This is a genomic window from Thiomicrolovo sp. ZZH C-3, from assembly GCF_054862725.1.
Genome location: NZ_JBTKXX010000003.1, coordinates 170,717 through 279,216, shown reverse-complemented (window position 1 = coordinate 279,216; position 108,500 = coordinate 170,717). Strand labels below are relative to the sequence as shown.

The 108,500-nt window shown below is 57.0% G+C and carries 107 protein-coding genes and 3 tRNA genes (1 of these 110 cut by a window edge); 37 read left to right on the top strand and 73 right to left on the bottom strand.

What is annotated here, in order from left to right; genetic code table 11:
* Positions 1-141: 141 nt before the first annotated feature.
* From xseA to nadA, 14 genes are all read right to left on the bottom strand, one after another.
* Complete coding sequence (gene xseA / locus ACXWTF_RS11290; protein WP_461715086.1) at positions 142-1,407, bottom strand: exodeoxyribonuclease VII large subunit; 1,266 nt, start codon at positions 1,405-1,407, stop codon at positions 142-144.
* Positions 1,408-1,410: 3 nt separating this feature from the next.
* Complete coding sequence (gene ubiE, locus ACXWTF_RS11285; RefSeq protein WP_461715085.1) at positions 1,411-2,121, bottom strand: bifunctional demethylmenaquinone methyltransferase/2-methoxy-6-polyprenyl-1,4-benzoquinol methylase UbiE; 711 nt, start codon at positions 2,119-2,121, stop codon at positions 1,411-1,413.
* Complete coding sequence (gene ribD, locus ACXWTF_RS11280; RefSeq protein ID WP_461715084.1) at positions 2,114-3,124, bottom strand: bifunctional diaminohydroxyphosphoribosylaminopyrimidine deaminase/5-amino-6-(5-phosphoribosylamino)uracil reductase RibD; 1,011 nt, start codon at positions 3,122-3,124, stop codon at positions 2,114-2,116. Before ribD ends, ubiE begins: the two co-directional genes overlap by 8 nt.
* Positions 3,118-3,549, bottom strand: a complete 432-nt coding sequence (locus ACXWTF_RS11275; protein WP_461715083.1) for an LSm family protein — start codon at positions 3,547-3,549, stop codon at positions 3,118-3,120. The genes ribD and ACXWTF_RS11275 overlap by 7 nt, the downstream gene beginning before the upstream one ends.
* A complete protein-coding gene (gene rbfA, locus ACXWTF_RS11270) occupies positions 3,539-3,904 on the bottom strand; it encodes a 30S ribosome-binding factor RbfA (protein WP_461715082.1) in 366 nt (121 codons plus the stop codon). The genes ACXWTF_RS11275 and rbfA overlap by 11 nt, the downstream gene beginning before the upstream one ends.
* Positions 3,901-6,519, bottom strand: a complete 2,619-nt coding sequence (infB, locus tag ACXWTF_RS11265) for a translation initiation factor IF-2 (protein ID WP_461715081.1) — start codon at positions 6,517-6,519, stop codon at positions 3,901-3,903. The genes rbfA and infB overlap by 4 nt, the downstream gene beginning before the upstream one ends.
* Positions 6,509-6,733 (bottom strand): DUF448 domain-containing protein, encoded by a 225-nt coding sequence (locus ACXWTF_RS11260; protein WP_461715093.1) that lies wholly within the window; start codon positions 6,731-6,733, stop codon positions 6,509-6,511. Before ACXWTF_RS11260 ends, infB begins: the two co-directional genes overlap by 11 nt.
* A 59-nt stretch (positions 6,734-6,792) precedes the next feature.
* Complete coding sequence (gene thrB / locus ACXWTF_RS11255; RefSeq protein ID WP_345969559.1) at positions 6,793-7,674, bottom strand: homoserine kinase; 882 nt, start codon at positions 7,672-7,674, stop codon at positions 6,793-6,795.
* A gap of 9 nt (positions 7,675-7,683) precedes the next feature.
* Positions 7,684-8,136: a hypothetical protein gene (locus ACXWTF_RS11250; RefSeq protein ID WP_461715080.1), complete on the bottom strand. Its 453-nt coding sequence runs from the start codon at positions 8,134-8,136 to the stop codon at positions 7,684-7,686.
* Positions 8,129-9,013, bottom strand: a complete 885-nt coding sequence (gene lpxC, locus ACXWTF_RS11245) for a UDP-3-O-acyl-N-acetylglucosamine deacetylase (protein WP_461715079.1) — start codon at positions 9,011-9,013, stop codon at positions 8,129-8,131. Before lpxC ends, ACXWTF_RS11250 begins: the two co-directional genes overlap by 8 nt.
* 83 nt (positions 9,014-9,096) lie before the next feature.
* A complete protein-coding gene (gene pgp6 / locus ACXWTF_RS11240; protein ID WP_461715078.1) occupies positions 9,097-10,467 on the bottom strand; it encodes a peptidoglycan metallopeptidase Pgp6 in 1,371 nt (456 codons plus the stop codon).
* Entirely contained in the window at positions 10,464-11,393 is a 930-nt protein-coding gene (locus tag ACXWTF_RS11235; RefSeq protein ID WP_461715077.1) for a DHH family phosphoesterase, read from the bottom strand. Before ACXWTF_RS11235 ends, pgp6 begins: the two co-directional genes overlap by 4 nt.
* Positions 11,393-12,181, bottom strand: coding sequence for a carboxylating nicotinate-nucleotide diphosphorylase (gene nadC, locus ACXWTF_RS11230; RefSeq protein ID WP_461715092.1), 789 nt, complete (start codon positions 12,179-12,181; stop codon positions 11,393-11,395). Before nadC ends, ACXWTF_RS11235 begins: the two co-directional genes overlap by 1 nt.
* A gap of 26 nt (positions 12,182-12,207) precedes the next feature.
* On the bottom strand, positions 12,208-13,206 hold the full coding sequence (nadA, locus tag ACXWTF_RS11225) for a quinolinate synthase NadA (protein ID WP_461715076.1): 999 nt from the start codon (positions 13,204-13,206) through the stop codon (positions 12,208-12,210).
* A 122-nt stretch (positions 13,207-13,328) separates the two neighbouring features.
* Between nadA and plsY the strand changes: the two genes are divergently transcribed.
* The 5 genes from plsY (at position 13,329) to ACXWTF_RS11200 (ending at position 16,713) form a co-directional block, all read left to right on the top strand.
* Entirely contained in the window at positions 13,329-13,943 is a 615-nt protein-coding gene (gene plsY, locus ACXWTF_RS11220) for a glycerol-3-phosphate 1-O-acyltransferase PlsY (RefSeq protein WP_461715075.1), read from the top strand.
* Positions 13,943-14,269, top strand: coding sequence for a dihydroneopterin aldolase (locus ACXWTF_RS11215; RefSeq protein ID WP_461715074.1), 327 nt, complete (start codon positions 13,943-13,945; stop codon positions 14,267-14,269). The genes plsY and ACXWTF_RS11215 overlap by 1 nt, the downstream gene beginning before the upstream one ends.
* An 80-nt stretch (positions 14,270-14,349) precedes the next feature.
* Positions 14,350-15,021 (top strand): homeostatic response regulator transcription factor HsrA, encoded by a 672-nt coding sequence (hsrA, locus tag ACXWTF_RS11210; RefSeq protein WP_345984922.1) that lies wholly within the window; start codon positions 14,350-14,352, stop codon positions 15,019-15,021.
* Entirely contained in the window at positions 15,000-16,307 is a 1,308-nt protein-coding gene (locus ACXWTF_RS11205) for a sensor histidine kinase (RefSeq protein WP_461715073.1), read from the top strand. The genes hsrA and ACXWTF_RS11205 overlap by 22 nt, the downstream gene beginning before the upstream one ends.
* 148 nt (positions 16,308-16,455) lie before the next feature.
* Positions 16,456-16,713, top strand: a complete 258-nt coding sequence (locus ACXWTF_RS11200; protein ID WP_231018856.1) for a YfhL family 4Fe-4S dicluster ferredoxin — start codon at positions 16,456-16,458, stop codon at positions 16,711-16,713.
* Between the two features lie 34 nt (positions 16,714-16,747).
* Here ACXWTF_RS11200 and ACXWTF_RS11195 read toward each other — a convergent pair whose 3' ends face one another.
* Positions 16,748-18,076 (bottom strand): cation:proton antiporter, encoded by a 1,329-nt coding sequence (locus tag ACXWTF_RS11195; protein WP_461715072.1) that lies wholly within the window; start codon positions 18,074-18,076, stop codon positions 16,748-16,750.
* 119 nt (positions 18,077-18,195) lie between these two features.
* Here ACXWTF_RS11195 and ACXWTF_RS11190 point away from each other — a divergent pair, with 119 nt between their 5' ends.
* Positions 18,196-19,668, top strand: a complete 1,473-nt coding sequence (locus ACXWTF_RS11190) for a Ppx/GppA phosphatase family protein (RefSeq protein ID WP_461715071.1) — start codon at positions 18,196-18,198, stop codon at positions 19,666-19,668.
* 55 nt (positions 19,669-19,723) lie between these two features.
* On the opposite strand, the gene bamA is transcribed toward ACXWTF_RS11190, so the two are convergent.
* The gene (gene bamA, locus ACXWTF_RS11185) at positions 19,724-21,967 is read right to left on the bottom strand and encodes an outer membrane protein assembly factor BamA (protein ID WP_461715070.1); all 2,244 of its coding nucleotides are present in this window, start codon (positions 21,965-21,967) and stop codon (positions 19,724-19,726) included.
* 128 nt (positions 21,968-22,095) lie between these two features.
* Here bamA and ACXWTF_RS11180 point away from each other — a divergent pair, with 128 nt between their 5' ends.
* The 7 genes from ACXWTF_RS11180 (at position 22,096) to ACXWTF_RS11150 (ending at position 30,134) form a co-directional block, all read left to right on the top strand.
* A complete protein-coding gene (locus tag ACXWTF_RS11180) occupies positions 22,096-22,929 on the top strand; it encodes a prephenate dehydrogenase (protein ID WP_461715069.1) in 834 nt (277 codons plus the stop codon).
* Positions 22,926-23,525 carry a hypothetical protein gene (locus tag ACXWTF_RS11175; RefSeq protein WP_461715068.1) on the top strand — a complete coding sequence of 200 codons (600 nt, stop codon included), beginning with the start codon at positions 22,926-22,928 and terminating at the stop codon, positions 23,523-23,525. The genes ACXWTF_RS11180 and ACXWTF_RS11175 overlap by 4 nt, the downstream gene beginning before the upstream one ends.
* Positions 23,522-24,772: a BaiN/RdsA family NAD(P)/FAD-dependent oxidoreductase gene (locus ACXWTF_RS11170; RefSeq protein ID WP_461715067.1), complete on the top strand. Its 1,251-nt coding sequence runs from the start codon at positions 23,522-23,524 to the stop codon at positions 24,770-24,772. Before ACXWTF_RS11175 ends, ACXWTF_RS11170 begins: the two co-directional genes overlap by 4 nt.
* Before the next feature lie 39 nt (positions 24,773-24,811).
* Entirely contained in the window at positions 24,812-25,498 is a 687-nt protein-coding gene (gene trhA / locus ACXWTF_RS11165; RefSeq protein WP_461715066.1) for a PAQR family membrane homeostasis protein TrhA, read from the top strand.
* Positions 25,499-25,573: 75 nt separating this feature from the next.
* Positions 25,574-27,298 (top strand): glycoside hydrolase family 13 protein, encoded by a 1,725-nt coding sequence (locus ACXWTF_RS11160; protein ID WP_461715065.1) that lies wholly within the window; start codon positions 25,574-25,576, stop codon positions 27,296-27,298.
* A gap of 23 nt (positions 27,299-27,321) precedes the next feature.
* Positions 27,322-29,646 (top strand): glucosylglycerol-phosphate synthase, encoded by a 2,325-nt coding sequence (gene ggpS, locus ACXWTF_RS11155; protein ID WP_461715064.1) that lies wholly within the window; start codon positions 27,322-27,324, stop codon positions 29,644-29,646.
* Between the two features lie 155 nt (positions 29,647-29,801).
* Complete coding sequence (locus ACXWTF_RS11150; RefSeq protein ID WP_461715063.1) at positions 29,802-30,134, top strand: hypothetical protein; 333 nt, start codon at positions 29,802-29,804, stop codon at positions 30,132-30,134.
* Positions 30,135-30,195: 61 nt separating this feature from the next.
* Here ACXWTF_RS11150 and ACXWTF_RS11145 read toward each other — a convergent pair whose 3' ends face one another.
* The 9 genes from ACXWTF_RS11145 to ACXWTF_RS11105 all read right to left on the bottom strand — a co-directional run bounded on the left by ACXWTF_RS11145 (position 30,196) and on the right by ACXWTF_RS11105 (position 38,865).
* Positions 30,196-31,050, bottom strand: coding sequence for an SPFH domain-containing protein (locus tag ACXWTF_RS11145; protein WP_461715062.1), 855 nt, complete (start codon positions 31,048-31,050; stop codon positions 30,196-30,198).
* Positions 31,051-31,512, bottom strand: coding sequence for an NfeD family protein (locus ACXWTF_RS11140; protein WP_461715061.1), 462 nt, complete (start codon positions 31,510-31,512; stop codon positions 31,051-31,053).
* 45 nt (positions 31,513-31,557) lie between these two features.
* Positions 31,558-32,919: an FAD-dependent oxidoreductase gene (locus ACXWTF_RS11135; protein ID WP_461715060.1), complete on the bottom strand. Its 1,362-nt coding sequence runs from the start codon at positions 32,917-32,919 to the stop codon at positions 31,558-31,560.
* Between the two features lie 74 nt (positions 32,920-32,993).
* A complete protein-coding gene (locus ACXWTF_RS11130) occupies positions 32,994-34,088 on the bottom strand; it encodes a hypothetical protein (protein WP_461715059.1) in 1,095 nt (364 codons plus the stop codon).
* Positions 34,072-35,769 (bottom strand): VWA domain-containing protein, encoded by a 1,698-nt coding sequence (locus ACXWTF_RS11125; protein ID WP_461715058.1) that lies wholly within the window; start codon positions 35,767-35,769, stop codon positions 34,072-34,074. The genes ACXWTF_RS11130 and ACXWTF_RS11125 overlap by 17 nt, the downstream gene beginning before the upstream one ends.
* Positions 35,766-36,689: a vWA domain-containing protein gene (locus ACXWTF_RS11120; RefSeq protein WP_461715057.1), complete on the bottom strand. Its 924-nt coding sequence runs from the start codon at positions 36,687-36,689 to the stop codon at positions 35,766-35,768. The genes ACXWTF_RS11125 and ACXWTF_RS11120 overlap by 4 nt, the downstream gene beginning before the upstream one ends.
* A complete protein-coding gene (locus tag ACXWTF_RS11115; protein WP_461715056.1) occupies positions 36,682-37,080 on the bottom strand; it encodes a hypothetical protein in 399 nt (132 codons plus the stop codon). Before ACXWTF_RS11115 ends, ACXWTF_RS11120 begins: the two co-directional genes overlap by 8 nt.
* Positions 37,080-37,910 (bottom strand): DUF58 domain-containing protein, encoded by an 831-nt coding sequence (locus tag ACXWTF_RS11110; RefSeq protein ID WP_461715055.1) that lies wholly within the window; start codon positions 37,908-37,910, stop codon positions 37,080-37,082. The genes ACXWTF_RS11115 and ACXWTF_RS11110 overlap by 1 nt, the downstream gene beginning before the upstream one ends.
* A gap of 7 nt (positions 37,911-37,917) precedes the next feature.
* Positions 37,918-38,865, bottom strand: coding sequence for an AAA family ATPase (locus ACXWTF_RS11105; RefSeq protein WP_461715054.1), 948 nt, complete (start codon positions 38,863-38,865; stop codon positions 37,918-37,920).
* 243 nt (positions 38,866-39,108) lie between these two features.
* On the opposite strand from ACXWTF_RS11105, the gene ACXWTF_RS11100 reads away from it, so the two are divergent.
* The 3 genes from ACXWTF_RS11100 to ACXWTF_RS11090 all read left to right on the top strand — a co-directional run bounded on the left by ACXWTF_RS11100 (position 39,109) and on the right by ACXWTF_RS11090 (position 40,949).
* A tRNA-Lys gene (locus ACXWTF_RS11100) sits at positions 39,109-39,184 on the top strand.
* 15 nt (positions 39,185-39,199) lie between these two features.
* Positions 39,200-39,274: transfer RNA gene (locus ACXWTF_RS11095), tRNA-Glu, on the top strand.
* Positions 39,275-39,440: 166 nt separating this feature from the next.
* Entirely contained in the window at positions 39,441-40,949 is a 1,509-nt protein-coding gene (locus tag ACXWTF_RS11090) for a hypothetical protein (protein WP_461715053.1), read from the top strand.
* Between the two features lie 389 nt (positions 40,950-41,338).
* Here ACXWTF_RS11090 and ACXWTF_RS11085 read toward each other — a convergent pair whose 3' ends face one another.
* Entirely contained in the window at positions 41,339-41,866 is a 528-nt protein-coding gene (locus ACXWTF_RS11085) for a hypothetical protein (protein ID WP_461715052.1), read from the bottom strand.
* Positions 41,867-42,120: 254 nt separating this feature from the next.
* Complete coding sequence (locus ACXWTF_RS11080) at positions 42,121-42,495, bottom strand: hypothetical protein (protein WP_461715051.1); 375 nt, start codon at positions 42,493-42,495, stop codon at positions 42,121-42,123.
* 66 nt (positions 42,496-42,561) lie between these two features.
* Between ACXWTF_RS11080 and ACXWTF_RS11075 the strand changes: the two genes are divergently transcribed.
* Positions 42,562-42,954: a rhodanese-like domain-containing protein gene (locus tag ACXWTF_RS11075; protein ID WP_461715050.1), complete on the top strand. Its 393-nt coding sequence runs from the start codon at positions 42,562-42,564 to the stop codon at positions 42,952-42,954.
* Between the two features lie 125 nt (positions 42,955-43,079).
* Here ACXWTF_RS11075 and ACXWTF_RS11070 read toward each other — a convergent pair whose 3' ends face one another.
* From ACXWTF_RS11070 to ACXWTF_RS11045, 6 genes are read right to left on the bottom strand one after another with little or no spacing between them, the layout of a single operon-like run.
* A complete protein-coding gene (locus tag ACXWTF_RS11070) occupies positions 43,080-43,415 on the bottom strand; it encodes a translation initiation factor (RefSeq protein WP_461715049.1) in 336 nt (111 codons plus the stop codon).
* A complete protein-coding gene (locus tag ACXWTF_RS11065; protein WP_461715048.1) occupies positions 43,402-43,626 on the bottom strand; it encodes a DUF1653 domain-containing protein in 225 nt (74 codons plus the stop codon). Before ACXWTF_RS11065 ends, ACXWTF_RS11070 begins: the two co-directional genes overlap by 14 nt.
* Positions 43,619-44,452, bottom strand: coding sequence for a DUF5718 family protein (locus tag ACXWTF_RS11060; protein ID WP_461715047.1), 834 nt, complete (start codon positions 44,450-44,452; stop codon positions 43,619-43,621). The genes ACXWTF_RS11065 and ACXWTF_RS11060 overlap by 8 nt, the downstream gene beginning before the upstream one ends.
* Entirely contained in the window at positions 44,439-46,043 is a 1,605-nt protein-coding gene (locus ACXWTF_RS11055) for an ABC-F family ATP-binding cassette domain-containing protein (RefSeq protein ID WP_461715046.1), read from the bottom strand. The genes ACXWTF_RS11060 and ACXWTF_RS11055 overlap by 14 nt, the downstream gene beginning before the upstream one ends.
* 31 nt (positions 46,044-46,074) lie before the next feature.
* Positions 46,075-46,530, bottom strand: a complete 456-nt coding sequence (locus ACXWTF_RS11050) for a YchJ family protein (protein WP_461715045.1) — start codon at positions 46,528-46,530, stop codon at positions 46,075-46,077.
* Between the two features lie 53 nt (positions 46,531-46,583).
* Positions 46,584-47,027, bottom strand: coding sequence for a hypothetical protein (locus ACXWTF_RS11045; protein WP_461715044.1), 444 nt, complete (start codon positions 47,025-47,027; stop codon positions 46,584-46,586).
* Positions 47,028-47,128: 101 nt separating this feature from the next.
* Between ACXWTF_RS11045 and ACXWTF_RS11040 the strand changes: the two genes are divergently transcribed.
* From ACXWTF_RS11040 to ACXWTF_RS11025, 4 genes are all read left to right on the top strand, one after another.
* Positions 47,129-47,332, top strand: coding sequence for an RNA-binding S4 domain-containing protein (locus ACXWTF_RS11040; protein ID WP_461715043.1), 204 nt, complete (start codon positions 47,129-47,131; stop codon positions 47,330-47,332).
* Positions 47,333-47,394: 62 nt separating this feature from the next.
* Complete coding sequence (locus tag ACXWTF_RS11035; RefSeq protein ID WP_416768481.1) at positions 47,395-47,871, top strand: hypothetical protein; 477 nt, start codon at positions 47,395-47,397, stop codon at positions 47,869-47,871.
* A gap of 12 nt (positions 47,872-47,883) precedes the next feature.
* Entirely contained in the window at positions 47,884-48,324 is a 441-nt protein-coding gene (locus tag ACXWTF_RS11030; RefSeq protein WP_461715042.1) for a hypothetical protein, read from the top strand.
* A 95-nt stretch (positions 48,325-48,419) separates the two neighbouring features.
* The gene (locus tag ACXWTF_RS11025) at positions 48,420-48,659 is read left to right on the top strand and encodes a DUF3862 domain-containing protein (RefSeq protein ID WP_461715041.1); all 240 of its coding nucleotides are present in this window, start codon (positions 48,420-48,422) and stop codon (positions 48,657-48,659) included.
* 378 nt (positions 48,660-49,037) lie between these two features.
* Here ACXWTF_RS11025 and groL read toward each other — a convergent pair whose 3' ends face one another.
* Together groL and groES are read right to left on the bottom strand one after the other, a co-directional pair.
* Complete coding sequence (gene groL / locus ACXWTF_RS11020) at positions 49,038-50,678, bottom strand: chaperonin GroEL (RefSeq protein WP_461715040.1); 1,641 nt, start codon at positions 50,676-50,678, stop codon at positions 49,038-49,040.
* A 19-nt stretch (positions 50,679-50,697) separates the two neighbouring features.
* Positions 50,698-50,958, bottom strand: coding sequence for a co-chaperone GroES (gene groES, locus ACXWTF_RS11015; protein ID WP_461715039.1), 261 nt, complete (start codon positions 50,956-50,958; stop codon positions 50,698-50,700).
* Between the two features lie 220 nt (positions 50,959-51,178).
* Here groES and ACXWTF_RS11010 point away from each other — a divergent pair.
* Positions 51,179-51,255: transfer RNA gene (locus ACXWTF_RS11010), tRNA-Met, on the top strand.
* Positions 51,256-51,359: 104 nt separating this feature from the next.
* Here ACXWTF_RS11010 and ACXWTF_RS11005 read toward each other — a convergent pair.
* From ACXWTF_RS11005 to ACXWTF_RS10970, 8 genes are read right to left on the bottom strand one after another with little or no spacing between them, the layout of a single operon-like run.
* Positions 51,360-52,013, bottom strand: a complete 654-nt coding sequence (locus tag ACXWTF_RS11005; RefSeq protein WP_461715038.1) for a class I SAM-dependent methyltransferase — start codon at positions 52,011-52,013, stop codon at positions 51,360-51,362.
* Positions 52,014-52,072: 59 nt separating this feature from the next.
* Entirely contained in the window at positions 52,073-52,405 is a 333-nt protein-coding gene (locus ACXWTF_RS11000; protein ID WP_461715037.1) for a glutaredoxin family protein, read from the bottom strand.
* A gap of 12 nt (positions 52,406-52,417) precedes the next feature.
* A complete protein-coding gene (locus ACXWTF_RS10995; RefSeq protein WP_461715036.1) occupies positions 52,418-52,795 on the bottom strand; it encodes a biopolymer transporter ExbD in 378 nt (125 codons plus the stop codon).
* The gene (gene exbB, locus ACXWTF_RS10990) at positions 52,785-53,246 is read right to left on the bottom strand and encodes a TonB-system energizer ExbB (protein ID WP_461715035.1); all 462 of its coding nucleotides are present in this window, start codon (positions 53,244-53,246) and stop codon (positions 52,785-52,787) included. The genes ACXWTF_RS10995 and exbB overlap by 11 nt, the downstream gene beginning before the upstream one ends.
* Positions 53,236-54,081: a sensor histidine kinase gene (locus tag ACXWTF_RS10985; RefSeq protein ID WP_461715034.1), complete on the bottom strand. Its 846-nt coding sequence runs from the start codon at positions 54,079-54,081 to the stop codon at positions 53,236-53,238. The genes exbB and ACXWTF_RS10985 overlap by 11 nt, the downstream gene beginning before the upstream one ends.
* Complete coding sequence (locus tag ACXWTF_RS10980) at positions 54,071-54,730, bottom strand: response regulator transcription factor (RefSeq protein ID WP_461715033.1); 660 nt, start codon at positions 54,728-54,730, stop codon at positions 54,071-54,073. The genes ACXWTF_RS10985 and ACXWTF_RS10980 overlap by 11 nt, the downstream gene beginning before the upstream one ends.
* A complete protein-coding gene (gene pyrC, locus ACXWTF_RS10975) occupies positions 54,727-55,776 on the bottom strand; it encodes a dihydroorotase (protein ID WP_461715032.1) in 1,050 nt (349 codons plus the stop codon). Before pyrC ends, ACXWTF_RS10980 begins: the two co-directional genes overlap by 4 nt.
* A gap of 48 nt (positions 55,777-55,824) precedes the next feature.
* Entirely contained in the window at positions 55,825-56,580 is a 756-nt protein-coding gene (locus ACXWTF_RS10970; RefSeq protein ID WP_461715031.1) for an energy transducer TonB, read from the bottom strand.
* 60 nt (positions 56,581-56,640) lie between these two features.
* On the opposite strand from ACXWTF_RS10970, the gene ACXWTF_RS10965 reads away from it, so the two are divergent.
* The gene (locus ACXWTF_RS10965; protein WP_461715030.1) at positions 56,641-57,378 is read left to right on the top strand and encodes a tyrosine-protein phosphatase; all 738 of its coding nucleotides are present in this window, start codon (positions 56,641-56,643) and stop codon (positions 57,376-57,378) included.
* A 9-nt stretch (positions 57,379-57,387) separates the two neighbouring features.
* Here ACXWTF_RS10965 and ACXWTF_RS10960 read toward each other — a convergent pair whose 3' ends face one another.
* The 4 genes from ACXWTF_RS10960 to thiC form a co-directional block, all read right to left on the bottom strand.
* Positions 57,388-59,727, bottom strand: coding sequence for a GumC family protein (locus ACXWTF_RS10960; RefSeq protein WP_461715029.1), 2,340 nt, complete (start codon positions 59,725-59,727; stop codon positions 57,388-57,390).
* 16 nt (positions 59,728-59,743) lie between these two features.
* Positions 59,744-60,538 carry a polysaccharide biosynthesis/export family protein gene (locus tag ACXWTF_RS10955; protein WP_461715028.1) on the bottom strand — a complete coding sequence of 265 codons (795 nt, stop codon included), beginning with the start codon at positions 60,536-60,538 and terminating at the stop codon, positions 59,744-59,746.
* 135 nt (positions 60,539-60,673) lie between these two features.
* The gene (locus ACXWTF_RS10950; protein ID WP_461715027.1) at positions 60,674-61,846 is read right to left on the bottom strand and encodes an Mrp/NBP35 family ATP-binding protein; all 1,173 of its coding nucleotides are present in this window, start codon (positions 61,844-61,846) and stop codon (positions 60,674-60,676) included.
* A gap of 19 nt (positions 61,847-61,865) precedes the next feature.
* Positions 61,866-63,239 carry a phosphomethylpyrimidine synthase ThiC gene (gene thiC, locus ACXWTF_RS10945; protein ID WP_461715026.1) on the bottom strand — a complete coding sequence of 458 codons (1,374 nt, stop codon included), beginning with the start codon at positions 63,237-63,239 and terminating at the stop codon, positions 61,866-61,868.
* 272 nt (positions 63,240-63,511) lie between these two features.
* Between thiC and ACXWTF_RS10940 the strand changes: the two genes are divergently transcribed.
* The 4 genes from ACXWTF_RS10940 to ACXWTF_RS10925 are packed head-to-tail and all read left to right on the top strand — an operon-like array spanning position 63,512 to position 67,226.
* Positions 63,512-64,633 carry a bifunctional 2-C-methyl-D-erythritol 4-phosphate cytidylyltransferase/2-C-methyl-D-erythritol 2,4-cyclodiphosphate synthase gene (locus tag ACXWTF_RS10940; protein ID WP_461715025.1) on the top strand — a complete coding sequence of 374 codons (1,122 nt, stop codon included), beginning with the start codon at positions 63,512-63,514 and terminating at the stop codon, positions 64,631-64,633.
* Positions 64,630-65,517 carry a response regulator gene (locus tag ACXWTF_RS10935; RefSeq protein WP_461715024.1) on the top strand — a complete coding sequence of 296 codons (888 nt, stop codon included), beginning with the start codon at positions 64,630-64,632 and terminating at the stop codon, positions 65,515-65,517. Before ACXWTF_RS10940 ends, ACXWTF_RS10935 begins: the two co-directional genes overlap by 4 nt.
* On the top strand, positions 65,495-66,685 hold the full coding sequence (locus tag ACXWTF_RS10930; protein WP_461715023.1) for a sulfate adenylyltransferase: 1,191 nt from the start codon (positions 65,495-65,497) through the stop codon (positions 66,683-66,685). The genes ACXWTF_RS10935 and ACXWTF_RS10930 overlap by 23 nt, the downstream gene beginning before the upstream one ends.
* A gap of 22 nt (positions 66,686-66,707) precedes the next feature.
* Positions 66,708-67,226 carry a phosphatidylglycerophosphatase A family protein gene (locus tag ACXWTF_RS10925; protein WP_461715022.1) on the top strand — a complete coding sequence of 173 codons (519 nt, stop codon included), beginning with the start codon at positions 66,708-66,710 and terminating at the stop codon, positions 67,224-67,226.
* On the opposite strand, the gene ACXWTF_RS10920 is transcribed toward ACXWTF_RS10925, so the two are convergent.
* The 12 genes from ACXWTF_RS10920 to ACXWTF_RS10865 all read right to left on the bottom strand — a co-directional run bounded on the left by ACXWTF_RS10920 (position 67,223) and on the right by ACXWTF_RS10865 (position 81,203).
* Positions 67,223-67,360: a hypothetical protein gene (locus ACXWTF_RS10920; RefSeq protein ID WP_345984974.1), complete on the bottom strand. Its 138-nt coding sequence runs from the start codon at positions 67,358-67,360 to the stop codon at positions 67,223-67,225. The genes ACXWTF_RS10925 and ACXWTF_RS10920 overlap by 4 nt on opposite strands.
* A 74-nt stretch (positions 67,361-67,434) precedes the next feature.
* Positions 67,435-68,730: a (Fe-S)-binding protein gene (locus tag ACXWTF_RS10915; protein WP_461715021.1), complete on the bottom strand. Its 1,296-nt coding sequence runs from the start codon at positions 68,728-68,730 to the stop codon at positions 67,435-67,437.
* Positions 68,731-68,787: 57 nt separating this feature from the next.
* Positions 68,788-70,155 carry an oxygen-independent coproporphyrinogen III oxidase gene (gene hemN / locus ACXWTF_RS10910; protein ID WP_461715020.1) on the bottom strand — a complete coding sequence of 456 codons (1,368 nt, stop codon included), beginning with the start codon at positions 70,153-70,155 and terminating at the stop codon, positions 68,788-68,790.
* 71 nt (positions 70,156-70,226) lie between these two features.
* On the bottom strand, positions 70,227-73,322 hold the full coding sequence (locus ACXWTF_RS10905) for a carboxypeptidase-like regulatory domain-containing protein (protein ID WP_461715019.1): 3,096 nt from the start codon (positions 73,320-73,322) through the stop codon (positions 70,227-70,229).
* On the bottom strand, positions 73,319-74,470 hold the full coding sequence (locus tag ACXWTF_RS10900) for a tetratricopeptide repeat protein (protein ID WP_461715018.1): 1,152 nt from the start codon (positions 74,468-74,470) through the stop codon (positions 73,319-73,321). Before ACXWTF_RS10900 ends, ACXWTF_RS10905 begins: the two co-directional genes overlap by 4 nt.
* A gap of 12 nt (positions 74,471-74,482) precedes the next feature.
* The gene (locus tag ACXWTF_RS10895; RefSeq protein WP_461715017.1) at positions 74,483-75,121 is read right to left on the bottom strand and encodes an energy transducer TonB; all 639 of its coding nucleotides are present in this window, start codon (positions 75,119-75,121) and stop codon (positions 74,483-74,485) included.
* Position 75,122: 1 nt separating this feature from the next.
* Positions 75,123-75,527 (bottom strand): ExbD/TolR family protein, encoded by a 405-nt coding sequence (locus tag ACXWTF_RS10890; RefSeq protein WP_231018928.1) that lies wholly within the window; start codon positions 75,525-75,527, stop codon positions 75,123-75,125.
* Complete coding sequence (locus ACXWTF_RS10885; RefSeq protein ID WP_416768540.1) at positions 75,528-76,142, bottom strand: MotA/TolQ/ExbB proton channel family protein; 615 nt, start codon at positions 76,140-76,142, stop codon at positions 75,528-75,530.
* Positions 76,142-77,455, bottom strand: coding sequence for a MotA/TolQ/ExbB proton channel family protein (locus tag ACXWTF_RS10880; protein WP_461715016.1), 1,314 nt, complete (start codon positions 77,453-77,455; stop codon positions 76,142-76,144). The genes ACXWTF_RS10885 and ACXWTF_RS10880 overlap by 1 nt, the downstream gene beginning before the upstream one ends.
* Positions 77,455-78,204: a DUF3450 family protein gene (locus ACXWTF_RS10875; RefSeq protein WP_461715015.1), complete on the bottom strand. Its 750-nt coding sequence runs from the start codon at positions 78,202-78,204 to the stop codon at positions 77,455-77,457. The genes ACXWTF_RS10880 and ACXWTF_RS10875 overlap by 1 nt, the downstream gene beginning before the upstream one ends.
* A 164-nt stretch (positions 78,205-78,368) precedes the next feature.
* Positions 78,369-79,691: an autotransporter outer membrane beta-barrel domain-containing protein gene (locus ACXWTF_RS10870; RefSeq protein WP_461715014.1), complete on the bottom strand. Its 1,323-nt coding sequence runs from the start codon at positions 79,689-79,691 to the stop codon at positions 78,369-78,371.
* Between the two features lie 240 nt (positions 79,692-79,931).
* Complete coding sequence (locus tag ACXWTF_RS10865) at positions 79,932-81,203, bottom strand: hypothetical protein (protein WP_461715013.1); 1,272 nt, start codon at positions 81,201-81,203, stop codon at positions 79,932-79,934.
* Positions 81,204-81,493: 290 nt separating this feature from the next.
* On the opposite strand from ACXWTF_RS10865, the gene ACXWTF_RS10860 reads away from it, so the two are divergent.
* Positions 81,494-82,168, top strand: a complete 675-nt coding sequence (locus ACXWTF_RS10860; RefSeq protein ID WP_461715012.1) for a response regulator transcription factor — start codon at positions 81,494-81,496, stop codon at positions 82,166-82,168.
* Positions 82,169-82,401: 233 nt separating this feature from the next.
* On the opposite strand, the gene pstB is transcribed toward ACXWTF_RS10860, so the two are convergent.
* From pstB to ACXWTF_RS10830, 6 genes are all read right to left on the bottom strand, one after another.
* Positions 82,402-83,187: a phosphate ABC transporter ATP-binding protein PstB gene (pstB, locus tag ACXWTF_RS10855; protein ID WP_461715011.1), complete on the bottom strand. Its 786-nt coding sequence runs from the start codon at positions 83,185-83,187 to the stop codon at positions 82,402-82,404.
* 3 nt (positions 83,188-83,190) lie between these two features.
* Positions 83,191-84,033, bottom strand: a complete 843-nt coding sequence (gene pstA, locus ACXWTF_RS10850; RefSeq protein ID WP_461715010.1) for a phosphate ABC transporter permease PstA — start codon at positions 84,031-84,033, stop codon at positions 83,191-83,193.
* Positions 84,030-84,890 carry a phosphate ABC transporter permease subunit PstC gene (gene pstC, locus ACXWTF_RS10845; protein ID WP_461715009.1) on the bottom strand — a complete coding sequence of 287 codons (861 nt, stop codon included), beginning with the start codon at positions 84,888-84,890 and terminating at the stop codon, positions 84,030-84,032. The genes pstA and pstC overlap by 4 nt, the downstream gene beginning before the upstream one ends.
* Positions 84,891-85,007: 117 nt before the next feature.
* Entirely contained in the window at positions 85,008-86,444 is a 1,437-nt protein-coding gene (locus tag ACXWTF_RS10840; RefSeq protein ID WP_461715008.1) for a sensor histidine kinase, read from the bottom strand.
* The gene (locus ACXWTF_RS10835) at positions 86,438-87,112 is read right to left on the bottom strand and encodes a response regulator transcription factor (protein WP_461715007.1); all 675 of its coding nucleotides are present in this window, start codon (positions 87,110-87,112) and stop codon (positions 86,438-86,440) included. Before ACXWTF_RS10835 ends, ACXWTF_RS10840 begins: the two co-directional genes overlap by 7 nt.
* A gap of 19 nt (positions 87,113-87,131) precedes the next feature.
* Positions 87,132-87,800, bottom strand: a complete 669-nt coding sequence (locus ACXWTF_RS10830; RefSeq protein ID WP_461715006.1) for a phosphate signaling complex PhoU family protein — start codon at positions 87,798-87,800, stop codon at positions 87,132-87,134.
* Between the two features lie 212 nt (positions 87,801-88,012).
* On the opposite strand from ACXWTF_RS10830, the gene pstS reads away from it, so the two are divergent.
* Positions 88,013-89,017, top strand: a complete 1,005-nt coding sequence (gene pstS, locus ACXWTF_RS10825) for a phosphate ABC transporter substrate-binding protein PstS (RefSeq protein ID WP_461715005.1) — start codon at positions 88,013-88,015, stop codon at positions 89,015-89,017.
* Positions 89,018-89,299: 282 nt separating this feature from the next.
* Entirely contained in the window at positions 89,300-90,661 is a 1,362-nt protein-coding gene (locus tag ACXWTF_RS10820) for a hypothetical protein (RefSeq protein ID WP_461715004.1), read from the top strand.
* 25 nt (positions 90,662-90,686) lie between these two features.
* On the opposite strand, the gene ACXWTF_RS10815 is transcribed toward ACXWTF_RS10820, so the two are convergent.
* From ACXWTF_RS10815 to ACXWTF_RS10795, 5 genes are all read right to left on the bottom strand, one after another.
* Complete coding sequence (locus ACXWTF_RS10815; protein WP_461715003.1) at positions 90,687-91,436, bottom strand: response regulator transcription factor; 750 nt, start codon at positions 91,434-91,436, stop codon at positions 90,687-90,689.
* A 143-nt stretch (positions 91,437-91,579) separates the two neighbouring features.
* Positions 91,580-94,219 (bottom strand): hybrid sensor histidine kinase/response regulator, encoded by a 2,640-nt coding sequence (locus tag ACXWTF_RS10810; RefSeq protein WP_461715002.1) that lies wholly within the window; start codon positions 94,217-94,219, stop codon positions 91,580-91,582.
* Between the two features lie 64 nt (positions 94,220-94,283).
* Positions 94,284-95,108: a peptide deformylase gene (locus tag ACXWTF_RS10805; RefSeq protein WP_461715001.1), complete on the bottom strand. Its 825-nt coding sequence runs from the start codon at positions 95,106-95,108 to the stop codon at positions 94,284-94,286.
* 58 nt (positions 95,109-95,166) lie between these two features.
* Positions 95,167-95,331: a hypothetical protein gene (locus ACXWTF_RS10800; protein ID WP_461715000.1), complete on the bottom strand. Its 165-nt coding sequence runs from the start codon at positions 95,329-95,331 to the stop codon at positions 95,167-95,169.
* 15 nt (positions 95,332-95,346) lie between these two features.
* Complete coding sequence (locus ACXWTF_RS10795; RefSeq protein ID WP_461714999.1) at positions 95,347-96,816, bottom strand: NAD(P)/FAD-dependent oxidoreductase; 1,470 nt, start codon at positions 96,814-96,816, stop codon at positions 95,347-95,349.
* 281 nt (positions 96,817-97,097) lie between these two features.
* On the opposite strand from ACXWTF_RS10795, the gene ACXWTF_RS10790 reads away from it, so the two are divergent.
* From ACXWTF_RS10790 to ACXWTF_RS10775, 4 genes are all read left to right on the top strand, one after another.
* A complete protein-coding gene (locus ACXWTF_RS10790; protein ID WP_461714998.1) occupies positions 97,098-97,433 on the top strand; it encodes a cytochrome C in 336 nt (111 codons plus the stop codon).
* An 83-nt stretch (positions 97,434-97,516) separates the two neighbouring features.
* A complete protein-coding gene (locus ACXWTF_RS10785; RefSeq protein ID WP_461714997.1) occupies positions 97,517-98,914 on the top strand; it encodes a DUF3373 family protein in 1,398 nt (465 codons plus the stop codon).
* A 206-nt stretch (positions 98,915-99,120) separates the two neighbouring features.
* Positions 99,121-100,545 (top strand): NAD(P)/FAD-dependent oxidoreductase, encoded by a 1,425-nt coding sequence (locus ACXWTF_RS10780; protein WP_461714996.1) that lies wholly within the window; start codon positions 99,121-99,123, stop codon positions 100,543-100,545.
* 15 nt (positions 100,546-100,560) lie between these two features.
* Positions 100,561-100,782 carry a hypothetical protein gene (locus tag ACXWTF_RS10775; protein ID WP_461714995.1) on the top strand — a complete coding sequence of 74 codons (222 nt, stop codon included), beginning with the start codon at positions 100,561-100,563 and terminating at the stop codon, positions 100,780-100,782.
* Positions 100,783-100,796: 14 nt separating this feature from the next.
* Here the strand turns inward: ACXWTF_RS10775 and pepN are convergent, their stop codons facing one another.
* A complete protein-coding gene (pepN, locus tag ACXWTF_RS10770; RefSeq protein WP_461714994.1) occupies positions 100,797-103,409 on the bottom strand; it encodes an aminopeptidase N in 2,613 nt (870 codons plus the stop codon).
* Between the two features lie 139 nt (positions 103,410-103,548).
* On the opposite strand from pepN, the gene ACXWTF_RS10765 reads away from it, so the two are divergent.
* Positions 103,549-104,757, top strand: a complete 1,209-nt coding sequence (locus tag ACXWTF_RS10765; RefSeq protein ID WP_461714993.1) for an EAL and HDOD domain-containing protein — start codon at positions 103,549-103,551, stop codon at positions 104,755-104,757.
* The gene (locus ACXWTF_RS10760) at positions 104,758-105,249 is read left to right on the top strand and encodes a 2'-5' RNA ligase family protein (RefSeq protein WP_461714992.1); all 492 of its coding nucleotides are present in this window, start codon (positions 104,758-104,760) and stop codon (positions 105,247-105,249) included.
* Here ACXWTF_RS10760 and ACXWTF_RS10755 read toward each other — a convergent pair.
* A complete protein-coding gene (locus tag ACXWTF_RS10755) occupies positions 105,237-106,547 on the bottom strand; it encodes an aminopeptidase P N-terminal domain-containing protein (RefSeq protein ID WP_461714991.1) in 1,311 nt (436 codons plus the stop codon). The genes ACXWTF_RS10760 and ACXWTF_RS10755 overlap by 13 nt on opposite strands.
* Positions 106,548-106,650: 103 nt before the next feature.
* Here ACXWTF_RS10755 and serS point away from each other — a divergent pair, with 103 nt between their 5' ends.
* Positions 106,651-107,895 carry a serine--tRNA ligase gene (serS, locus tag ACXWTF_RS10750; RefSeq protein ID WP_461714990.1) on the top strand — a complete coding sequence of 415 codons (1,245 nt, stop codon included), beginning with the start codon at positions 106,651-106,653 and terminating at the stop codon, positions 107,893-107,895.
* A 21-nt stretch (positions 107,896-107,916) separates the two neighbouring features.
* Here serS and ACXWTF_RS10745 read toward each other — a convergent pair whose 3' ends face one another.
* On the bottom strand, positions 107,917-108,500 hold the final stretch of the coding sequence (locus ACXWTF_RS10745) for an MATE family efflux transporter (protein WP_461714989.1). 706 nt of this gene lie beyond the right edge of the window; 584 of the gene's 1,290 nt are visible here — the last part of the coding sequence; its start codon lies off the right edge, out of view; its stop codon occupies positions 107,917-107,919.

The following is a 108,500-nucleotide window of genomic DNA, read 5'->3' as shown; positions in this document are numbered from 1 at the left end:
CGGCTGATCGGCTTCTTTCGATGCCTCTCATCGTTTGTGGACGGGAATTATAGGGGATTCTCAAAGCAATGTCAAGAGGTTTCTGCGCAAATTTTCAAATTTTTCGAAATTTCTTGGAATTTGCTAATTTATGTAAATTTGTTACTTGTTATTTTCGCTGTTTTCGCGGATGGATTTGACCTCCGCGACCGCCGTAAAGCGGCTGTCCATCAGGCTGATTTCATCCCCTTCGCTTACATTACTAAGGGAAACGGGGCGCCCCCCTTTGACGACCTGCGCGAACCCCTGCTTATCCTTGCGTTTGGGGTCCTGGGTTTCAAGGCTGCTTTGAAGCGCATTGAGCAGTGACTGTTTCTGGTTTAACTGCAGGACCTCTGCCTGCTGCAGGCGTGCGTGCATCGGTTCCAGCTGTGATGCGGCCTGTTGCAGCCGGTAGTCGATGCTCTGATCGAACCGGTGTCCCAACTGCAACAGCAGTTCACTCTGCTCTTTGATCCTCTGTTCAACCGAATGCTGCCGGTAGCGTTCATACAGATGGGTGACCGTCTGCATGTTCCCCTGCACTTTTTCGCCGACGCGGCGGTCGAGCTGTTCTTGCAACGCATCGAGGTTCATCATCACTTCATACTGGTCCGGCAGGATCATCTGCATCGCGGCAGAAGGTGTCGGTGCCCGCAGATCAGCAACGAAGTCCGTGATCACCCAGTCGATTTCATGGCCGACGGCGGAGACAATCGGTGTTGATGCCGCTGCAACTGCCCGTGCAAGTGTTTCGTCATTAAAACCCCACAGGTCTTCAAGGCTTCCCCCGCCCCGGCTCAGAACAACAACATCATACCCCGCTTCATCGGCCGCACTCAGTGCAGCCACCAATGAAAATGGTGCCTGTTCCCCCTGGACAATGCTGTCATAAACGAAAAGCTCCGTCAGCGGCCAGCGGTGTGCCGCCACCCGTTTCATATCCTGCAACGCCGCTCCCGTAGCGGAGGTGATCATGGCGATCTTTTTCGGGTAACGCGGCAGGGGCTTTTTCCGTTCGCTCTCAAACAGTCCCTCTTCCGAGAGCTTTTTTTTCAACTGTTCGTAGGCCAATGCCAGGGCTCCCTGCCCCGCCGGTTCAATGATCTGGGCGTTGATCTGGTAGCTGCCGCGCGGTTTGTAGAGCGTGATGCCGCCGCGGACGACGACCTTGAGGCCCTCTTCGAGCCGGAAACGCAAATGCGACGCGTTGCCGCGGAACATGACGCCGCTGATGGCCGAACCGCTGTCTTTGAGGGTGAAATAGATGTGGCCGCTGTTATGGTAGGTAATTCGGGAAAGTTCCCCTTCGACGGCGACCTGGACAAAGGTCGTCTCGAGAAGGTTCTTGATCTGTTCGTTGAGGGCCGATACGGAGACCGCCTGCACCGCTTACACCTTCTTGGCGATGATCAGTGTAGAGATATCCATGGAGAAACTCTGAATAAAGAGGGGCTCGAAACCGGCGGCTTCCAGTTCACTGCGCATCCCTTCAACCGTCAGGAACCCTTCGATGGAGTTGGGCAGGTATTCGTACGCTTCTTTGTTCTTCGAGATAAAGCCGCCGACCTTCGGCAGGACCTTCGTCATATAGAAGTCCCGGATCTTGCCCAAAATCGATGGATGCTCATTTTTCATGAACTCCAGGATCACCACCATGCCGCCGGGTTTGAGCACGCGGTTGAACTCCCGCAGCGCTTCTTCGCGCTCGACAACATTGCGAATGCCGTAAGAGATGCTGAGCATGTCCGCCGTATCCGATTCAACGGGAAGCGCCGTCGCCTTGGAGATGGCAAAATCGAAATCGGGGAACTTCTGCCGGCCGACACCGACCATCCCCTCGGAAGGATCGACGCCAAGGATCTTTTTGATACTGATGTTTTTGACCGCGGCGCGCTGCCGCCAGTAATCCATCATATCCCCCGTCCCGCAGGCGACGTCGACGATCAGATCAAGCTCCGGCCGGTTGTAGAAGCCGAAGGCCTTGTCGCACCCTTTGCGGCGCCAGCTGCGGTCGACGCCCATACTCATGACACGGTTCGCCTTGTCATAGGTCGGCGCGATCTCGTCGAACATCGATACGATTTTTTCCTGTCTATCCATTCACCATCCATTGTTTAACATCCTCACCCGAACGGGAGAGGTGTCTGATTTCAAATTGTTTTCGCTCTTGCAGAAAGCGTATTGTACCACCGCTTGAGGGTGCAACAAAACAGAGATACATATCGCACCGCGGCTGCACTGCTTCGAACATCCCCGGCCCGCCCTCGACAAGCACATTGCGGTACTGTTCAATCACATCAAGGTCCGATGCGATCATCACTTTTCGCCCCGGGACGCTGAAGAGCGGAATCGTCCGGTCGAAGTCGTCACGCTTGGAAAGAATAAGAATATCAGGCGCCTTACCGTCCACCAGCCGCGCATCCAAGGTCGGACGGTCCGTCCGTACGGTGTTTCCCCCGATAACGAGCAGGTCCGCTGCATCGCGCATCGCATGCACGAAGCGGCGCGATTCACTTCCGCTGATAATCCCTCCGTCGACCGTACCGTCGAGCCGCTGGGCCCACTTGAAGATGACGAAGGGCTTTTGCTGCCACTGGACAAAGGGGAAAAGTAGATCTTCCGACGCTTTGGAAGGTTGGTGTTCGACATTGATACCCGCGTCTCCAAGGATGGATGCCCCGCCGGCCGCCTCCGCGTTCGGATCCGCCGCCGCGTAGACAACGTGGCCCATTCCTACGCCGGCAAGCAGACGGGCGCAGGAGGGGGTTTTACCGTGATGGGCGCAGGGCTCGAGGGTAACATGGATCGTACAGGAGGCAAAGCAGCCGTTATGATGGGTCATAAGATAGTCATGGATTGCAGCGGAATCGGTAAGTGCCAGGACGGCCGTGTCAGAAGTGAGAAGTGCAAACGCCTTTTGAAGCGCCAGGACTTCCGCATGGGGGCCGCCCGCTTTTTCATGGGCGGCGACGGAAAGGATTCGGCCGGAAGCGTCGGTAACGGCGGCACCGACGGCCGGGTTAGGGAAAGTACACCCCTGGAAAGCCCAAGCCGCATCGACGGCCAGCGCCATCGGATCAGGCCCGGCCATCTGTGTTACCACTCGAAGTAGGTTGCGGCCTTGACGACGCTGTCAAAGGGAACCGATTCGGTTCCCGCCTCGGTATCGATGCTCAAAATGCCGTCATCTCCGACACTTTTAAGTTCGCCGCGCAGTTTCGTTTTATCCTGCAGGGTCAGCTTCACCTTTTCGCCGATGGAGAAACGGAAGTGGTCCAGGGTCTTGAGCTTGCGCTCTACGCCCGGAGAGCTCACTTCGAGGCGGTATTCGCCCTGAACCGGCGGCGTAACATCCAGCATGGGAGAGATCAGCTTCGTCGCTTCGACACACTGGTCCATGGTGGTCCCGCCCTCGCCGATGACGTTGACGCGGTAGATCGTCTCACCGTTTTCGGTAACAACAGAGGTATCATAAAGGTGCAGGCCGATCGAGTCGACCAGGTTCTTGATATCGCTCTCAAGACTCATCGTGTTTCTCCCCTTCGATCTGTTTGAAAAGTGCTTCGATCTGCTGTGTCTTCTGAAGCTGATCGTCAAAAACGAAGGCCAGTTTCGGGCAGCGGTACCACCCCTGGTCTTTCATGCAGTAATCTTCGATGACCGGGCGCGCTTTACGCAGCTGTTTCAAAAAAACATTACGCTCCGCTTCGCTGTAGTCATGGGGGTCAAGATAGACTTTGGCATCGCTGCGCCCTTTGGCACAGCGGACTTCGATGACGTCGAGTTCATGCAGACGGGCATCCCCGAGTTGCGAGATCGCCTCGGGAATCAGCTCCTGCAGGATCGCGTCCGTGCGTTTCAGCTTGATCTCTGCGGGCGTCACAGCTCTACTTTCTGCTCCACACGGGTGAAGGTCTCGATGACGTCGCCGACCTGGACATCGTCATAGCCGTTAAGAACGACCCCACACTCGTAGCCGTTACCGACCTCTTTAACATCATCTTTGAAGCGTTTGAGCGATGTCAGCTCGCCTTCGTGGATAACGACACCGTCGCGGATAACACGTACCGGGCCGCCGCGGACCAGTTTGCCGTCGACGACGAGACAGCCCGCAACCATCCCTTTGGGGATCTTGAAGACTTCGCGGACATCCGCCTGGCCGCTGTGCTCTTCGCTGAACTTCGGTGCCATCATACCCGTCAGCATGCCCGTAATGTCGTCGAGCAGCTGGTAGATGATCGTATAGGTACGGATGTCGACACCGCGCTGTTTCGCCAGTGCCTTGACCGCACCCGTCGGACGGACGTTGAAGCCGAGCAGGACGCAGTTCTCCGAACTGTTCGCCAATTCGACGTCGTTTTCGGTGATACCGCCGACGCCGGAGGAGATGACATCGACTTTAACCTCGTCGTTGCGCAGGGCAAGCAGCGAGGTACGGATCGCCTCGAGCGAACCGTGAACGTCGGTTTTCAGGATGACTTTGAGGGATTTCAGTTTCCCTTCCGCAATCAGGGCCGTCAGTTCGTCCAGTGATGTTTTCGTACTGGCGGAAAGCTCTTTCTGGCGCTCGTACTCTGCACGTTTCTGTGCATACTCACGCGCCTCTTTGTCGCTCTCCATCGCGATCATGATGTCGCCGGCAGCCGGGACTTCGTTCAGTCCGACAACCACGGCGGTTTCACTCGGTCCGAGGACCTTGATCTGCTGTCCCTGGTCGTTGATCAGGGAGCGGACCCGGCCGAACGCCTTGCCGCAGACGACGTTGTCGCCGACGCTGAGCGTACCGTTCTGGACGATGACCGTTCCGACAGGGCCGCGGCCCTTCTCGACGGAACTCTCGACGACAACCGCTTTGGCCGCCGCTTCCGGGTTGGCTGTCAGCTCCATGACTTCCGCCGTCAGGAGAATATTGTCCAGGAGGTCGTCGATCCCTTCGCCTGTTTTGGCGGAAACCGGTACGAATTCGACGTCGCCGCCCCAATCGATCGGAGAGACTTCATGCTCTGCCATCTGGCCTTTGACCAGATCCGGGTTCGCGCCCTCTTTATCCATCTTGTTGACCGCGACGATGATCGGCGCTTCAGACGCCTTGGCGTGCTTGATCGCTTCGATCGTCTGCGGTTTGACGCCGTCGTCCGCAGCGACGACGATGATCACGATGTCGGTTGCCTGGGCACCGCGTTCGCGCATGGCGCTGAAGGCGGCGTGGCCCGGGGTGTCGATGAAGGTGATCTTTTTGTTGCGCTGCTCTACCGTATAGGCACCGATATGCTGGGTGATGCCGCCGGCCTCGCCGTGGGCGACGCGGGCATTACGGATGGCGTCGAGCAGAGAGGTTTTACCGTGGTCGACGTGTCCCATGATCGTGATAACCGGCGGGCGCTCTTCGAGGTGCTCCTCGGATTCCGTTTCGACGTACTCTTCTTCATAGTTGAAGGCATTGGTCGGGTCGATCGTCGTGACTTCAACCTCGAACTCTTCGGCGAGGATCTCGATCTCGTCTTTGCCGAGGAAGTCATTCTTTGTCACCATCATACCGAGGTTGAAAAGCACCTTGATAACATCGGAAATCGGGTGGTTGATCTTCTCGGCGAATTCATAAACGCGGATATCTTCCGGGATCTCGACGTGGGTGACGACTTCCTCAGCGCCCTTCTCTTTCGTGTACTTTCTGCGCTTTTTACGGGCGACCTGGCGCGGACGGTTGCCGCCCGGCTTTTTCTGACCGCCGCCGCGGCCGACCGGTTTCTTGTCGCGAGGTCTCGGCTGCTCTTCGGGCAGTTTCGGCTTGTCCTGCGTTGCTTCGCTCAGGTCGAGCAGTACGACTTCGTCGTCATCGTAATCCATGGAGACGTCCGACATGGACCCACCGAAGATATCCAGGGAAGTCCCACTGGTTTTGCGCTGTGTCGGCGTCGATTTGGAAGCTTTCTTGGCTCTTTTCTTCTGGGCAAGCTCTTCAAGGACGTCCGCATTGAGTTTTCCGTAACTGGAGAGTTTCGTCGTCTCTTTGGAGACCTTGGCCGTCTCCTGGGCGGACGGGCGGTTTTTCTTTTTGATCCGCAGACCGCTGCGCTTGATCGGCGTCACCTGCTTCAGGGCCGGTTCCGTCTGCTGGACGACTGCTCCTGAAACCGGTTTCGGTTTTTTCTCCGCCGCCGCTTCTTCCGCTTTCGGTTCCGCTTCTGCCTCGGCAGCTGCCGGTGTTTCGGTTTTCGCCGCCGGAGCTTCAGCCGCCGCTTCTTTGGCTTCGGCCGGTGCAGCCGCCTCTTCTTTGGCTTCGGTCGCTTTCTTCACGACACGGACTTTCGGTGCCGGCGCCGCAGGCGTCGTACCGCTCATGATAAAGTTAGCGATCTTCTCCGCCTCTTCCATCGAAACGGAGTTTGAAGCCGTTTTTACGTGGCCAAGCCCCATTGTCTGGGCTTTTTCGACGACCTCTTTTGATGCGATACCCAATTCTTTGGCAATCTCGCTTACTCTAACTTTATCTGACATCCGTGATGATCTCCTTTAACTCGTTCAGCAGGCGCTCGATCTCCCCGCTTTTGCATTGGCGGGCGAGCGCTTTGGCAGTCTGTTTTGCAGTGAAACACTCCGGGCACAGATAAAAGCTCCGCCCCGTCCCGCTATAGGGACGCAGGGAACGCTCGGTGCATTGCAATCTCAACAGTTGATTCTGTCCTTCCCGTTTCCGACAGCTGACGCACATGCGAACGGGGCCCGAATAATTTTGGCGCATTATATCCAAAGTTTCCTTGAATGAGCGTTTTAACGTTCGACCGTCAGGCCGTGGTTGTCCAGATTGAGAATTTTGACCGCAAACTGGGGAAAGCGCTGTTCAAGCCTTGCCGCAAGTCCTGCGGCGTCTTCGTCGTAGCACAGGGAAAAGAACGTTGACCCGCTCCCCGAGAGCGTACTCATCAGGGCTCCCTGCTCATACGCCGTCTTCTGGATCGTGAAGAGCTCCGGCATCATTTTCATCCGCGCCTTCTGGTGAAAGCGGTCCTGGGTCGCGATCTTGAGCATCTCCCAGTCCTCGTTGAAGAACGCCGCCACCGTCAGCGCCGCGTGCGAGACGTTGAAGACGGCGTTCTCCTTGCTGTAGGACTTGGGCAGTGTCGTACGGGACTTCGCCGTCGAGATCGGCTTGTCGGGAATCACTACGACCGCCCGCAGGTAATCGGGGAGGTGCTTTTTCTGCGAAAAGACTTTGTTCTTCTCCACCGTGGCGACATTGAAACCGCCCATGACCGCCGGCGTAATATTATCGGGGTGCGATTCATAGACCAGGGCATGGTTCAGGATCCGGCGCTTGGAAACGCGCACCCCCGCCGCTTCGTGCGCCGTGGCGATGGCGCTGACGATCACGGCCGATGAGCTCCCCAGTCCCCGCGAAAGGGGGATGCTGTTGTAAAACTGGAATTTGAAATTCTGTTTTTTGTGGGTGAGGCGCTGGTAATGCTCGTTGAAGATGCTGACGAACATATTGTTGCCCTTCAGCCGGGGGTTGCCTTCCCCCTCACCCTTGATGGAAACGCTGAAAAAACGCGACGGTTTGAATTCGACCCTGTTGCGCAGGTCGACGGAAAGACCGAGGGTGTCAAAACCCGGTCCGAGGTTGGCGCTTGTCGCCGGAACGCTGATAATCAATCGTGCTCCTTAACCGACGGCTCCGATCCCGTAGTAGGGCAATGCATCGTCGGAAAAATCATTGAGATCCAGGTGGGACGGAAGCCGGAAATCCGCCACTACCGGCGTTTCGAACTTTTGCGTCTTGATTGTGTCCGCTATTTTAACGAAATAGAGCTTCCCAACGGCTTTGAGCGGGCGGTTCCCGTTGAAGTAAAACGCATCGGCGGCACGCAGGCGCGTTCCCAGGACGATACTGAGGGTTTTAAGGTAGAGGTAGGCGATCTTAATGGCCATGAAACTGCCGGGGCCCTTCGCATAGACGAGGTTCGCGAGCGTATATTTTTTCAAAATGGTCTCAAAAAGTTCCGGGAGGGCATCGGAGCTCTGTTTGGCGCTCTCATAGCGCTCGACGAGCTCCCCGTCCTTGTAGATCCCGACGACGATCGGGGTGGTCAGTGCGATAACGACGGCATCATGCATACGCTTTGGCCATCGCCTTCGCTTCCGCCGTCGCGATCTCGACGACCTCGTAGTTTGCAGGATCCTTGAGCAGTTCCAGGGTCAGCTTGTGGTTGAGGTCGTGGCTGCCGGCGAGGGCTTCATACTCCCCGATAAAGTTGATGCCGATCAGGGACATATCTCCGATCGCGTCAAGGATCTTATGACGGACGAATTCATTGCTGTAACGCAGCCCTTCGGGGTTCAGCACCTTTTTCTCGTCCAGGACGACGGCGTTTTCCAGGCTGCCGCCCAGGGCCAGCCCTTTGGAGCGGAGGTACTGTACCTCGTGCAGGAAACCGAAGGTGCGGGCGCGGGCGATCTCCGCCTTGTAGGTTTCACGGCTGAAATCAAGGTCGAAGTGCTGTTCGGAAATGACCGGATGCTTGAAGCGGATGGTGAAGTGGTAACGCAGATCGTTCGAGGGCATCAGTTTGACGTACTTGTCGCCCTCTTTGATCGTCACCTCTTTCTTGATACGCATAATACGTTTCGGCGCATCCTGTTCGACCGTTTCCGCCTCATCCAGCAGGAGGCAGAAGCTCGCGCTGGAGCCGTCCATGACGGGCACTTCGTCGGCGTCGACGATGATGCGGAGGTTGTCGATGCCGTAGGCATAGACGGCGGAAAGGAGGTGCTCGATCGTCGAGATGACATAGCCGTCTTTGCCGATCACCGTCGCCATCTGCGTATCAACGACATTCTCGGGCTTGAGGGGGATAGAGACGCCGACATCCTTGCGGACGAAGACGATCCCGCTGTCCGCTTCCAGGGGTTCGAGCCGGAGGCGCACCGGAGAACCTTTATGTAAGCCGATTCCTACCAGTTCCACCGGTTTTGCGATCGTCGTCTGTTTCATGCATCCCCCTTACAGGCTCGTTATTGGCGCTATTATAGCCTAAAAACGTGAATAAATTGTGATAAAGGCCCCGTGGCAGGCCATCAGCGGCGGCGGTCGATCACCTTTTTGGCATCTTTGATGACGTCGCTGACATTGAGACGGATCCACTGCTTGTCCATCCACTCTTCCGGCCTGACTTCCACCCCCTGGACCAGGACGCCGAAGTGGAGGTGATCCCCCATGGCGTAGCCGGTCATCCCCGTGTTGGCGATGTGCGTTCCCGCATCGACGTGTTCACCCTGGGTGACGTTCACGTTCGAACAGTGGCCGTAAAGGGTGTAGAGCCCCAGGCCGTGGGCGAGGATCGGCATGTTGCCGTAGATGCCGTTCTCGTCGGCAAAGACGATATCCGCCGGGTTCTGTATCTTGATCTTGCCCATCTTCACGCTGGCGAGGTCGAGCCCCAGGTGGTACGACTCACTGATCTTCTCGCCGTTATAGTAGTAGAGGCGGTGATCGCCGAAACTGGCGACGACCTGCCCGTTGCGCAACGGATAGAACGGCTGCTGTCCAAAACGGTCGATCTGGGCATCCCCGACCTTGGACGTGATCTTGTGGATCAGCTCTTCGTTCTGTGCGCGCATGGTCTCGTTCACATAGCGGAAACGCTCGATCGTGTCGGCGTTGGCCGGGGCACCGTACATCTGCGCCAGGTCGGAGACCTTGCCGCCGAGGAAGCGGTCGCTGAGCTTGATCTTAGAGACGCGATACTGCTTCTCTTTGAGGTGCAGCGGGATATACGCTTTGGCCCGGTTGCCCGCCACGTCGGTGGCGATAACATAGGCCCGGAAACGCTCGGCGGTCACCGGCCACGCGATCAGCGCGACATAATAATTTTCCGCATAGAACGGGACGGCTTTGAAGCGGCGTCCGAAACTCGTCTCGATATAGAGCTCTTCAAGGTTCTCGTCGTCCGCTTCAAACACCACCAGGGCCGAACCGCCCTTCGTGATCTTGTAGGAGTTGGCGATGATCCCCACTTTCGGGCGGCGGGCGTCGATCTTCAAGGTCACGCGCTGAACAGCCCGGTTCCCGGCAAAGAAGTTCCAGCGGCTCGCATCGCGCGCCTCGACTTCGAGGGTGACGACATCGGTCTGCTTGCCGATCGTGCGGGCCGGGACCTGCAGTTCAAACTGCTTCGACTTCTCCGGCACGGGTGATTTCGCCTCGGAGAGGATCGTCTGTTTGCTGCCGCTTATCAGCGTGATCTTATACTCCACGATACCGCTCTGATCGTCGATGGAGACCTTCAGCGGGGCCTCCCCGTTCCAGTAACCGCTGTTTTCAATGCGGATATCCGGGACATCCCGCTCGAACGCATCCGAGGTATAGAGGTAGACCGCGCCTCCGATCGCTGCGATCAGGATGCTTAAAAACATCACGCCGCCGTATCCCTTTTTTCGTCGTCTCATTCCAACTCCTTTTCAATAATGTCGATCAATTTTTCCGCCAGGCGCTCCATCGTCGTCCCCTCTGCCGTAAAGCCGGATGCAAAGGGGTGTCCGCCGCCGCCGAAGGCCTCTGCGATCACCCCGACATCGATCCCGTTGTCGGTGCGCAGCGAGACTTTGAAGGCACCCGGTACGCGCTCGCAGAGCATCACGGCCACGCAGACCGTCGGCAGACCTAGCACCTCCTGCAGCACATCGTCGCAGGCCGTCTCGTCCGCCCCGCTCTGCTCCAGCATCGTACGGGGCACCTCCAGCAGCGCGATACGCGCGTCGCTGTGCAAAGCGAGCCCGGAGAACATCATCCCCTTGAGGCGCAGTGCCGAGAGCGGACGGCGCAGAAAGAGCGCACGGTGCACCTCCGCGACCTCTGCCCCGGCCCGGGCAAGTTCAGCAGCCATCTCGAAGACGCCTGCATCCGTCCGGCGGCTCATAAAACCGAGGGTATCCTCGGCGATCCCGGCGTAGAGTGCCGTCGCCATCTTGGCGTTGATTTTGATCCCTTCGGATGTGAACCACGCCAGCAAAACGGCCGTGGTGCTGACCGCTGCTTTGTCAATAAGCTTGATATGCCCGAAGCCGTCGTTGCTGTCGTGGTGGTCGACATTGACCAGCGTGCACTTCGGAATCACCCCCAGGCGGTCCGAGTCACCGCAGTCAAACGCAATGGCCAGGTCCGCCGCATCGCTCCAGCGCGATGTGATCTTATCCGCCCAGGGCAAACAGAACAACCGTTCATCGACGGTTTCGCTCGCACAGAAGAGCGTAACGCGTTTGTGCAGCCGAAGCAGGTGGGCGTACATGGCGCAGGCACTCCCCAGCGAATCCGCATCCGGATGCACGTGGGCAATCAGCGCAATATGTTCCGCAGCTTCGATCGCTTCGCGCATCAGTCCATTTTCATGGAGAGGTCGATCCAGTTCGCCTGATGGATCAATGAGCCCGTGCTGATCGCGTCGACCCCCGTGGCCGCATACGATTCGATGGTTTCAAGGGAGATGTTCCCGCTCGCTTCGAGCTTGATGTAGGGGTAGTTCGTGTTTTTGTAGACGACCACCTCGCGCAGCTGCACGGGGGTCATGTTGTCGCACATGACGATATCGGCCCGCACATCCATCGCCTTCTTCGCCATCTCGAAGGTCTCCGCCTCGATCTCGATCTTGGCCGTGTAGGGGATCCTCTTGCGGGCTTCGGCCATAAAGGCGTCGAGGTCCTTGATGGTGCGCAGGTGGGTGTCTTTGAGCATCAGGCAGTCATCGAGCCCCAGGCGATGGTTGACCGCCCCGCCGATGCGCGTCGCATACTTTTCGAAGTTGCGGAGCATCGGGCGGGTTTTGCGCGTGTCGAGCAGCTTGGTGCCGTAAGGTTCGATCAGGTCGACGTACCGGCGGGTCAGCGTCGCGATCGAACTGGCATGCAGCATCATATTGAGGATCGTCCGTTCGCAGCGCAGAAGGGTATGCGAATCCCCGCTGAAGTGGGCGATCATATCCCCTGTGGCAAAACGTTCGCCCTCTTTGACGAACCATTTGACGTAGATGCCCTCCATCTTCGCCAGGGTATCGACGTAAAGGACCCCCGCCAGCACACCGTCGCTCTTGGCATAGATCTTGGCCGAGGCTTCGATCGCCTCCGACACCCGGGCATAGAGATCCCCGCGGCCGACATCCTCGGCCATCACCTCTTCGATAAAGTGTTCGATATTCACAGCGCCATCATCCGATCAAGGGCGACCTTGGCCCATTTGCGCGTCTCTTCGTCCACGTGGATCTCGTTGATCGGCTCCCCGTCCTCGATCGACTTGAGGGTGTTGTAGAGGTCCTCAAGGGTCGTCTCGTTCATCGTCGGGCACTCCGGTTTCGTCGAGGAGAGGACGTAGGTGTTCTTGGGGCGCAGGCGGTTGACGAGGTTGAACTCGGTCCCCACCGCGACCTTCTGCTCCTCGGGCAGTTCGGCGATGTACTTGATCAGCTGCGAGGTCGACCCCGTAAAGTCCGCTTCGGCGACAATAGCCGGGTCGCACTCGGGGTGGACGGCGATGAGGATCCCCGGGTACTTCTTACGGTAGAAGCGGATATCGTCAACGCTGAAAAGCTGGTGCACGGAACAGAAGCCGTCGTAGCAGATGATGTCGGCATCGGCGAGGTTCTCGTCGATCCCGATGACGGCGGATTTCAGCCCCATCATATTGGCGATGTTCTGCCCCAGGCACCGGTCGGGCACGAAGAGGATCTTTTTGCCCTCTTTCAGGGCCGTTTCGATGATCGTCTTCGCATTGGAGCTTGTACAGACCATGCCGCCCATCTTGCCGACCTTGGCCTTGACGTCCGCGTTGGAGTTGATGTAGGTGATCGGGAGAATGTTCGCTTTGGCGATGCCCGCTTCTTCCATCTTCTTGACCGATTCGTCAAAGTAGAGACTGTCGATCATCCGGGCCATGGCGCAACAGGCGATCTTGGGCATGACGACCCGTTTTTCCGGGCTGAGCACCTTGACGCTCTGTCCCATGAAACCGACGCCGCAGAAGACGACGAACTCACTGTCGTCCGCCATCGTTTTCTTGGCCAGTTCCAGCGAATCGCCGGTAATGTCGCCCATTTCAAAGACTTCGTCACGCTGGTAGAAGTGTGCGACGACCGTGACGCTCAGCTTCTCTTTGAGCGCACGGATCTTCGCTTTGAGTGCTTCGGTGTTATCCGTCAAATCATCTCCCCTCTCTGGAATCGGGCCGGCGGCTGTGCCGCCCGAAATATTAATGGAATTATAACCAAAGCGTCGTTACCATATCCCTTATAATTCATATCTACTCTCAAGGCCCCGTTTTTATGGACTTCCTCTTCAACTCCAACGTACAGTTCTATCTGTTGGCTTACTTTGTAGGCGGCATCCCCTTCGGACTGATCCTGGCCAAGCTCTTCGCCGGCGTCAACATCAAAGAGGGCGGTTCCAAAAGCATCGGTGCGACGAACGTGCTGCGCGTCGTCAAAGAGACCAACCCCGCCCTCGCGAAAAAGCTCGGCATCGCGACCCTCGCCCTGGACGCCCTCAAAGGGGTCGTCATATTGCTGATCGCGAAAGCCTTCGGGATGAGCGAAGCGGCCCAGTGGGGCGTCGCCGTGCTGGCGGTGGCCGGCCACTGCTTCAGCCCCTACCTCTGGTTTGAAGGGGGCAAGGGGATCGCCACGGGCATGGGCGTCATGCTCGTCATGCTGCCGCTCGAAACAGTGATCGCCCTCGCCGTCTGGGGCATCATGGCCAAAACGGTCCGGATCTCTTCGGTCTCGTCGCTGACCGGGGTGCTCGCCCTGCTCATCGCCAGCTTCATCTTTCACCCGGAGATGGCGCACGCCCCGGTGATCCTGATCGTCGTCATTCTCTATTACAAGCACATCCCCAATATCGTCCGCCTCGTCAGGGGTGAGGAGAAACGCGTCGTCTGATGACCATCGAGATCCGCGCCCTCACCTTCGACTGCATTATCGGCATCCTCGACTTCGAGCGCGTCACCCCGCAGCGGGTCATCGTGGACGCGGTAATCGATTACGACTATGACGGGGAGCAGTTCCTCGACTACGCCGCCGTCGCGGACCATATCAAAACACAGATGAAGACTGAACAGTTCGCCCTCGTCGAAACGGCCCTGGAATCACTCAGTGCAACACTGAAAAACGTATTTCCCGCCATTAAACAGCTCTCGCTCACCATCGCCAAACCCGACATCCTCCCCGACTGCAGGGTCTCCGTCACAAAAAAATCCAATTTTTAAAGAAAATTGAAAAAAAGTTTAAAATTTTCTAAAACTGTGCTATACTTCGCGAAAATTTTCAACAATTAGAGGATTAATGCATGCGCATTTTGATCATTGAAGATGAGATCACACTCAACAAAACTCTGGCCGAAGGGCTCAAAGAGTTTGGATACCAGAGCGACGTCGTCGAAACCCTCAAAGACGGTGAATATTACCTCGATATCCGCAACTATGACCTGATTCTGATGGACTGGATGCTCCCCGACGGCAACAGCATCGACATTATTCCCGACATCAAGGCGAACACGCCGAAAACCGCGGTCGTCGTCCTCTCCGCCCGCGACGACAACGAGAGCGAGATCGCTGCCCTGCGCGCCGGTGCGGACGACTTCATCCGCAAACCGTTCGACTTCGACGTCCTCGTTGCACGCCTGGAAGCCCGCCTGCGCTTCGGCGGCAGCAACATCATCGAGATCGAAGACCTGATCATCAACCCCGAAGAAGAGAAGATCATCTACAAAGAGAAAGAGATCGAGCTCAAGGGTAAACCGTTCGAGGTCCTCACACACCTGGCCCGCCACCGCGACCAGATCGTCTCCAAAGAGCAGCTGCTCGACGCCATCTGGGAAGAGCCCGAACTCGTTACCCCGAACGTCATCGAGGTTGCGATCAACCAGATCCGCCAGAAAATGGACAAACCGCTCAGCATCACAACGATTGAAACCGTACGCCGCCGCGGATACCGCTTTTGTTTTCCGAAAGAAGCATAAGGAACCGATTCCTCATTCAGCTGATCGTCGCTTCGGCGGCGCTGCTGATCATCTTCTCCTCTATACTCTATTTCTATATCCGCCAGAACATCTACGACGAGAAACAGCATGAGATGCTGCAGTTCGCCAAGAACATCACAGAGTTCCAGTCCCTCTCCGATACGATGAGCAACGACACCGATGCCCTGCTGGGCGTCACCGTCGAACTGATCCGCTACGATGTCTCCGGCGACGAGCCGCGCTTTTTCGATGACAGCAGCGAGGGGCGCGACTACCTGATCCTCCTCTACCCCTTCGAACAGGCGCAGAAGACCTACCTCAAGGTCTCCAAAGATATCAGTACGATGAAGAAGCTGCTCAAGAAGATCCTGCGTTCGATCTTCATCATCAACGCGATCGGCTTCTTTATCATCGTCCTCTACGCCATCGCCCTCTCCAAGATGCTCACCATCCCGATCCGGCAGCTCAGCCACCGCCTGGCCAATATGAACGAGCACCTTGTCCGGCCGATCCGCGTCGAGCATCTGCCCGAGGAGTTCGAGCCGCTCGGCCTGACGATCAACCGGCTCCTGGCCCGGATCCAGAACTTCGTCAAGTACCAAAAAGAGCTCTTTATCGGGGCGGCGCATGAACTTAAAACGCCCCTGGCCGTCATTAAGCTCAAGAACCAGGTCACCCTGATCAAGAAACGCTCTCCCGAAGAGTATATCGAGGCGATCAAAAAGACCAACGAGACCGTCGACGAAATGAACAAGATCGTCGCCGACATCCTCAATATCGGCCGCCAGGAGGGTGCGCAGCTCGAAGCGCCGGTGCGCAGGGACATCATCGACATGCTCCGGCGCAAGGGGGAGGATTTTGCGCTGCTGGCCCGGGCCGAGCAGAAAACGCTCACCTACGACTTCCAGCCCGAAAGCTATGAAGCGACGATCCAGGAGGGGCTGCTCAACCAGATCCTGCAGAACTTCCTGCAAAACGCCGTCAAATTCACCCCCGAAGGGCGCAAGGTCACCTTTACCAGCCGCGCGGAGGGGGAGGATCTTATCATCCGGGTTGTCGACGAAGGGTGCGGGATCGACGACAGCGTCGACCTCTTTGCCCCCTTTAAACGCCTCGGGACCAAGTCCGGGGTCGGCCTGGGGCTCTTCCTGGCCAAAAGCGCCGCGGATGCGATGGGGGCGGAGATTTCGCTCCGCAACCGGACCGACGGTATCGACGGCACGGAGGCGACGCTGGTGCTGCGCGCCAAGCTCTGCTGCCCCCTTCCCCAGCACAAGAAAAAATAGGGCGTCTCTTCCGCCCCTTTTTATCACGAAATCTAATCCGAACGACACCTTTGCGGCGAATGCTCCGCACTTCAAACTCGCCAAAGGTTTCTTCTGCTATAACTCGCAATTAAATTACTGACGCGAGCGCGTCACAAACGAGGTATGTATGTCCCTGCTGATCAACGATGAGTGCATCGCCTGCGATGCCTGTAGAGAAGAGTGCCCGACCGAAGCAATTGAGGAGGGGGATCCGATCTACATTATCGACCCCGACCGCTGTACCGAATGTGTCGGTACCTATGACGAACCGGCGTGTATCGCCGTCTGCCCGGTCGACTGTATCGTGCCGGACAAAGACAACGTTGAGACCGTGGCCGAGCTGAAGTTCAAACACGACCAGATCATGGCCGAGTACGAGGACTGATCCCGCTACGCCTTTGCGATCCGCACCGGGCGTCTTAGCCCTTGTGCGCCGGCGCCGTTTTCGGCGCACCTCTTCCTTTCCAAACGAAATACCCCCACAACGTCACCCCGTATCCGAAAATACTCAGCATCACGACCCCCGTCGTCACCGACTCGAAGAGCGCTTTATGGGCGAAACTGTCGGGGATCATATGCACGAGGATGATCGAGAGCGCCCCCTTCATCCCGCTGAAGGTGAGGATGAACCACCCCTCGAACCCCACCGGCTTGATCAGGTTGAACCGGTGACCGAAAAGGGCGAATTTGGCCATGGAGAGCGCCCGGATCATCGTCGTCGCGACGCACATCGCGAGGATCTCGTACCGGTAATACCACAGCTGCTCGAAATCGACGATCTCCGCCAGGGTAAAGAAGATCATCACCGTTGCAAGATACCCGAACTCCTTCGCCATCTCGAAGATGTACTCCAGGCGCTGCTGCGTCGTCGCATGGTAGCCGCCGAAACGGAGCTGGTGATAGAGCTGCTGCAGGCGGTAGCTTTTCGTTTTGCGCGCATCACGGGCTTCGCTGCGCTGCAAATCCGCATCGATCCAGGCCTTCGTGGCGATGATGGCCGCGATCAGGGTCAAAATGCCGCTGACATGCAGCGCTTCGCCCAGCACGTAGGCCGCATACCCTTCGACGACAAAGATAAAGAACTCGCCGCGCTGATGCTCGACGAGTTTCATCAGCAGGTAGAACCCGAAGCCCATCGCGACCCCGAGCCCGAGACTGACCGCGAAGACCCGCACCGCATCGAGCGAGGCCGCCGCCGGGTCGATCGACCCGCTCAGCATCCACGGCAGCCCGACGAAGAAGAAGGCGATGACCGCCGTGGCGTCGTTGCCGAGCGACTCCCCTTCGATCAGGACCTTGAGGTCATGGCTGATCCCCTCGAAACGCGACAGCACCGACTGCACGCTCACCGCGTCCGTCGCCATATTGATCGCAAACAGCGCCACGTAGCCGCCCAGGCTCAGCGGGGCGAAGAGCTCCAGCTGGTAGAGGCTCGCCCCCGCCGCAATGGAGAGTGCGACGGCGAAGACCGCCAGGTAAAAGATCTCGAAACCGAACCGCCGGACATCCTTGAACTTCAGATGCAGCGCATCCCCCATAAAGATGAGCGGGATACAGAGCAGGATCACGGTATCGAAATGGTGGCGCAGATCGAGCGGGACGGCGGCGGGGAACATATGGTAGACCAGGTAGGAGCCGATCAGCAGCAAAAAGACGGCGGGAACCTTCAGCCGGTCCGCCAGGGTATCGGAGACTACGACGACGGCCAGAAGGGTCATCAGCATGATCTCGGGGGCGAATGAGTGCATGGGGAGTCCTGTTTTTCGCCATTATAGCGTGTCGGCAGCCGGAAATTGGGACAGGGTGCCCCTCCCCTTGGCGGACTCTGAGGCGGAATTTTGTATAATCCACCAAAAAAGGCTCCCCCATGGCGAAGCGTACCGCGATCATCGATATCGGGTCCAACTCCGTTCGAATGGTCGTCTTCGAAAAAAGCAGCCGCTTCGCCTTTTCCCTGCTGCATGAGTCCAAGAGCCGCGTCCGGATCAGCGAAGGGGCCTACGCCGACAACGGCAATCTCCAGGATGCCGCCATCGACCGCGCCCTGGAGGCGCTTGGGGAGTTTTTGAGCATCGCCCGCTCCTACGGCTGCCGGAAACTGCTCTGCGTCGCCACCTCCGCCGTCCGAGACGCCCCCAACCGCGCCGAATTTCTCTCCCGCGCCCGCCACGAGCTCGGCCTGCAGATCAAAGTGATCGACGGGGAGAAGGAGGCCTACCTCGGCGGGGTCGCCGCGGCCAACCTCCTTCCGGCCATGAACGCCCGCACCATCGATATCGGCGGCGGCTCCACGGAGTACGCCTGCATCGCCTCGGGAGGCGTCCTGCAGAGCGCCTCATTGAACCTCGGCACCGTCCGGCTCAAGGAGCTCTTCTGCGACCGGGGCGACCTCGACGGTGCCCGGGCCTACATCGACGCGCAGTTCGCCGCGATGCCGCCGGTCACGAGCCCCATCGTCGTCGGTATCGGCGGCACCTTCCGCGCCCTGGCCCAGATCATCCAGAAAAACCAGGCCCACCCCATTAAAAAGCTGCACGCCTACACCTTCGGGGCGGATGCCGTGATGGCACTGGGGAAGAAGATCCTCGCCGCCCCCGATGACGAGGCCCTCAAAAAGCTCGGCGTCAAAAAAGAGCGCTACGACGTCATCCGCCCCGGGACCCTGATCCTTATGCGGTTTTTACAGCACGTGGGCTGCGAAACCCTCGTCACAAGCGGCGCCGGGGTACGCGAGGGGCTCTACCTCACCGACCTGCTACGCCACAACCGCCACCGCTTCCCGGAGGGGCACAACCCATCCCTGCGCTACCTGCTCGACTGCCATACGATCGAAACGGCCTTTTCCAACCAGCTTTCGACCGTCGCCATGCGCCTGTTTGACCTGCTGCAGGTCCCGATGGGCCTTCCGGACGATACCCGCCGCCTTCTCAAGATCGCGGCCCAGCTCGCCAAGGTCGGCGCGTCGGTGCATTTTTACTCCTACCACAAGAACAGCCAGTATCTGGTTGAAAGTGCCCTGGAATACGGTTACAGCCACGAAGAGATCATGACGGTGGCCGCCCTTGTGCGCTACCACAAGACACGCAAGATCGCCAAGCCCTTCTACAGTGATTATCAGCGGCTACTGCCCAAGGCAAAGATCCTCAACCGCCTCAACCTGCTGTTGGCACTTTCAGACACCCTGCTGACCCACCGGCCGCGCAACATCGACTTTGACCTCACACTCGATGACACGGGCACCCTGCAGGTCCGGGCGAAAGAGGGGACTTCCCTCTACCTGGCCAAGGAACAGATCGCACGGCTGGGCATCGAAAAAGAGCTGACGGTTCAGATCGTATGATCGTAGATCTGCGGCAGCAGAGTGCCGCAGGATTTGATCGCAGAGAAGGGGCGGCTTAGAAGCGCTGCCCGATGGTGAATTCGAAGTGGGAGATCCGGTCGTCCGTCTCCGGGTTGATCGGGTTCGCAAAGACCAGCTGCAGCGGCCCCATCGGCGAGAACCACTCCAAAGAGACACCGTAACCGCCGCGGGAGAACTCCGACAGCGACGAGGTACCGATCCATCCCCAGTCCAGGAAGGTCGTCAGGCGCATCTTCGCCTTCGGGGCCAGCGGGAAGCTCAGCTCCGCGTTGTGCGAGAAGGTCTGTTTTCCCCCGATCCGGACGTTGTCGCCGGAGGTCGCATTGAAGTAGTACGGCATGGAGTAGGACTCGTAGCCGCGGACCGATCCGAGCCCGCCCATGTAGAAGCGCTCCGCCAGCGGCAGGTATCCCGTATCACGGGCGAGGTAGTAGCGCGCTTTGTAGCGGAAGATCAGGTCGAAACCGAGCCACTCGTCCAGGCCGTTGTACTTGCTCAGCTCCGTGCGGCTCTTGACATAGTTTGCCTGGCCCCCGAGGCCGGAACGCTCGATGCTCTCCGAGAGTGCCCAGCCGCTGCGCGCGACGTAGTAGTCATCGGTATTGTCAAAGCTCATGGCGAGTGAGACGGCACTCTTGTCATAGCTCTCGAAGAAGCGCTGCTGATCGAGCGTATAGAGCGACAGGTTCACGTCTTGATAGTTGACGTTGGAGTAGGTATAGTTGAGGAAGCCGGAGATGTAGCGGCTGAAACGGTGCCCCGTCCCGAGCGTCACCCCGTCGGAGTGGGTCGTATAGTCGTTGTACTCGAAATCGCTGTAGAAGACCGAGAAATTCCCGCTGAAATCGCTGTCGTTGAGGCGCGGATTGGCGATGTTGAACGAGTAGTTGTTCGAACGCTGGGAGCGCTCCAGGCGCAGCCCGACGTTGATCCCCGAACCGAAGATATTGCGGTCGTTGACCCCGACGCTGAGCATGAAACCGCCGTAGCTGCCGTAGCCGCCGCCGAGCTGGATGTTCCCCGTCGGGGCCTCCTTGACCTTGACGACGAGGTCCATCGAATGGTCGTCGACCCGTTTCTCTTCGATGGTGTTGGCGTCAAAATAACCCGTACGCCCCAGGGCGTTGCGCGAATCTTTCAGGTCCGTCAGCGAATAGAGGTCGCCCGGCCCCAGGTAGAGTTCCCGGCGGACGATGCGGTCGAGGGTACGGTTGTTCCCCGAGATCACGACGTTGCGGATCCACACCTTCTCCCCCGGGATGATGCGGTAGACGACTTCGAGGGTGCCGTGCTCTTTATCCTTACGCAGGTCCGGAAGCACCCGGACATAGGCATAGCCCAGGTCGGCGATCTTCGTCTTGATCCGCTCGGCATCCTCCCGGAAGGTCTTGATGTTGAACGGCTGTTCCGTCTCGAGGGTAATGACGTCGCGCAGGACAGCCTCGTCGATGACATGGGTCTGCTGATGCAGCACGATCGCCTTGGTGATATAGACCTGCCCCTCGGTGACCTGGTAGCTCATGTCGGCCGTATAGTCATCAAAGTCGATCCGGGTAAACGGGGCGTCGACCTTGGCGTCCATATAGCCATGCTGCATGTAAACGTCGCGGATACGCATCGGGTCGTACTGCAGCTGGTCGAGCATCATCTTCCCGTCGTTGCGGCCCCAGAACCACCCCATGAACTCATGCTCTTTGTTGGCGATGCTGTCGTCGAAGCTGTCGGGGTCGAGCCCCTCCACGCCGCTGAAGTTCAGCTTTTCGATAAGGATCGTCTCCCCTTCGTTGACGACGAAGGTGACCGCGACCGAGCCGTTGTCAAGATGCTCCGTTTCGATCTCGACCACGGAGTCGATCTTCCCCTCCTGCGAGAGGTTTTCGACGATGCGCTTTTTGGCCGCTTCAAGCTTTTTCGGGTCGTAAAGGGTCCCTTTTTTCAACTGGACGACATCCTTCAGGATATCCTCGTCCTTCTCTTTCCACCCCTTGAGCTCGATACGTGAAATGACCGGTTTCTCTGTGAAATGCAGCGTGAGCGTGCCCGCATCGAACGTGGCGTAGATATCCGTAAAATAGCCCTGACCGAAGAAGCGTTCGATCGTCTTGTCGACCTTCTCCGTCTCCAGTGGCGCACCCGCTTTTTGCACCAGCAGCTGTTCGGCCACCCCCTCGGAGATGTGGACCAGCCCTTCGAATTGTACTTTTTCAACGGTTTCGGCGGCGAACGCGAGCGTCGAAGCCGTCAAAAACACCGCTATCAGTGCCGACCACTGTTTCATCAGAACCCTATATGCATATTTTCTTGTTTTTGGAAAGAAGGATTCTACCAGCCCGCAGGTTAATAGGACGTAAAAAGCCCCCTCTAATCCTGCGGCCGCTACAATTAGCGCGATATTAAGGAGGCGTAATGACACTGGGAATTATCGGACTGGGACTGATGGGCGGCTCGCTGGGGATGGACCTGCGGCAGCTGCCTTTCGTCAATGAGGTGATCGGACACGACCACAACGCCTCCCACTGCGACACGGCGCTGGCGCTGGGACTCGTTGACAAGGTCGTCGACTTCGACACCCTCTTGCAGTGCGATACCATCTTCCTCTCCGTCCCCGTCGACGGCATCATGAGCATCCTGCAGCAGATGCCCGGCCGCATCAAAACGGACGCCACCGTCATCGACCTGGGCAGTACCAAGGCCCGGATCGTCGAAAGCATCCCCGAAAGCATCCGCCACAACGTCATCGCCGCCCACCCCATGACCGGGACCGAGAACTTCGGTCCCCAGGCAGCGGTCTCGGGGCTCTACAGGGACAAGGTCGTCGTCCTTTGCGACATGGCCGATTCGGGCAAACTGCAGCAGGAGACGGCCGTCCGGCTCTTCTCGGGCCTGCACATGCGGCTGCACTATATGCGCGCCCACGACCATGACCGCCACGCCGCGTTTATCAGCCACATGCCCCATGCCATCTCCTACTCCCTGGCCAACACGGTACTGAACCAGGAGGACAAATACAACATTCTCGCCCTGGCAGCCGGGGGTTTCCGCTCCATGAGCCGCCTGGCAAAGAGTTCGCCCAACATGTGGGAAGATATCTTCCGCCAGAACAAAGAGCACCTCCTCGAAGCGATCAGCCTCTTTGAAAACGAGCTCGATGCCATGAAGAAGGCGATCAAAGAGGAGGCGTGGGACGAAGTGCACGACCGCCTCGAAACAGGCAAAAAACTGCACGAGATCCTCCTGTGACCGAAGCGAACACAATCCTCCCGCAGAACTTGCAGGACCTCATCGCCAACCTCTCCTTCGTACAGGCCGTCCCGCTGGGAACCCAGCAGGGGATCCCCTTCGTCGCCGTCAAGGTCGCGGACACCAATAGCAAGCTCCTCGAAGACAACGCCGTCACCTGCGAGTTCAAACCCTCCATCTTCAACGTCGACTACAAGGGGCAGACGATTGCCCTGTGTATCGTGCAGTTCCGCCTCAACGGCTCTGACCGCCACATCTTTACCGCCAGCTACGACCTGCACAACGACAAACAGTACAGCGACTGCCACGACCTGCTGGCCATGAAGCAGTACGGACTGCTCGTCGCGACCGGCGAGGTGCATACCTTCTTGCAGTTCGACACGAACTTCGCCGGTACCTTCAACCCGCAGCAGCTCCTGGCCCAGGCCCGCTCCGCCGCCACCGATTACGACCCGCTGCTTTTCAGCGAGGTCTCCTACGGTCTGACCATGCAGGCCGATACGCCTGCACACCTCTGGGAGTACCTGGAGAAGATCGCCCCCGCCCTGCACAGCTGGTACGCCCGGATGCAGCTGCAGTCCGAAAAGGTCGAATGAACCCCTTCGATCTCATCGTCGCCGGCAGCGGCGCGGCGGGAATGATGGCCGCCATCGTCGCGGCCCGGCAGGGCAAGCGGGTACTGCTGCTTGAAAAACTCTCCAAACCCGGCGCCAAGCTCAAAGCCACCGGCGGCGGCCGCTGCAACCTCACCAACACCCTCGACAACGCCAGCTTTATGGCCCGATTCGGCCGTGACGGCCGCTTTATGACCCCCGCGCTGGAGGCCTTCGACCACCGGGCCCTGATCGCTTTTTTCGGCGAGATCGGCGTCGACACCCACGCCCCGGACGGCTACCGGGTCTTTCCCGTCACCCACAGCGCTGAGACGATCCTTTCGGCGCTGCAGAAGGAGCTCGAACGCCTCGGCGTCGAGGTGCGCTGCAATCAGAAAGTCGTCACCGTCGAGCACGACGGCGAACATGTCATCGGGGTGACGACCGAGACGGACACCTACAGTGCCCCCCATGTCGTACTCGCCACCGGGGGGCTCGGCTACCCCCAGCTCGGCGCCGAAGGGGACGGCTACGCCCTCTCGCAGCAGGCGGGCCACTCCGTCACCGAGCTCTACCCCGCCATGATGCCGCTGAAAACGAAAGAGACCTGGGTAGAGCACTGTCGCGCCGACACGATCCCCAAGGTCACCATCAGGGTTGATTTGAAAAAGGCGAAGAAACTGCGTGCCGCCGGTGACCTCATCTTTACCAAAACGGGCATAAGGGGCCCCGCCGTCCTGGACTTCGCCCGCGACGTCACCCCGCTGCTCGAAGCCTACGGCGAAGTGCCCCTGCTGATCAACATGACGAAGGGAATGACCGAGGACGACCTGCTCAGGCATTTCAAGGCGTACCAGGGGACCCACCCCGATGCCGTCACGATCGACCTCGTGCAGAGCCTCCTGCCCGAAGCCCTGAGTCTGCAGCTCTGCGCCCTCGCCCAGGCCGACCCGCAGGCAAAATTCAATAAACTAGACGGGAAGGTGCGCGACGCCCTGCTCAGGCTCCTCGCCTGGACCCCCCTCACCGTCACCGGCCACGACGGTTTCAAGATGGCGATGATCACCCGCGGCGGGGTCTCGCTCAAGGAGATCCGTCCCGAAACCATGGAGAGCAAGCTCCTCAGGGGACTCTACTTCTGCGGCGAACTGATGAACCTCGACGGTCCCTGCGGCGGCTACAACCTGCAGTGGTCCTTCGCCAGCGGCTACCTTGCCGGACACCTGGGCACCCTCCCCGCACCGCAGTAATTTTCACGCGCATCGTCGGTAATAAGACGGAAATTCTTGTTGGAGTATAATGCGGATACCTCCCAAAAAGGTACCGTCATCAAACAGCCTATCAACTCCTTTTCCATCGCCGAAGAGATCTGGCACGCCGTCACCCATGGCCTCGGTCTGCTGCTGAGCGTCGCGGCGATGAGCATCCTGACGCTGCTGGCGGCCCAGAGCGGCAGCGGCAAAGCGCTGGCGGGTGCCCTGGTCTTCGGTATCGCGCTCATTTTGATGTACGGCATCTCCACCCTCTACCACGCGGTCATCGCCCCCATGGCCAAACGGATCCTCCAGCAGCTGGACCACTCCGCCATCTACCTCCTCATTGCCGGGACCTATACCCCCGTCTCCCTGCTCGGCATCCAGGGGAGCTTCGGCTGGGTCATCTTCGGCATCGAATGGGGCGTCGCGGCACTGGGCATCTATCTGAAAGCGGCCTACCACGGCCGTTTCGAAACCCTCTCCCTCGTCCTCTACGCGCTGATGGGGTGGCTGGTCCTCGTGGCCGCCGAACCGATGCTGGCGCACGTCGACACGCTCACCCTCTCGCTCCTGCTCGCCGGCGGGCTCACCTATACCCTGGGGATTGTCTTTTACGTCTGGGATTCGCTGCATCTCAACCATGCCGTGTGGCATCTCTTTGTGCTCGGCGGCAGCATCTTCCACTTTTTCGTCGTCCTCTTCCTCATCCCGGGCCGATAACTCCAACTTTAGGAGAGGCTTTTCTCTTTTTGTGTACACTTGACTTCGTATCAGACAATGGAGGGATCTTCAATCATGGCATCCAAGTGGTGGGAGCACGCCGTCTTTTACCAGCTCTATCCCCGCAGTTTCGCCGACGGCAACGGCGACGGGATCGGCGACCTCCCCGGCATCCTCGGCAGACTCGACTACCTGCAGTGGCTGGGGGTCGACGCCCTCTGGCTCTCGCCGCACTACCCCTCCCCGCAGATCGACGCCGGTTACGATATTTCAGACTTCACGGCGGTCGAACCCGCCTACGGGACGATGGAGGACTTCGACCGTCTCCTCGAGGCCGTTCATCGGCGGGGGATGAAACTGATCCTTGACCTGGTCCTCAACCACACTTCCGACAAACACCCGTGGTTTCTGGCGTCCCGCGCAAGCCGCGACAACCCCAAACGCGACTGGTACGTCTGGCACGACGGCAACGGGGAGGAACCGCCCAACAACTGGCAGTCTGAGTTCGGTGGCAGTGCATGGGAGTATGACAGCACGACGGGGCAGTGGTACTACCACTACTTCCTCAAGGAACAGCCCGACCTGAACTGGCGTCACCCCGACGTCAAGAGCGCCATGTTCGCTGCAGCCCGCTTCTGGCTGGACAAAGGCGTCGACGGTTTCCGCCTGGACGCCATCAGCACTATCTTCGAAGACAGAGATCTCACGCCGCACACCAGCCGGTACAGTGCCATCGACGCCCTGCGCAGCAACTGGCTGCACGACATTGAGGAGGCATCTAGCTCCTATGACACCATCCTCTCCGACCTCTTCAAATACCAGCGTAATCACCCGAAAAATTTTGAGCTGATAGAGGAGTTGCGCCGTCTCGTCGATACATACGACGAGCGTTTTCTCGTTGGCGAGACCTCGGACCTCCACTTCTTGGGCACAGGCGAGAACAGGCTGCACAGCATCTTCGATTTCGATCTCCTTTACCAACAGAACCTCACGCCGGACATCATCAGAAAAATATTGCATAACTGGGGTGGCAAAGCGCCGCAGGCGAGCCGGATCGGCAACACCCTGAACAACCACGACCAATCGCGAATGGCAGAACACTTCGCCCAGGACGATCCCCGCCGCTGCCGCAGCGCCGCTGCCCTGACCCTCTTCCTCGAAGGCATCCCTTTCCTCTACTACGGCGAAGAGATAGGCATGCGGGATTATGCCATTGACAGTCTCGACGAGATGCGCGATCACGTCGGCGATGTCTACCGCCGTCTGAGGCAGGCGGACGGTGTCGGTGAAGATCAGATCCTCAAAGAGCTCGGCACGTTCTCCCGGGACCGCTGCCGGACCCCGATGCAGTGGGACCGTTCCCCCAACGCAGGCTTCGCTCCGGCCAACGTAAAAACGTGGCTTCCGGTCAATGACAACTATCTTGAGGGGACCAACGTAGCCGACCAGGTCGGCGACCCCGACGCACTTTTGCCTTTTTACCGGGAGCTGATTCATCTTCGCCGAACCCATCCGGCGCTCCAAACGGGCCGCTTTCTGGACCTCGATCCTTCCAACGAGTCGCTGCTTGTATTCCTGCGCACGACCGAGGAAGAGCAGTGCCTTGTTATCCTCAGCTTTGCCGCCACTCCCCTGCAATGCCGCCTTGAATGCCGCGGCCGTCTTCTGTTTACCGATAGCCACAATCAGGCGGCACTTGAACCGGGGCCGTATACCCTCCCCCCTTTCGGCGTTCTGATCGCGCTACTTGAAGAAAATGCACAAGATTCGGACTGTTTACCGCTTTTCGCTATGGTGTAAGGGAAACCGATTGCACTTCTCGTATGGGATTTGCATATAGACTTTCTTTAAATTTTTCCACACCACAAACACCATTACAGGAGGGTAGTCACATCTCTATTGTTCACACAGAAGACATCCACATTCTGGCCACGGATCTCGACGGGACGTTCTTAGAAAGCGTCAACAAAGAAAACGATCCGCTTTACCGCTATTTGCATGACAATCCGAACATCATTCTCGTTTTCAACTCCGGAAGGAATATCGAACTGATCCTGCCTCTTTTGGACGACATGTCCATTCCCACCCCCCACTATATCATCGGCGACGTCGGCGCCTCCGTCCTTGACGGTACAAACCTCGAACCCGTGCAGCCGCTGCAGAACAGCATCTCGAAACGGTGGTACAAGGCCCTCGACTCCATCGCGGACCTGCGTGAACGCCTCGAATCGCTCGAACGCCAGGACCAGCCCCAGGAGCGCCGTCTCTCCTACTATGTTACCAGCAGCACCATTCCCAGAGAACTCGTCGACGAGCTCAGTAGCCGGGAATGCGACATTCTGCACTCCAACGAGATCTACCTCGACATCCTGCCCAAGAACACCAGCAAAGGCTCCACCCTCGAAGCGCTGGTCGAACACCTTGGCGTTCCCAAAGAACGGGTCATGGTCGCCGGGGATACCCTCAACGACCTGAGCATGTACCAGCACGGCTTCAAAGGCGTCGTGCTAAACAACGCCGAAACCCCGCTCAAAGAAGCGGCAAGCCAGATCGAACACGCCTACTTTTCCAAGGCCCCGGGCACCCACGGTATCCTCGAAGCAATGCAGCATTTCGGCATTGCCGAAGCGGAAGAGGTGCCCAACGCCCCTGCCCCGGCATACGGTGACGCCGACCTCGTCATGGTCTACCACCGCCTGCCCTTCCAGGAGGTGGAAGAGAACGGCAAAGTCGTCCACAAAAAACACACCAGTCCCAACGGCATTCTTCCGACGCTGCTGGGTTTCTTCGCCAACGGCGAAAAGGGTTCCTGGGTCGCCTGGTCCAAATGCGAAAGCCGCGACCCCGAAGATTTTGAAAAGTATGTCGACGTAGACAAGGAGCAGTACGAACAGCTCCGGGTCTGCCGTGTCCCGCTGACGCCGTACGACGTCAAGATCTTCTACGAGGTCTTCTCCAAAGAGGCGTTCTGGCTGCTGCTGCACTCCTTCCACGAAAAGGCGCTCTTCAACCACGACCACTGGAAACACTTCTGCGATGTGAACCGCATCTTCGCGGAAAACACGGCGGCCGAAGCAGCCGAAGGCGCCGTCGTCTGGATCCACGACTACAACCTCTGGATGGTGCCGGGCTATCTGCGTCAGCTCCGCCCCGACGTCAAGATCGCCTTTTACCACCATACGCCCTTCCCCTCGGCCGATATCTTCAATATGCTCCCCTGGCGGCGCGACATCATCAACTCGCTCCTGCAGTGCGACTATATCGGGTTCCATATTCCCCAGTACGTCGACAACTTCGTCAACACGGTCCGTTCCAACACCCAGATCGAAGTCAACTCCCGTACAAATGCGGCGCCGCTTTTCAAGACTTACGGCTGCGCGATCGGCGTCGATGACTATGCCGACTCTTTCACGACCGAGCTTAACACCGTCCGTTTGGGGGCGCACCCCGTCGGCATCAACTGCGACTATATCGAACAGCTTGCGGCCAGCGACCATGTCCAGTCGCTCTACAAGAAGATCCGCGACGAGATCGGGGAGAACAAGCTCATCGTCTCCATCGAACGCACGGACTATACCAAGGGACCGGTGGACAAGCTCAAGGCCTACGAGCACTTCCTGGAAACCCACCCGGAAATGCGCGGCAAAATAAACCTCTTCATGGTCTGTACCCCGCCGGCGAAGGGGATGGCGATCTACGAAGAGATCACCCAGGATATCGCCTACCACGTCGGCCTTATCAACGGCCGTTTCGGCTCGTACAAATGGACCCCGATCAGCTACGTCAACCGGGTCATCCCCTTCGAGGACGTCATCGCTTACAACTGCGCCGCGGACATCGGCTGGGTCACGCCGCTGCGCGACGGCCTGAACCTGGTGGCTAAGGAGTACGTCGCCGCCCAGCACGCCATCGGCGGCAAAGGCGCCCTGGTGCTCTCCGAGTTTGCCGGGGCGGCCGTGGAACTGCACGGCGCCTTCCTCGCCAACCCCTATGACAAGGTCGACATGAGCACGACCCTGATGCAGGCCCTCGAAGCCCCGGACAACGAACGGGCTTCACGGCTGCAGCGGATGTCGAACATTATCCACCGCTACGACGTTAACGCCTGGGGTCAGGACTTCCTCTTCAGCGTAACAGAAACAGATTGAACGATTCGGGGCACTTTGAGTCGGTCGCTTCGATGAGCGCCGATCCTGCGTTCCCGATGCACAGGTATGCCCGCCTGTATTATGGAGTGGGAGTTGCAACCTCTGCATAATCGTGAGAGGAAAAGCTCGTAAAAGAACGTACATATGGGAGCATTATGAAAAGGTATCTCGGTTCCTTCACCATCGATATCTATGACCTGGGCGGGATCATGGACACCAAGGTCGGTGGCGAGGCCCGGTGGATCGTGGAGCAGTATATCCGCACTATCAACGCTATCGCGGATGTCGACCCGCTGAGCATTGAACAGCGGGTTTCCGATGAATACATCGACGAGGAGCTGGACCGCTACCGCAATCTGCAGTTTTCGTTTGTCATCTCCTCCGGCGAAGAGCGCCATACCCTGCTGCGGGAGCTGTTCAGGTGCTTGCGGGACATCGACACCGGCTGCATGGCCCATGTCGAACTCGAACCCTATTTCGGCGCATGAAAACGCTGTACACCCGCTGTTGCGGAACACGCATCCCGAAGCATTTGTCTGGCCGGCAGGACTACTTGAACACGCTGCCGAGCATTCCCTTGACTGCCTGCTGCACGTCGGCCGGGTAGACGACGAACTTGCCGTTCTCGCTTTCGCTCAGTTTCTCCAGCGCGGCGATGTAGCGGTCCCCGAGCAGGAACATGGCAGGGAGTTCTTTCTCCTGGATGGAGTCGGAGATGCGGGCGATCGCTTCTGCGGAGGCCTGGGCAAGGGCCACCTGGGCCTGGGCTTCGAGCTTGGCAGCTTCGAGCTGCCCCTCTGCTTCGAGAATGGCGGCATTTTTGTTCCCCTCGGCCATCGTGACGACGGCGCGGCGTTCGCGCTCGGCGGCGGCCTGCTGCTCCATCGCCTTTTGCATGGAGGGGCTCGGGCTGATATCCTGGATCTCGACGGACTTGACGGTGACCCCCCAGTCGGCGACGTCGTCGATGATCTGCTCTTTGAGGCGCGCTTTGATCATGTCGCGGTTGGAGAGCGCCTCGTCCAGCTTCATCTCCCCGATAATGGAACGCAGTGTCGTCATGACGAGGTTGACGATGGCCATCCGGAAATCCTCGACACCGTAGACCGCATCGGAGGGGCGCGTCACGCGTATAAAAGCGATGGCGTTGGTGAGGATAACGGCATTGTCCATCGTGATCACCTCCTGCTGCGGCACGTCGAGGATGATGTCCCTTGTCGTCATCCGCTCGCGGACGCTGTCGATGTAGGGAATAATGAGGTTGAGCCCCGGGGTCAGGGTCCGGTAGAACTTGCCCAACCGCTCGATCACCCACTCTTCGCCCTGCGGGACGACCTTGATCCCCTTGTAGAGGGTAACGATGATGACGACGGCGAAGACGCCGATAAGATAGAGTGAAACCATTTAGTCCTCCTTCAGGGGGGTCACTTTGATCAGCTGGCCGCTGACGTCGACAATCTGGACCTTCGTACCGACGGCGAGCGGCTCGTCGGCAAAAGCGGGCCATTCGCGGTTGCCCAGGACGGGGATATCAAAGAGCACCTTGCCGCGCTGCGGCGGTTCGATTGCCTCGACGACGGTGCCTTTGGTATCGACCCGGTAGTTCGGCTGCCCGCTCTGCGTCACGGTGCGCTGGCGGATAAAGCGCCACCACCCTACGATAAAGAGGGTGGAGAGCACCGACCAGATCAGCAGTTCAGTGGAAAAAGAGAGTGTCAAAAGATAGGCCAGCACCCCGGTCAGGATAGCGGCGACGCCGATGCCCAACAACAAGAAGGTCAGGGCCATCGTCTCCAGGCCGATCAGCACCATCCCCAGGATCACCCAGTGCCACCACAGCACGTTCGCATTCAGCCATTCGAGCATGCGTACCTCCCATTGCGTTGTGCTGTTAGTATAGCGCAGTTTGGGTCATGCACTCCGGAAATGCGCCGCGGCGATATTCTGTGCCGCCTGGACGATGGGATAGGTGGTCGGGGCCGAGGTGAGCAGGGGGTGGGTGGCCACCTGGAGGTTGAGCAGGTCGAAAACGTTCATCCGTTTTTCAATGATGACCCCGAGGATGTTGATCATCTCCCCGATATCGATCCCGCCGATCACCTGCGCGCCGATCACCTGCAGGCTGCTTTTCATGACGACGAGTTTTACCGTCTGCTTGTGGTTGTTCGGCAGCTTCGCGGGGTGCTTGTCGTCACCGACCACACTGCTGGAGATGACGTTGATCTTCTGCTTTTTCGCATCCTCCTCCGTGATCCCGGCGGAGGCGAAGCAGGTCTCCCCGACGACGGTCGAAAAGATATCGATGGTGCCGGAGAAGGATTTGACGATGTTGATGGCGTAGAGGTTCGCCGCGGCGATACGCGCCTCGGCGGTTGCCGTCGAGGCCAGCATGATCGGCAGCGTGCGCTTGGTGATGAAGTGCCGTTTTTCGGCACAGTCGCCGATGGCGAAGACGTCGGGCTGCGTGGTGCGCATGTACGCGTCGACGTAGATGGTGTCGAACTGCCGCATGGAGAGTCCCGACTCCCGGGCCAGGCTGTTTTCGGGGCGGTAGCCCGTCGCCATGACGACCGCATCGCTCTGTACCGTCTCCCCGCCGTCGAGCAGCATGCCGCAGGCGTTCCCCTCGGGACCGAGCAGCACCTCACAGCTGCGGCGGTCTTTGTAAAAAGTGACGTTCTCGTGCAGCATGATCGCTTCCATCTGGTCCGAGAACTCGGAGTCGAAAGCGTGTTTGAGCAGCCGCGATCCAATCAGGTGCACCTGCTTGCCCGCCTTGGCCAGCTCACCCGCCAGTTCGATGCCGATAAAGCCCGTACCGACGACGGCGACGCGCTTTGTCTTCATCAGCGCATCGTGCATCTTAAGGATGTAATCGGGCGATTTGGGAACGTAGAAGACCCCCGGCGCATCATGGTTGGCGATCTCTTCGGGTTTGCGCGGTACCGACCCGGTGGCGATGATCAGCTTCTCGTAGCCGTACCGCTCACCCCCCTTCCCCGTGACATAGTGCTGCTCGAAATCGATGGAGACGGCCTCGTCGATCACAAGCTCGACCCCCATCTTCTCCGCCTTGACGCCGCAGGGAATCATATTGTCCCCGACCCCCTGGAGCATCGGGCCGAAGACATAGGGGATACCGCAGGGCACCAGCGACTTGTCGTCCATCTTGACGACCGTCACCCGCTTGTCCGGGTAATACTGCCGGGACGTTGCCGCCGCCACCATGCCTGCGGGACCGCCGCCGATAATGAGAATGTCACTTTGCCGCATGCCTGATCCTTGTCGCAATGAAATTGCCCCATCCTAGCGCAATTTCGTGACGGCACTGACTCAGGACTGCCTAATTAGTGACGCCCCGGATCGCGGCGTCTGCGTAGCCGGGCCAGCAACTGTGAGAGCGTAGCGGCATCCGGCGCCTCCGCCCCCTCGTAAAGGTGGCGCTCGACGGCCCCGGCCCCCTCTTGCGCTTCGGTATCATCAAGGTGTTTGAACAGTTCTGCCAGGAGCACCCGCAGTGCATCCTTGCGGATAGGCTTCGTTTTGTGCCTGCGGCGCCGTGCCAGCAGCGTCACCGTGACTCCGAGCACGAAGCCGGCGGCAGCTCCCGCGGCCAGACTCCAGATTGTCATCGTCTCCTCCTTTTGGGTTTTCCCCTGCTTCGGTTGCACCGCGGCAGGAACGTGGACCGGGATCGGCAGCGACCTCGCCGTGACAACGCGCTGCGTCACCGGGTCGAAACTGCGGAAGAGCACCGACGGGATGGTAAAGTCCCGCTCCCCGACCAGGGCGAAAGTCCGGTTCACCTCATTGTGGTAGCACCCCTCCTCCCATGCGGCGTTCCGGGTATGCCCCTCCGCGAAAACGCTCACACCGGCGATCGCCATCCGCAGCGGTTCCGCCGTGGCCAGGTTGCCGCACCCTGAGAGCGACAGGGTCAGGCGGACGGGATGGCCCTTCTTGGTTGTATTGCGGTCAACGACGGCCTGCAACGCGAAAGCGCCGACGGCCTGAACACTGGCGGGAACGGGGGTGGCAAAGAGCGTCACGGGTTCGAAAAGGTGCTGCTGCCATGCCACCGACGGCATCCACTGCCCCCATGCATCCTGCGTATAGGTGCGTTCGGCGACGTTCATCGCCGCCTTGCCGCTTGAGAGCTCTCCCCCCTGCATCGGAGCGACGATGTACGTCTTCTCCCAGATCTCCTTCCCCGCTTCATGCCGCTCCCCGGCATGGCTCTGGAGCACCTGGAAATGGGAGAGTGCCGGTGCCGCAAACCGGAAATCGATCCCCTTGTCCGACGCGGCGTGCGCAAAACGGTAGACGAGCCGCAGCGGTTCGCCCTGAAAGAGTTGGCGGGAGGAGCTTTCGACCGTCAGCTCGTAACCCGAAAGTGCGCTGACAGCCAGCACAAGCGCAAGCAGCTTACCACGGAGCGACATGGTCGCCTCCTGCCGCACGTTGCGGTGTGATCTTGTAGAGGTGTGTACGGCTCTGCCGCTGCAGCGATTGGCGCCACATCGCCGCCTCGTAATCGCTCATCGCCGCCGTCTTCGCTTCGCCCGCCGCTTCGGAAGGCCTGGCCTCCGTCCCCTCGGGTGTCTCCGTCTGCGCGGAAGGGGCCTGTGCACCTCCCGCGGGAGAGGATGCGTCGGAGGCATCGTGTTCCCCGCCTGCAGCGGTCGTTTCGGCCGCCGCGTTCCGGCGGCGTTCCGCCTGTACCAGGCGCATCAGGCGGCCCCGGACAATGGAGAGGTTTTCCCGCGTCTGCGGGTCGTTTTGGAGGTAGAGCGCCTTCTGGTACGTCTTAATCGCCGCTTCGAGGTTCTCCCTGCCCCCCAGCATCGCCTTGGCATTGCCCAGATTGTGCAGGGTCGCGAACTGCAGCAGCCGCTCCTTCGTCCGGATCCGACCCCACAATGCCGCGGCCGCCTCGTAATTACCGGCACGGTAGAGGGCATGGGCGCTGTCATACATCGCCTCGGGGTCATTATCCTTGCGTATACCGTAGCGGTAAAAGGCCCGGGCAGCCCTCTGGTAATCGCCCTGCTCGTAATAGTGCTGCGCCGTTTCCAGCAGTTCGTAGTCAAAAGCCTCCGCCCGCAGCGGCGCCCCCTGGCCGAGCAGCAGCGCCCCCAGCAGCAATGCGGGAGGAACGGCCACGCGCTCGCGGCGGCTCATGGAGGCGTTCGCCACGAGCAGCAAAAAGAGCGCCAGCCCCAGCGGCAGAATGTAGAGCTGTCCGTACCGGCGGATCTCCCTGACACCCTCCTCACCCCCCTCGGCATGACAGCGAAGCTCGGAGAGCAGCACCGCAACGTCTCGGGAGCCCACCGTCATGCCGACATAGATACCGCCGGTGGACTCGGCCAGGGAGCGCAGGGCCGGGTTCAGCACCGTCCGGACCGGCTGCTCTCCCTGCATGAGGGGGGCGCCGTCCTGCAGCACCATGCCCCCCTCAGCCGTCCCGATTCCGAGGATATAGAGATGCAGCTTCTGCGCATTGGCATAGTTGATGGCTTCGGTGAAGTCATGCGTATCCCCCCCGTCGGTGAGCAAAAGCAGGTTTCTGCGCCCCGTCTTGCCCATCACACCGTCAGCGGCGGCCAGAAGTCCCATGATGTCGGTCCCCTTCTCGGCGTAGGCCTCGGGTGCGAAATCTTGCAGCATCTCCGCCAGAGCCTTTTTGTCCCCCGTGGGCGGCACCACGGCATAGACGTCCTGTCCGAAGGCCAGTACCCCTATTTGTTCTCTTTTTGCCCGCGCGACCAGCGTAAGCAGCTTTGTCTTTGCCACGGCGGCGCGGGAGGGGTAGACATCCTCCGTCTGCATCGAGGCCGAGATATCGACGGCGACCGTCAGCGCCTCCTCCGGCGCTTTGACAACAACCGTCGCCTCCGTAATGACGGGCTGGGACATCGCCGCGATCAGCAGGATGAAAACGGCCAGGTAGATCAGGTTGCGCTGGCGAAGGCTGAGACGCTTTTCGTTCACCCGCAGCCGTTCGAAAACGGGACCGGAGAAGAGCTCCGCCGCCGGCTCCTTCTGGGTCAGTATAAAATAGAAAAGGACAAGTACCGGCGGCAGCATCAGGTAGAAGAACTCGGGGTGGAGGAAGGTCATGCCACCCTCCGGTTGCGCAGGTAGATATAGAGAAGCAGCGTCATAAAGCCCATAAAGAGCGGGTAGATGTAGTAGTACGCCTTGACGATCACGACCGGCGGGCGCTGGGGCGACTTTTCCAGGGCATCGATCTGCGCGTAGACATCGGCAAGCGATGCACTGTTCCGGGCCGTGAAATAGGCACCGCCGCTCTCTTCTGTCAGTGTGTGAAGCACGGACTCCTGGGGGGAGGGTTCCTCACCGATGACGACGGCATAGAGGCGCACCCCCTCTTTGGCCGCAAGCCCCCCGACAACGTCGCTGCCTACGGGGGCACCGGGGGTGTTCCGGCCGTCGGTCAGGACGACGACGATCTTTTCCGCGCTCTTGACATCATGCAGCGAGACGATCCCCCTGGCCATCGCTTCGTAAAGCGCCGTGTATTTTCCGGCGATGCCGACGTAGAGCTGCCCGATGATCTGCGAGAGCATCCCCATGTCGGTGGTGGGCGGCGCGGCTGTAAACGTGTGGGTGCCGAAGACGACGAGGTCGACGCTGTCACTGCTGCGCTGCGCCACAAAAGCCTGCAGGATCTCCTGGACCGCCTCGAACCGGCTCCGGGTCCGGTCATCCGGGTCGAAATCGCCGTTGCGCATGGAGGCACTGGAATCCACCACGAGGCTGATCGCGTACCCCGGGGCACTGACGGGCTGGTAGACCCGCTCTTTCACCGGGGACATCAGGGCGACAAGCAGCAGGATGACTGATGCCCATTTGAGCAGCCAGAGCCAGAAAGAGGGCTTGAGCGTGACTGCGGCGAAGGCGGCGAGGTGCGGGAAGTAGAACCCCTGGTGGCGCAGGCGGCAGAGCGCCTCGCAGGCCAGAAAGATGAAGAGCAATGAGATGACTTTCGGGAATTCGAAGAAGATTCCCTCAAACATCGATCATCCCGAGATAGATCCTGAAATACGCTCGGGTCTCCTCGTCGATGGGCGGCACCGTTTTGCGGAACTTGTAGGGTTCAAGGCGACGTTCGAGGTTTTCGAAGGCCTCCAGCAGACGCGGGGAGTCCTCCGCGAAACGGCGGCCGAGACGGGAGATGGCATACGCCGCCTGTTTCGCGTCGTCGAGATCGACCGCCTCCAGCGCTTTGCGGCTGGCACGCCGGGTGTTCTCTTTTCGCTCCTCGTAGTAGCGGCGGATCAGCAGATAAAGGACGAGCAGCAGAAAAAAGAACACCACCGCCGCAGCGGCTGCAAGATAGTAGGGCGTATAGTCATGGATCTCGACCAGAGGCTTGATGTCATGCAGCGGGATATCGTCTGAACGCATTATCGCCCCTCGAAAAGGCGCCGGAGTTTGACGCCGATATGGTCATCCGTATAGATCTTCGTAAAGCGGATGCCGTCTTTGCGAAGCTGCTCGTACAGGGCATGGTCGTGCTCGCGCACCTTCGCTTCGTAGTCCCGGACGGTCCGGGTGTTGAAATCGCCCTCGAGGAGCATCCCGCTCTCGGGGTCGCGCAGCGACGCGAAACCGAACGGCGGCGGGTGTTCCTCCAAGCGGTCCCGGACGATAATGCAGACGACCTCGTGCTTCTTCGCCAGCAGCCGCAGCTGGGGGAGCTCGAAAAAGTCCCCCACGACCAGCAGCAGCGAACGGCGGCGGATGCGCTGGTAGAGCGTCTTGGCCATCGCGTCGTAATCGCTCTTTTTCCCGACCGCCTCGAAGGCATCGACCTTCTGCGTCAGCTCCGAGACGGCGTAACGGTTCTTCGTCGGGCGCCCTTCCTCGTAGAGGCGGTCCGCAAAAAGCATGTAGCCCAGCGCATCACTGTTGTACTGCACGGCGTACCCCACCGTCGCGGCGATCTCCGCCATCACCTCCTGCTTGAAACGATGCTGTCCGAAATGGACGCTGCCGCCGAGCATCATCGCGACGACGACGCTGAGTTCGCGCTCCTCGCGGAAGATCTTGATAAAGGGGGTGCGCATCTTTGCCGTGATGTTCCAGTCGATATGGCGTATGTCATCACCGGGCATATATTCGCGCAGCTCGATAAAGTCGTACCCCTCACCGTGGAAAATGGAGGGGTTGTTGCCGATAAGTTCGCTGAAGACCTGTCGCCGGGCCTTGACGAGGATACGCTGGACCGTTCCCATAAGGTTCCTACGGCAGCGGGACCGCTTCGATCACCTTGTCGATGATCTCGTCCGCCGTGATACCGTCGGCCTCGGCCTCGTAGCTCAGCACGATACGGTGGCGCATCAGCTCTTTGATAATGAACGCGACGTCGACGGGGCTGACGTAGTCCTTGCCGCGCAGGTAGGCCATTGCCTTGACAGCTTTGAACATGTCGATGCTCACCCGCGGGCTTGCACCGAACTGCAGCTGATCTTCCAGCGCATCGAGCCCGTACGACACAGGATCCCGGGTCGCGCTGACCAGCTCGATCATGTAGCGCTCCACCTCCTCATCGACATGCACCTGCTGGACCTCCGCTTTGAGGCTCTCCAGGTCTTCATGGGAGATAACGGCGTGGATCGTCTCGGAAACGCCTGCCGCGATGCGGCGGGCGATCTCAAGCTCCTCCTCTTTCGTGTTGTAGCCGACCTTCAGTTTCAGCATAAAGCGGTCGAGCTGCGCCTCGGGAAGCTGGTAGACCCCCTCCTGCTCCACCGGGTTCTGCGTCGCCATGACAAAGAAAGGGGGCGCGAGCTTGAAACTCTCCTCGCCAATGGTGACCTGCCGCTCCTGCATCACTTCCAGCAGTGCAGACTGCACCTTCGCCGGGGCCCGGTTGATCTCGTCGGCCAGCAGCAGGTTCGTAAAGACAGGCCCATGCTTGATCTTGAACGCATTATGCTGCGGATCGTAGATCTCCGCGCCGAGGATATCCGAGGGGAGGAGATCCGGAGTGAACTGGACCCGTTTGAACTGCAGCCCCAGGCTCTGGGAGAGCGCCTTGACCGTCGTCGTCTTTGCCAGACCGGGGATCCCCTCTATAAGAATATGCCCTTCACAGAGCAGGCCGATGAGCAGCCCGTCGATCATCTTTTCCTGACCGACGACGACTTTGGCCACCTCGGACTTGATCGCTTCGATTTTAGAGTACATCAAAAACCTTCATAAAGGATAATGGGGCCATTATAGCGTTTTGAAGGTATAGATTACCCTGCCCCGGAAGCGCCGGATGCAGGGAAATGCGGTGAAAAAAACTTCTTTTTCGGCGCCGGAAAAGCCCTCCCGTACATTTTTTGGATTTTTTTGGATTTTTTTTTGAAAAACTATTGACTTTAAAAAGTGTTTTTCGTATAATTCCCGTCCACAAACGAAGAGAGCTTATCTCAGCGTTTGAATGTCTCGTTAGCTCAGCTGGTAGAGCACGTCACTTTTAATGATGTGGCCGTTGGTTCGAATCCAACACGGGACACCATTGTTACTCCTTAGTGGCCCCATCGTCTAGCGGTTAGGATCCCAGATTTTCATTCTGGTTACCGGAGTTCGAGTCTCCGTGGGGTCACCACCTTTCTTTAAACCTTCCTAAATTAATTTTTATAAATTCTTCTTAATTCTAGAAGATTTCAATTTTCTTATTATCCTATCACAAATGTGCCATTTATCTCAAAAGGAAGATTATGCTGTACCGATTTCTATTGTTATCGTTTTTACTTTTACTCTCAGGTTGTTCCGTGATGACGAAGTCGCAACATCTAACGAAAGCACAAAGTGAACAACCACATCAGGATTTTTTAGACACGATAGAAAGAGAATGTATCGATAATGCACAACAAAATGAAACCAATTACTGGGTAAGCTCAACTTTGATGATGTCAGATACATATCAGCCAGGAAAAATTGCGAAGTTACGCAAATATGAACGCTGGCCCGAGCCAGAAAAATTTATATCGCAATATCAATTAGAAGATCATCCATCTGTTGAATACGCTGTCACAAAGGCTGATGTTTATGATAGGTACGTTAATGCAGATGATATTATAGAGTATCCAATCTCATCCACTAAGAAAAAACATATTCAACAAAACTATTGTCATTCGCAAGGTTTATTCTATGATGACTTTAGAAGTGGCTCATGTTTAATTAAAGAAAAATATAAATTCAAATGTCTTGTGCGCGAAGGTTCCAAGAAGGATGGGCATGCCTGGAGATTTCACGTGCAACCGGATTACTATCAATATGGTTTAACAGATCAATTTGCTTATTTTTTACAGCGATTTGAAAAGCGTTTTAAACCCATATATAAAATTTTATGGAGAGATGCACCAAATCCATATGCGTCCAATGAGAATAGGCAACGTTCTGTTTATGTGAGTTATATATTACAAGATGGTCTTACTATTGCACAAATTGGATACAACTGGATAAGTTGGCCATTTAGTGCTGACAGAGCACAAATTTTCATAGAGCTAAAAGGCTTTTTAGATACGGAGTATCCAGATAAAAGCGTATTGTATGGTTCAGAACAAATTCTCTTATCAGACAATGCTTTAAAACGAGAACAGATCATTAAAGACCTTTCAAGAACAAAAGAAAGAATGGATAAACAATATAAGAGTGACAGAGCATGGCGACAACAAATTCTCGCTGAACAAGAGAGAAGTAACAAGGCATTCAACCGTGCAATGTATGGGGCTATGCAAGATGTCGTTGACGATTTCAATAAAGACTATACTTCTTACAAAAATTTAAGAGATGACGAAAAAAGAAAGTTTGACGACTTGATGAGTGAACAAATCAAATCAAATCCATTGATGTATCCTTCTGAAAGTTATAAATATGACACTAAAAAATCTGAAGGATGGACAAGCCATGGAATCATTCTTAGTCAAAAAGAACAAAGTGCTGAAAATACAACGACAGCATCAATAACTTCATTGGGTAAAACAGTTTCATGTAAAGGTAAACATCAAAAATCTTCTACTGGTGGAAGAATATGTCTTTTTCGGGAAGGCCATGATCTTGAAAGGTTGAAGAATTACTTGAATTCCCAGAAAGGTTGGAATGCCTATGTGAGCTGTCCATTTGAAAGCAAGGTTGAAAATCTTCATTCATTAGGTGCCGCTGAATGTGGGGATGCGGGTTCAGGTGCGAATAGATGGTACAGATGTATTCGTGAATTTTCATGGGACTGTGAAAAGATACCTGAATATCATGGTCCTTCTAAATCCATGACTAAATAGTGACGGGAAGCGAAAGCCCCCTCATTAAGACAACGTATATCGACAAAAGCGATGTCGTCTATATATATTTAGTCCTGGTTTCTATAGCACAGATCCTGGTCCCTTCGCGTATACCCCTCAAAGCCCCTTGTGGGCCACAGCATTAATACTACCAAGCATTCATCAACATCAAAACAGTAAGTCCCATAAACCTTTAGGCGTTTTGAAATACTTTTCCATGCTACCAGGTAGCCACGTCATCAATGGATTATCCATCGAAGATCTGTCTCATTTGACCTGAAATTTACCAGACTGCAATTTGTTAAGACCCGCTCTTTAATAGGAAGCATAAGCCGAAGCTCTAACTTATTTACATATTACAATGCAAAAGGACTTTTTTGCCACTTTTGTTAGTGCAATGCTCCCGATGCGACCAGTCGTTTGACCAGCTTCATATGTTTCATCACCCGTCCGAAATAGGGCCAGTTCACCATGCCGCCGTTGTAACCGCTGACACTTTTCATATAGTCGTGGCGGCGGTTTTTGAGGATGACGAGGTAGTGCGCGGCAATGCCGGCGGAGAGTTTGAGGTCGGTGAGCAGCAGGTTCGCGATCTGCATATCGCTGCGCGCTTTGAGCCATGCCAATGTCTTGACGCGCGCGGCCACATAACGCGCCGTCGCCACCTGCACCTGCATCGGCCCCAGCGACGCTTTGGTGATGTCGACCCCTTTGCGGAAATCCCCGATGATATTCCGGCCCGCACTGCTCTCGGTGAGGCAGATAGCGCTGAGGGTGTTCTCGTAGGTCTCGCCGCTGCGGTCCGGAACGCTGCGTGCCACGTCGCGGACGGTCTGCAGCGTCGAGAGCTGTTCCGGTGTCAGTGCGGCGCGCACGAACTCCGTCGTGGCATAAAAGAGAATCAGTAGACGTTTCATTGGGGCTTCCTCGTCAAAAAAATGCGTGGAATTTTACAGGAAAAGGGTGTAGAGGGTCTACTGATAATGTATTTATATAAAATAATTAAGAACTTCTAATACATTTCACCTGCTACCAACGGTGACATCGAGGATTAAAGCCTTAAGCTTTATGCGTAAAAACGATACATATCGAAGGGTGAAGTGTCAAAAACGCCCTGTTTCTTAAGAGCTGAAGTCCAAAGAAACTGTCACAATGCAATCGAATGCTACTGTTATTCCCAATCTTTGAATTTGTCCGAGTTATGCTTATCTTTCTTATAGCGCCGGCGGTTCATGGACTTTTCGATCTGGTTGGCAGTATAGAGGATGTCCTCTTTGAGCTCTTCGATCGTGGCATCGCTCTCGCGGTAGGTGAGGATCTTGGTGACGAGGGTTTCGAGGTCGTTGTAATCCCCTTTATACAGGGCGACCTTCTCGATGCGGTCGAGGTATTTTCGGTTGTTGTCGACTTTCTTGTCGAACTGTTCCCGTGTCGGTTCTTCGGCTTTGAAAAGGTACTTGGTGATACTGCTCGTAAAACGTTCGAGTACCCGGATATAGCGGAGCCTTGCGGCATCCTCCACTTTTTTCGCCGATGCCTTTGCCAATAGTTCACCTTTCTAGAAAGCTCAGTCGCTATAATTATACCTATTCTTATAAGGCAGCAACGCTATATGAAAAAACTGATTATTTTGTGCTTCTTCGTCATCGGGCTTCTGCATGCCGAAGTCATCAACGCACCGGCAAGCCAGACCCTTCTGAGCAAGCAGATCCCCATTGTCGATATCCGGACCCCCGGCGAATGGAAAGAGACCGGCCTGGTCAAGGGGAGCATCCCCATCATGTTCTTCGACGAGAAAGGGGAGTATAACGTCGACCGCTTTATGCTTCAGCTCAAAGCCAAGGTCGATACGACCAAACCTTTCGCCCTGATCTGCCGCACGGGCAGCCGCACGTCGATGCTGGCTCCGTTCCTGGCACAGACCTACGGCTATACCGTTTACAACCTGCAAGGCGGTATCATGACCGCTTACCGCGCCGGACTCCCCATCGTTCCCTATCAATGAAACCGCTTAAGATCGTTCTCCTGATCCTTTTGCGGGTCGCTGTCGTCTTCGGCGTCATCGGTCTGATCGTTTTTCTTTTCTGGGGGTTTTTATACCTGCTGCTGTATTGAGGGTGCCTCTAAAGGTTACTTCTTGAAGCGGAAGGACTCCGCTTCGAGGAGGGTGCGCAGCTTGTCGCTGCATTCGCCCTGGAACTCCATCCACGGCGCCTTGTAGCTGCCGCCGGAACCGAGTTTTTTCTTTACCCTTTTAAGCACCCCTTCCGCGTCGCTCTTTTCCAGGGCAAAAGGGCCGACGAGGGTGACGGTTTTCCCCCGCCGCTTTTCGCGCTTGAAGACGAGAAGGTGTTTCTCCGGTGCAAGCAGCTCCGCAGGCGTTTTTGCTTCGCGCTCTTGCACTTCCGACCAGCCGCTGCCGAGGTCCCCGCCGATAAAGAGGTCGAGCTTCTTACCGCGGCTCATGGGCTTCCCCGATGTATTCAAACCGTTTGATGCAGACACCCTCGTGGGGGACGCACTCTGTGAACATCGCCAGTGGCCGTACCCAGAGCCCATGTTCGCCGTACAGGGCGCGGTAGACGACGAGCTCCTCCTCCGTTTCGGAGTGCCTTGCCACGCCGAGCACCTCGTAGTGGTTCCCCTTGTAGTGCTGGTAAAGGCCCGGTTTAAGCACCGACGACCTTCTGGGAGAGGACACGCATCCCGTCCGCACTGTAGGCACCCGCGTCGATACTCTCCATCACGGTGTCGGCGTCGCAGCAGTGCGTATCATAGAGTGCGACGATCACCTCATCGCCCTCCTGCAGGAAGGTCGTCTCGCCGTAAGAAGTGTAGCGCGTCGCCCCGATGCTGATGATCATCTTCTCGGGGTAGCCTGCCGCGGCCAGGTAAGAGAGGACCGGTTCCAGCGGCCCCGTATCCGTTTGCGTATTGAGCTGGTTGATGATCCAGTCCGTGAGCTTGTCGTGAAAATAGCTGTAGCCCGTCAGCGCGGCATCTTCGCCGTAGCGGTGCAGTTCGCTGCCGCGGCGCAGGAAAGAGGCGATGTGCCAGCTGTCCATCACGCCGCCTTCGGCAAAGGTGTCGATCGGCGTCATCTCCGCACCGAGCCCCTTGCTCATTTCACCCCAGTTCTTCTTTTCAGAGATCTTTTTTGCCCCCGGCCGGCGGATGGAGCAGTCGTTGTAGGGAGCGAAATGCTCCGGTGTGATCGCAACGACCTTCCCGTCTTCATACCGCAGGCTGCACTCCAACGCGACTTCCGGTTCCGCCTGGACGTTCAGCGCGGCGTCTTCTGGCAGTTTGATGGTGTCGGAGGAGAGGGGGTAGACGCCGATCTGCCCGGCGCGGCCCGGCATATAGAAAGGAAAGATCCCTTTGGGGCCGTTTTCATCGGCGACCTCGAGGTTTTTGAAATCCTCAATTTCGCCGGCCTGTTCCAGGTGCAGGGCGAAGTTGCCGGCGATGCCGAAGCCGGCGTAGGCGTTAAAGTTTGCCATTCTCTTTCGCCTCGACGTACTCTTCGTAGCTGCCTTTGAAGTCGTTGTAGCTGCCGTCGGGTTTGAGCTCGATGATGCGCGACGCGAAGGCGTCGAGGAGTTCACGGTCGTGGGAGACACAGATGACGTTGCCGTCGAACTCGAACAGTGCCTCGCCCAGTGCAACGATCGCCTCGAGGTCGAGGTGGTTGGTCGGTTCGTCCATAACGAGGAAGTTCGGACCCTCGAGCATCAGCTTGCTCAGCATCATCCGGTGCTTCTCACCCCCGGAGATGTTCGTCGCCGCTTTCTCCTGCTGCTCCCCGTTGAAGAGCATACGCCCCAGGCAGTTGCGGATCTCGGAGATGTCCGCTTTCGGGTCGAAAGCGCGCAGCCAGTCGTAGAGGGTGTCGTCGCTCTTGATACGGTCGGTCGTATCCTGCGGGAAGTAGCCCGGCTCGATGGTCGCGCCCCATTTGACTTCACCCTCTTTGGGCTTGAGTTCTTCCATGATGATCTGGCAGAGCGTCGTTTTACCGACACCGTTGGGGCCGATCAGGGCGATCTTCTCGCCCGGCTCGATATGGAGGCTGATATTTTGAAGGACCGCTCCTTCCCCATAGTCGTGGCTGACGCTGACGACGTCCAGGGCCTCGTCGCCCATCTGGCGCTTCGCTTTGAAGACGATGCTCGGGTCACGGCGGCTTGAGGGCTTGATATCCTCGATCTCCAGCTTCTCAAGCTGCTTCTGGCGGGACGTCGCCTGCTTCGCTTTGGAGGCGTTGGCCGAGAAACGGCGGACAAAGGCTTCGAGCTGCTCTTTTTCCTTGAGCTTCTTATCGCGCTCCATCTCCATCTGCTTCGCCATGACGTTCGCGGCGATGTACCAGTCGTCGTAAGTCCCGGTAAATTCGCGGATCTTTTGGTAGTCGACGTCGAGGATGTTCGTGACGACGGCGTTGAGGAAGTGGCGGTCGTGGGAGATAACGACCATCGTCCCCTCGTGGCGCTGTAGTTCGTTCTCCAGCCAGCTGATCGTTTCGATGTCAAGGTTGTTGGTCGGTTCGTCGAGGAAGAGGACGTCCGGTTTCGGGAAAAGCACCTGGGCCAACAGGACCTTGAACTTGTCACTGGAAGGCAGAGAAGACATCAGTTCATGCTGCTGCTCAGACGGGATGCCGACGTTCTCGAGGATTTTCGTGATGTTGACGTCATACTCGTAGGTCGGGTCCTCCTCGACACAGACCACTTCCAGCTCCGCCAGGCGGTTATTGACGGCGTCGTCTTCGAAGTCGCCGTTGGTGTAGAGGTCCTCTTTCTCCTTGATGGCATCGTAGAGGCGCTTGTTGCCGTACAGAACCGCGTCGGCGATGGTGAAGTCTTCGAAAGCGAACTGGTTCTGACCGAGGACACCCACTTTGAGTCCCGATTCGATGGAGATCTCGCCCTCAAACTCTTTGTCCTGGCCGCTGAGTATCTTCAGGAATGTCGTTTTCCCTGCGCCGTTGGCCCCAATCAGACCGTAGCGCTTATGCGGGTCGAGCTTGAGGTTGATGCCTTCGAACAGCACGCGGCTGCCGAAGCGTTTTGTCAGGTTTGTTACTTGTACCATTATGTCATCGCTTCTTTTATTTTTTTCGCGATTATACCATACAGCACTTTTTGAATTTTTTGCCGCTGCCGCAGGGGCAGGGATCGTTGCGCCCGACGGAGGCTTCGTAGAGGGTCCCTTCGTCGTAAAACCAGCGGCCGTCGATGCGGCGGAAGGTGCTCTTTTCATGATGGACCCGGATGGGGCCGTCGCCCTCGCGGTAGAAAGCCCTGAAGGTCACCGTTGCAGCGTCATCCGCTTCCTGCGCATCCAGCACTTGCAGCCCCAGCCACGTTGTCGCTTCCGCATGCTGCCGGATCAGCTCGGCATCGGCAGGGACCTGCTTCTCCGGCACGGTCGTCGCGACGAGGTACTCCCCCGCCCCCACGACGTAGGCGCTGTAGCGCGAGCGCATCAGCGCTTCCGCCCCCGGTACCGCCGCGCGGCCGTCGATCAACGGTGCGCAGCACGTTTCAAACGGTTTCCCGCTGCCGCAATAACACTGCATCATCCCTCCTTCATATCAGGAAGCGCATCATACCATGCGGTGCCGTAAAGCGACTATGCTGCGGAGCGGTAGCGGTTCAGCAGGGCGCAGTGACGGGCGCGTTCATAGTGCGAAGGGGTCAACGCGACCCCTTCAAGGCGGTGCAGCATGCCGATCAGCTGGTCATAATCGTCGAAATTCAGGCGCTCACCGTGCAGGACGCGTCTGGCCATTTCGGAAAGGAGCGCATCGCCGGAGTATTCGGGGAAGAGCATGCAGAAATGGGTATAGACAATGGCGAAACTGCCACCCTCCGGCGCAAAGCGCTCGGCGACGATCTGCTGTGCGCTTTGCGGTTCGAGCCCTTTGGCCTCAAGCGCTGCGACAACGGCTTTGCGCACTTCATGTTCGGACTGCTCTGCACTGCGGACGTTGACCGCGCTCGGGCGTACCGGCACGGCAAGCAGGAGATTACCCGCCAGAATCAAAGAACCCATAACTGTCATGACCGGTCGCATGCACTCTCCTTGCCGTTAATTTTGTATGGAAACAGTCTACCGACAAAGGGTAAACGGGTCACCCACCGCTGCGAAACGCAGGATTCAGGCTATAATTGCGTATGACATACAAGATCGAAAACGAATTCATTGAACTCTATAAACTCATCAAACTGCTCGACCTTGTCGACAGCGGCGGACAGGCCAAACAGCTGATCGAAAACGAGCTGGTCTACCGCAACGGCGAGGTCGAAACCCGCAAACGGGCGAAGATCCGTCCCGGCGAGACCATCCACATCGGCGAAGTAACCATTAAGACGGTCTGAGGCGCACGCGTTTTCTGTCGTGTTAATGCGCCTCTAAACACCCCCTTTGCTATAATCGCGCCATGATTAAAACATTTGCCCAACTCCTCGCAGAGGAAAAGATCGACACGATTGAAAGTGCCCTGAAGGTGGCGCTCAACAACGCGAACGAGACGCCGTTCTGGTCGCAAAAGGTCACCCCGCTGGCCCATGCCGTGCTTTCCGTCCTGGTGCCGCTGCGCGACCAGGGACTGCTCTTCGACCCCGAAGGCAAGCCCCAGGAGCGGCTCACGCCGTCGCTGGTCCTGCGCTGGTGCGACCTGGTCAGCCTCAAGACCCTCGCGTTCACACTGCAAAAAAGCAACGAAGCCGGCCGGCTGCTCCGCACCTCGCTGCCCGAGGAGGCGTGCACCGCTTATACGCCGATCGACCTGACCCTGCTCGGCACCTACCTCAGCGGCTACACGGTCAACCTTGAAAACGAAGCGCTCGACTTCCCGATCGCGCACTACAACCTGCACACGGGTATTGCCGGTGTGCTCGAACCTCTGATGAAATAAAGGCTAAACGTGATGACCCAGGAACACCAGGCCCTCAAAACCGAACAGTACCTCAACCCGGCGGAGATCGCCGCGCACCTTGAAGGCGTCGAGTACATCGTGATGGCAGCCCCCGCCGTGCGCGACACGGCCAAAGCACCGATCCACTTTACGCTCTTTCTCAATACCGCCGACAATCTGCCCGCAGACATTCAGCAGGCCGTCCTCGACAAGTTCGCAGACCAGTACGGTTTCCGCAATATTGCCGACATCTTCAGCCAGCCCGACCGCGTCGCCTTCGCCGTCACCTCCCAGGAGACCCCGATGCCCCTGCACCTCTTCAAACCCGAAGACAAGATGCGGCTTCCCTCAACGGTAATGTTCGTCATGGATTTTGAAGCCGATTCCGACAACTTCCCGGAAGTCAAAGAGAAGCAGCTGACCGGCTGGACGTACGCCTACGAAACGGAATAACAGACTCCTCCTTTCTTCCCCTGCCCTACCCGGGCGCCAACGTGTTATAATTTTGCCACTACCACGACAAAGGAACCCTCTTGTATAAACGCTTCATGATCCTCGCTGCCCTTCTCGTCATCGTCAGCGGCTGCAGCAAAGTCACCAAAGAGAACTACGACAAAATCGAATCCGGCATGAGCTACGACGAGGTCGTCAAACTGATCGGCAAACCCGAAGGGTGTTCAGAAACCCTCGGCATCAGCAGCTGCCAGTGGAAAAGCGACGGCGCCGTCATCGATATCAAATTTATCTCCGACCAGGTGACATTCACCTCGGCCAAAGGGCTGAAATAACTCTCCCCGCCTCTGCTTCTTAGGGGGGGGGCAGAGAAGATCCTCCTCTTCTCCTTTTATAAGACTCTGTTCATTACTATCTCTGCACAGCACAGCAATATGGCAATCGTTTTTGATGGAATCAATGAAAAAATAAATGCGGTAGAAATGGTATAGGGGAACCTGGAAGCTAAAGCTCTTTGACAGTAAGTGGTTGCTTTTTACAATGTTGGACTATTGATTTCAGGCCGTCAGCGGTGCCTTCGGCACATCGCTTCTGGTTTGTCCTCGCAACGCTGCGGAATTCCGCTGCGCTGCATCGTTCGGATAAACGCCAAAACAAGGGTACCGCTCGCAAAGCGATGTTTCCTTGAGCAGTTGGCGTTTATTTTTCCGAACTCACATCATCCCAGGCATGCCGCCCATACCGCCCATGCCGCCCATATCCGGGGCAGCGGCCGGTTTCTCTTCCGGGATCTCGTGGATCGTCGCCTCCGTCGTCAGCAGAAGGCTGGAGACGGAGGTCGCGTTCGTCAGGGCGACGCGCTCGACCTTGAGCGGGTCGATAATACCGGCTTCGAACATATCGACGTACTCGCCTGTCGCCGCGTTGAAACCGACGTTCTCGCTCGCAGCCGTCTCGATACCGTTGACGACGACGCCCGTATCAAAGCCCGCATTGGCAGCGATCTGCTTGACCGGCGCTTTGACGGCGCGCAGGATGATCTCGTAACCGATCTTCTGGTCGCCTTCCAGGTCGAGCCGGACCTTGGACGCGGCACGGATCAGTGCGGCACCGCCCCCGATAACGATCCCCTCTTCCACGGCGGCTTTCGTCGCGGAGAGCGCATCGTCGACGCGGTCTTTCTTCTCTTTCATCTCCGTCTCTGTCGCGGCACCGACCTTGATGACGGCCACACCGCCGGAGAGCTTCGCCAGGCGCTCCTGGAGCTTCTCTTTGTCATATTCGGAGGTCGTTGCTTCGATCTGCGTTTTGATCTCGTTGATGCGCGCCTGAACCGCCGCGCTGTCGCCGACACCGTCGACGATGGTCGTGTTGTCCTTGTCAATAACGACGCGGGACGCCTGGCCGAGGTCGGCGAGGTTCGCGGACTCGAGCGTACGGCCGATCTCCTCGGAGATCACCTGGCCGCCGGTCAGGATAGCGATGTCCTGCAGCATCGCCTTGCGGCGGTCACCGAAGCCCGGTGCTTTAACCGCGGAGATGTTGAGGATACCGCGCAGCTTGTTGACGACCAGGGTCGCCAGTGCTTCGCCTTCGACGTCTTCGGCGATGATGAGCAGCGGGCGGTTCGTCTTCTGCACCTGCTCGAGGACCGGCAAAAGGTCTTTGAGATTGCTGATCTTCTGGTCGAAGAGCAGGATGAACGGGTTTTCGATCTCCGCAATCATCTTCTCGCTGTTGGTGATGAAATAGGGGCTGAGGTAACCGCGGTCGAACTGCATCCCTTCGACAACGTCGAGTTCATCGCTGATACCCTTGGCTTCCTCAACGGTAATAACACCGTCCTGACCGACTTTTTCCATCGCTTCGGCGATCATGTTGCCGATTTCGCTGTCGGAGTTCGCGGAGATCGTCGCGACCTGGGCGATCTCTGTTTTGTCCTTGATGGACTTGGAGATAGCTTTGAGCTCGGCAAGTATCGCTTCGGTTGCCTTGTCCATACCGCGCTTGACCTCGACCGGGTTCGCACCGGCCGTGATGTTGCGCAGTCCCTCCTGGAAGATGGCGTTGGCGAGGACCGTTGCGGTCGTCGTACCGTCACCCGCTTCGTCAGCGGTGTTGGAAGCGACCTGCTTGACCAGCTGTGCCCCCATATCTTCGAGCGGATCTTTCAGTTCGATCTCGCGGGCAACGGAGACGCCGTCTTTGGTGATGTTCGGAGAGCCGTAGCTCTTCTGGATCAGGACATTGCGTCCGCGGGGCCCCATGGTGACTTTGACCGCATCTGTCAGCTTCTGTACGCCTGCGGCGAGGGTATTGCGTGCTTCATCCGAAAAGTGAATCTCTTTAGCCATATTCTGTCTCCTCTAAAATTTATTTGATGATTCCGAAAATGTCGTCGGCATCCATGATGAGATACTCCTGACCGTCCAGCGAGAGTTCGTTGCCGGAATATTTGCCGAAGACAACGGTGTCGCCGACAGCGATAGTCTCGACATCGCCGCCGATCGCTACGATCTTGCCCTGGGAAGGCTTCTCTTTTGCGTTATCCGGGATGATGATCCCCGAAGCGGTGGTCTGCGCATCTTCGACACGCTCGACAAGCACACGGTTACCAAGTGGTTGAAAGTTCATGTGTTCTCCTTTGCTTTACAAAGCACTATGTGCTAAAAATTTTACGCGCTAATTTTACTTTATAGCCATTTAATTGTCAAGAACTTTAGTGCATTTGGCTAAAGAACAGTTAGCCGATTAACATATAAACTGTTTAGCTAAACTATCTGCAAAAACAAGTGAAGCAGTTTTAGGAAAATCTAAGGACTCTGAAACTATAATTTCGGTCTTTCAAACGGATGTCAAGGTAGCTCAGCTGGTTAGAGCGCTGGTCTCATAAGCCGGAGGTCGAGAGTTCAAGTCTCTCTCTTGACACCATCCTTCCAAATAAATCCCAATTTTTAGAACCTTAAATTTAACCCATTTGAAGCGCGACCGAATCATACCCTTTTGATATTCAACGGCATTCTGCCTTCACCGGCTCAGCACGTTTTCCTGAGATAAAAAGCCGCGTAGTTCTGTACCGTATGCTTTGGCGTCGTATGAACAAAATCCTCGGCATCGACGAGCTGCAGACCTTCAGGCAGTTCTGCCGCCATCTTGTTCCGATCATAGCGCATCGTATTCAACCCTGCACACGCGCTTTCACCGTCAATGGCAAAGGTGTTGATAATGGCAGTTCCGCCCGAAAGCAGGGAAGCGCACATCACCTCAAAATACTTCCGGCGCTCTGTGGCATCCAGCAGGAAATGGAACATCGCCCTGTCATGCCAGACCTGAAACTGACGCGGCGGGTTGAAATTGACAATATCCGAACAGATGTAATCGGGAATGTCCGCATCCTGTGCCAGGCGGTCTCGGACGATCTGCAACGAGGCTTCAGACGCATCCAGAAGACAGAGGTTACGGTAGCCTTTCACGATCAGGTTGTCGACCAGCAGCGAGGCACCGCACCCCACATCAATGACAGCGTCGTCCGGTTGCGAGAAAGTTTCGATCTGTGCCAGTGATTTTGCAGGAGTGGTTTGATGCCACAGGACATCGGTATACGTTTTGGTTTTGAATAGCCTGTCCCAGTGTTCCCGGCGGATGGCATCCGGTAAATTGTTTTTATGACCTTCGGCCGTGTCGCTCATAGGGCTCCTTTAGGGCATATGCAGATACTGTAAGCGTGCCCCCGGCAAGAACCGGAGGTTTACGAGAGTCCGAGCTCTTTGTCAATATTCTTCTGGTCGAAGCCGCAGATCCAGCGGTTGCCGATGAGCACGACCGGGACGCCGCGACAGCCGTGTCGCATGCAATCCTTGGCCGCTTTGGCGTCTTTGGAGATGTCGATGGTGCGGAATTTTATGCCCTTGCCTTTGAGGTACTTTTTGGCCTTATCACACCAGGAGCAGCCCGGCGCGGTAAAGAGGGCCACGGGCTTATGGCTTTTGGGCTTCGGTTTTCCGCCGGCTTTTGAAGCGGCGGGCCTGGGGCCACTCGGTTTTTTCATCCCCTGCGGTCTGCTTTTGGGTTTCTCAGCCATCGTCTTACCGCCCTACTCTTTCGTCACGATATAGAGCTGCTCGTGGTTGTACTTCTTGAGCAGGTCCATGACTGTTACAAAGTTCTGAAAGGTCGCATCTTTGTCGCTGCGCAGCACCACCGTCTGGTCCTTGGGGATCTCGGCAATACGTTTTTCCAGTTCCGCGACGCTGATCGGCGCCTTGTCCAGGTGGTACTTCCCGTCCTTGGTGACGTAGACGTCAATCTCTTTGCGGTCCTCTTTCTTGTCCGCGGCCTTGGCGTCAGGCAGCTCTACGGGCAGGATCCCCTGCTTGATAAACGTCGCCGTTGTGACGACCATGACCAGCAGAACGAGGAGAATGTCGATCAGCGGGATGACATTGATCTGGTCAAAGCGTTTACGCTGCATCCTGCCGGTTCCCTTTTTGTGTGTTGACATCCCAATAGGTGAGCAGCCGCTCCATTTTGCGCAGCAGCGCCGTGTAGAAGACGATGGAAGGGATCGCGACGAGAATACCGAAACCGGTCGCCTTCAGTGCCAGCGCCAGCCCCGTCATGACTTTTTTCGTATCAACCGTGCCGATCTCGCCGAGGCCGTAGAAAGTGATCATAATCCCCAGGATCGTCCCCAATAGACCGACATAGGGTGCATTGGCCCCGATGGCAGAAATCGTCGAGAGGTTGTCGCTGAGATCGAGCTCCAGCAGCTCCTTGCTGTCATAGGCGTTGACATCGACGCCTCTGTAATACATCAGCCGTTCAATAAAGAGCCACAGGGCAACCACACTCATCACCAGCAATGTGCCCATCACCCCGTAATCCAACAACTGTTCTGCCAACTCCAACCAATTACCCTGCATCTTCTGCTACCTCCGCTAAATTAAGTGTTACCGTCGTCCCCTGTCCCGGTGCCGAATCGATACTGAGCCCGATCTTGTGCCGGTCGCAGTAGCGTTTGACGAGATCGAGCCCGATCCCGTAGCCCGGGAGAGAGTCGTCACTCTGATAGTAACGGTCGAACACCTTGAAGAGCTCGACCTCATCCATGCCCCGCCCCTCGTCCCGGATCTCAAGGCGCTTGGCTTTCAGATTCAGGCTTATGGTCGTCCCGCCGGGGGAGTTCTTGACCGCATTGTCGATCAGGTTGTCCACGACTTTGATGAAGCCCATTCTATCGAGTTTCAGACTAACGGGCTCTAAATCACACGCCAGCGTGACCCCCGGGTAGATCTCCTGCAGCGCCTCGCAGCGCTCCTGCAGCAGCGGGGCGATCGCAACGGTGTCGATCCGCTCACGCTGCATCTGACTTTTGATCAGGTAGTCCAGTTCATCGTAACGGGCTTCCAGAAGTTCGCAGGCCGAGGCGATCCGGCCGATCCGTTTGCGCGACTTTTCATCCGTGCACCCCTTCTCGAGCATCTGGGCGTTCGTCTTGATCGTACTGACGGGGATGTTGAGCTCGTGCAGCGTCTCCTTGGAGAAACGCTCCAGGGTCTCAAAGTGGCTGATGAGCGGTTCGATCGCGATCTTGGAGAACATCCATCCCAGCAGCAGTGCAAACGGCAGAGCGATGAAGAGCAGCGAGACGATGGAGAAGATCTGGAACTGCAGCTGGAGCACATAGACCCCGGCGACGATTGTCAATACCGAGACCACGTAGAAAAAAGCGATCGCCAGGAAAAAGTTACGAAACAAGGCGGTACCCCACCCCACGGATATTTTCAATCATCTCCGCACCGATCAGCTGTTTGATACGGTTGATGTAGACGCGTACGGCCCCTTCGCTGCCCGATTCGCCGGCGCTCCAGAGCACCTCTTCGATCATCGCCTTCGTGACCGTCTTGTTGCAGTGGCGCATCAGCAGGGTCAGCAGGTCATACTCTTTGCGCGTCAGTTCCAGGGGATTGTCGTCGAAAAGGACCGTATGGTGCTCCGCGTCATGGCAGAGCCGCCCGTTGCACAGCCCGTCGAGCCGGCCGCTTCGGCGCAGCAGTGCCGTGATCCGCCACAGCAGCTCGTCGTTGTCAAAGGGTTTGGTCACGTAGTCGTCCGCCCCTGCGGTGAAGCCCTCTTTGCGCTTCTCTTTCTCTTTGTGTGACGTCAGGAAGATCGTCGGCGTCGTGTCAGCCGCGGAGCGCAGCTCGGAGAGCAGGGTCAGACCGTCGACCTGCGGGACGTTGATGTCGAGAAGATAGAGGTCGAAACTCTCGTCAAACGTGACATCGAGCGCTTCCTGGCCGTTTCGGCACCAGCGCACACGGTAGCCCTCATCCTCCAGCAGATCGCCGAGCGTCTCGCCCAGCAGAAGGTCATCTTCAAGCAGGAGGATGCTGGCCGTCGTCATAGCACGTCTTCGATACTCCAGCCAATCGTTTCACCGGCGAACATCGGTACGACGTCGCCGTATTTGGCCGGTACGGTAAAGGGGGTGTCGGAGAGGGTGACCTCTTTGAACTCGGGACAGATGCCGTAGATACTCTGGGCATTGTCGCTGATGAAAGCCTGCAGGTTGTCGAGTTTTCCGTATTGGTCAAAGAGCTCGCACAGCGCCTGCAGCGCAATGGGGGCCGTGAAGACGCCGGCGGCACAGCCGCAAGCCTCTTTTTTATGCTGCGGGTGCGGCGCGGAGTCCGAGCCGAACATCACCTTCGGATGCGCCTCGAGTGCAACGTTGAGGAGCGCTTCGCGGTCTTCGGGACGTTTGGCAATCGGTTTGCAGAAGAGGTGCGGCCGCATCAGACCGCCGGCCACGTCGTCAAGGGTGATGAGCAGGTGATGCAGGGTGATCGTTGCGTAAAGGTTGGGGTACTTGTCCAGCATATCGACCGCCGCCTTGGTCGTAATGTGTTCCATGACGATCTTGAGGTCGGGGAAGTTGGAGGCGAGCATCTCGTAAATGCTCATGAATTCCGCTTCGCGGTCCATCACGAAACCGTCGGTCTCGCCGTGGATCAGCAGCGGGATCTCCAGCGCGCTCATCGCCTCGAGGGTCGGGCGCATGGCATCAAGGTCAAAACGGCTCACCCCGCCTTCGGAGTTCGTCGTGATCCCTGCAGGATAGAGTTTGATGGCAAAGATGTCGTCACGCACCTCTTCAAGGAAGTCGCGCTCATAGTGCTGGTAGAAGAGGGTCATCATCGGCTCGAAGTAGTCCGCATTCGTCGTTTCAAACAGATCATCTTCATCGGTAAGCGGTGTTCCGAGGGCCGCAAAAATACGCTCTTTATACGCGTGGACATCCTCTTTTGAAGTGACCGGCGGGACCAGGTTCGGCATGACGACCGCCCCGCTGAAACTGTAGGCGCTGAGCGGGGCGACCGTCTCGAGCATTACCCCGTCGCGGAGGTGGAGGTGCATGTCCAATGGCATTAAAAGCGTATGCGTTTTCATCGAAATCCTTGAATTCTTATAGATATTTTATTTTAACATTTCGCGGATTTATTTGAGCACAAAGCGGATCGGGACGTTCAGTGTCAATGCCTGCCGGGGATGCGGCAGACGGCCTGAGAGCGAGGTGATCGTACGAATGGCGGCCCGGTCCAGAATGGCGCGGGCATGCTGCCTTATTGTCACATCATGGACCGTGCCGTCGGGATCAACCCTGAAGCTGGCGATAACCTCCCCTTCGATATGACGTTTGCGCGCTATGCGGGGGTAATAGAGGTGGCGCCGCAGCAGCTGCGCGATCACGGCCAGATGCTCGTTCATATAACTTTCACTGCTCTGCACGGCGGCACTGTCGGCCACGCCGGTCTGCGCCGCTGAGGCCGCTTCGGCCATACTCTCCCCTTCAGCCGCCGCAACGGGCTCCGCTTCAGTCATCACCTCCGCCGGCGTATCGGGCAGCGTCTCTTCGATAATCTGGACCGGTTCCTCTTTGACGACCGGCAACGGTTCGACCTCGGGGGCTTTCACGACAACCGCCGGTTTGACGACTTCCGGCCGTTTGACGACCTTTTCGGGCGGTTTCTTCCGGACAGGGGCAGGCGTTGCAACGGCGGGAGCCGGGGTCGCGACCTGTTCGCTCTTTTTCGGCGGCAGTTTCGGCGCCACCCGCGACAGTGACAGGCAGTAGTGGGGTGTTTCCGCCGATACCGACATCGGAATTTTCGGCAGAACGACAATAAGCAACACTATCCCGATCGTCAGGTGCAGCGACAGTGAAACCAGAAATGCCTGCGGGGAACGTGCCATGCCGAATCCTAACCGAAAAGTATTACAAAAGTATTAATCTGCTTCTGCTATGATTGCGCGATGTACGCGAGACTAAAACGCCTGTTACGGCCCGAAAAACACAGCTCCGAACCGCTGACGACCGACCTGCATTCGCATCTCGTTCCCGGGATCGACGACGGGGCCAAAGACCTGGAAACGTCACTGAAGCTCGTGCGCTCCCTCTATGACCTGGGGTATCGCCGTCTGATCACGACCCCACATATCATGATGCACCGCTTCCCCAACTCCCGCGACACGATCCTGCGCGGGCTCGACACCCTGCGCAGTGCGGTCGAGGCCGAGGGAATTCCCGTCACGATCGACGCGGCTTCCGAGTATTATGTCGACGAACACTTCCGCGAACTGATCGACAAGAGGGAACTGCTCACCTTCGGGGAGAATGAGGTGCTTTTCGAGCTCTCCTACGTCATTCCTCCCATCGACCTCGATACCATCATTTTCGAACTCCAAAGCTGCGGCTACCAGCCGGTACTCGCCCACCCGGAACGCTATCTGTATATGCACAAAGATGAAGAGGCTTATCCCCGCCTCAAAGAGAAAGGGGTCCGTCTTCAGGTCAACATCAACTCGCTGGGGGGCTACTACTCCAAACCGGTGCAGAAAGCCGCCCGTCGCCTCATGGATGAAGGATGGATCACCTACCTGGGATCCGACACGCATCACCGGCGCCATATCGACGCCCTCACCAAAACGCTGCGCGCCGATGTCGTTGCCAAGGTGCAGCGCAACAACACCCTCCGCAACAACGCCCTCTAGGCGCGGCGCCTACGAATAGTATTTATCTCCGCCGTACTTGTACCCGTACCCGTAGCCGTAGCCGTAATTCTTCTGCAGGTCCACCCCGTTGAAGACAAGACCGACGTGCTCGATCTTGTGGTCTTTGACCATCCCGTCAAGGCCTCGGATAAACTCTTTTTTCGAGTAGCCGCTGCGCGCCACCAACAAAGATACATCGGAACGATGCATCAGGATCGAAGCGTCAGTCACCAGCCCCACCGGAGGGGTATCCAGAATAACATAGTCATACTGCTCACGCAGCGTCGCGATAATCTCTTTCGCATAATCGGACATAATCAGCTCTGACGGATTGGGCGGAACCGGTCCGGCGGCAATAACATCAACCCCACCCTCTTGAGAGTGCTGCACAACCTCTTCCAGTGTATGACGATGGCTGAGGAGTGTACTGACCCCCTTATCGTTCTTAAGCCCGAAATGGTCACTCAGTTTTGCCCGCCTCTTATCAAGGTCTAGGGTAATGACACGCTTCCCGCCTTTAGCCAGGATGGTTGCCAGGTTTGCCGCAATCGTCGTCTTCCCTTCGCCCGAAACCGTCGAGGTGACGACGATCGTTTTATACGCCGTGTCGCTGCGCATAAATTCCAGGTTCGTACGCAGCGCCCGAAGCGCTTCGAAGAAGATTGAGTCAATCTTCTTGCCTTTAGCCAACGGAATAACACCGTAGACCGGGATATGCGTCAGCCGTTCGACATCCTCCTTGCTTTTGACCGTATCGTTCAGGAATTCCCGTAAAAGCACCAGTCCAAATCCTAGTGCCAATCCAAGTAATATTCCCACAGCTACAATCATTTTGCGTTTAGGCTTCACGGCTCCCATTGGCAACAGTGCGCTGTCGACAACTGTGACATTGGAAACCGTAGAGGCTTTCAGTACAGCAGTTTCCGCACGGCGCTCTAGCAGAAATGAATACACTTTTTCATTGACCATAAAACTGCGCTGCAAATTAGCAAGCTGTAACTCTTTTTGCGGAAGGGCCTGCATCGATTTAGTATATTTTTGGATAACCTTTTCAATGCGTTTCTTTTGTGCGAGTAGATTTTGCTGAATACCCTGGATTGAACTGTCTATACGGTTTTTCAAAATATTTATCTGTTCCGTTATTTTGACGACTTCCGGGTGAAACTCCGTATATTCGACAAGGAGTGCGGACTCCTGTGCCTCTTTTTCCTGAAGTTGTGCAACCATTTCTCCCAAAGCAGGTGTATCCAGTTGCAGACTGTCAAAAGAGATATTTGTCACATCCTGCCCTGACACGATATATTGTTCCAAACTGGAAACAATATTCAATTGAAAATCAAGTTGTGTCAATTTTGTTTCATAGTCGGCCAGCGTCGTCATCGTTGCTTGAGCTTGCGAACTGACATCAATCAATACATTTTTTTTCTTGAATTTTTCCAAACTGCTCTCGGAACGTTTCAGTTTCTCACTGATGACCTCAAGCTGTTCATCCAAAAAAAGCAACGACTTTTCTGCTTCGGATGTCTGCCGTTCCAACCCCTCATCAATATAGGCATTACATAAAGCATTTACTACCTCTTGCGCCCGTAACGGAACTGTATCCGCATAAGAAATTCGCAATACCGTGGAGTATCGTCCGACAACATCTACTTTAACCCTGCTCTGAATTGCCAGCGCCTGCGCTATCTTGTCATCGCTGATTGTAAAAGAGTACTCTTGGTTTTTGGCGAGTTCATACACTTTGTCAATGACAAAGGTGAACCATTTGGTGCTGATTTTCTCACCATAAGTATGAATCGAAGCATCAATGGCTTCCATTTTCGTTTCTTCAATTCCAAGTAGTAGCCGACGAATCGATTCCACCAGGCTAAAGGATTCTTCTTCCTTGACCAGACCTAAGCGGAACTGCTGATCATTGATGGGTGACAAAACGAATGTTCGTCCTTTGATCCTTGGGTTGAGATAGGAGTGTGTCACTATAAATGGAACGTTTTTATAAAGTTCCCGTTGCTTCCATCCGCTCTTCACAAAATAACGTGTCGTAAAATCGACGGATTCGAGTACGCGCGACGCCATATAGCGGGACTGCAGAATCTGCATCTCACTCATGAGATCGTCCTGACTTCCACTGATGGCTTGCATCAGTGGACTGCCGCTGTCGCGGTTTCGGAGTCCACCAAGCTTGATCGTCCCGTTTGCACTGTAGATAGACGGCTGAAAATAGGCATATACAGCTGCCCCACCACCAAATAGGATGGCAAGTAAAACGATGAACCACCAAGCACTTTTGAGCGCTTTTAGCATTGCCGGAATATTGATCTGTGCATTTGAATCATTCTGTGTCGACAAAGTATCCCTTTTAACCCTATTTTGTAAAGTAATCCAGTGCTACCCAAGTCGTCAAAGTTTGTGTAATCAAACTCAGGATTGGCGTAATCTCACGGATCGCGATGTTCGTTGCTTTCATATCTCTCGGCTGAACATAAACAATATCATTCGGTCGTAATACCAGGTCCGATACATGCAAAGATGCCAAATGTGACATATCGACGAGACGGATTTCCGGATTGTCATTAAGATTCCCGCGAATGATCATTACATCGTTACGTTTCCCGTAGTCGCTGAAATCGCCGCTGCGTGCGATCGCTTCAAAAATTGTCATAGTTTCGTTCAGAACCGGGATCATCCCCGGTGCTTTCACTTCCCCAAGCACGTATATTCTTTGATTCAATATTTTAACTGTGACAAACGGGTGCCGGAGATATTTTGCATACTTTTCCGTAAGGCTCTTGCTCGCTTCAGCCGTTGTCATCCCTTGTAAAGTAACTTCTCCGATCAAGGGGAGGTATACATTCCCCTCCTGCGACACAAGGTAACCGTCCTGATTGTTCAAGAGTGTCCCCGCACTGGATGCTGTTGACGTCGCCGACGAGGCCTGCAGCTGCTCCGTTCCCGCAGCCGATTGGCGGTATACGTTAAAGACATTGATGGAAACACGATCACCCGGAGAAATCTTGTTTTCGTAGCGGACACTCTCTTCAAGCTTATCCGGCGTGGTACGGTATTCTATTGTTTGATTATCTTCTACCTGGAACAGTTTATATTCTTTGATACTGCATCCGCTGAATAAGGAAAGCACCATAACCGTAAAAATCGTCAAGTGTCGTAGGGGCATTTGCACTCCAGAATCAGTCTATATTTTGGACTGATTATAATCCATGGCGTGTAAAAGAAAGCTAAACCGAGGAAAAACGTTATGGTTTGTGAAAGGGGTTGGCGCCGCGAGGGCACCGGTTTAGTGGCAGCCGCAGCCTGTGCCGCAGCTTTCGCCGCTGCTCTGTGTGCTCTGCTGCGGGGCAGCCGCCGTGGAGCAGGCGGAAACACCCGGAGGGGTATTGGGCTGGATCGCGTTGTTGTCGACGCCGCCCTCTTCGTTGATCTTTTCGATCTGTGTCCAGATATCTTCGGCCGCTTTCATGTAGCGCTTGGCCGTTTCCGTCTCCGGCTTGGCATAGGTGACGGGCTTCCCTTCGTCGCCGCCGATGCGGACCGCCGGCTCAATCGGGATCTCGGCGAGGATGTGTGTACCGAACTCTTTGGCCAGAGGCTCGGTCGTCCCCTTGCCGAAGATGTCGTACTCGACACCCGTATCCGGCGCGATAAAGCCGCTCATGTTCTCGACGATTCCGCCGATCGGAATATGCAGTTTCTTGAACATGTCGAGTGAACGGCGGGAGTCGTCCAGGGAGACCGTCTGCGGGGTCGTGACCGTGATCCCCAGTGTCACCGGGACGCTCTGTGCCAGGGTCAGCTGTGCGTCACCCGTTCCCGGAGGCATGTCGATGACGAGACAGTCCAGTTCGGACCAGAGAATGTCGCGCAGGAACTGCTCGATCGCTTTCATGATCATCGCACCGCGCCAGATGAGCGACTGCCCCTCTTCCATCAGGGAACCCATGGACATCATCTCGATGCCGTAGGCTTTGAGCGGCAGGACCTTGTTGCCCTGGATCTCCGGCTTGACCTCTTCGACGCCGAGCATCCGCGGGATGTTCGGCCCGTAGATGTCCGCGTCGAGCAGACCGACTTTCTTGCCCTGCATCGCCAGTGCGATCGCCAGGTTGACCGAGCTCGTCGATTTGCCGACGCCGCCTTTGCCGGAGCTGACCATGATGAAGTTCTTCACCTGCGGCGCGATGTTTTTGCCCTTGGAGGAGCTTTCGCGCGGCATCTTCGGTGCAGCGATGTTGACGGTAACGTTGGCTGCACCGGCACGCTTGAGCTCCGCAGTAGCCTCATCTGTGATCTGCTGGGCCACTTCCGGCGCACTGGAAGTGATGTCGACCGTGACGTTCACGTCACTGCCGCTGACACTGATCTCTTTGACGAATCCGAAGGTGACGATATCTTTCGTAAAGCCCGGGTACGTCACGTTAGACAATGCCGATTTTACAATTTCTTCTGTCATAACTGTTTCCTTTTAAAATTTAGTGCTGTGCCGCCGCCGCTTCTTTGGCGATGGCTTCGATGGCTTCTGGGTTGTCCATAATGTTCTGCGTGATCTTGTACGAACAGAACTTCGGTCCGCACATGGAGCAGAACTCCGCCTCTTTAAAGACGTCCTGCGGCAGGGTCTCGTCATGGTACTCACGGGCGCGCTCGGAGTCGAGGGCCAGTTCGAACTGCTTCTCCCAGTCGAAGGTGTAGCGCGCATCGCTCATCTCGTCGTCGATATCGCGCGCTCCTTTGCGGCCGCGGGCGATATCCGCCGCGTGCGCCGCGATCTTGTAGGCGATGATCCCTTCGCGGACATCTTCCGCGTTCGGCAGTCCCAGGTGCTCTTTGGGCGTGACGTAGCAGAGCATGGACGCCCCGTGCCAGCCGCCGACCGCCGCGCCGATCGCAGAGGAGATATGGTCATATCCCGCCGCGATGTCGGTCACGAGGGGGCCGAGGATGTAGAAAGGCGCCTCGTGGCAGAGCTCACGCTGCAGCTTCATGTTGCGCTCGATCTGGTTGAGCGGCACGTGACCCGGTCCTTCAATCATGACCTGAACGTTTTTCTCCCAGGCGCGAAGGGTCAATTCGCCCAGGACTTTCAGCTCGCCCAGCTGGGCATCGTCGCTGGCATCCGCCAGACAGCCCGGGCGCAGCGAGTCGCCCAGGGAGAGGGAGACGTCGTGGCGCGCACAGATGTCCAGGATCTCGTCAAACGCCGTGTAGAACGGGTTCTCGCGATGGTAGTGCATCATCCATGCCGCCATCAGCGAGCCGCCGCGGCTGACGATCCCCATCTTGCGCTTGGCGACCTTCGGCATCGTCTCGAGCAGGAAGCCCGCGTGGATGGTGAAGTAGCTCACCCCCTGCTGCGCCTGGCGCTCGAGGACCTCGAGCATCTTCTCGATGGTGAGGTCTTCGATCTTGTTGTTGACGTCGTGCAGGATCTGGTAGATCGGCACGGTCCCGATCGGGATCTTGGAGTTCTCGATAACCGCTTTGCGGATCTCATCGAGGTCCCCGCCGGTGGAGAGGTCCATCGCCGTATCCGCTTTATAATGTTGGGAAACCTGGACCTTGTGCACCTCTTCTTGGATATCGGACGCCAGAGCGGAGGAGCCGATATTGGCGTTGATCTTACACTTTGCCGCCAGGCCGATGGCCATCGGCTCGAGGTTAGTGTGGTTGACGTTGGCCGGGATGATCAGGCGGCCGCGGGCGACCTCTGAACGTACCAACTCCGGGGAAAGGTCCTCCACTTTGGCGACGTACTCCATCTCTTCGGTGATGATGCCCTGCTTGGCATAATACATCTGTGTGCGGACTTTATCGTTCTTACGTTTCTCTACCCATGAGGTTCTCATAGCGAACTCCTGTAGCAATTCTTTGGCGTAATATAGTCACCGCCGATAAAAAGGCCTACGGCATATCGAACGAGCGACAATCTTTCAAAATAAATTAAGAGAAATTTACTCCGAATTGCAGCAATCTTATTTGTGGAATCATACATTATCCGGTGCAATTTTCCGCTTGCAGCGCCAGCCTGAAAAGAAAAAGTATTACGATTCTACACAAGCATCACAAAAGCTTTGCGCCTGTATAATTTCGTAACATTTTTCCGTAAAGAGGATAATATTTGTCTGATTTAACACTTATCCTGCTAGCTGCCGGAGATTCGAGCCGGTTTCAATGCGGAGTAAAAAAACAGTGGCTTCGTATCGGCGACGAGCCACTGTGGCAATTTGTTACCAATCGTTTCATCCGAAGCAAACAATTTGCAGAAGTGATCGTCACCGCCCATCCGGAAGAGGCTGCTTATATGCAGCTGCACGGGGCGTACCGTGTCGTCAGCGGCGGCCGCGACCGCCAGGCCTCCCTTCGCAATGCCCTGGCCGAGGTCGGGACCCCCTATGTCATGGTCACGGATGTCGCCCGCGGCTGTATCGACAGTTCACTCATTGCCCGCCTCATCGCAGCGCGTGACCAGGCGGACTCCATCGTGCCGGCCCTGGCCGTCCATGACACCGTTACCTTTGACGGTAAGACGATCGACCGCAGTGCGCTTCGGCGTATTCAGACACCCCAGCTTTCCAAGACGGCCGTGCTCAAGGCGGCGCTGGAGACTGACGAAACTTTTACCGACGAAAGCAGCGCCATCGTCGCCGCCGGCGGCAGCCGCCACTTCGTCGAGGGGGACGAGGCCGCCCGGAAACTGACCACACTGGCCGATCTGCGGGCGATGGAATGCTTCGAAGGGCCCGCTGCGACGATGCTGACCGGCAACGGTTTCGATGTCCACGCCTTCGATACCGCAGGGAGCATGGTCCTCGGCGGCGTGGCCATCGACCATCCCGTCGGTTTCAAGGCCCACAGCGACGGCGACGTTGCCATCCATGCCCTTATCGATGCCCTGCTCGGCGCCGCGGGCCTTGGGGACATCGGGATGCTCTTTCCCGATACGGACGACACCTACAAAGGGATCGATTCTGCCGAACTGCTGGAGACCGTGGTCACGCGCCTGAAGCGCTACGGTTTCGGCATCATCAACGCCGACATCACGATCGCAGCGCAGGCCCCGCGCCTCGCCCCCTACAAAGAGGCGATGCGGCTGCGGCTCGGCACCATTCTCGGGCTGCCGCCCGTACGCGTCAGCGTCAAAGCGACCACAACGGAAAAGCTCGGCTTCGTCGGCCGCAAAGAGGGGGTCGCCGTGATGGCCTCCGCTACCTTAAATTATATAAATTGGACAGAGTTATGAGAGTATTGATTATTGAGAACGAGATCTATTTGGCACAGAGCATCGCCAGCAAACTGGGTGAACTGGGGTACCAATGCGATATCAGCAGTTCCATCCAGGACGCCTTCAAAGGGGTCGCCTACGACGTCGTGCTGCTCTCGACCAATATCAGCGGCCAGGACATCTACCCCGTCATCGAGGCCTTCCGCGACGCCGTCGTGATCCTTATGGTCTCGTATATCAGCAACGACACCGTCACCAAACCGCTGGCCGCAGGGGCGAAAGACTATATTCTCAAGCCCTTTATGATCGAGGAGCTGATCCGCAAGATCGAACACTTCCAGGAGTTCAACCGCCTCAAAATGGCCAACGAGACCTACAAGCGCTACCTCGACCAGCACTTCAAAGGCGTCAAGATCACCCAGGATCTCGACAACGTCACCCCGCCGGTCTTCATCGCCTCGAACTTCCAGAAATACGCCGACCGTTTCGCCTTTGATTATGCGAAAACCAACGGCCGTGAGCTGGTCTACATCAGCCTGGAAAACAGCAGCGCCTTCAACGACATCTCCAAGGCCCCGGCTGCGGCGCTGCTCTACATCACCGACTTCCAGTCGCTGAAAAAAGCCGACCGCAAACCCTTCCTCGAACTCATCAACGCGCGCAACGTCATCGTCTCCAGCACCGACTCCGTCGATGTCGAAGGGGTCCAGGTGATTGAGATAAAAAGTGACAGCACCGTCTTCGAACAGGGTGATATCCTCCCGATCGAGGACTATGTTAAATATATCGTGTTAAATTATCAGCATAAATTCCCTGATACGGAACTCTCCAAAAAACTGGGAATCTCGCGTAAAAGCCTCTGGGAGAAGCGTAAAAAGTATGGCATCATCAAGAAAAAATAGCGCCCTCTTCCTCGACCAGGAGGCGCTCTCGGCCCTCAGCATCCTCAAAGCCGGCATGCTCTCGCCGGTCACGGAACTGATGAACGAAGCGCGGATGAAAGAGGTCCTCTCCTCGGGCCATTTCAATGACACGACCTTCCCCTTCCCCTTCATTCTCGCCCCTGCAGGCAGTACGAACGAGAAGATCCTCGCGGGTGCTGCGCAGGGAGAGACGCTCGACCTCTTCGTCGAGGGCGAACTTTCCGGCACACTGGTGGTGGAAGAGGTCTTCGCGATCGACCCGAATGAGCGTGTCCGCCACATCTACGGCACGGACAACCCCTCGCACCCCGGCGTCAGCTCTACCCTGAAACGCCTGGGGAAACTCGCCGTCAGCGGGGAGCTGACCCTGCGCAATGATCCGGTCGCACCGATCTTGCAGAACATCGAAGAGGCCAAACAGCGCATCAACGCCAAACATACGACGGCGATCATGATGGCGGCCAACCCGCTGCACCGCGCCCATGAACGCCTGATCCGTCAGACGCTCGACAGCACCGACCTCGTCGTCATCTTCCTGCTCAAGCCCTACAACCAGGCCGACCTCAGCTACGAGATCCGGGAACAGGCACTCACCTACTTCGTCGAGCACTACCTCCCCCGGAACCGGGTCGTCATCATCCCGCTGGAGTACAGCTACATCTTCGCCGGCTACAACGAGGTGATCATCGACGCCATCGTCGCCAAGAACTTCGGCTGCGACCGCCTCATGATCGGCCAGAACCACGCCGGGGTCGGCATGTACTACGACCACAACAGCAACCAGTCCGTCAAGGACCGGATGCACGGCATCGACATCGAGGTCGACATCGCCCGCGAATACGTCTACTGCAACGAGTGCAAGACACTGGTCAGCACCCAGACCTGTCCCCACGGCAACCACCACCACATCTCCTACCACGCCGACTCCATCCTGGAGCTCGTCAAAACCGGCCTCATGCCGCCGGCGGTACTGATGCGTAAGGAGATCTCCGCCATCCTGCTCTGCCGCCTCTTCCCGGGCCGCATCAAGAACATCGAGAAGCTCTACTACGACATCATGCCGGTCAACGGCCTGCTCGAAGAGCATACCGACCGCGACTTCTACATCAAGCTGATGGAACTCTACCAGACGACATCGCTGACCTAAGACGGTATTGAAAGGACACGATTTGAAACTCAACTGGATGTTTCTGACCGTAGGTTACAGCGGTCTCTCCCCCAAAGCCCCCGGCACCGTAGGCACCCTGGTCTCTTTGCCTGCAGGAATGGTGATTTTGCTTTTCCTCGGTCCGCAGACCCTCTTCCTGGCCACGATCCTCATCACGCTGATCGCCGTCAAGACGATTGACGCCCACGAACAGGCCGGCAACCCCCATGACGACCAGCGCATCGTCATCGACGAGCTGGCGGGCATGTGGCTGGCCCTCGCCATCGCACCGGGAATGATGATCGCGCCGGAAGCCCTGACACAGTGGGAGAACGGCTTTATTATCCAGAGTCTGCTCGGCTTTGCGTTCTTCCGTCTTTACGATATCAAGAAACCGTCGATGATCGGCCGTATCGACCGTGAGGCAAAAGGGGGAATCGGGGTGATGGGCGACGACCTGCTCGCCGGCGTGCTCGCGGGGATCTCCGCGGCGCTCGTCTGGCAGGTCATCCTCAAAGCCATGGCGGCTTTTTCCGCTTAGAAGAACTCCATCAGCAGGTGCAGTGACCAGTCCGGGATATAGATCCCCGCATCTTCATACTCCGCCATGTGGTGGGCGAACGCGCTGGAGGCCAGCGCACCTGTCAAACATACTGCTGCAATCAGTTTCTTCATGCTGTTTCCTTTGAATGAAATCAGCGAAATTTTACGGGAAGTGTGTGAGCAGAGTGCGAGCGGCCGGGGACCGTTCAGGAAGCGTTCGGTGCCAGGGCTTCCGCAATCAGTTCGATGGGGTTTTTAAAGACGGTTTCCACCTCGGCCTGGTGCATGGCGTTGTTGATCTGCATCCGGCAGGCCGAGCACTCCGCGGAGACGACCTGCGCACCGCTCGCCTTGATCATCGCGGCTTTGGGCTTGCCCGCCGCTTCGGCGAAGTGGTACTTCTCCGTCTGCATGGTCACCCCGCCGAAGCCGCAGCAGGCGTTGGGGTCGCTCATCTCTTTGATGGCGTAGCTCTGGCCGATCAGTTTGCGCGGCTCCTGGTAGACCCCCTGCATTTTGCGGGCATGGCAGGGGTCGTGGTAGGTGACGGTGAGGTCGCGGCGCCCCCTGGAAGCAAGCAGTTCCGAGAGGTGCGTCTTCTGCTCCAGCCACTCCGTCGCCATGTAGACCTTGTTTTTCAGCTTCTGCGCCCGCGCTTTCCACTCCGGCTGGTCGTGGAAAAAGTGCTCATAGTCGATCTTGATCATCGCAGAGCAGGTCGCTTCGGGGATGATGATCGCCTCGACCTCGTCGATGAAGCTCTCGAAGTACTCGATGTTCTTCTTCGCGTTGTGGTCTACCGTCGCGAAATCCCCCGTAAAGTAGGCGGGAGCCCCGCAGCAGAGCTGCTTTTTGGGGATGAAGGCGTCGATCTCCAGCACTTCAAGGATCTCCATCAGCGATTTGCCGATGCCGGTGTAGTTGTAGTTGGCCAGACAGCCGATGAAGATGGCGACTTTGCGCTTACCGCCGTTGTTTGTCATCTCCGGATAGCTGTTGAGGAAGGACTTTTTGCCCATGGAGGGCAGCAGGCGCTCTTTCTTGATCAGCGGCAGGGAGAAGCGCGGCTGCATGGAGGAGGTCTGCTCCTTGATCTTGAAGCCGCAGGTCTGGAAGGCGTACCCGGACTTCATGAAGAAGTCCATCAGGCGGCGGTGGCGCAGCAGGAAGAAGAACGCCTTCTTGAACCAGGCGATGCCGAACTTGTCGGCGATATCGGCGCGCACCTGCTCGATGACCATGTCGGTGGGCAGGGATTTGGGGCAGACGTCGGTACAGTTCGTACAGAGGAAGCAGCTCTCGAAGATATCCTTGGCCGTCTTGTCCAGCTCCAGCTGGCCGCGTTCGTAGGCCCCAAGCAGGTCGATGAAACCGCGGGGGCTCGTGACCTCGTCCGCGTTGACGTTGTGGATCGTACAGACGGGGATACACTTCCCACACTTGATGCACGCATCCGACGTGGCCGTAAAATTGAAAATCTCTTCCGTATACCGTTTAGTCATGGCGCAATTTTAGCGAATGTTTTTCAATTCGTTTATATTTTTGATCATTAATACGAATCAGACAGTTTTCGAAAATGTCTTCTTGCTGCCGGCATGCTTTTGCATGTAGGCATCGAAGGCCATCGCGATGTTGCGGATCAGCAGTGTGCCCGTCGGGGAGCACTCGATCTTCTCCGGCGCGATCTCGAGCAGCTCCTCGTGGACCATCGGCTGCAGCTCATCGAGGGCATCGGCGAAATACTCGTCGAACTTCACGTCGAACTTCGCTTCGAAGCGCGTGATGTCGAGCTTGAAGTTGCTCATCAGCTCCATGATAACGTGCTGGCGGATCAGGTCGTCTGCGCTGTGGGTAACGCCGCGCTCGAAGGGCAGCCGCCCCGCGTCGATGGCCGCTTCATAGGACGGCATATCCTTGAAGTTCTGCGCGTAGTAGTCGACACCTTCGCCGATGGAGGTAAGCCCGACACCGACGAGGTCCGCCCCGCCCTTGGTCGTATAGCCCTGGAAGTTGCGGTGCAGCTCCCCCTTCTCAATCGCCTTGAAGAGTTCGTCCTCGGGCTTGGCGAAGTGGTCCATCCCGATCATCTTGTAGCCGTTGTTCTCCATAAAGTCGATCGTCTGCTGCATGATGGAGAGCTTTTCGTCCGGCTTGGGCAGGGTCGTCTCGTCGATCTTGCGCATCGTCTTTTTCAGCCACGGCACGTGGGCGTAGTTGAAGACGGCGAAACGGTCGGGATCGAGGGTCACGGCGAGCTTCAGCGTCTCCATAAAGGTGTCGAGCGTCTGGTGCGGCAGGCCGTAGATAAGGTCGACGTTGACGCTGACCATATTGTATTTGCGCGCCAGATCCATCGCATTTTTCGTAATGTCGTAGGGCTGGACGCGGTGCACCGCGACCTGGACCTTTTCGTTGAAGTCCTGGATCCCGAAACTGACACGGTTGAACCCGGCGTCGCTCATCACCTTCATCTGCGCCTCGTCGATGTGGCGCGGATCGATCTCGCAGCTCACCTCCGCCTCTGCGGCAAAGTTCGGGAAGTGCCCTTTGATGGCGGTGATGATCTCGTCAAGCTGTTCGGCGCTGAAGAAGGTCGGCGTCCCCCCGCCGAAGTGCAGCTGGATCACCTCCCGCGACGTATCGAGGTGCTGTGCGAGGATATCCATCTCCCGCTTGAGGTAATCGATGTAGCGGATCTTTTTATCCTCTTTGGAGGTAAAGACGACGTTGCAGCCGCAGAAGTAGCAGGCGTTACGGCAGAACGGGAGATGGAAATAGAGCGAAAGGGGGCGGTTCTTATCCTGCCCCTTCAGCTTTTCGAGGTAGGTCTCGTATGCGAAATCGGTACTGAACTCCAGGGCCGTCGGGTAACTCGTATAACGCGGTCCCGGCCTGGAATATTTGGTAAATTTTGCAAAATCTAGCATGCGCTGTCCCATCAAGGAAAATTAAGATGCTATTATGCCCGCAAGGGGCTTGCGGGAGGGTAAAGAAAGAATCAGAACTTATATTCGAGCTTCGTTGTAAATTCGCGGCCCGGTTTGTAACGGCGGATGTCATACCCGGATTGCGTCCAGCGTACCGTCTCATCCAGAATGTTCTTGAACTTGATTTTAAGCGACAGGTCCCCGCTGAATTTTTCGATCCAGACGAAATCAACCGCCTGGAACGGCTCTTCATAGACGTCCGGATACCCCTCGGAACCGAGGCTGACGATCCGGGGCCCCATCACGTTGTAAAGCAGCGTGACGATGCGGTCATCCTGGTTGTCGAAACCGACCTGGAAGTTGAACACATAAGGCGACTGCCCCTGCATCTCCCGTGACTGTGACGTCAGCTGGTTTGCCGAGACGACCGCGTCGTTGAGCGTGATCGTCGACTCCATCAGTGCGATATTGCCGGCCGTATAGAACTGCTCCCAGAAATCACTGAAGTTCATATTTTTTCTGAAAGCCACCTCCACACCGTAAAGCTCGCCGGAATCCGCGTTGATAAAGGAGTACGTCGGTGTATCCAGGTTGTCTTTGACGGTCTCGATCGGGTTCGTAAACTCCTTATAGAAAAGACCGACGGAGATATTTTCCAGCGCACTGAAGTACCACTCCCACCGTGCGTCATAGTTCATGATCGTCGTATAGGTGAGGTCCTCGTTCCCTTTGATAATATCGCCTGTCACCGGGTCCTGGTAGCGTGTCGGCGCGAATTCACGGAAATCCGGGCGTGTCAGCGTCTTCGAAAGCCCGGCACGGACCTGCATCTCGTCGTTGATCTTGTACGTTCCCACCAGCTCCGGCAAAACATCGCTGGTGTCGAGGTTATAGGTGACCGGGTTCTGGTACTGGTCGAAGGTCTCGACACGCTGCGCGGACGACTCCTGGCGGACCCCGGCGGAGAACTCCCACGCTGCCCACGGTTTGAGCAGGGTACGGACATAGTAGGCGTCGATATCCTGGAAACCTTTATAGAAGTCCGCTGCTTTATAGGTCGTCCCGAGCGTAAAATCCTCGTAATAGGCGTGTTCGGGGCTGAAGACGTCATCGACACTTCCGGCACGCTCGTCATCCGTATAGTTGGCACGGATGATCTTATTGGAGAAACGGCGTGTTTTCGAATCACGGTCCTTGCGAAGGACTTCGACACCGGCTTCCACCATGCTCTCAAGATCATGATCATCGGTCAGATAGAAGGGGTACTGTACGTTCGCCTTCGCATTGATCAGGTTGTCTTCGAGTTCGCCGCTGGTATAGTTTGTCGAATACTGCGGCGTAAAGCGGAACGCACCGTTCTCATAGGTCTTGGTAAACTCGACGCTGAGGGGTTCATCCCGTGTCGACTGTCCGATTTCGCCGGCCCAGTTGATTCTGAGATCCCCCGCGCCCGGAAGCGTATGCGCCCCTTCCAGCTGGTTGATCAGCATGGAACGCTCTACCCATGATTCGTAGTAGCGGTTGATGGCGTTACTGTCCTCGTTGGTCCCTTCAAAGAAGGTCGCAATGTCATTCGTATGATGGATATAGAGGTTCGTCTGCTTGATCTTGTTGTTGTCATCAATGTCCAAGGAGAACCCGAGGATGCCCCCATGCTTGATCTCATGGTCTGAAATATCATAGGTGTGGTACCGTGTCGGCGCGACGACGCTGCCGTTACTGAGGATACCGATCTTGGAACGTTCCTGCAGGGTCGAATCCCAGGTGTTGTCATAGCTGTACGCCATGATGTAGCCCAGTTTCGCATCACCCCAGAGGTCGATCTTGTCCCCGACAGACGCGCCCAGTTTCGTCCCCAGCGGCGCATTGACCGTCGTGAAAGCTTTCGGATTGCGTACGAGGTCGAACTTGACGAACATGTCCGTACTGTCAATGGGGTTGCTCAGGTCATCCGCCTTGTTCAAGGTCTCATTGGAGAGCTTGCGGCAGCTGTCAAAGCCCGTCCAGTCGTTATCGCACCCTTTGTAGGAGTTGACATCGTTGAAGGTCGTCCCGTCGATGTATTTGGTCTCGACACTGATGTTCGCAAAGAAGGCGTCTTTGACCGAACGGGTACGGATGTCGATGTTACCGCCCCCGAAGTTCGCCGGCAGATTCGCCGAGTAGGTCTTCTGTACCTTGATACTGTCGATGACGGAGGTCGGGAACATATCCAGCGGGACGACGCGTTTGGTCGGCTCCGGGCTCGGCAGGTGCAGGCCGTTGAGCAGTGAACTGGAGTAACGTTCCCCCAGGCCGCGGATATAGACATATTTCCCGCCGACCAGGGTCAGACCGCTGGCACGCTTCAGGGCGCCGGCGGCATCACTGTCACCCTGTTTGGAGAACTGTTCCGCCCCCAGGACTTCCGCGACGGCATCCGTGTTACGGACTTCCGCGATGGTCGATGCCACCGAACCTTCGATCTGCGGCGCGAGAACAACGAACTCTTCAAGCTCCATCGCCGCCGGGCTCAGTTCGACCGTACGGCTGACCATCTCTTTGGGCAGGACCGTCACTTTGATGTTCTGCGAAGAGTAGCTGGTGTGGATAATGGAGAGGGTCTGGTTCCCCTCGGGAAGGTCCATCACGACATGGCCCGCCGCATCCGAAATCGCATTCACCTTGATCCCCGGTACGAACACGCGGGCACCGGCAATCGGCTTTTCATCTTCGCTGGAGAGCAGCGTCAGCGCTACCGTACCGTTGACACGTACCACATCCTTCTTCGTCGCTTCTTCGGTTGCCAGATCCGCAGGGGCTTCGACATCCGCGAAGGAGAGCGTGTTGTCCGTTTTGAGCGAGAGAATGATCTGCGTCTGTTTGCCCGCTACGATCACAAAGTTCTTTTTGACGAAGGCCTGGGGCGTCCCGTTGTCCGTCGCCAGCAGCTGGAGCCGGTAGCGCCCTTCGGGCATCGCCGTATCGAGATACCCCTGCGCATCCGTCATCCATGCACTTCCGAACTTCTCAGCCTTGACTTCTCCACCTTCGGAGAGCAGCGTGAAGATGACAACCTGCTGCTCGGGCAGCGGTTTGCCGTCTTTAAGGACGTAAAGTGAAAGCTCTCCGCCGGCGGCGAAGAGACTCATGGTCAGCCAGGTTACCAAAAAAAGTATACGCATCATTGCTGGCACTCCCAAATATTGTTTTTACATTTTTCCATCTTCTTGCGCAGCTCAACGGCCTTGGAAAAGAGGTCCGGCTGCGTCAGCGTCTCGAGCAGGGCTTCGGTCTGTTCGAACTCGCCTTCCATGTAGTAGGCGTATGCCAGGGCGTAACGCATGTTCTCCTCGTCCATCAGACCGCTGCGCTGCATCGCTTTGCGGGTCACGATGATCCGTTCGAAATCACCGTACTCCAGGAAGATCGCGATACGCTGCTTGTACTTCTCTTTCGTATCAAGCATCTGCGTATTCTTGAGCAGTGCCATCACGTAGTCGCGGGCCCGGCGGTACATCTCCGCCGATTCGTTGGTGTACTTCCCGTCCTCGATGGAGGCCTCGTTAAAGAGCTCCGCCGCGGCACCGATCATCTCTTTGTCGATGTAGAGGTGTGCGAGCATCACCGTCACCTTCGCGCTGCTCGGGTAGCGCAGGTTCGCTTCCTCACCCAGTTCGATCGCCTTCTCCGTCTGGCCGCTCTGGCGCAGGGCGTTGATAAAGTTGATCAGGATCGTCTCGTTCGCCTGGGCGTTGCCCAGATAGACCTGCGCGTCTTCAAGCGCCGCCTGGAACAGGCCCAGGGAGACAAGGTAGTAGAAGCGCTGCTTGTAAGCATCCCAGTAGGCAGGGAAACGGCTGTTCACATCCCGCAGGAGCGCCAGCGCCGCGTCTTTCTCGCCTTCGCGCCAGTAACACTCCGCCTTGAGGCCGAAGAGTTTCGGGTTCTGCGCCATCAGGTCGGGGACCTTGTCCAGTGCCGCGATACACTCTTTATACGCTTTGAGCTTGAAGCTGTTCTGCGCGATATAGAGGTAGAGCGGCTTGGAGGCGTTCGTATCCTCGTTCAGTTCGATGGACTTGTAAAAGTGGACGTTGGCCTCTTTGTAGAAGCTCTTTTTCGTCTCCACCAGCCCCTTGATCATGTAGTAGCGCGGCAGGTCGACTTCGGTGTCATTGAGATCGACCATGTTCAGTGCATCGTCGGCACGCTCGACATGTCCGTCGCGCAGCATCATCGCGCCCAGTTCGACATAATCGACATCATCGGTTTTCGCCGCCAGCTGGACGGAGAGAGCCCCGACCAATGCCGCTATAATCCAAAAACGTTTCATCGGTTCTCCTCCTTAATTGAGGTCGAAGCGGATCTTCTGCTTCGCCCATACTTTGACTGACTGGCCCTGGTACTGTGCCGGTTTGAATTCCCAGGTCTTGACCGCGGCAACGGCGACATCATCGAACGTACCGGCCGGGTCGCTTTCAAGCACCTTGACCTTTTCGACACGGCCTTGCTTGTCGATCAGCAGGTTCATCAGGACGTACCCCGTCACGCCCAACTTGCGCGCCTTTTTCGGATACTCGATCGGCGTGCGGCGGGAGGGCTGCGGCGCCTGGTCGACCGTATCGTCGGTCATGACCATATCCTTGCCGACATCGCCCAGCAGCGCATCGTCGCTGAGCAGATCATCCGCCTGGAAGGCTTCGAGCCCTGTATCGAGGCCCGAGAGCTGCGAACTGAGGTTCGGCGTCGGCGCGGCACGCTTCGGCTTTACCTTTTTCGGCTTCGGCTTCGGTTTGGGCTTCGGCTTCGGTTTGGGCTTGGCGACCTGCTGCATATCGAACTGCGTCGAAGAGGCTTGCTTCTTCGGCGGTTCCGTCCACCCCTCGTTGTTCATCTCGATCACGACGATAAAGACGAAAAAGAGGCCGAAGACGCTCCACAGCAGCGCCAGCGCATGTTTTTTCAGCGGGGAAGCGGTGCGCACCTTATCCGACCTCTTTGTTCGTGGCGACCGCAACATCCTTCGCACCGGAGAGGCGGCACTGGTCGACGACTTCGATCAGTTTCTCTACTGCGATCGTGTCATCGGTCACGACCAGGACGGATTTTTCCGTCGACGTGCGCAGCATGTCACGCAGTTTGCTCTGCAGTGCCCACACTTTGATGGGCTGGTTGTCGATATAGGCCTGCGCCTGGTTGTCGAGGTAGACCTTGATCACCTTGCTCGATGCCCGCGTTGCCGAAGAGGCGCCCGGACGTTCAAGGTCAAGCTTCATGTCTTTGACAAAGGTCGTACTGACCATGAAAAAGATCAGCAGAATAAATACCATGTCGATCAGCGGCGAGATATCGACGGCCTGGTCCAGCTCTTTTTTCTGTCTAAAACGCATTTACTTTCCTTCTTCTTCCGAACAGACGATATCTTTGATCTGTTCCAGTTCGAGTTCCATGATCTTCGAATGGCGGTCGATCAGACGGCCGACGACCAGGCCCGGTACGGCGACGACGAGCCCCAGCTGCGTCGTAAAGAGTGCCTGGGAGATCCCCCCGGCGATACCGCCGCCCTGGCTGTAAAGCGTCATGCTCCCGAGCGAATCGAAGGTCTCGATCATCCCGGCTACCGTTCCCAGCAGACCGATCAGCGGCGAGACCATGACAATGGTATTGACGGTTTTGCGGTATTTCTTGAGTTCCTGACGGTATTCAAAAAACGCATCCTCGATCAGTTCGCGCCCGACCGTGCCGCGGTACCCCGCGTTGACGATTTTGAGGGCATCAACGATCGCGCCGTCGATAAGCCCCCGGGGCACTTCACGCTTCCCGGAGTCGAACTTGCGGATCAAAACCCGCACGCTCTTTTGCGACCCGCGCTTGATGGCGTGAAAGCGGTAGCCCAGTGCGTACCACAAAACAATGACCAGCACGAACAGCGGCCACATGACAAAGCCGCCGCTTTGCATGTAGACCAGGAACTGATCGAAAAGGTTTTGGAGTGCCGGTTGCATTATTTCTGCTTGTTATACTCGTTGATCAGGTGCAGCGCGGACTGCTCCATACCGTCTTTGATGCGTTCCGCCCAGCCGTTGAGCATATTGCCCAGCAGCAGCAGCGGGATCGCCACGATCAGACCCAGTTCCGTTGTCACGAGTGCGATCGAGATACCGCCGGAGAGCAGTTTCGGATCACCCGTACCGAACTCGGTGATGATGTCAAAGGTCGCGATCATACCGGTCACGGTTCCCAGAAGCCCCAGCAGCGGCGCGACGGCGGCGACGACCATGATGGCCGAGCCGTAACGGTCGAGACGTTCGCTCTCGTGCATGATCGCCTCGGCAACGATGTCTTCGACATGCTCGCGGTCACGGTCGAGGTTACGTACTGTCGCCTTCATGACGCGGGCCGCCGCCCCTTTGCGGGTCTTGAGGAAGTTAAGGGTCGCTTCGACGCCCTTGGACTGCAGCTCGACCAGCGTCTCTTTCGCCACCGGCAGCGTCTTGGACGCGGCACCGCTGAGGAAGAAGCCGCGCAGGATGACGAGCAGGAGTGCGAACAGGCCCATCACGACAATGACCCAGCCGATGATCCCGCCGGATTCAATCACATCCATGACGCCCTTGTCCGCCTTGTCCTCAACCTCTTTGGAGACGTTCTCATAGACAAAGATTTCCAGGGATGCAGGCATCTGGCCGGCAGCCAGTGCCGTCGCCGTCGCTGCTGACGCCGGTGCGTCCCACAGCTTCAACTTGTCGCCGCCTGCCGGGACCAGGACGCCGGATGCGCCTTCGGCAACACCGTAGGTCGCGATGTTACCGACCTTGACGAGCTTGCCTTTCTGCTCCGTACCGTCTTTGAGATAGAAGCTCCCCTCGGTGACGTTGACAGAAGAGAGATCACGGCTGAGCTTCAGCGTCTCTGCAAAGAGCTGGTTCAGTGTCGCCGGGTAATCGTTCTTGTCGATGGCAAGCTTGATGCCGTACGGTGCGAGGGAGGATTGTCCCTGCAGGGCGACGGACTCAAGCAGTGCCGTATCGTCGCTGATGCTCTCGGCGTTCTGCTGGGAGCGGAAAAGCTGCTCGGCAAGGCGGTCGGACGTCTGCGTCTTGACCAGGACGGCATTCTGCAGCGATGCGATCTCTTTTTTCGCAGATGCGATACGGGCGGCATCCTCTTTTTTCACCTGTGAAAGGCGCTTCTGAAGCATCTCTTTCTGGGCTTTGAGGAACGCGAACTCTTTGGCATAGGCGCGCTGCAGCTCTGTCTCTGTCGCGGCGGAGAGGGAGAGGACCGCCATCATCAGGATAAGGACAATACGTTTCATTATTTCACCTCCGTCGTTGCAATGGCATTCGGCAGGGTAAAGTAGCCGGTGCGGATCTGTTTATGCATCGCGTCAAACAGCGCGATGATCTGCTCTTGTTCCGCCTTGTTCACGGACTCTTTGTAGTACCAGCCGTTGGCGTCTTTGGCCACATAACCGACACGCTCGTCCGGCGTCATGAAGAACATCATAACGGTACCCAGACGTGCGATCTCGGCCAGGCGGTCTTCACCGTCGAGCTTGATCGTCTGCTTGAAGAGGCCGTTCTCCTTGGTCATGCGTACTTCGTCCGCGTAACTGTTCCAGACCTGGGCCATCGCCTTCTGCGGCGTGATCAGTCCCTCGTTCATCTGGGACTCGATCCCCGCGACATCATCAAGGCGTTCTGCCGTTTTAAAAGGAAGTTCGGAAGCGATCTGCGCTTTGAGTTCGGCAATAGCGGCAACGACGACGGGTTTGATCCCCTCGCTGTTCTTGCTCGCCGCAGCGATCTGCTGACGGACCTTGGCGATCTCCTGCTCGATCTGCTTGATCTTCAGGTTCTCACGTCCGATCGTCGCGTCCAGCTCATTTTTTTCAATGACGAGCGAACGCATTGTCGCTTTGGTATCATCTTTTTCTTCCTGAATCTGCGTGTTCAGTTTTTCGACTTCGGCGCGAAGCTTCATCAGTGAAGCGGCCATATTTTCCTCGGTGCTTGCGGACAGTGTCGATGCTGCGATCAACGAACCGGCCAACCAGAGTTTCAAAGCGTTTGGCATTATGCATTCCCCACACAATATTTAAGATGTGGAAGGGTATAGAAAGCACATTACTTAAAAGTTACCCATAGATTACATTTTGGTAACATTGAAATCGTGAGAGTGGAAGAGGGGTTCCGGGCGCCCTGCCCGGAAGAAGTTTGTAAGGCGTGTTACTGAGCAGTATAACCGACAGTCGTGCTGAAGAGGGCTTTGACCTCTTCGCCTGAAGTGTCGCCGTAGATCTTGTCTGCCGTATCTTCCAGGTGGCCGCTGAAGTGCAGTCCTGCAGACTGTGCCAGCGCCATCTCGCTGTACGTCAGGCCCTGCTGAAGTGTCAGGGCAGAACGGACTTCGACGTTCGCTTTGGAAGCGTTCTGCGTAATGATGATACCTTTGGAGATATCACCGGCAGTCCCTTCACGGTTCACGATACCCTGACCGCCGTCGACAGCCGTGATGATCGTAATGTTCGAAATCGTCGGGTTGGAGATCGGTGTCGCTTCTTCACCGCCGCCGTTGTTGTCAGACTCGATACCGCGTGAACCTGTACCGTCAACCATATTCTGTTCAATGTAGACGTTGGAAGCAGAACCTGTCCAGCCGTGGTCCCAGTCGAGGGAGTCGTCCGCATCGTTATAGAGGTAGAGGTTCGTGATCGCCGCTTTACCGCCCCAGAGTTCAACACCATCATCATTACTGGAAATGGACGCGATGTTTTCAAGCGTTGTTGCACTACCGACACCACCCAGGCTGAGACCGTTAAGCTCTTTATCGACTTCCACTTCGTAACCGGTATGCTTCAGGATGACATACTGCAAGATACCGCTATTATCATTGTCGTCACAGATCACCGTGCTGTCATCACAGCCAAACTGGTGGTTACCCGCTTCATACTGTTCGAGTCCTTTGTTTGTCGTCGCTTTACCGAAGATACTCAGACCGCCCCACTGTCCCTGAACAGTAAGTGTCTCTCCGTAGTTGGCATCCATGTCCTGCTTGGATGTGAACAGGATCGGGTTGGTAGCTGTTCCCTGCGCAATGATCTGTGCGCCCTGGTCAACCGCCAGGTAGGATGCACCTGTATTACCGACGATAACCGTCCCGGCTTCGATGGTCAGTGTGACACCGTCAGCAACACTGACTTCACCGTCAATCAGGTATGTCGTCGTCGCAGAAAGTGTTTTGTCGGTGCCGATGACGCCTGTCAGCGTTTCAGTCGGTCTGCCGGCTGCGCCGCTGAAGTCGTGGTTGACCCAGTCAAAGACAGTTTTATCTGCCCCGTAAGTCGGGTGAGCCGTCTGGATCGTTGTCAGCAGCGTCTGTGCAGATGCGAAGGAAACCGCTGTCGATGTATCCGTGGACGCCGTCAGAACGACAGAAGGTGTTGTTGTTGTTGAACTGCCGGAAGATGAGCTCCCGCAACCACTCAAAGTCAGTACTGCAGCCGTTGCTGCGCTCATTACAATTGCCGATACTTTTTTATTCATCGCCATATTGGTTCTCCTTGAAAGAATGTTGGCGACAGTCTAGACAAGCTCCATTACCGCAAAACTACGACTCGGCATCATTTTCGTAACGGCTCAATTACGTTTTAATTACATTGAAACCATCCTGTTACCTATTAGAAAAAATTGGATGTTATATGAAAATGGTATTTTATTTTGTTTTTTACTATTTTAATAAATTTAATGGGAAGGAAGAAGAGGTGCCGGAACAGATTCCGGCGAAAGGTTTTAGTAGACCCAGCTGAACGCGGTACGGTCTGCACCGTAACCGGGGTAGCTTGTCTCCAGGGTTGCCAGATCCGTTTCCGTCGTTTTGATGCCGTTGGTAACCAGCGCTTCGACCTGCGTGGCATTGGTATCCCCGTAGATCTTGTCTGCCGTGTCTTCCAGGTGACCCGCATAATAAAGAGCGGCACTCTGAGCAACGACAATGTTCTGATACGCCAAACCGTTATAGAGCGTCTGTTCGGAACGTACTTCGATATCTGCTTTACCCGTGTTGTTCGTAATAATGATCGCATCATGAATGTAGCCCGCCGTTCCTTCACGGTTGACAATCCCCTGTCCGCCGGCAACGGCTGTCACGATGGTGATATTGGCGATATCCGGGTTGGAGATCGGCGTTGAAACTTCCGCACCGCCGTTGTTGTCAGACTCGATACCGCGCGAACCGGTACCGTCGACGATATTCTGCTCGATGTAGACGTTGCTGGCGCCCCCGGTCCAGCCGTGGTCCCAGTCAAGGGAGTCATCGGCATTGTTGTACAGATAAAGATTGTCGATCTGTACCGTACCGCCCCACATTTCAATGCCGTCGTCGAGGCTGGAGATGGAAGCGACATTCTGGATAACCGTCCCGCTGCCTACGCCACCGAGGCTCAGGCCGTTGAGTTCTTTGTCCACTTCAACCTCGAAGCCGGTATGTTTCAAGATGACGTATTTCAGCGTACCGCTGTTATCCGTATCGTCACAGATGACCGTCGAATCGTCACAGCCGAAGGTATGGTTGCCGGCTTCGTACTGCTCGAGGCCCTTATTCGTTTTCGCTTTACCGAAGATGGCGAGACCACCCCACTCCCCCTGGATATCGTTCGATTCCGTAAATCCGGAGAGGAAATCGTTCTTCGAGGTGAAGAGGATCGGGCTATCCGCCGTACCGGCTGCGATAATTTTGGCCCCCTGGTTGATCGCAAGGTAGGATGCACCCGTTTTACCGTACAGGCGTGTCCCTGCAGGAATCGTCAGTGTCGTGCCGTCGAGGAAGGTGACTTCGCCGTCGATCTCGTAGACGTTGGCAGCATCCAGTGTCATATCGTAATTGTATGCCCCGGTCAGCGTTACCACGGGTACGGTCGGTGTCGTGGTGCTTCCCGAATCACTTGTATTGTTATCGAAGACATAATTATAGGTATTGTTGACGTCATTACATCCCGTCAGACTCAAAGCAGCCGCTGTCACCATGCTCAGTGTCAGTGCGGTTGTCGTTTTGGAAATTCTCATTGTGCTATCTCCGTGAAATTTGGCCGGATTGTAAAACAGAAAAATTACGCCTGCATTACAGAACAGCAACATTGATTACATTGGTGGAACATCCCTGTAATTTCTTTGTAACCATATGGTTTCCATACTCCCGCAGCTCTGAAACCGGGATCTTTGCGACGGACACAACAGAGGCCTGCAGCGTTCCTTTCCATCCGATTGGATATGGATTTTTTCAAACAGGGTGCCGTAACCCTTACGTAATCAATCTTTTATATTGTTCCGTCAAAGTTACTATTGGGGTAATATAGATGAAAGCAATGATCACCATTGTTGAAGACGATCCGGATCTTCTCGAACTGCTGGAATACCGATTGGCCAAAGAGGGATTCGATGTCATCGGTTTTCTCAATACCAAAAATGTCAAGCAGGTCCTGACCGAAGAGCCGGTCGACCTGATCATTATGGACCGCAACCTTCCCGATGTCGAGGGAAGCGAATATATCGCGATGCTGCGTTACCAGGGGATGAAAACCCCGGTGATCTTTCTCTCGGCCAAAGACAGCAAGGCCCAGGTGCAGGAAGGGTTTTTACGGGGCGGGGATGACTACATCACCAAGCCCTTTGAAATCGACGAGCTGATCCTGCGGATCAAAGCCGTGCTGCGCCGCACCCGCGGTGAAGAGGAGGAGCAGGTCGTCACCTACCGCGACATCGAACTGCACCTGCATTCGCGCGAAGCCTTTATCGCCGGGATACCCGTCGAGCTGACCAAACTGGAGTTCAACCTGCTGCGTACCTTTATCGAGAACCGCACGACGGTGCTGCGGCGCGACTACCTGCTCAAAAGCGTCTGGGGCAAAAGCGACAGCTACCAGGGGCGCACGGTCAACGTCGCCATCAACCGCCTCAAAGAGAAGATCGATCCGGACAAGAGCAAAGACTACATCAAAACCGTCCGCGGCATCGGCTACATGATCCGCTGACCGGTGCGCCCGCACCGTAGACAACAGTAATAAAATCAAAAAATATATTTAGAAAAGAAGTTAAACGAAAGAAAGCGCAGTTCAACTGTACGCACCCTGAAAGAAGTACCCTCGGGGTATGAGCTCTCTGCTGAAAAGAACACAGCGTTAGCGTAGGGATTCGGGCTGTCGAGGAAACATCGCTGCGCGAGCGGTACCCTTGTTTTGCCCGTATACCGTAAAGAAAAAGATGATCAGCCGAACTTGCCGCTGATGTACTCCTGGGTCAGTTTTTCCGCCGGGGTGACGAACATCTCGTCGGTCTTGTTCAGCTCGATCAGCTCTCCGAGGTACATGAAGCCGGTATAGTCGCTGACACGGGCGGCCTGCTGCATGTTGTGGGTAACGATGATGATCGTGACACGGTCGCGCAGCTCCATGACCAGCTTCTCGATCCCCTGGGTAGAGATGGGGTCGAGCGCCGAGGTCGGTTCGTCGAAGAGCAGGACGTCCGGCTCGACGGCGATGGCGCGGGCGATACAGAGCCGCTGCTGCTGGCCGCCGGAGAGCCCGTTCGCATCATGCTTCAGACGGTCTTTGACCTCGTCCCAGATCGCGGCGTCGCGCAGCGCCTTCTCGACGCGGTCGGCGAGTTCCGTCTTGTTCTTGAGGCCTTGCAGGCGCATGCCGTAGGCGATATTGTCGAAGATACTCATCGGGAACGCCGTCGGTTTCTGGAAGATCATCCCGATCTTGATACGCAGGTTGATCAGGTCCTCTTTGCTCTCGACGATATTGCGCCCTTCAAACATGATCTTGCCGTCATACTGGTTCCCCGGGTAGAGGTCGTGCATCCGGTTGAAGGAGCGCAGCAGGGTCGTTTTGCCGCATCCCGACGGTCCGATCAGGGCCGTGACCGAATTTTTGGCAATCGGCATGGAGATATTTTTGAGGTTCGGTGAAGTCGCACCGGCATAGGTGAAGCTGAAGTCGTTGACTTCGATCGCCTTTTCGGTCGGAATATCGATTACGGTCGCCATAGGCTATCTCCCTTTTTTCTTGAGTAGGATCAGACGGCCCAGAATGTTAAGGCCGAGAATAAACATCGAGAGGATGAACGCCGCGGCCCACCCCATCTTCTGCCAGTCCTCGTAGGGGCTGGTCGCATAGTTGAACATCGTCACGGTCAGCGATGCCATCGGTTCGCTGAGATCGTAGTTGAGGAAGTTGTCGTTGAACGACGTAAAGAGCAGCGGTGCCGTCTCTCCTCCCACACGGGCGATCCCCAGAAGGACACCGGTCAATACCCCCGCCTTCGCGCCGCGGTAGACGACCTGCATGATCACCTTGTACTTCGGTGCGCCCAGGGCGAATGCCGCTTCGCGCAGGGTCGAGGGGACGAGCTGGAGCATGTCGTCGGTGGTGCGCAGAATGATCGGGATCATGATGATCGCCAAGGCTACAATACCGGCCCAGCCGCTGAAGTGCCCCATCGGCAGGACGACGATAGCGTAGACAAAAGAGCCGATGACGATGCTCGGCGCACTCATCATGATATCGGAGATGTCGCGGATGATCTCCGCGAGCTTCGACTTCTGGCCGTACTCGCTGAGGTAGGTCCCCGCCAGGATCCCCAGGGGCACCCCGACGATCGTGGCGACGCCGACCAGGATAAGCTGGCCGATCAGCGCCTGCCGAAGCCCGCTCTCCTCGTAGCCCGGAGGGGCCCCTTCGAAGACGAAGATATTCCAGTTGATCGCATCGATGCCGTTGGCGACAAGGACGTAGAGGATCCAGAAGAGAAACCCTATGCCCACGAGGGCCGAAAGGCTTGAAAGCCCCAGGACGATTTTGTTGACAAGAAGCCGTTTTTGAATCGCGGTCATTTTACCTTCCTTGTACGGCGCAGAAAGTAGAACTTCGCCATTGCGATGATGACGAAGCTCATCACCATCAGGATCAGCGCCAGTCCGAAGAGGCTGGAGAAGTACAGATCCGTATCCGCCTCGGTAAACTCATTGGCCAGGGTGACGGGAATCGACGTCGCCGGCGCGGTGATGTCCAGGGAGATCTTGTGGACGTTCCCCATAACGAAGGTGACGGCCATCGTCTCGCCGACGGCACGTCCGAGGGCGAGGATCAGCGAGCCGATGATCCCCGCTTTCGCGTAGGGAATGACGACGTCTTTGATGACGTCCCACTTTGTCGCCCCCAGAGCGTAAGCGGACTCTTTGAGGATGTCCGGCGTCGTGTTCATCGCATCACGGGTCACCGCCGCCATAAAGGGGAGGATCATGATCGCAAGGATGATCCCCGCGGTCAGCATCCCGATGCCCACACCCCCGAAAATGTCACGGATGATCGGCACGAAGTAAAAGAGGCCCCACATCCCGTAGATGACCGAAGGGATCGCCGCCAGCAGTTCGATGGAGACGCCGACAGGGGATTTGAGCTTCGCCGGGGCGATCTCGCTCAGAAAAATCGCCACCCCGATGGCGACCGGGACCGCGAAAAGCATTGCCAGGAAGGTGGAGATCACCGAACCGGCGATCGCGGCGAACCCGCCGAACTTCTCCAGGTTCGGCGCCCATTTGTCCTCCAGGACAAAATCGAAGCCGAAGGCGGCGAATGCTTCTGTTGAGTGCTGGAAAAGCACCGTAAAGATCCAGGCGACGAGCAGCAGAATAGCCACCGCAACAAGGCGGGTCGCATTCGCAAACAGTTTGTCAATCAGTAGCGTCAAACTTTTCTTCTCTCTTCATCGGGCGGGAATGCCCTTGATATAGTGGGCGAAATAGTAAGTCACAATTGTTACAGAAAAATTACGGAAGCGGGGAAAAGCCCGTAAGACAGGGCCCGATCACGCCTGGGGAGGTTCGGTTTCGCGCGGCGTTTCTTCCGACGCTTTGGGCTGCAGCGGCGCGATGCTGAACCCGAAGGAGGAGCCCTCGCCTACGACGCTGCTGATCTGCAGTTTCGTCTCGTGCAGGGCCAGGATGTAACTGACGATAGAGAGCCCCAGCCCCATCGAGTTGTCCCAGGTGTTTTTCTCCACGCGGTAGAACTTGCTGCTGATGCGCTCGAGCTCCTTTTCGGCGATCCCGATCCCCCGGTCGTGCACCCAGAGCATCCCCTCGCTGATCTCCAGCTGGACGGCCCCTTCGGAGTACTTCATCGCATTGTCGAGCAGGTTGGTGACGACCAGGTCGATCATCGTACGGTCCGCCTCGACGATCGTGGCGGGGCAGGAAACATCGAGGGTGCGGTCCGTGTACTTCTTGGTGATGTTATTGGCGCACTCGGCGGCAAGCTCGCAGAGGTCAAACCGGCTCTGCGAGGGGGCCAGGTCATTGTTCTCGAGTTTGACCGAGAGCGACAGGCGGTCGAGCATCGTCGAGATCTTCTGGGCGTTTGCCGTGATCTTCTGCAAGAAGCGCTGGCGGATCCGGCCGTCGATCTCCTGGTCGTCATAGAGCGTCTCCGCATAGCCGACGATCGAGGCGATCGGGTTTTTGAACTCGTGGCTGATGGCCGAGAGGATGTCGTTGCGCTGCTTGTTGATCAGGCGCAGCCGCGCCGTATACTTGCGTTTCTGCCGCTCCCGCTTGGCCAGTTTCTTCACCAGGTTCTTGAGCAGCAGCGAGATCTGGAGGAACTCGGTGAAGTAGCGGGGTTTGACCACGGCTTTGTAGTTTTTGTCGCTGATCTCTTCAAGGTAGACCGAAAGCTGCTCAATGTCATAACGGATCTTTTTGCTCATCCGTACCGCGAGGTAGACGACGACGAGCAGCAGAAGCCCCAGCACGGTGGCGAGCCGGAACAACAGGGTGTAAAAGTCGTCGAGCACCTTCTGGAGGCTGACGGCCAGCCGCAGCGTATAGGTATGCCCCCTCCAGACGATGCGTTTGGCCACGTAAAGGAAGTCGATGCCGATCGTACGGGAAAAGCGCACGGCCTGACCGTAACCGCCCTTGGCCGCGGCCATCACTTCCTCCCGGTTCGCATGGTTTTCCATCTCTTCGCGGTTGGCATCGCTCTCCGCCGCCACCGTACCGTCGGAAGCGATCACGGTGATGCGCTTGCCGATCCGCGGCGCCGTCGCTGCGATGTAGCCTTCGAGTTCCGGAATATACTGCAGAGTGTATTCGATCAGCCCGATCTCCTGCTTGAGACGCAGCTCGTATTCGCTGATGACGGACTCTTTAAGGGTAAAGTAGCCGACGAAGGAGGCGATCACCCCCATCAGCGCAAAGAGGCCGAGGAACTGGAGGACAAAGGAGTGGTGGATTTTCAGCAAAGTGTATACCCTACACCGCGTACCGTTTTGATGTACTCTTTGCTCTTGTCAGGGTCGATCTTCTCTTTGAGGCGGTTGATCGCGACGTTGACCGTGCGGTCCTGGTACACCTCATCGCCGCCCCACACGTGTTCGAGCAGGTAATCCCGGTCCAGCACGACGTTCTGGTTGGAGATAAGGGTATGGAGCAGGTCGAACTCCAGCTTGGTGAGTGCGATGGGGGTGCCTTCAATGGTCACCTCCCGCGACGCGAGGTTGAGCAGAATGTCCCGGTACGCCACGACCCCCTCCGAAGGGGTCCCTTTGGTACGGCGCAACACGGCATTGATGCGCAGCAGAAGCTCTTTCATATTAAAGGGCTTCGTCATGTAGTCATCGCCGCCGCGGACGAATCCCTCTTCGATATCGCTCTCTTTGTTTTTCGCGCTGAGGTAGATGACGGGGGTCTGGACCCCCTCTTTGCGCAGGGCGGCGACGAATTCACTCCCCTCCGCACCGGGCAGGTTCCGGTCCATAATCATCAGGTCCACCGACTCTTCGTCGATCACCCTGCGGACATTCTTCGTGTTGAGGAACCCGATCGTCTCGAACCCCTCTTTTTCCAGGTTGTACTCGATCAGTTCGAGCAGATCCTCTTCATCTTCAACGATGACGATCGTCGCTTGCATCCTCTTCTTCTCTCCTTGGTCAGTAGCTCTGAAGTTTTCCGCCTTTGTGTTCGAACATCAGCAGGTTGGCGACATTGACGGCACGGTCGCAGACCCGTTCAAGTTTCCGCAGCGTCCCGAGCATCCGGACGTAATCGGCGGAGAGCTCATGTTCGGAAATGATCAGCGACATGATATCCTTTTCCAGGATCGCGAAGAGATCGTCGTTCTTGCTCTCTTCGACCATCACCTTGCGGTAGGTCTCCTCGACGTCGCAGTTCTCGATCGCCGAAACACATTTAAAGATACAGGTCAGGGCGTTGACGACACTCTTGTGCAGCTGTACGATGGCGTTGTCGAAGGGCTCGAGGTCGCAGTCGCTCTGCATCAGTTCACGGATGCGGCGGGCGTATTTTTTTGTCCCTTCGGCGATGCGGACCAGTTCGTTCGTCATCTTCAGATAGGCCACAAGCCCCCGCAGTTCCTGGGCTTCCGGGCCGAACAGCGCAAAGGTCTTGACAATCTCGTTATCGACGGTATTGCCGTCGTTCTCGATCATCTTCAGCGTTTCCGTCGCCGCCTCGAACCCTTCCACGTTCTTGGCGCTGTACGCCTCGAGGGCCATCTGGTTCGCCGTCACCTCTTTATGGATGATCTCCGCGACCATCCCCTGAATCTCGCGCAACTTCGTTTCGTAGCGTGGAAGCATGCTTATCCTTACTTTACTTTCATATAGTGTATCACAACTCGTACCCGCGGCAGCGGCAGCGCTGCGAGACGGGGGCCGTGATTTATTGGGCGCGATTATACGTGGGCTTGGTAACACAAAGGTTACAATCGCCCGTCGGCGTTTTGGCAGGCGTAATCATTTTGTAACCGTGCAATTCTACAATGCCGGCATCAAAATACGAAGGATCGTTTATGCTCAAACGCATTGCAACCGCCCTGACCCTTGCATCGATTGCACTGACTTCCGCCGCAGCCGCCGACAAGATCAGCGGTGCCGGCGCTTCATTCCCCGCCCCCCTCTATTATGACTGGGCCTTCAACTACGGCAAAGAGACCCGCAGCCGTGTCAACTACCAGTCCATCGGTTCCGGCGGCGGGATCAAGCAGATCACAAACCGTATCGTCAACTTCGGCGCTTCCGACAAGCCCCTCACATCCAAAGAGCTCACCAAGGCCAAACTGCTGCAGTTCCCGGCCGTCATCGGCGCCATCGTCGTCGCCTACAACCTCCCGGGCATCGCCGACGAACAGCTCAAGCTCTCCAACACCGTTGTCGCCGACATCTTTGCCGGCAAGATCACGATGTGGAACGACCCGGCGATCGCCGCTGAGAATAAGGGGCTGAACCTGCCGAACCAGAAAATCATCGTCGTCCACCGTTCCGACGGTTCGGGCACAACCTACAACTTCACCTACTACCTGACGAAGAGCTCCGAGCACTGGGCGAACAACTACGGCGCCGGCAAGGCGATCGACTGGGCTGTCGGTATGGGCGGTAAAGGGAACGAGGGTGTTTCCAACCTCCTCAAGCAGACCCCTTACACCATCGGTTATATCGAAAGCGCCTACAAAGAGAAGAACCACCTCGCCGCGGCGACGCTGCAGACGGCCAACGGCACATGGGTCACCGCCCGTGAGGAAAACTTCAAAGCGGCGGCACAGTACGCCAGCTGGACGAAAGAGGACAACTTCTATGCCCTGCTCGCCCTGCAGCCGGGTGACACCTCCTACCCCATCGTTGCGGCAACCTTCATTCTCCTGCCCAAAGAGAAGGCAGGCATGAACAAGAAAGTCACGACGTTCTTTGAGTACGCCTTCAAAAAGGGGGACGACAGTGCGAAAAAACTCGGCTACATCCCGCTGCCCGAGAGCACGAAGCAGATGATCCGCGAATACTGGACGACCAACATCAAATAACGCCGGGCTCCGCCCCTCCTTTTCCGGCGGCCCCGCGCCGCCCTCTCTTCTTTCATCACACTTTTTAGATACCCATTTCCCTCTTTTTCAATACCACCTATCACTGTCGCTTCCGGAAATCTCCGTATGCTATACTGAACCCGATACGGTTTTTCCGAACAGATGCCGCATCATGGTTACGATACCGTCGCGCTTTGGTTACAGAATGACACAACTTTGTAATCTTTATGTAACCAAGCTGCCTTACAATTCCCGCAATTTAATGAATGAGGAACCACAACAATGAAACAGATTGTTCTCTCTGTGATGGCTGCGCTGACACTGAGCAGCGTCGCTTCCGCCGACGCGACGACGCTCTACACCGATCCGACAACGGGACAGGTCTTTACCCAGCCGGGTGAACACCGTGTGAAGATGGGCGAGTTTGTTGATGCCGCAGAGGCAAAGAAGAGTACGGTGAAGGGTGCCACGGTAGAGAATGCCGATTCACCGGCGTTCCTGCTGGGCAAAGAGACGGCGCCGAACATGAAGTTCACGGCGTCGGACAATCCGGACATGTGGCTCAAACTCGGGGTCCGTATCCAGGGAACCTTTGAGAACTACCAGCGTGACTTCACAAGTGAGGCCGAAGCGGCTGATCCCGACAATGTCGATACCAACAACTGGGACGCCTATCTGCGCCGTACCCGTTTTGAAGCCGCTGCAGGCTTCGGCAAGCACGTCTCGTTCACGATGGATATCCGCAACGACAAGGCCAACTACCAGGACGACGGCGAACAGAAGTTCAACGTCGGCGATGCCTACCTCAAGATCAGCAAGCCCTTCGGGACATCGCTGGTGAACTTCCGCCTCTACCGCGGCAAGATCGACGTCTCGCGTACCGAGACTGTCAAATCCGCCTACGTCCTGCACTACGACCGCCCGCACGTCGCCGACGAAGCGGCGCAGTACATCACCCACAACCGCCGGGGGACCAATGCGAAAATGTACGGCGACTGGAAGAAGAAGATCTATTACGAAGTCGCCTTCGGTGACGGTGTCTACTCCGGCAAGTTCAAAGACGCAAGCGGCAGCAGCTTCGACGGGGATGATTTCAACCAGAAGAGCTTCTTCTACGGCGGGAAGGTCGTCCTCTCACCCTTTGACGGCTGGGAAGAGACGAAGCGGACCGAGACCTACTTCGGCAAAGGCAAGCACTTTGAGATCGGTGCTTCGTACTGGAACAGCCCCGGGATCGAGTATGCCGACAGCAATGTATCCCAGACCATCGACCACGAGCTGATCAACCTCGAGATGTCGGCACACTACAAAGGGGCCTTTGTCCAGGCGGAATGGTTCCAGTTCGACGGCGTCGTCAAGAACTGGGGTGAGGCCGAAACCGGCAAATCCAGCGGCTGGTACGTCACCGGGGAGTACGTCATCGAGGCACTCAATTACCTCGCCCCCTTCGTCCGCTACGAAAACTGGGACAAGTATGACGGCAAAGGGGACTGGGAGCTTGAGTCTAAAATGGCAGGGGTGAACTGGTACCTCAGGGGTAACTCGACCAAAGTGGGGCTTGTCTTCCAGGAAGACACCTACGGGAAAGATCTCGGCGATTACACCGATACACGCTTCAAAGTTACGACACAGTGGTTCTTCTAAAGAACCGCTGCCCCGCTTCTAGACCTCAATCCTCGATATAGTACCCGATCCCCGACGCGTTCTGGATAATATCTGTAGGCAGTTTGTTGCGCAGGCGCCACACCAGGGTACGCACGCTGTTCTCCGTTGCCCCCTTCTCCTCCCAGACATAGTTGATCGCCTGATCGAAACTGACTACAAGGCCCAGCTGGGCGACCAGCAGGCGCATGAAAGCGTTCTCTTTTTTGGTCAGCTTGATCTTTTTGCCCTGGTAGAAGGTCTCGCACACGCTGATATCGAGATAGTAATCGTCGCCGAACGGGACGATCGGTTTGTCGGAGAGCTTCTTGTTGTAGAGCAGTTTTTCGAGGTTGAGCTTATCGTTTTTAAGCCCTTCCATATTCTCTTCGCGCTCTTTTTCGACATGGAATTTATACATCGCCATCTGGATCGTCGCATGCAGCGATTCCGGGTCGAAAGGCTTGACGATATAACCGTAGGGTTCCGTCTGTTTTGCTTCGTCGATGATGTTCGCATCGGAGTGGGCCGTGAGGTAGATGAACGGAAGGGCATGCTTCTCACGGATATACTTCGCCAGTTCGATGCCGTCGGCATCCTCTTGCAGACTGATATCGACCAGGACGATATCGGGCTCATACACCTTGATCTTGTTGGGGGCCTGGATCGATGAGTCTACTGCAGCAGCGACCTCATACCCCTGGTTTTCCAACGCGATCTGCAGGTTCATCGCTGTAACGGGATCGTCTTCAACGATCATGACTTTGTAACTTTCCATCCCCACCCTTAAACAGTCTCGATAATGCGCATCAAAAAATGCATTAAAAATAATTATAGTGAAAAAGGACTTTATTACAAAGTTATCATAGAAGTGTCACATAAAACAAAATTCACCAAATAATGAAAATGTTTCGAAACGAATCAACTCCCCTCCCCGATGAAGGTGTTGAAGCTGCTGCGCATCGCGCCGAGCATCCCCGGATAATCCAGTGCACTGTTCCCCGCGCGCGCTTCCCACTCCATGGTTTCGGCCAGCTTGGTCATAGCGTCAAAGCGGAAATTGCTGCTGGAGCCCTTGATGGAATGGGCCAGGAGCGTCACCTGTTTGAGGTCCTGCGCGGCGATGGCCGCTTCCAGGGCCTCGAAACTTGAACGCATCTTGTCACGGTAGACGCCAAGCAGCATCTGCAGCTGCGCTTCGCTGACCTGCAGGATTTTGCACAGTTCCCGGTGTTCCGGGACTTCCGCTTCCGATACGCCCCTTTCGGAGGCTGCCTCTTCCGCCCTGGGGATGAAGCGTTCGAGCGAACTGATCAGCGTGGCCATCCGGATCGGCTTGCCGAGAAAATCGTCATAGATGCGCCGCTGTTCGATCCCCCCGAGCACGTTCGCCGTCAGGGCGATGACCGGCAGATGCGGCCGCCGCTCCCGGTGTTCGATATGTCGCATCGCCTGCACGGCATCGCGTCCGTTCATGACGGGCATCTGTTCATCCATCAACACAAGGTCGTAATCTTCCGTCCGCATCCGCTTCAACGCCTCCGCCCCGTTGCTGACGATCTCATAGCGCACCCCGAGGTTGCCCAGCAGCGTGCCGATCAGCTCCTGGTTCGCTTCGTTGTCCTCCGCGACGAGGATGTGCGCATCAAACCGTACGCCGCGGCTGTCTGTGTGCGGTTCCGGCGCCGTGTCCCCCGTCAATGCCGTCTCGATCACCTCCTGGAGCTTGGCGCAGTACAGGGGCATCACGAGCGGCGTCACGCCGGCCATATTCTCATAGGTGTCATAGGGCGCATCCATCAGTGCCACCTTGGGCGAGGCCGTCGACAGGAGGGCGTCGCGATGCACTTCCTCGACACAGTGCTCCGAGAAAAAGAGCAGGTCGTAACTGCCATCCAACGCGTCGACCGCTTTGATCTCCACCCCGAAGCTCTGCAGATAGCGCACCAAAGAGGCCGCCATCGTATCGAACTTCTGTTCGGGGCAGAACAGGGCAAGGCGGTGCTTGCGGATACACTCCAGGTCCGTCAGGAGCGGGCGGGTCTCACCCCCCACACGCACGGGGAGGGTAAAGGTAAAGGTACTCCCGATCCCCGGGTGTGAATGCAGGGAGATCTCCCCCTCCATATGGCGCACGAGCTGGGCGCTGATAGAAAGGCCGAGGCCCGTGCCCCCCGCACCCGACAGCTCCCCGTTCCTTGCCTGGGAAAAGGGGTCGAAAATATGCTGCTGATCCTTGGCCGCGATCCCGATACCGGTATCGATGACGCTGATGCTGATCCGTCCCTCGGTATAGAAGGCCTCGACGGTGATCTCGCCCCCCGGCGGGGTGAACTTGATGGCGTTGCTGAGCAGGTTCGAGATCACCTGCTGGATCCGCAGCGGGTCGGCGATCAGTTCGTAGGGGATGCGCGGATCGATAAAGCTTGTGAGGGTCAGGTGCTGCTGGTTGACGCTGGGGACGAAGAGCTCCAAAGTGTGGCTGATCGTGCTGTGGAGGTTGAACGGGGCCGGTTCGACGGTGAATTCGCCGCTGCGCAGTTTGGAGAAGTCGAGGATATCGTTGATGATGCTCAGCAAGTTCTCCCCGCTGCTGTAAATGATGTCGAGATAGCGGCGTTCCTTAACCGTCTGCGCCTCGTCCTTGAGCAGGGCGACAAAGCCCAGGATGGCGTTGAGCGGCGTGCGGATCTCGTGGGACATGTTGGAGAGGAAGTACTCCTTCGCCTCCCCCGCCGCGATCGCCTCCTCTTTGGCCACGACGAGATCGGTCACCTCGTAGCTGATCGCCATATACTCGGTAACGGCGCTGTGGGTATCGGTGATGGGGACGACGGTCGTGTCGATATAGAAGGTACGCCCCTCCTTCGCCTGCCCCTTGATCGTCCCCTTGAACACCCCCTCGTCGCTGATGGCCGCCGAGAGGTGGTCGAAAAAGTTCCCCGGCATATCGGGGTGGTAGAGCAGCGTATGGGGGCTGCCGACCAGCTCCTCCTGGCTGTAGCCGCAGATACGGGTCAGCTTCGCATTGGCATAGGTGATCGTTCCTAGCGCATCGGTCTTGGCGACGATGGCGCTCTCGTCGATGGCGCGGCGGTACTCTTCGAGCAGTTTGACGTTGCGCTCGATCTCCCGCTCTTTTTGGTAGATCGTCTCGGTATAGCGCTTGAGTACCCCGGAGAAGTTCAGGTCGAAGACATAGCTGATCTCGTCGTAGACCTCCTGGGAATTCACCCCAAGCTCGTAGGAGACATCCACCATCGCGCGCCGGAAGTGGCTGCAGAGCATAAAGAGTTCGTCGGAGGTGACCTCGTTGTCTTTGAGGTACTCGAGCAGTTCCGCCATCACCGGGCAGTCACCGATCTGCATCTCGCCGCGGATGACCGCCTCGAAATAGTCATAGACCCCCGAAGCGTACTGGCGGATAAAAAAATCGGTTTCGATCCCGTGGCGCCGCAGCACCGAGGCGGCTACCTCATAGGAGACCCAGCGCTGTAAAATGGTCGCCTTGGCCTCCCGGAAACGGTCAATGACGCGCTGAAGCTGCGGAACGGACGGCATGCGCTCCTCCTGCGATATTCAGATTAAAAAAATTGATTTTAGCACATCGGGGAAAACGGTTGGATCAGGGCGTGACCCAGGCGACGACGCCGAGGCCCAGCAGCGCCAGCTGCCCCAGGGCGATCGCAGAGGTCCCGATGATGTTGCCCGTCTGGCAGCTGGTGCACTGCTTATATTTTTTCGCCTCGTACTCGGCATAGAAAAAATAGGCGACGATCAGTACGAAGATCAGCCCGAGGGCGACCATATCCGCCAAGGCGACCGTCTGCATCGTTGCCGCTTCGGCCATGAACGGTGCGATGAAGCTGAGCAGCACGCCCAGCATCACCAAGCGGTAGGCGCGCTTGATGTAGTCGCGCACGAAGACCGTCGGGCAACTGCCGCTCGTCTGCCCGGGCATCCGGCTCTCTTTGACAAGCCCCTGGTCCAGGTAGGCATCGATCTGCTGCCGGACCGCCTTGGGGACACGATCGACGAAGGTGCTGCCGAAAGCGTAATCGAGCTGGTGCTGGAAGGTCCGCGCCAGCGCCCCCTCGACATCGCGCGAATGCATCTGCCCCGTTTCATCCTCGTAGATGACGGTGAGGGAGGTGTAGCGCTCCACCTCCGCCGTAAAGTCGTAATAGGTCGAACGCTCCACCGCGGCCGCTCGCCCCTGCTCTTTGAGGAAACGGGCATTGATGTAGGGGGTGTATTTCCCCTCCTCCTTCAGCACGATGACGTTGTACTGGATGCCGATCTGAATGCCGGAGAGGGCCTCCAGCCCTTCGGCCTCCATCGTATCGGTCATATCTGCGATAATGTCTTTGAGGGTCTCGTTGAAAAAACGGACATTACCGGAAATAAGACGTATCCTCGGGTCGGGGTATTTCAATAGAGGTTGGATCATTGATAGGTTCTTTTTAAAAGGGGTAGGATTATGTGCGGCCCGGAGGCCGCAGGTGTTATCAGTGGCTTTTACGGACAACGATGATCATCTTGATATTGATGATCACGAAGCGGATGAACTGCCAGATTTTACACGTACGCATCATTCTCGCCCAGCGGCCGGGAATCATCGCCGTGTTAAACTTATCGTTGAGCGCGAAATTGACTTCTTCTGCTTTTGCCATCTTTTTTCTCCTTTCTTATTCCGGAATCAGCGTCCAGCCCGGCTTGAGCTTCGCTTTGTAGATAAAGAGGTAGTGCAGGATGTGCTTGATCCAGTGTCCTGCCAGACCGATCTCACCGAAGGTGTAGTCCGTATCACGGCCCGTACCCGGGTACTTATCGAAGTCCGGAACGACCGGGTAGACGGTCATCGCCGCCGCCTGGCCGTTGAGCCACCCTTTACCGGCGGAAGCAACACAGGCCGCACCCATTTCTGCCATGGAGGCTTCATGCAGGTGCGCGTTCTCGCCGCGCGTCATCAGATCGACGACGGAGTGTGCGACGGCCTTGCCCATGATACCCGAAGGCATACCCGTCCGCGGCGGTGTCGGGTTGATCACCGTGCCGTTGGGCGATTTCATCGGTTTGGAGATGATATGCGGCGGCGCGAAGGCGATACCGGCGGCGAACATGTTCTTGTACGTCGGGTTCTGGTAGGTCCGCGGCCAGTCGCTCGCTTTCCACTCTTCGTACGGTTTCGGCGTGTAGTCCGCGTCGACTTTCATAAAGCCGTTCGGCGCGAAGACCGTATCGGTAATCTCTTCGCCCGCTTTGTTGTAGGCTTTGAGCCCGACACCCGCAAACGGCGGGATCAGCATCGCGAAGTCGAAATCCTCTTCGCCGGTGGAACCGTCAAGCAGTTCGTAATCGACTTTGCCTTTTTCGACTTTGTTGACGTGCGCACCGATCACATAATCGACGCCGCGCTCGGCAAAAAGGGACTCGGTAAAGATACGGGAGCTGACGACATAGCCGCCGACTTTCATATGCAGACCGCCCATACCGAAGTCACCGAGGAAGGATTCGTTGGAGATCCACTTGATCTCGACATTGTCACGGATGCCCGCCTTGCGCGCTTCGTGTTCGATGTTGAAGATGTACTCGAACGCGGCACCCTGGCAGGTACACATACCGTGACCGGTCCCGACGAGAATCTTCTGTTTTTCACCCGCTTTCGCTTTTTCGAAGACCTTGTTCAGCTCTTCGCTCGCATGCACGGCGTGGTCGGCGGTACAGACGGAAACGGTATTTTCACCGATCTCGCTGCCCTCGCCCAGCCCCGGAGTCGCACCGAAGTTCAGTTTCGGACCCGTAGCGTTGATCAGATAGTCAAAAGTGACATCTTCATTCTCACCGGCTTTGTCCTGCGCCGTGTATTCGATCGTGACGAACGGCTTGTCGGAATTCGCATCCCCCTCCGGATTGATCGAAACCGCTTTCGCCTGTTTGTAGGTGATACCCGCTTTCGCGTAGACCGGTGCCAGATCGAACGTGACATCCTCTTTCGTCATCTCGCCGACGCCGACCCAGATGTTTGACGGAATCCAGTTCCACTTAGAATTCGGTGTCACAACGACGACTTCATGCTCTTTACCCAACCACTTTGCGGCGAATGTTGCCGCCGTATGGCCGGCAACACCGCCGCCGAGTACGACTAATCTTGCCATGCTTACTCCTTCTCATATCATCGTATAAACACACGAAGATTTTAGTGCAAAAAAATACATTCATGACAATTCTACGACCCTGGAGTCACAAAATTATCACTTTGATAAGTTCTGCTTAACTTATTCTCCAACATGTTTCATAAATTTACATTTAATCTTTAAGGAAAATGACGAAGAAATGAATAGAATAATCATTAATTATAATTATTCTAATTTTATCTTATTTTAATTTTGACGATAGTACTATTCATTTTCATCAATTTCATCGTCAAAGGAAAAAAATGACAACTTTTGGAAAACTCACAACCTCCGCACTGCTGGGCCTCGGCCTCCTCACAACCTCCCTTTCAGCGGATGCGGGTAAAGGCCAGCGCCTCTACCAGAAGAAGCTCAAAGAGAGCTGCGGGATGACCGGGGCCGTCTTCGCGGCGAAACATACGCAGATGGAGTGGGAAGAGGCCAAAGAGAGCGGCACCCTCGCCGAAATGATGACGGAGGCGTGTCCCGAAGGCAAAAGCTTCTTTGAAAGCGACAAGTTCAAAAGCAAATTCGAAGAGCATCTCTACGACTTCGTCCACGACTTCGCCAGCGACAGCGGAAACATCCCCTCTTGCTAACCGCGTCACCGCTTCATTAGGGGGGCCACGCCTTCTCGGCCCCTCTTCGTTACAACCGATTACCGATACCCCAAAGGATTACCATGCGAAAAACCCTCCTTTCGACGGCCGTGTTGACCCTGTTCGCCGGCGCGGTTGCCGCCGATGACGCATCGATGCAGGCGGAGATCGACGCGCTGATGCAGAAAGTGCAAAAACTCGAGAAACAGCAAAAGCGCACCAACAAGAAGCTGAGCCAGGTCAATGCGCAGAGCGCCAACGACAACGTCAAGTTCGGCCTCGACTTCAGAAACGCGGTCGACGTTATCGACTACCGCAACAACGACACCGACACCTATGCGACCAACCCCTCGCTGCTCACCAGCCGCCTCTACCTCACCATGGGGGCCGCACCGACGAAGGGGCTGACCTTCCAGGGCAAACTCGCCGTCTACTCCACCTGGGGCAGCCATCTGTACGTGACCGACCCCGCCCTCAAAGACTGGGCGGCCAGTTCCAAGGCCTCCGATACCGTCATGCGTATCAAGGAGGCCTATTTTGTCTACTCCGACGAACTCGGCGGACAGCCGGTCAGCGTCTCGGTCGGCCGGCGCCCCTCCACCAACGGCTTCCTCGCCAACTACCGTGAGCATGAAGATGCACCCGGTTCCCCGCTTGCGCACATCACCAATATGGAAGTCAACGGCGCCATGGTGCGTCTCGACTGGAGCCGTTTTGTTGACGGGGCCTATACCAAGTTCGTCTACGGCCGTGCGCACAGCGCAGAGATGCAGGACGTCTACGGCGACGTCTCGGGTGCACGTATGCCCTACGCCCTGAGCGGCGGTGACGTCAACACGACGCTCGAAGACACCAGCGTCGACTTCTTCGTCATGCCGGGGAATGCCTATGATGACGGGCAGTACCAGGTGATGTACCAGTGGGCGCATATCTTCAATACCAAAGGGATGAAACTCGACGGGAACATCCCCAAGGCGGCATCCGGGTCGGCCGACCTCTTTGCCGTCGGCCTGAAAGTGAGCGGTATCGGCGAGGAGATCAGCGATTTCCTGGACGAGACGACCCTCTTCGTCTCCGGTGCCTATACGCACTACGACGCCGACAACGGTTACACACTCCTCGGCTCGGCCGACGGCGGGAGCCGCAGCGGCAGCTCCGTCTGGGCCGGGATCATCCTCCCGGATATGCTCACCGACAGCGGCAGGCTCGGCTTTGAGTATAACCACGGTTCAAAATACTGGACGCCGATGAACTGGGCGGAAGATACGGCCATAGGCTCCAAGCTCGCGGTCCGCGGGAACGCCTATGAAGCGTACTGGAACTTCGACCTCTTCGGCGTCAAGTACCTGCCGTCGCAGATCCGCTACACCTATGTCCAGCACGACTATACGCCCAATATCAACTGTGCCGGGTGGGTGGCCCCTGTGAAAACGGACATCACCGCGACAGACCTGCGGCTGGCCGTCACCTACCGCTACTGATCGCGCAGGACCCTCCCTTCCGGGCGGGACAGAATGTTTAGATAATACACAAATTTACTCCTACTTATAAAAATAATAAGTTTTTGTATTATCTTTAATGCCTCAAGGCTAAAATAAAAACGATAAAAAGAGACAAAAAGTGCGCCCACGTCCTGCATGACCGGGCGCACACTATATGAAAGGTAACCATGGACATTAAAGAATTAATGCGTAATGCGTCTGCAGAGCAGGAGCAGCCTTCGCTGTCGCGCCGCGAGGCGCTCAAACTGATGGGGATCTCCCCGATTGCCGCCGGCGTCCTCGCCAGCAGCGGCAGCAGTAGCTTCAGCGAAGCCCGCGCCTCCGATGCCAAGGGCAAGATCGTCATCGTCGGCGGGGGTGCGGGCGGTATCATGGCCATGGCGCGGCTGCACCGTGCCCTCTCCGAGCCCGATATCACCCTGATCGCGCCGAACGAAAAACACCTCTACCAGCCGGGGCAGGTCTTTATGGCCGCGGGCGAATACACCTTTGATGATATCGTCAAAGAGAACCGGGAGTTCATCCCCGAAGACGTCAACTGGATCAAGGACGAGGTCAAGACCTTCGACCCCGACAACAACAGGGTTATCACCCGTGCCGGTGAAGAGGTTGCCTACGACTACCTCGTCGTCGCGACGGGCCTGCAGTACCATTATGAATGGATCGAAGGGCTGAGTGCGGAGATGATCGGCCAAAACGGCATCTCCAGCGTCTACCTCAATGATGCGGAGAAGGGTACGGCCGACGGCGGTTCCATCACCTGGGAGTGGTTCAACGACCTCAAAGCCGCGGCAAAGACGGGAACACCCAAGGTCATCTGTACCCAGCCGGGCACGCCGATCAAATGCGGCGGCGCCCCGCAGAAGATCCTCTACCTCAGCGACGACTTCCTCAAGCGCGACGGGCTCACCGCGGAGTTCACCTTTGCGACAACGAGCGGCAGCCTCTTCGGCGTGCCGGAGGTCAACAAAACGCTGGTCGAAGAGGTGCAGCCGCGCTACGGCAATATCACCAACAAGTTCGGCCACAACCTCGTCGCCATCGATGCCGCCGGCAAAGTCGCGACCTTCGAACACACCTACGAGGTCCAGGGCGAATACGACGAGGATCTCGAAGAGTACGATATGATCACCAAGGTCGACCGCGTGGAGATGCCCTACGACTTCATCCATATTGTTCCGCCGATGAGCGCGCCGGACGCCGTCGCCTCCTCGCCGCTGGGGTGGCAGAAGGGTTCGGCCAAAGGGTGGCTCGAAGTGGACCGCTATACCCTGCAGCACCGCCGCTATCCCAATGTCTTCGGGATCGGAGACGTCTGCGGGATCCCGCTGGGCAAGACGGGGGGAAGTGCGCGCCACCACGGTCCGATCATGGTCGCAAACCTCCTGGCGCAGATGGAAGCGAAGGCGCCGAAAGAGCAGTTCGACGGCTACACCGTCTGCCCGCTCAAAACGCAGTATGGTAAAATCATTCTGGCAGAGTTCGATTACGACGGTGCCGCCCCCTCCTTCCCGCTCGCCGTCGGTGAGCAGCGCTGGATGTGGTGGGCGTTTGACCTGTACATGCTCAAACCGATGTACTGGTATCTGATGATGCGGGGGCTGATGTAGACAATGCGTAAACACGTGATAAGAGAGGGCGCGATCTATCTGCTCCTTCTGATCACACTCTCACTGCTTCTGCACCCTGACCTTCTCAGCGATCCGGCAGCGCGCTTTTCGCAGATGCTGGGACGGGAGAATTACTTCCATCCCCTCCTCTATGCGCTGCCGGTCTACCTGATCGTGCTCCTTTTCCGGAGCATTCTGCAGCTCTTCCGCTATCTCATCCGTCAAAACGAGGGGTGAGCGGCAGCCTCCGGTCAGCCCGCCAGAATCTTTCCGACGATCTCAAACACGTTTTTCGAAATGCCCCGGTGCGCCTGTACCTTTTCCAGCGCCTGGCGCATCTGCGCCCGGCTGTGCGTATTGAGCCGGTTGTAGGTCTTGAACGCGCCGGCCAGCCCCGCGGCGATCATCGGGTTGATCGCATCGAGTGCGATGATCTGCTCCGCGACAAAGGCGTAGCCGCTGCCGTCATACGCGTGGAAATGGTACGGGTTCCGGGCGAAACTGCCGATCAGTGAGCGCACGAGGTTCGGTACTTTGATGTCAAAGACCTCATCCTCCATGGCCGTGCGCACCTGTACGAGCGTATCGGGCTGCGGGGAAGAGGCGATGACGCTGAAGTACTTCGTCATCACCAGCATATCGGCGCTGTAACGTGTATAGAAATCACGCATCGGTGCCTCCGCCGCCTCCGGTGCCCCGTGGTGCAGCAGCTGCAGTGCACTGAGGCGGTCCGTCATCGTATGGCTCTCGCCGTACTGGGCCAGGGCGGTGTCGATACTCTCAGAATCCTGCTGTGCCATCAGGTAACCCAGCAGACGGTTTTTGAGGGCGCGCGCTCCGATGCTCTCCGCTTCGAGCCCGACATGGGCCGGACGGTGCAGCTGCGCATAGAGGCGGCGCATCGGCGCTTCGCAGGCGACGGCGATCTCGCGCTTCAGGGCGTCGGACGCTTCGAGGATCGCGTGGACGTCGACGGTCTGCCGGGTCTGCATCAGCATCGTCACCGTCGGCAGGGAGAGCAGCTGTGCCTTGAACTGCAGATCGAGGGATTCATCCTCGAGAATATGCCGGAAGCTCTCCAGGAACTGCGGGCTGACCGCCTCCCCGCGCATCATCGCCTCGAGCGTCGAACGTGCGAAGGACTGGGCCGCTTCATAGCGGACGAACCCGTCGCTGTCATAGCGCATCAGGTTCATCACGTCCTCCTGGGGGTACTCCATCACTACCGGGGCGCTGAAGTGGCGGTTGAGTGACAGCGCGGGTTCGGAGGCCAGACCGCTGAAGGTGAAACTCTCCTCATCGCGGGTGATGAGCAGAATCCCCCGTTCCAGCAGCGGCTGCCCCGACGTATCCCCCTCGAGCTGCAGCGGGAGCGTCTCCCCGGCGTGCCCGAGCAGTGCGAGGCGCAGCGGCATGCAGTAGGGCTGCTGTTTCCGGCCGTCCACCGCGTCGGGGACGATCTGCTCCAGCTTCAGCGTCAGCCGGCCCGACGCCGCATCGTAGGAGTGCTCCGCGCAGAGCGAAGGGGTGCGCTCCTGGGAGTACCACCGCGCGAACTGCCCCAGATCGATCGGGCTGTGCTGTTGCATCGCCCAGAGGAAATCCTCCGTCCGCACCGCCTGGCCGTCGAAGGTCTCAAAGTAGAGGTCCATGGCCGCACGCCAGTTCTTCTCCCCCAGGATCGTATGAAGCATACGGATCACCTCGGCGCCTTTTTCATAGACCGTCGCCGTATAGAAGTTGTTGATCTCGATGTACTGTTCGGGTTTGATGGGGTGGGCCGTCGGGCCCGCATCCTCGGGGAACTGACGCTCGCGCAGCATGTCGACGTCCCGGATACGCTGCACGACCTCGGACTGCATGTCGGCGCTGAAGCTCTGGTCGCGGAAGACCGTTAGCCCCTCTTTGAGGGTCAGCTGAAACCAGTCGCGGCAGGTGATACGGTTCCCCGTCCAGTTATGGAAATATTCATGGGCGATGACGCTCTCGATGCCCAGGAAGTCGCTGTCCGTCGCCGTCTCTTCATCCGCCAGGACGTAATGGGAGTTAAAGACATTGAGTCCCTTGTTCTCCATCGCCCCCATATTGAAGCTGTCCACGGCGACGATATTATAAACGGAGAGGTCGTAGCTGCGGCCGTAGGTCTCCTCGTCCCAGCGCATCGACGCCTTGAGCGAACGCATGGCGTGGTCCGCGCGCGCCTCGTTGCCCTTGTCAACGTAGATGTTCAATGCCACCGGGTTCCCTTCCGCCGTCGTAAAGGTGTCGCTGATGTGTCCCAGGTCCCCCGCGACCAGCGCGAAGAGGTAGGAGGGTTTCGGGAAGGGGTCTTTCCAAAGCGCGTAGTGGCGCCCGTCGGGGAAACGCCCCTCCTCTTCCAGGTTTCCGTTACTGAGCAGCACCGGGCAGCTCTGCTCCTCCGCGATCACCTTGACGGTGAAGACGCTCATATTGTCGGGACGGTCGATAAAGTAGGTGATGCGGCGGAAACCGTGGGGCTCGCACTGGGTACAGTAGATGCCCCCCGAGCGGTACAGCCCCTCCAGGGCCGTATTCTGGTCCGGGTAGATCTTCGTGACCACCTGGACCGTCGCCTCTGCGCCCGGGTCGAAAATCGTCAACGCCTCTTCGCTCCGCTCAAAGGCATCTTCCGGGATCTTCACGTCGTCGACCTTGACGCAGAGCAGCTTAAGATCATCGCCGTCAAGGAGCAGCGGGACCGGCGCGTCGCCGCGGCGCTTGATCTGCATGCGGTTGATCACCATGGTGTGCTCTTCGAAAATTTCGAACGTCAGTTCCGTGCTCAGGATGTGGTATGCCGGGGCTTCATAATCGTTTAGATAGATTGTTTGGGGTTGGGACATGGGGCTTTCCGTTTCTCGTAAATAGGCTGTGCAATCTTAACGTAGGGTCGCCTGAACCCCATTTAAGAACATTAACTTCTCTTTTGGGGTAAGATTAAGACTACCAACAGGAACAAATAGCGAACGGGAGTTCTTGAGAATGAAAACGACACACACTTTTGCACGGCAGCCGATCGTGGATGCAGAAAAGAATACCTTCGGTTATGAGTTTTTCTACCGCAACAGCTTCGGCGAAAGCGGCTTCGAGAACGCGCGGGCCGCGACCGCGGCGCTGCTCGTGGCGCTGCTCAACCAGATCGGGTTGAAAAAAGCCGCCGAAAACCGCCTGCTCTTTATCAACATCGATTCGTCGCTCCTCCTGACGGACCTGATGCTGGCGGTACCGCCGATGTCTTTTGTCTTCTCGCTCCCCGCCGATGCACATTTGGGAACGCGGGAGGCGGAGGTGCTCAAGAAACTGTATGAAAGCGGCTACCGCTTTGCCCTTGAAAACGTCGACACGCAGCAGGGATTGACCGGTGTCTACGACGTGCTGCTCCCCTACATCGACTACATCAAGATCGATGCCAGTGCCACCGATAACGACCTGCTACCGGAGATCGTTGACCGCTTCAAGGGCAAACAGCTCATCGCCGAGCGGATCGAGATCGACGAGGTCTTCGATGCCTACAAAGAGAAAGGGTTCCGCTATTTCCAGGGGTTCGCCTGCGGCGCCCCGGTCCTCATGGAGTACAACCGTGTCGACCCCAAGCACATGGGGGTCGTCAAGATCTACAACATGCTGCTTGACGGCACTCCCATGGAGCAGATCGCCAAGGAGATGCGCAGCCACAACGAACTCTCGATGCAGCTGCTGCAGTACCTGCACGCCTTCTCCCTCAAAAACCCCTATCCCAACCGTTCTATCGAAGAGATCATCGTCAAGATGGGTGCCGAGCGGCTCAAACACTGGCTCTCCCTGATCATCTTCGCCAAAAGCGGCCAGACGATCCAGTCGGACAAGAGCCCCCTCTCCAAACTGATGGAGCAGCGCATCGACGTCATGCACTGTACCATCAGCTGCATGCAAAGCGAGGATGAGCAGCTCTTTGACAGTGCGCGCCTTATGGCCCTGATCTCCCTGATGGAACCGGTCCTGGGCCTCCCCCTCAAAGCGGCGCTCGCCGGGCTTCCCGTCGAAGGCAACATTGAAGATGCCCTGCTGCTGCATTCGGGCCGCCTCGGGAAGATCTTCGGTCTGGCCCTGGCCCTGGAAAAAGATGACAGCGCCTCCATACGGCTGCTGATGGACGAGCTGGGGCTGGAGCCGGAGATCCTCCCGACGCTGAAAAACATGATCAAGATGTAAATGCGCCTCTTCCTCGCCCAGACGGCGGCGCTTTACGACTATCCCGGTCTCCAGGCCGCCTTGGCCCCCTGCATACAGGGCCGGTGGCGCCCGGAATCCTCCCTGCACGCCACACTGCTTTTCCTGGGGGACCGCTATACTCCTGATACGGTCATCGAAACCGTCCGCCGCTGCAATCCCCCCATGGCCGATGCCTATATTAAAGGAATTGGGCGTTTCTCCCACAACCGCATCCTCTATGCCGCGAGCGAGCACCCCACCCTGGTGGAGGGCCACCGGCTGCTCAGTAGCGCTTTTGCGATGCCGCCCCACCGTCATTACGCTCCCCACGTCACCCTGATGCGCTACAAAAAGATCGATACGGACTGTTTTGAAAAAGAGAAGACGACCGTTCAAACGGTCATTGCGGGAAAAATTGCAGGGGGGTTAAAACTGATGCGCAGCACGCTGACCCCCGCCGGGGCCGTCTACGACACCCTTTACACGTTCTGAGCGCAGCAAGCCTCGATCGCCTCGACCGATTTGGCCACCGCGGCGCTGAGGTTTTCGCAGCCGCTCTCCGTCACGAGGATATCGTCCTCGATCCGGATCCCGATGCCGCGGTACTGCTCCGGCAGTGCCGTGTCCGATGCCGGCAGGTAGATCCCGGGTTCAATGGTGAGCACCATTCCCGGTGCCAGGGCGATCTCGTTGCCCGCTTCGTCATGGTACGGTGCCTGGTCATGGACGTCTATCCCCATCCAGTGCCCGATGCCGTGGGGGAAATATTTTTTGTGCGCTTTCGCCTCGATCAGCGCATCCACCTCCCCCTCCAGGATCCCCAGCGCGACCATCTTCTCGCAGAGCATCCATTCGGCGTTTTTCTGCAGTTCGCTTTTAAGAAGCCCCGGCCCGATCTGGGCGATGACAGCAAGCTGCACCTCCAGGACCGCCTCGTAGACCTCCCTCTGGGGCTCGCTGAAACGGCCGTTGACGGGGAAGGTACGGGTGATATCCGTGGCGTAGTGGCGGTATTCGCACCCCGCGTCGATCAGCACGAGGTCACCGTCGCGCAGCGGCGCATCATTTTTAATGTAGTGCAGGGTGTTGGCATGGTCCCCACCGGCGATGATAGTCGTATAGGCGTCGCTGTAGGCACCGTTCTTGGTGAACATGTACTCATACTCCGCCTGCAGCGCGTACTCCATCATCCCGGGGGTACAGACCGCCATGGCATGGTGATGCGCCGCCGCCGTGATCTCCAGCCCCGCGCGGATCGTCGCGATCTCCGCTTCGCTCTTGACCAGCCGCATCTGCCGCACCATCTGCGTGACGTCGATCAGCTGACTCACGGGGCGCTTCGTCTCCCGCTTGTGCCGCAGTTTGTCCGCGGCACTCCGGGCGCTCGCGAAACGGGAGTCCTCCCCGAAAATATCGCCGTAGAGCCGCGGCAGGTTCTGCAGCAGTTCGGGCAACTTCTCCTCGAACACCTCGACGGAATAGACCTCGTCCACATCAAACCGCGCCTTCGCCGCATCGACGCCGGTGCGTTTGCCCGTCCACAGCTCCATCTCCTCGACTTTCGGCTGGACAAAGAGGATACTCTTGTTCGCATCCCTGCCACGGACCAGTACCAGCGCGGCGTTATCCTCTTCAAAGCCTGTCAGGTAGAAAAAGTCGCTGTTTTGCCGGTAGGGGTATTCGGTATCGTTGGAGCGGGTCTTCAGTGTCGCGGTGCCAAGCACGGCGGCACCCTCTTCCATCTGTGCCAAAAGGCGGTCACGCCTCTGTTTATAGGTCGATTCGTTCATGCCGTAATTGTAGCCCGTTTCGCTATAATTGCACAACTTTTTCAGGGTAAAAAGCGGGCAGCAGCCCGCTTCTGCCCGGACAATCCACCTACCAGGGACCCAGATGATCGACCTCAAACTGCTTCAGAAAGATTTCGAAAACGTCAGTGCCGCACTGATGCGCAAAAAGGTCAGCCCGGAGCTGATCGGCGAACTCAAAGCGCGCAACGAAGCTCTCAAAACGGCCAAAGCGGCGTTTGAAGAGGTGCAGGCGGCCCAGAACGAAATGAGCCGTCTTTTTCCGCAGTACAAGAAAGAGGGCAAGGATATCAGCGAACTGAAGGCGAAGCTCGATGCGAACAAAGCCCGTATCGGCGAGCTCCAGGAGGCGCAGCGCGACGCGGAGGCGGCCCTGGATGCGCTCGCGATGGGGATCCCGAACATGCCCGATGCCGACGTGCCCGACGGTGCGGATGAAGACGACAACGTCGAGATCGCCAGAGTCCTTGAACCGCGCGACTTCGCCTTCACGCCGAAAGAGCACTGGGAGCTGGCGGAAAGCAACGGCTGGATCGATTTCGAACGCGGCGTCAAGGTCGCCCACAGCCGTTTTGCCGTGATGAATGATATGGGCGCCCGCCTGGAACGCGCCCTCATCAACTTCATGCTCGACTTCAACCGCGAACGCGGCTTTACCGAGATGAGCGTCCCCGAGCTCGTCAACAGCCGCGCGCTGGAAGGCACCGGCCAGTTGCCGAAGTTCGCGGAGGACCTCTATAAAACCGAAGAGGAGGACCTCTACCTCGTCCCGACGGCGGAAGTGCCGCTGACGAACCTCTTCCAGGACGAGATCATCCCCGAAGAGGCCCTCCCGGTCAAGATGACGGGCCATACGGCCTGTTTCCGCAAAGAGGCGGGCTCTGCGGGACGCGACACCCGCGGCATCATCCGCCAGCACCAGTTCCGCAAAGTCGAGCTCGTGAGCATCACCAAGGCCGACGACAGCGACCGCGTCTTCGACGAGATGGTGGCCTGTGCCTCCGACCTGCTCAAGGCCCTCGAACTCCCCCACCGCCTCGTCACCCTCTGTACCGGCGACCTCGGTTTCGGCGCGGCAAAGACGATCGACCTCGAAGTGTGGCTGCCCGGGCAGAACACCTACCGCGAGATCAGCTCCGTCTCCAACACCCGTGACTTCCAGGCCCGCCGGGCGAAGATCCGCTACAAAGAGGGCAAGAAGAATATCCTCGCCCACACCCTCAACGGTTCCTCGCTTGCCGTCGGCCGCACGATGGTCGCCATCATGGAGAACTTCCAAAACGAAGACGGCTCCATCGAGATCCCCCAGGTCCTCCACAAATACCTCTAAACCGGCGCCGTGCCGGACCCGCTAGGTCAGCGCTTCCTTTTTCCGGTAGAACATCCAGGTCTGGATCACCCCCCTGAAGAGGAAGAAAAGCATAAAATTGATCCAGAGCGCATCGGCGAAATCGCTTCCCTTCGTCAGGTAAAAAAGCCCGAGAAATGTCACCGTCGAGTAGAGAATGGCGTTGCGCAGTGCCCTTGATGCGGTCATACCGATGAAGACCCCGTCCCAGATAAAAGCGGCAAAACTCAGCAGCGGTACAGCGACGACATAAGGCATGAAAGGGAGCGTCGCATCGATAATGGGCTGTTGATTTGTGTAGAGGTGCAGGATCGCCTCACCGAAAAGGCCGTAAAAGAGCATATAGAGCAGGCTGAACCCCACCCCCCAGGCGAAGAGGTAGCGGATAACGCGGTGAAATTCCCCCCACCCTTTAGCCCCGTAATAACGGCCCACCAGCGACTCCGCCGCGTTGGCGAAGCCGTCGAGGCTGTAGGAGAACCAGACGACGAACTGCAGCAGCAGGATCATCACCGTCAGGACCTGCTCGCTCTCTTTGGCCGCCTGGGAGTAGAAAAAAGCGAATACGAAGGTCAGCGCCGTCGTGC

Coding starts and splice junctions, on each gene's coding strand:
- ACXWTF_RS10880 (WP_461715016.1), bottom strand. CDS start 77,455: ATGAAACGTATTGTCCTTATCCTGATGATGGCGGTCCTCTCCCTCTCC.
- pstB (WP_461715011.1), bottom strand. CDS start 83,187: ATGGCGACCGTAATCGATATTCCGACCGAAAAGGCGATCGAAGTCAAC.
- ubiE (WP_461715085.1), bottom strand. CDS start 2,121: ATGGATAGACAGGAAAAAATCGTATCGATGTTCGACGAGATCGCGCCG.
- ACXWTF_RS10795 (WP_461714999.1), bottom strand. CDS start 96,816: ATGGCAAGATTAGTCGTACTCGGCGGCGGTGTTGCCGGCCATACGGCG.
- bamA (WP_461715070.1), bottom strand. CDS start 21,967: ATGAAACAGTGGTCGGCACTGATAGCGGTGTTTTTGACGGCTTCGACG.
- ACXWTF_RS10915 (WP_461715021.1), bottom strand. CDS start 68,730: ATGACTAAACGGTATACGGAAGAGATTTTCAATTTTACGGCCACGTCG.
- ACXWTF_RS10935 (WP_461715024.1), top strand. CDS start 64,630: ATGAGAGTATTGATTATTGAGAACGAGATCTATTTGGCACAGAGCATC.
- ACXWTF_RS10760 (WP_461714992.1), top strand. CDS start 104,758: ATGCGCCTCTTCCTCGCCCAGACGGCGGCGCTTTACGACTATCCCGGT.
- pgp6 (WP_461715078.1), bottom strand. CDS start 10,467: ATGAGACGACGAAAAAAGGGATACGGCGGCGTGATGTTTTTAAGCATC.
- ACXWTF_RS11075 (WP_461715050.1), top strand. CDS start 42,562: ATGAAAAAACTGATTATTTTGTGCTTCTTCGTCATCGGGCTTCTGCAT.
- ACXWTF_RS11115 (WP_461715056.1), bottom strand. CDS start 37,080: ATGCGTTCAGACGATATCCCGCTGCATGACATCAAGCCTCTGGTCGAG.
- ACXWTF_RS11035 (WP_416768481.1), top strand. CDS start 47,395: ATGATTAAAACATTTGCCCAACTCCTCGCAGAGGAAAAGATCGACACG.
- hemN (WP_461715020.1), bottom strand. CDS start 70,155: ATGCTAGATTTTGCAAAATTTACCAAATATTCCAGGCCGGGACCGCGT.
- ACXWTF_RS10810 (WP_461715002.1), bottom strand. CDS start 94,219: ATGCCGTCCGTTCCGCAGCTTCAGCGCGTCATTGACCGTTTCCGGGAG.
- pepN (WP_461714994.1), bottom strand. CDS start 103,409: ATGTCCCAACCCCAAACAATCTATCTAAACGATTATGAAGCCCCGGCA.
- ACXWTF_RS10995 (WP_461715036.1), bottom strand. CDS start 52,795: ATGCAGCGTAAACGCTTTGACCAGATCAATGTCATCCCGCTGATCGAC.
- ACXWTF_RS10790 (WP_461714998.1), top strand. CDS start 97,098: ATGACAACTTTTGGAAAACTCACAACCTCCGCACTGCTGGGCCTCGGC.
- ACXWTF_RS10865 (WP_461715013.1), bottom strand. CDS start 81,203: ATGAGAATTTCCAAAACGACAACCGCACTGACACTGAGCATGGTGACA.
- ACXWTF_RS10980 (WP_461715033.1), bottom strand. CDS start 54,730: ATGACGACGGCCAGCATCCTCCTGCTTGAAGATGACCTTCTGCTGGGC.
- ACXWTF_RS10765 (WP_461714993.1), top strand. CDS start 103,549: ATGAAAACGACACACACTTTTGCACGGCAGCCGATCGTGGATGCAGAA.
- ACXWTF_RS10805 (WP_461715001.1), bottom strand. CDS start 95,108: ATGATCCAACCTCTATTGAAATACCCCGACCCGAGGATACGTCTTATT.
- pstS (WP_461715005.1), top strand. CDS start 88,013: ATGCTCAAACGCATTGCAACCGCCCTGACCCTTGCATCGATTGCACTG.
- ACXWTF_RS11060 (WP_461715047.1), bottom strand. CDS start 44,452: ATGGCAAACTTTAACGCCTACGCCGGCTTCGGCATCGCCGGCAACTTC.
- ACXWTF_RS11105 (WP_461715054.1), bottom strand. CDS start 38,865: ATGTACTCTAAAATCGAAGCGATCAAGTCCGAGGTGGCCAAAGTCGTC.
- ACXWTF_RS10820 (WP_461715004.1), top strand. CDS start 89,300: ATGAAACAGATTGTTCTCTCTGTGATGGCTGCGCTGACACTGAGCAGC.
- pyrC (WP_461715032.1), bottom strand. CDS start 55,776: ATGAAAACGCATACGCTTTTAATGCCATTGGACATGCACCTCCACCTC.
- ACXWTF_RS11040 (WP_461715043.1), top strand. CDS start 47,129: ATGACATACAAGATCGAAAACGAATTCATTGAACTCTATAAACTCATC.
- ACXWTF_RS11200 (WP_231018856.1), top strand. CDS start 16,456: ATGTCCCTGCTGATCAACGATGAGTGCATCGCCTGCGATGCCTGTAGA.
- ACXWTF_RS10930 (WP_461715023.1), top strand. CDS start 65,495: ATGGCATCATCAAGAAAAAATAGCGCCCTCTTCCTCGACCAGGAGGCG.
- ACXWTF_RS11140 (WP_461715061.1), bottom strand. CDS start 31,512: ATGCTCGAATGGCTGAATGCGAACGTGCTGTGGTGGCACTGGGTGATC.
- ACXWTF_RS10815 (WP_461715003.1), bottom strand. CDS start 91,436: ATGGAAAGTTACAAAGTCATGATCGTTGAAGACGATCCCGTTACAGCG.
- ACXWTF_RS10885 (WP_416768540.1), bottom strand. CDS start 76,142: ATGCAACCGGCACTCCAAAACCTTTTCGATCAGTTCCTGGTCTACATG.
- ACXWTF_RS11180 (WP_461715069.1), top strand. CDS start 22,096: ATGACACTGGGAATTATCGGACTGGGACTGATGGGCGGCTCGCTGGGG.
- plsY (WP_461715075.1), top strand. CDS start 13,329: ATGGACTTCCTCTTCAACTCCAACGTACAGTTCTATCTGTTGGCTTAC.
- ACXWTF_RS10785 (WP_461714997.1), top strand. CDS start 97,517: ATGCGAAAAACCCTCCTTTCGACGGCCGTGTTGACCCTGTTCGCCGGC.
- ACXWTF_RS10780 (WP_461714996.1), top strand. CDS start 99,121: ATGCGTAATGCGTCTGCAGAGCAGGAGCAGCCTTCGCTGTCGCGCCGC.
- ACXWTF_RS11050 (WP_461715045.1), bottom strand. CDS start 46,530: ATGCAGTGTTATTGCGGCAGCGGGAAACCGTTTGAAACGTGCTGCGCA.
- exbB (WP_461715035.1), bottom strand. CDS start 53,246: ATGCAGGGTAATTGGTTGGAGTTGGCAGAACAGTTGTTGGATTACGGG.
- serS (WP_461714990.1), top strand. CDS start 106,651: ATGATCGACCTCAAACTGCTTCAGAAAGATTTCGAAAACGTCAGTGCC.
- groL (WP_461715040.1), bottom strand. CDS start 50,678: ATGGCTAAAGAGATTCACTTTTCGGATGAAGCACGCAATACCCTCGCC.
- ACXWTF_RS11130 (WP_461715059.1), bottom strand. CDS start 34,088: ATGTCGCTCCGTGGTAAGCTGCTTGCGCTTGTGCTGGCTGTCAGCGCA.
- ACXWTF_RS10900 (WP_461715018.1), bottom strand. CDS start 74,470: ATGAAACGTTTTTGGATTATAGCGGCATTGGTCGGGGCTCTCTCCGTC.
- nadC (WP_461715092.1), bottom strand. CDS start 12,181: ATGGCCGAGGATGTCGGCCGCGGGGATCTCTATGCCCGGGTGTCGGAG.
- pstA (WP_461715010.1), bottom strand. CDS start 84,033: ATGACCGCGATTCAAAAACGGCTTCTTGTCAACAAAATCGTCCTGGGG.
- groES (WP_461715039.1), bottom strand. CDS start 50,958: ATGAACTTTCAACCACTTGGTAACCGTGTGCTTGTCGAGCGTGTCGAA.
- ACXWTF_RS11110 (WP_461715055.1), bottom strand. CDS start 37,910: ATGGGAACGGTCCAGCGTATCCTCGTCAAGGCCCGGCGACAGGTCTTC.
- ACXWTF_RS10870 (WP_461715014.1), bottom strand. CDS start 79,691: ATGGCGATGAATAAAAAAGTATCGGCAATTGTAATGAGCGCAGCAACG.
- ACXWTF_RS10905 (WP_461715019.1), bottom strand. CDS start 73,322: ATGATGCGTATACTTTTTTTGGTAACCTGGCTGACCATGAGTCTCTTC.
- ggpS (WP_461715064.1), top strand. CDS start 27,322: ATGGGATTTGCATATAGACTTTCTTTAAATTTTTCCACACCACAAACA.
- ACXWTF_RS11215 (WP_461715074.1), top strand. CDS start 13,943: ATGACCATCGAGATCCGCGCCCTCACCTTCGACTGCATTATCGGCATC.
- ACXWTF_RS11005 (WP_461715038.1), bottom strand. CDS start 52,013: ATGAGCGACACGGCCGAAGGTCATAAAAACAATTTACCGGATGCCATC.
- ACXWTF_RS11025 (WP_461715041.1), top strand. CDS start 48,420: ATGATCCTCGCTGCCCTTCTCGTCATCGTCAGCGGCTGCAGCAAAGTC.
- ACXWTF_RS10970 (WP_461715031.1), bottom strand. CDS start 56,580: ATGGCACGTTCCCCGCAGGCATTTCTGGTTTCACTGTCGCTGCACCTG.
- ACXWTF_RS11045 (WP_461715044.1), bottom strand. CDS start 47,027: ATGCGACCGGTCATGACAGTTATGGGTTCTTTGATTCTGGCGGGTAAT.
- ACXWTF_RS11085 (WP_461715052.1), bottom strand. CDS start 41,866: ATGAAACGTCTACTGATTCTCTTTTATGCCACGACGGAGTTCGTGCGC.
- ACXWTF_RS11120 (WP_461715057.1), bottom strand. CDS start 36,689: ATGTTTGAGGGAATCTTCTTCGAATTCCCGAAAGTCATCTCATTGCTC.
- ACXWTF_RS11235 (WP_461715077.1), bottom strand. CDS start 11,393: ATGCGCGAAGCGATCGAAGCTGCGGAACATATTGCGCTGATTGCCCAC.
- ACXWTF_RS10755 (WP_461714991.1), bottom strand. CDS start 106,547: ATGAACGAATCGACCTATAAACAGAGGCGTGACCGCCTTTTGGCACAG.
- ACXWTF_RS10835 (WP_461715007.1), bottom strand. CDS start 87,112: ATGCAAGCGACGATCGTCATCGTTGAAGATGAAGAGGATCTGCTCGAA.
- ACXWTF_RS11250 (WP_461715080.1), bottom strand. CDS start 8,136: ATGCATGATGCCGTCGTTATCGCACTGACCACCCCGATCGTCGTCGGG.
- ACXWTF_RS11055 (WP_461715046.1), bottom strand. CDS start 46,043: ATGGTACAAGTAACAAACCTGACAAAACGCTTCGGCAGCCGCGTGCTG.
- ACXWTF_RS11195 (WP_461715072.1), bottom strand. CDS start 18,076: ATGCACTCATTCGCCCCCGAGATCATGCTGATGACCCTTCTGGCCGTC.
- ACXWTF_RS11190 (WP_461715071.1), top strand. CDS start 18,196: ATGGCGAAGCGTACCGCGATCATCGATATCGGGTCCAACTCCGTTCGA.
- ACXWTF_RS11070 (WP_461715049.1), bottom strand. CDS start 43,415: ATGAGCCGCGGTAAGAAGCTCGACCTCTTTATCGGCGGGGACCTCGGC.
- ACXWTF_RS10950 (WP_461715027.1), bottom strand. CDS start 61,846: ATGACAGAAGAAATTGTAAAATCGGCATTGTCTAACGTGACGTACCCG.
- ACXWTF_RS11145 (WP_461715062.1), bottom strand. CDS start 31,050: ATGGTTTCACTCTATCTTATCGGCGTCTTCGCCGTCGTCATCATCGTT.
- ACXWTF_RS10890 (WP_231018928.1), bottom strand. CDS start 75,527: ATGCGTTTTAGACAGAAAAAAGAGCTGGACCAGGCCGTCGATATCTCG.
- ACXWTF_RS11160 (WP_461715065.1), top strand. CDS start 25,574: ATGGCATCCAAGTGGTGGGAGCACGCCGTCTTTTACCAGCTCTATCCC.
- ACXWTF_RS10860 (WP_461715012.1), top strand. CDS start 81,494: ATGAAAGCAATGATCACCATTGTTGAAGACGATCCGGATCTTCTCGAA.
- ACXWTF_RS11170 (WP_461715067.1), top strand. CDS start 23,522: ATGAACCCCTTCGATCTCATCGTCGCCGGCAGCGGCGCGGCGGGAATG.
- ACXWTF_RS11275 (WP_461715083.1), bottom strand. CDS start 3,549: ATGAGTCTTGAGAGCGATATCAAGAACCTGGTCGACTCGATCGGCCTG.
- ACXWTF_RS11125 (WP_461715058.1), bottom strand. CDS start 35,769: ATGACCTTCCTCCACCCCGAGTTCTTCTACCTGATGCTGCCGCCGGTA.
- ACXWTF_RS11135 (WP_461715060.1), bottom strand. CDS start 32,919: ATGCGGCAAAGTGACATTCTCATTATCGGCGGCGGTCCCGCAGGCATG.
- ACXWTF_RS11000 (WP_461715037.1), bottom strand. CDS start 52,405: ATGGCTGAGAAACCCAAAAGCAGACCGCAGGGGATGAAAAAACCGAGT.
- ACXWTF_RS10800 (WP_461715000.1), bottom strand. CDS start 95,331: ATGGCAAAAGCAGAAGAAGTCAATTTCGCGCTCAACGATAAGTTTAAC.
- ACXWTF_RS11150 (WP_461715063.1), top strand. CDS start 29,802: ATGAAAAGGTATCTCGGTTCCTTCACCATCGATATCTATGACCTGGGC.
- ACXWTF_RS10920 (WP_345984974.1), bottom strand. CDS start 67,360: ATGAAGAAACTGATTGCAGCAGTATGTTTGACAGGTGCGCTGGCCTCC.
- ACXWTF_RS10965 (WP_461715030.1), top strand. CDS start 56,641: ATGTACGCGAGACTAAAACGCCTGTTACGGCCCGAAAAACACAGCTCC.
- ACXWTF_RS11030 (WP_461715042.1), top strand. CDS start 47,884: ATGACCCAGGAACACCAGGCCCTCAAAACCGAACAGTACCTCAACCCG.
- ACXWTF_RS11260 (WP_461715093.1), bottom strand. CDS start 6,733: ATGTGCGTCAGCTGTCGGAAACGGGAAGGACAGAATCAACTGTTGAGA.
- ACXWTF_RS10830 (WP_461715006.1), bottom strand. CDS start 87,800: ATGCTTCCACGCTACGAAACGAAGTTGCGCGAGATTCAGGGGATGGTC.
- infB (WP_461715081.1), bottom strand. CDS start 6,519: ATGTCAGATAAAGTTAGAGTAAGCGAGATTGCCAAAGAATTGGGTATC.
- hsrA (WP_345984922.1), top strand. CDS start 14,350: ATGCGCATTTTGATCATTGAAGATGAGATCACACTCAACAAAACTCTG.
- lpxC (WP_461715079.1), bottom strand. CDS start 9,013: ATGAAACAGACGACGATCGCAAAACCGGTGGAACTGGTAGGAATCGGC.
- thiC (WP_461715026.1), bottom strand. CDS start 63,239: ATGAGAACCTCATGGGTAGAGAAACGTAAGAACGATAAAGTCCGCACA.